At 73.4% G+C, this 113694-nt stretch carries 103 protein-coding genes and 1 pseudogene (2 of these 104 running past the window's edge); 67 read left to right on the top strand and 37 right to left on the bottom strand.

Annotated features, from left to right (window positions below):
* The 5 genes from ACN28A_RS32215 to ACN28A_RS32195 form a co-directional block, all read left to right on the top strand.
* Positions 1-1932, top strand: the 3' portion of a protein-coding gene (locus ACN28A_RS32215; RefSeq protein ID WP_421401768.1) for a DUF4118 domain-containing protein. It extends 609 nt beyond the left edge of the window; the window shows 1932 of its 2541 coding nt (coding positions 610-2541); its start codon lies beyond the left edge, outside the window; the stop codon is at positions 1930-1932.
* Positions 1929-2612 (top strand): response regulator, encoded by a 684-nt coding sequence (locus ACN28A_RS32210; RefSeq protein WP_421401766.1) that lies wholly within the window; start codon positions 1929-1931, stop codon positions 2610-2612. Before ACN28A_RS32215 ends, ACN28A_RS32210 begins: the two co-directional genes overlap by 4 nt.
* A gap of 139 nt (positions 2613-2751) precedes the next feature.
* Entirely contained in the window at positions 2752-3285 is a 534-nt protein-coding gene (cpt, locus tag ACN28A_RS32205; RefSeq protein ID WP_421401763.1) for a chloramphenicol phosphotransferase CPT, read from the top strand.
* Between the two features lie 142 nt (positions 3286-3427).
* Entirely contained in the window at positions 3428-6226 is a 2799-nt protein-coding gene (locus tag ACN28A_RS32200) for a BTAD domain-containing putative transcriptional regulator (protein ID WP_421401761.1), read from the top strand.
* Between the two features lie 145 nt (positions 6227-6371).
* Positions 6372-6752, top strand: a complete 381-nt coding sequence (locus ACN28A_RS32195) for a peptidoglycan-binding domain-containing protein (RefSeq protein WP_421401758.1) — start codon at positions 6372-6374, stop codon at positions 6750-6752.
* 193 nt (positions 6753-6945) lie between these two features.
* Here the strand turns inward: ACN28A_RS32195 and ACN28A_RS32190 are convergent, their stop codons facing one another.
* Positions 6946-7902, bottom strand: coding sequence for an EamA family transporter (locus ACN28A_RS32190; protein ID WP_421401755.1), 957 nt, complete (start codon positions 7900-7902; stop codon positions 6946-6948).
* A 72-nt stretch (positions 7903-7974) separates the two neighbouring features.
* On the opposite strand from ACN28A_RS32190, the gene ACN28A_RS32185 reads away from it, so the two are divergent.
* Positions 7975-8961, top strand: coding sequence for a LysR family transcriptional regulator (locus ACN28A_RS32185; protein WP_421401752.1), 987 nt, complete (start codon positions 7975-7977; stop codon positions 8959-8961).
* Positions 8962-8971: 10 nt separating this feature from the next.
* Positions 8972-9664 carry a hypothetical protein gene (locus ACN28A_RS32180; RefSeq protein ID WP_421401749.1) on the top strand — a complete coding sequence of 231 codons (693 nt, stop codon included), beginning with the start codon at positions 8972-8974 and terminating at the stop codon, positions 9662-9664.
* 33 nt (positions 9665-9697) lie between these two features.
* Here the strand turns inward: ACN28A_RS32180 and ACN28A_RS32175 are convergent, their stop codons facing one another.
* A complete protein-coding gene (locus tag ACN28A_RS32175; protein ID WP_421401746.1) occupies positions 9698-10318 on the bottom strand; it encodes a hypothetical protein in 621 nt (206 codons plus the stop codon).
* A 96-nt stretch (positions 10319-10414) separates the two neighbouring features.
* Positions 10415-11569 carry a phospholipase D-like domain-containing protein gene (locus ACN28A_RS32170; RefSeq protein WP_421401743.1) on the bottom strand — a complete coding sequence of 385 codons (1155 nt, stop codon included), beginning with the start codon at positions 11567-11569 and terminating at the stop codon, positions 10415-10417.
* A gap of 102 nt (positions 11570-11671) precedes the next feature.
* On the opposite strand from ACN28A_RS32170, the gene ACN28A_RS32165 reads away from it, so the two are divergent.
* The gene (locus ACN28A_RS32165) at positions 11672-12370 is read left to right on the top strand and encodes a helix-turn-helix domain-containing protein (protein ID WP_421401741.1); all 699 of its coding nucleotides are present in this window, start codon (positions 11672-11674) and stop codon (positions 12368-12370) included.
* A 62-nt stretch (positions 12371-12432) separates the two neighbouring features.
* Here the strand turns inward: ACN28A_RS32165 and ACN28A_RS32160 are convergent, their stop codons facing one another.
* Positions 12433-12834 carry a VOC family protein gene (locus ACN28A_RS32160; protein ID WP_421401739.1) on the bottom strand — a complete coding sequence of 134 codons (402 nt, stop codon included), beginning with the start codon at positions 12832-12834 and terminating at the stop codon, positions 12433-12435.
* A gap of 264 nt (positions 12835-13098) precedes the next feature.
* On the opposite strand from ACN28A_RS32160, the gene ACN28A_RS32155 reads away from it, so the two are divergent.
* The 8 genes from ACN28A_RS32155 (at position 13099) to ACN28A_RS32120 (ending at position 23104) form a co-directional block, all read left to right on the top strand.
* Positions 13099-13248: a hypothetical protein gene (locus tag ACN28A_RS32155; protein ID WP_278061876.1), complete on the top strand. Its 150-nt coding sequence runs from the start codon at positions 13099-13101 to the stop codon at positions 13246-13248.
* A 15-nt stretch (positions 13249-13263) separates the two neighbouring features.
* Complete coding sequence (locus ACN28A_RS32150) at positions 13264-14736, top strand: methyltransferase (protein WP_421401735.1); 1473 nt, start codon at positions 13264-13266, stop codon at positions 14734-14736.
* An 88-nt stretch (positions 14737-14824) separates the two neighbouring features.
* A complete protein-coding gene (locus ACN28A_RS32145) occupies positions 14825-16975 on the top strand; it encodes a sulfatase-like hydrolase/transferase (protein ID WP_421404755.1) in 2151 nt (716 codons plus the stop codon).
* 315 nt (positions 16976-17290) lie between these two features.
* The gene (locus ACN28A_RS32140; protein ID WP_421401732.1) at positions 17291-18574 is read left to right on the top strand and encodes a citrate synthase; all 1284 of its coding nucleotides are present in this window, start codon (positions 17291-17293) and stop codon (positions 18572-18574) included.
* A gap of 199 nt (positions 18575-18773) precedes the next feature.
* Positions 18774-19511 (top strand): acetate uptake transporter family protein, encoded by a 738-nt coding sequence (locus ACN28A_RS32135; RefSeq protein ID WP_421401730.1) that lies wholly within the window; start codon positions 18774-18776, stop codon positions 19509-19511.
* A gap of 426 nt (positions 19512-19937) precedes the next feature.
* Positions 19938-20918, top strand: coding sequence for an SRPBCC family protein (locus tag ACN28A_RS32130; protein ID WP_421401727.1), 981 nt, complete (start codon positions 19938-19940; stop codon positions 20916-20918).
* A gap of 26 nt (positions 20919-20944) precedes the next feature.
* Positions 20945-22117, top strand: coding sequence for a zinc-dependent alcohol dehydrogenase (locus ACN28A_RS32125; RefSeq protein ID WP_421401724.1), 1173 nt, complete (start codon positions 20945-20947; stop codon positions 22115-22117).
* Between the two features lie 33 nt (positions 22118-22150).
* The gene (locus tag ACN28A_RS32120) at positions 22151-23104 is read left to right on the top strand and encodes a PrsW family intramembrane metalloprotease (protein WP_421401721.1); all 954 of its coding nucleotides are present in this window, start codon (positions 22151-22153) and stop codon (positions 23102-23104) included.
* Positions 23105-23177: 73 nt separating this feature from the next.
* Here the strand turns inward: ACN28A_RS32120 and ACN28A_RS32115 are convergent.
* Positions 23178-24029: pseudogene (locus ACN28A_RS32115) on the bottom strand (DMT family transporter); the annotation flags it as partial.
* Positions 24030-24270: 241 nt separating this feature from the next.
* On the opposite strand from ACN28A_RS32115, the gene ACN28A_RS32110 reads away from it, so the two are divergent.
* The gene (locus ACN28A_RS32110) at positions 24271-24645 is read left to right on the top strand and encodes a DUF3817 domain-containing protein (RefSeq protein ID WP_421401718.1); all 375 of its coding nucleotides are present in this window, start codon (positions 24271-24273) and stop codon (positions 24643-24645) included.
* A gap of 84 nt (positions 24646-24729) precedes the next feature.
* Here the strand turns inward: ACN28A_RS32110 and ACN28A_RS32105 are convergent, their stop codons facing one another.
* Positions 24730-25269 (bottom strand): hypothetical protein, encoded by a 540-nt coding sequence (locus ACN28A_RS32105; protein ID WP_421401715.1) that lies wholly within the window; start codon positions 25267-25269, stop codon positions 24730-24732.
* A gap of 226 nt (positions 25270-25495) precedes the next feature.
* Here ACN28A_RS32105 and ACN28A_RS32100 point away from each other — a divergent pair, with 226 nt between their 5' ends.
* Together ACN28A_RS32100 and ACN28A_RS32095 are read left to right on the top strand one after the other, a co-directional pair.
* A complete protein-coding gene (locus ACN28A_RS32100; protein WP_421401713.1) occupies positions 25496-26620 on the top strand; it encodes a Vms1/Ankzf1 family peptidyl-tRNA hydrolase in 1125 nt (374 codons plus the stop codon).
* Positions 26621-26654: 34 nt separating this feature from the next.
* On the top strand, positions 26655-28523 hold the full coding sequence (locus ACN28A_RS32095; RefSeq protein ID WP_421404753.1) for a thiamine pyrophosphate-binding protein: 1869 nt from the start codon (positions 26655-26657) through the stop codon (positions 28521-28523).
* A gap of 88 nt (positions 28524-28611) precedes the next feature.
* Here ACN28A_RS32095 and ACN28A_RS32090 read toward each other — a convergent pair whose 3' ends face one another.
* Entirely contained in the window at positions 28612-29088 is a 477-nt protein-coding gene (locus ACN28A_RS32090) for a hypothetical protein (protein WP_421401710.1), read from the bottom strand.
* A 196-nt stretch (positions 29089-29284) separates the two neighbouring features.
* Here ACN28A_RS32090 and ACN28A_RS32085 point away from each other — a divergent pair, with 196 nt between their 5' ends.
* Both ACN28A_RS32085 and ACN28A_RS32080 read left to right on the top strand, forming a co-directional pair.
* Positions 29285-30685: a hypothetical protein gene (locus ACN28A_RS32085; protein ID WP_421404751.1), complete on the top strand. Its 1401-nt coding sequence runs from the start codon at positions 29285-29287 to the stop codon at positions 30683-30685.
* Between the two features lie 245 nt (positions 30686-30930).
* Positions 30931-32067 (top strand): SigB/SigF/SigG family RNA polymerase sigma factor, encoded by a 1137-nt coding sequence (locus ACN28A_RS32080; protein ID WP_421401709.1) that lies wholly within the window; start codon positions 30931-30933, stop codon positions 32065-32067.
* A 45-nt stretch (positions 32068-32112) separates the two neighbouring features.
* Here the strand turns inward: ACN28A_RS32080 and ctaD are convergent, their stop codons facing one another.
* From ctaD to ACN28A_RS32065, 3 genes are all read right to left on the bottom strand, one after another.
* Positions 32113-34140 (bottom strand): cytochrome c oxidase subunit I, encoded by a 2028-nt coding sequence (ctaD, locus tag ACN28A_RS32075; RefSeq protein ID WP_421401707.1) that lies wholly within the window; start codon positions 34138-34140, stop codon positions 32113-32115.
* Between the two features lie 138 nt (positions 34141-34278).
* Positions 34279-35442 carry a glycosyltransferase gene (locus ACN28A_RS32070; protein WP_421401705.1) on the bottom strand — a complete coding sequence of 388 codons (1164 nt, stop codon included), beginning with the start codon at positions 35440-35442 and terminating at the stop codon, positions 34279-34281.
* Positions 35443-35497: 55 nt separating this feature from the next.
* On the bottom strand, positions 35498-36505 hold the full coding sequence (locus ACN28A_RS32065) for a glucosyl-3-phosphoglycerate synthase (protein ID WP_421401703.1): 1008 nt from the start codon (positions 36503-36505) through the stop codon (positions 35498-35500).
* 295 nt (positions 36506-36800) lie between these two features.
* Between ACN28A_RS32065 and secA2 the strand changes: the two genes are divergently transcribed.
* The 3 genes from secA2 (at position 36801) to ACN28A_RS32050 (ending at position 40682) form a co-directional block, all read left to right on the top strand.
* The gene (secA2, locus tag ACN28A_RS32060; protein WP_421401700.1) at positions 36801-39095 is read left to right on the top strand and encodes an accessory Sec system translocase SecA2; all 2295 of its coding nucleotides are present in this window, start codon (positions 36801-36803) and stop codon (positions 39093-39095) included.
* A gap of 242 nt (positions 39096-39337) precedes the next feature.
* Positions 39338-40072, top strand: coding sequence for a GAF and ANTAR domain-containing protein (locus tag ACN28A_RS32055; RefSeq protein ID WP_421404750.1), 735 nt, complete (start codon positions 39338-39340; stop codon positions 40070-40072).
* 103 nt (positions 40073-40175) lie between these two features.
* Positions 40176-40682 (top strand): DUF2231 domain-containing protein, encoded by a 507-nt coding sequence (locus tag ACN28A_RS32050; RefSeq protein ID WP_421401698.1) that lies wholly within the window; start codon positions 40176-40178, stop codon positions 40680-40682.
* 24 nt (positions 40683-40706) lie between these two features.
* On the opposite strand, the gene ACN28A_RS32045 is transcribed toward ACN28A_RS32050, so the two are convergent.
* Positions 40707-41660, bottom strand: a complete 954-nt coding sequence (locus ACN28A_RS32045) for a DUF3500 domain-containing protein (protein ID WP_421401696.1) — start codon at positions 41658-41660, stop codon at positions 40707-40709.
* Positions 41661-41938: 278 nt separating this feature from the next.
* On the opposite strand from ACN28A_RS32045, the gene ACN28A_RS32040 reads away from it, so the two are divergent.
* From ACN28A_RS32040 to ACN28A_RS32015, 6 genes are all read left to right on the top strand, one after another.
* Positions 41939-43396, top strand: coding sequence for an LVIVD repeat-containing protein (locus tag ACN28A_RS32040; protein ID WP_421401694.1), 1458 nt, complete (start codon positions 41939-41941; stop codon positions 43394-43396).
* Between the two features lie 123 nt (positions 43397-43519).
* Positions 43520-43903: a signal peptidase I gene (locus ACN28A_RS32035; protein WP_421401691.1), complete on the top strand. Its 384-nt coding sequence runs from the start codon at positions 43520-43522 to the stop codon at positions 43901-43903.
* 61 nt (positions 43904-43964) lie between these two features.
* On the top strand, positions 43965-44705 hold the full coding sequence (locus ACN28A_RS32030; RefSeq protein ID WP_421401690.1) for an MBL fold metallo-hydrolase: 741 nt from the start codon (positions 43965-43967) through the stop codon (positions 44703-44705).
* Positions 44706-44929: 224 nt separating this feature from the next.
* Positions 44930-45307 (top strand): nuclear transport factor 2 family protein, encoded by a 378-nt coding sequence (locus ACN28A_RS32025; RefSeq protein WP_421401687.1) that lies wholly within the window; start codon positions 44930-44932, stop codon positions 45305-45307.
* Positions 45308-45463: 156 nt separating this feature from the next.
* Entirely contained in the window at positions 45464-46237 is a 774-nt protein-coding gene (locus tag ACN28A_RS32020; protein WP_421401685.1) for an SDR family oxidoreductase, read from the top strand.
* A 122-nt stretch (positions 46238-46359) separates the two neighbouring features.
* The gene (locus tag ACN28A_RS32015) at positions 46360-46851 is read left to right on the top strand and encodes a DinB family protein (RefSeq protein ID WP_421401682.1); all 492 of its coding nucleotides are present in this window, start codon (positions 46360-46362) and stop codon (positions 46849-46851) included.
* A 14-nt stretch (positions 46852-46865) separates the two neighbouring features.
* Here ACN28A_RS32015 and ACN28A_RS32010 read toward each other — a convergent pair whose 3' ends face one another.
* Positions 46866-47306, bottom strand: a complete 441-nt coding sequence (locus tag ACN28A_RS32010) for a hypothetical protein (RefSeq protein WP_421401680.1) — start codon at positions 47304-47306, stop codon at positions 46866-46868.
* 249 nt (positions 47307-47555) lie between these two features.
* Here ACN28A_RS32010 and ACN28A_RS32005 point away from each other — a divergent pair, with 249 nt between their 5' ends.
* From ACN28A_RS32005 to ACN28A_RS31985, 5 genes are read left to right on the top strand one after another with little or no spacing between them, the layout of a single operon-like run.
* Positions 47556-49154 carry an ABC transporter substrate-binding protein gene (locus ACN28A_RS32005; protein ID WP_421401679.1) on the top strand — a complete coding sequence of 533 codons (1599 nt, stop codon included), beginning with the start codon at positions 47556-47558 and terminating at the stop codon, positions 49152-49154.
* Positions 49124-50167: an ABC transporter permease gene (locus ACN28A_RS32000; RefSeq protein WP_421401677.1), complete on the top strand. Its 1044-nt coding sequence runs from the start codon at positions 49124-49126 to the stop codon at positions 50165-50167. Before ACN28A_RS32005 ends, ACN28A_RS32000 begins: the two co-directional genes overlap by 31 nt.
* On the top strand, positions 50160-51155 hold the full coding sequence (locus tag ACN28A_RS31995; protein ID WP_421401675.1) for an ABC transporter permease subunit: 996 nt from the start codon (positions 50160-50162) through the stop codon (positions 51153-51155). The genes ACN28A_RS32000 and ACN28A_RS31995 overlap by 8 nt, the downstream gene beginning before the upstream one ends.
* Positions 51152-52189 carry an ABC transporter ATP-binding protein gene (locus tag ACN28A_RS31990; protein WP_421401674.1) on the top strand — a complete coding sequence of 346 codons (1038 nt, stop codon included), beginning with the start codon at positions 51152-51154 and terminating at the stop codon, positions 52187-52189. Before ACN28A_RS31995 ends, ACN28A_RS31990 begins: the two co-directional genes overlap by 4 nt.
* Positions 52186-52863 carry an ABC transporter ATP-binding protein gene (locus ACN28A_RS31985; RefSeq protein ID WP_421401671.1) on the top strand — a complete coding sequence of 226 codons (678 nt, stop codon included), beginning with the start codon at positions 52186-52188 and terminating at the stop codon, positions 52861-52863. Before ACN28A_RS31990 ends, ACN28A_RS31985 begins: the two co-directional genes overlap by 4 nt.
* 202 nt (positions 52864-53065) lie before the next feature.
* On the opposite strand, the gene ACN28A_RS31980 is transcribed toward ACN28A_RS31985, so the two are convergent.
* Positions 53066-53335, bottom strand: coding sequence for an MOSC domain-containing protein (locus tag ACN28A_RS31980; protein WP_421401668.1), 270 nt, complete (start codon positions 53333-53335; stop codon positions 53066-53068).
* Positions 53336-53606: 271 nt separating this feature from the next.
* Between ACN28A_RS31980 and ACN28A_RS31975 the strand changes: the two genes are divergently transcribed.
* The 5 genes from ACN28A_RS31975 to ACN28A_RS31955 all read left to right on the top strand — a co-directional run bounded on the left by ACN28A_RS31975 (position 53607) and on the right by ACN28A_RS31955 (position 56438).
* A complete protein-coding gene (locus tag ACN28A_RS31975; RefSeq protein ID WP_421401666.1) occupies positions 53607-54410 on the top strand; it encodes a helix-turn-helix domain-containing protein in 804 nt (267 codons plus the stop codon).
* A complete protein-coding gene (locus ACN28A_RS31970) occupies positions 54398-54604 on the top strand; it encodes a DUF397 domain-containing protein (RefSeq protein ID WP_421401663.1) in 207 nt (68 codons plus the stop codon). Before ACN28A_RS31975 ends, ACN28A_RS31970 begins: the two co-directional genes overlap by 13 nt.
* Positions 54605-54732: 128 nt before the next feature.
* A complete protein-coding gene (locus tag ACN28A_RS31965; protein WP_421401661.1) occupies positions 54733-55215 on the top strand; it encodes a cysteine dioxygenase in 483 nt (160 codons plus the stop codon).
* A gap of 145 nt (positions 55216-55360) precedes the next feature.
* Positions 55361-55792, top strand: a complete 432-nt coding sequence (locus tag ACN28A_RS31960) for a rhodanese-like domain-containing protein (protein ID WP_421404748.1) — start codon at positions 55361-55363, stop codon at positions 55790-55792.
* A 55-nt stretch (positions 55793-55847) separates the two neighbouring features.
* Entirely contained in the window at positions 55848-56438 is a 591-nt protein-coding gene (locus ACN28A_RS31955) for a winged helix-turn-helix domain-containing protein (protein WP_421401659.1), read from the top strand.
* Positions 56439-56454: 16 nt separating this feature from the next.
* Here ACN28A_RS31955 and ACN28A_RS31950 read toward each other — a convergent pair whose 3' ends face one another.
* Entirely contained in the window at positions 56455-57378 is a 924-nt protein-coding gene (locus ACN28A_RS31950; protein ID WP_421401657.1) for an AEC family transporter, read from the bottom strand.
* Positions 57379-57571: 193 nt separating this feature from the next.
* On the opposite strand from ACN28A_RS31950, the gene ACN28A_RS31945 reads away from it, so the two are divergent.
* Positions 57572-58189, top strand: a complete 618-nt coding sequence (locus tag ACN28A_RS31945) for a winged helix-turn-helix domain-containing protein (RefSeq protein ID WP_421401655.1) — start codon at positions 57572-57574, stop codon at positions 58187-58189.
* Between the two features lie 20 nt (positions 58190-58209).
* Here ACN28A_RS31945 and ACN28A_RS31940 read toward each other — a convergent pair whose 3' ends face one another.
* Positions 58210-58866, bottom strand: a complete 657-nt coding sequence (locus ACN28A_RS31940; protein ID WP_421401652.1) for a response regulator — start codon at positions 58864-58866, stop codon at positions 58210-58212.
* 1 nt (position 58867) lies between these two features.
* Positions 58868-60181 (bottom strand): sensor histidine kinase, encoded by a 1314-nt coding sequence (locus ACN28A_RS31935; protein ID WP_421401650.1) that lies wholly within the window; start codon positions 60179-60181, stop codon positions 58868-58870.
* A 123-nt stretch (positions 60182-60304) separates the two neighbouring features.
* On the opposite strand from ACN28A_RS31935, the gene ACN28A_RS31930 reads away from it, so the two are divergent.
* The 5 genes from ACN28A_RS31930 (at position 60305) to ACN28A_RS31910 (ending at position 64220) form a co-directional block, all read left to right on the top strand.
* A complete protein-coding gene (locus ACN28A_RS31930) occupies positions 60305-61219 on the top strand; it encodes an ATP-binding cassette domain-containing protein (protein WP_421401648.1) in 915 nt (304 codons plus the stop codon).
* Positions 61216-62004 (top strand): ABC transporter permease subunit, encoded by a 789-nt coding sequence (locus tag ACN28A_RS31925; protein ID WP_421401645.1) that lies wholly within the window; start codon positions 61216-61218, stop codon positions 62002-62004. The genes ACN28A_RS31930 and ACN28A_RS31925 overlap by 4 nt, the downstream gene beginning before the upstream one ends.
* 93 nt (positions 62005-62097) lie before the next feature.
* Positions 62098-62721, top strand: coding sequence for a uridine kinase (locus ACN28A_RS31920; protein ID WP_421401642.1), 624 nt, complete (start codon positions 62098-62100; stop codon positions 62719-62721).
* 132 nt (positions 62722-62853) lie between these two features.
* Positions 62854-63252: a TraR/DksA family transcriptional regulator gene (locus tag ACN28A_RS31915; protein WP_421401640.1), complete on the top strand. Its 399-nt coding sequence runs from the start codon at positions 62854-62856 to the stop codon at positions 63250-63252.
* Positions 63253-63350: 98 nt separating this feature from the next.
* Positions 63351-64220, top strand: coding sequence for a DUF72 domain-containing protein (locus tag ACN28A_RS31910; protein ID WP_421401638.1), 870 nt, complete (start codon positions 63351-63353; stop codon positions 64218-64220).
* A gap of 80 nt (positions 64221-64300) precedes the next feature.
* Here ACN28A_RS31910 and ACN28A_RS31905 read toward each other — a convergent pair whose 3' ends face one another.
* On the bottom strand, positions 64301-64972 hold the full coding sequence (locus ACN28A_RS31905; protein ID WP_421401637.1) for a TetR/AcrR family transcriptional regulator: 672 nt from the start codon (positions 64970-64972) through the stop codon (positions 64301-64303).
* Between the two features lie 77 nt (positions 64973-65049).
* On the opposite strand from ACN28A_RS31905, the gene ACN28A_RS31900 reads away from it, so the two are divergent.
* Both ACN28A_RS31900 and ACN28A_RS31895 read left to right on the top strand, forming a co-directional pair.
* Entirely contained in the window at positions 65050-65961 is a 912-nt protein-coding gene (locus ACN28A_RS31900; RefSeq protein ID WP_421401634.1) for an alpha/beta fold hydrolase, read from the top strand.
* Positions 65962-66055: 94 nt separating this feature from the next.
* The gene (locus tag ACN28A_RS31895) at positions 66056-66484 is read left to right on the top strand and encodes a DUF2267 domain-containing protein (RefSeq protein ID WP_421401631.1); all 429 of its coding nucleotides are present in this window, start codon (positions 66056-66058) and stop codon (positions 66482-66484) included.
* Between the two features lie 39 nt (positions 66485-66523).
* Here ACN28A_RS31895 and ACN28A_RS31890 read toward each other — a convergent pair whose 3' ends face one another.
* Both ACN28A_RS31890 and ACN28A_RS31885 read right to left on the bottom strand, forming a co-directional pair.
* A complete protein-coding gene (locus ACN28A_RS31890; RefSeq protein ID WP_421401629.1) occupies positions 66524-67270 on the bottom strand; it encodes a DUF72 domain-containing protein in 747 nt (248 codons plus the stop codon).
* Between the two features lie 195 nt (positions 67271-67465).
* Complete coding sequence (locus ACN28A_RS31885; RefSeq protein WP_421401626.1) at positions 67466-70000, bottom strand: glycoside hydrolase family 3 N-terminal domain-containing protein; 2535 nt, start codon at positions 69998-70000, stop codon at positions 67466-67468.
* Positions 70001-70637: 637 nt separating this feature from the next.
* On the opposite strand from ACN28A_RS31885, the gene ACN28A_RS31880 reads away from it, so the two are divergent.
* Positions 70638-72152, top strand: a complete 1515-nt coding sequence (locus tag ACN28A_RS31880; protein ID WP_421401623.1) for a PQQ-dependent sugar dehydrogenase — start codon at positions 70638-70640, stop codon at positions 72150-72152.
* A gap of 101 nt (positions 72153-72253) precedes the next feature.
* Here the strand turns inward: ACN28A_RS31880 and ACN28A_RS31875 are convergent, their stop codons facing one another.
* The 4 genes from ACN28A_RS31875 to ACN28A_RS31860 form a co-directional block, all read right to left on the bottom strand.
* Positions 72254-73687, bottom strand: a complete 1434-nt coding sequence (locus ACN28A_RS31875; RefSeq protein ID WP_421401621.1) for an MFS transporter — start codon at positions 73685-73687, stop codon at positions 72254-72256.
* Positions 73684-74478, bottom strand: a complete 795-nt coding sequence (locus tag ACN28A_RS31870) for a Clp protease N-terminal domain-containing protein (RefSeq protein WP_421401618.1) — start codon at positions 74476-74478, stop codon at positions 73684-73686. The genes ACN28A_RS31875 and ACN28A_RS31870 overlap by 4 nt, the downstream gene beginning before the upstream one ends.
* Positions 74479-74562: 84 nt before the next feature.
* On the bottom strand, positions 74563-75039 hold the full coding sequence (gene rnhA / locus ACN28A_RS31865) for a ribonuclease HI (protein WP_421401615.1): 477 nt from the start codon (positions 75037-75039) through the stop codon (positions 74563-74565).
* Between the two features lie 21 nt (positions 75040-75060).
* On the bottom strand, positions 75061-75999 hold the full coding sequence (locus ACN28A_RS31860; RefSeq protein ID WP_421401614.1) for a ribose-phosphate diphosphokinase: 939 nt from the start codon (positions 75997-75999) through the stop codon (positions 75061-75063).
* Between the two features lie 290 nt (positions 76000-76289).
* On the opposite strand from ACN28A_RS31860, the gene ACN28A_RS31855 reads away from it, so the two are divergent.
* Both ACN28A_RS31855 and ACN28A_RS31850 read left to right on the top strand, forming a co-directional pair.
* Positions 76290-77981, top strand: a complete 1692-nt coding sequence (locus ACN28A_RS31855) for a cholesterol oxidase substrate-binding domain-containing protein (RefSeq protein ID WP_421401612.1) — start codon at positions 76290-76292, stop codon at positions 77979-77981.
* 124 nt (positions 77982-78105) lie between these two features.
* Entirely contained in the window at positions 78106-78777 is a 672-nt protein-coding gene (locus ACN28A_RS31850; protein ID WP_421401610.1) for a class I SAM-dependent DNA methyltransferase, read from the top strand.
* Between the two features lie 141 nt (positions 78778-78918).
* Here ACN28A_RS31850 and ACN28A_RS31845 read toward each other — a convergent pair whose 3' ends face one another.
* The 8 genes from ACN28A_RS31845 to ACN28A_RS31810 all read right to left on the bottom strand — a co-directional run bounded on the left by ACN28A_RS31845 (position 78919) and on the right by ACN28A_RS31810 (position 86851).
* Positions 78919-79821 carry an inositol monophosphatase family protein gene (locus tag ACN28A_RS31845; protein WP_421401608.1) on the bottom strand — a complete coding sequence of 301 codons (903 nt, stop codon included), beginning with the start codon at positions 79819-79821 and terminating at the stop codon, positions 78919-78921.
* Positions 79822-79898: 77 nt separating this feature from the next.
* Complete coding sequence (locus ACN28A_RS31840) at positions 79899-81368, bottom strand: NADH-quinone oxidoreductase subunit NuoF family protein (protein ID WP_278061819.1); 1470 nt, start codon at positions 81366-81368, stop codon at positions 79899-79901.
* On the bottom strand, positions 81365-83170 hold the full coding sequence (locus ACN28A_RS31835) for a hypothetical protein (RefSeq protein ID WP_421401606.1): 1806 nt from the start codon (positions 83168-83170) through the stop codon (positions 81365-81367). Before ACN28A_RS31835 ends, ACN28A_RS31840 begins: the two co-directional genes overlap by 4 nt.
* Before the next feature lie 414 nt (positions 83171-83584).
* Complete coding sequence (locus ACN28A_RS31830) at positions 83585-84253, bottom strand: CGNR zinc finger domain-containing protein (protein WP_421401604.1); 669 nt, start codon at positions 84251-84253, stop codon at positions 83585-83587.
* Positions 84243-85019 carry a DUF6196 family protein gene (locus tag ACN28A_RS31825; protein WP_421401602.1) on the bottom strand — a complete coding sequence of 259 codons (777 nt, stop codon included), beginning with the start codon at positions 85017-85019 and terminating at the stop codon, positions 84243-84245. The genes ACN28A_RS31830 and ACN28A_RS31825 overlap by 11 nt, the downstream gene beginning before the upstream one ends.
* Before the next feature lie 161 nt (positions 85020-85180).
* Complete coding sequence (locus tag ACN28A_RS31820; protein WP_421401599.1) at positions 85181-85954, bottom strand: SIR2 family NAD-dependent protein deacylase; 774 nt, start codon at positions 85952-85954, stop codon at positions 85181-85183.
* Between the two features lie 43 nt (positions 85955-85997).
* Positions 85998-86192 carry a DUF397 domain-containing protein gene (locus ACN28A_RS31815; protein ID WP_421401597.1) on the bottom strand — a complete coding sequence of 65 codons (195 nt, stop codon included), beginning with the start codon at positions 86190-86192 and terminating at the stop codon, positions 85998-86000.
* Positions 86189-86851, bottom strand: coding sequence for a DUF5753 domain-containing protein (locus ACN28A_RS31810; protein WP_421401595.1), 663 nt, complete (start codon positions 86849-86851; stop codon positions 86189-86191). The genes ACN28A_RS31815 and ACN28A_RS31810 overlap by 4 nt, the downstream gene beginning before the upstream one ends.
* A 301-nt stretch (positions 86852-87152) precedes the next feature.
* Between ACN28A_RS31810 and ACN28A_RS31805 the strand changes: the two genes are divergently transcribed.
* Positions 87153-89585 carry a phosphoketolase family protein gene (locus tag ACN28A_RS31805; RefSeq protein ID WP_421401592.1) on the top strand — a complete coding sequence of 811 codons (2433 nt, stop codon included), beginning with the start codon at positions 87153-87155 and terminating at the stop codon, positions 89583-89585.
* A gap of 85 nt (positions 89586-89670) precedes the next feature.
* Here ACN28A_RS31805 and ACN28A_RS31800 read toward each other — a convergent pair whose 3' ends face one another.
* Both ACN28A_RS31800 and ACN28A_RS31795 read right to left on the bottom strand, forming a co-directional pair.
* Positions 89671-90801 (bottom strand): acetate/propionate family kinase, encoded by a 1131-nt coding sequence (locus tag ACN28A_RS31800; protein ID WP_421401590.1) that lies wholly within the window; start codon positions 90799-90801, stop codon positions 89671-89673.
* Positions 90798-91475, bottom strand: coding sequence for a CBS domain-containing protein (locus ACN28A_RS31795; RefSeq protein ID WP_421401588.1), 678 nt, complete (start codon positions 91473-91475; stop codon positions 90798-90800). The genes ACN28A_RS31800 and ACN28A_RS31795 overlap by 4 nt, the downstream gene beginning before the upstream one ends.
* Before the next feature lie 210 nt (positions 91476-91685).
* Between ACN28A_RS31795 and ACN28A_RS31790 the strand changes: the two genes are divergently transcribed.
* The 3 genes from ACN28A_RS31790 to ACN28A_RS31780 all read left to right on the top strand — a co-directional run bounded on the left by ACN28A_RS31790 (position 91686) and on the right by ACN28A_RS31780 (position 96913).
* On the top strand, positions 91686-94382 hold the full coding sequence (locus ACN28A_RS31790; protein ID WP_421401585.1) for a GNAT family N-acetyltransferase: 2697 nt from the start codon (positions 91686-91688) through the stop codon (positions 94380-94382).
* 98 nt (positions 94383-94480) lie between these two features.
* A complete protein-coding gene (locus ACN28A_RS31785) occupies positions 94481-95182 on the top strand; it encodes a universal stress protein (protein ID WP_421401583.1) in 702 nt (233 codons plus the stop codon).
* A 105-nt stretch (positions 95183-95287) separates the two neighbouring features.
* On the top strand, positions 95288-96913 hold the full coding sequence (locus ACN28A_RS31780) for a GAF domain-containing protein (protein ID WP_421404746.1): 1626 nt from the start codon (positions 95288-95290) through the stop codon (positions 96911-96913).
* A gap of 85 nt (positions 96914-96998) precedes the next feature.
* Here ACN28A_RS31780 and ACN28A_RS31775 read toward each other — a convergent pair whose 3' ends face one another.
* Positions 96999-97637: a response regulator gene (locus ACN28A_RS31775; protein ID WP_278061807.1), complete on the bottom strand. Its 639-nt coding sequence runs from the start codon at positions 97635-97637 to the stop codon at positions 96999-97001.
* A 169-nt stretch (positions 97638-97806) separates the two neighbouring features.
* Between ACN28A_RS31775 and ACN28A_RS31770 the strand changes: the two genes are divergently transcribed.
* The 9 genes from ACN28A_RS31770 to ACN28A_RS31730 all read left to right on the top strand — a co-directional run bounded on the left by ACN28A_RS31770 (position 97807) and on the right by ACN28A_RS31730 (position 106017).
* The gene (locus ACN28A_RS31770; protein ID WP_421401581.1) at positions 97807-98835 is read left to right on the top strand and encodes an Acg family FMN-binding oxidoreductase; all 1029 of its coding nucleotides are present in this window, start codon (positions 97807-97809) and stop codon (positions 98833-98835) included.
* 34 nt (positions 98836-98869) lie between these two features.
* Entirely contained in the window at positions 98870-99946 is a 1077-nt protein-coding gene (locus ACN28A_RS31765; protein ID WP_421401579.1) for a nitroreductase, read from the top strand.
* Between the two features lie 41 nt (positions 99947-99987).
* Complete coding sequence (locus tag ACN28A_RS31760) at positions 99988-100560, top strand: hypothetical protein (protein ID WP_421401576.1); 573 nt, start codon at positions 99988-99990, stop codon at positions 100558-100560.
* 136 nt (positions 100561-100696) lie between these two features.
* Positions 100697-101497: an SDR family NAD(P)-dependent oxidoreductase gene (locus tag ACN28A_RS31755; protein WP_421401573.1), complete on the top strand. Its 801-nt coding sequence runs from the start codon at positions 100697-100699 to the stop codon at positions 101495-101497.
* Between the two features lie 146 nt (positions 101498-101643).
* Positions 101644-102249 (top strand): dihydrofolate reductase family protein, encoded by a 606-nt coding sequence (locus tag ACN28A_RS31750; RefSeq protein WP_421401570.1) that lies wholly within the window; start codon positions 101644-101646, stop codon positions 102247-102249.
* 225 nt (positions 102250-102474) lie between these two features.
* A complete protein-coding gene (locus ACN28A_RS31745; RefSeq protein ID WP_421401568.1) occupies positions 102475-103662 on the top strand; it encodes a low temperature requirement protein A in 1188 nt (395 codons plus the stop codon).
* A 126-nt stretch (positions 103663-103788) separates the two neighbouring features.
* Positions 103789-104259 carry a hypothetical protein gene (locus ACN28A_RS31740; RefSeq protein ID WP_421401566.1) on the top strand — a complete coding sequence of 157 codons (471 nt, stop codon included), beginning with the start codon at positions 103789-103791 and terminating at the stop codon, positions 104257-104259.
* 175 nt (positions 104260-104434) lie between these two features.
* Positions 104435-104887, top strand: a complete 453-nt coding sequence (locus ACN28A_RS31735) for a YbhB/YbcL family Raf kinase inhibitor-like protein (protein WP_421401564.1) — start codon at positions 104435-104437, stop codon at positions 104885-104887.
* Between the two features lie 86 nt (positions 104888-104973).
* Positions 104974-106017 carry a GNAT family N-acetyltransferase gene (locus ACN28A_RS31730; protein ID WP_421401562.1) on the top strand — a complete coding sequence of 348 codons (1044 nt, stop codon included), beginning with the start codon at positions 104974-104976 and terminating at the stop codon, positions 106015-106017.
* On the opposite strand, the gene ACN28A_RS31725 is transcribed toward ACN28A_RS31730, so the two are convergent.
* Positions 105957-107486: a glycoside hydrolase family 43 protein gene (locus ACN28A_RS31725; protein ID WP_421401561.1), complete on the bottom strand. Its 1530-nt coding sequence runs from the start codon at positions 107484-107486 to the stop codon at positions 105957-105959. The two genes, ACN28A_RS31730 and ACN28A_RS31725, sit on opposite strands and share 61 nt — an antisense overlap.
* Positions 107487-107746: 260 nt before the next feature.
* Between ACN28A_RS31725 and ACN28A_RS31720 the strand changes: the two genes are divergently transcribed.
* The 3 genes from ACN28A_RS31720 (at position 107747) to ACN28A_RS31710 (ending at position 110818) form a co-directional block, all read left to right on the top strand.
* Complete coding sequence (locus ACN28A_RS31720; protein ID WP_421401558.1) at positions 107747-108769, top strand: LacI family DNA-binding transcriptional regulator; 1023 nt, start codon at positions 107747-107749, stop codon at positions 108767-108769.
* A 221-nt stretch (positions 108770-108990) separates the two neighbouring features.
* Positions 108991-109296: a hypothetical protein gene (locus ACN28A_RS31715; RefSeq protein WP_421401555.1), complete on the top strand. Its 306-nt coding sequence runs from the start codon at positions 108991-108993 to the stop codon at positions 109294-109296.
* Positions 109297-109312: 16 nt separating this feature from the next.
* On the top strand, positions 109313-110818 hold the full coding sequence (locus ACN28A_RS31710) for a cupin domain-containing protein (RefSeq protein ID WP_421401552.1): 1506 nt from the start codon (positions 109313-109315) through the stop codon (positions 110816-110818).
* A 164-nt stretch (positions 110819-110982) separates the two neighbouring features.
* Here ACN28A_RS31710 and ACN28A_RS31705 read toward each other — a convergent pair whose 3' ends face one another.
* Together ACN28A_RS31705 and ACN28A_RS31700 are read right to left on the bottom strand one after the other, a co-directional pair.
* Entirely contained in the window at positions 110983-111657 is a 675-nt protein-coding gene (locus ACN28A_RS31705; protein ID WP_421401550.1) for a hypothetical protein, read from the bottom strand.
* On the bottom strand, positions 111654-113694 hold the 3' portion of the coding sequence (locus ACN28A_RS31700) for an FtsK/SpoIIIE domain-containing protein (RefSeq protein ID WP_421401547.1). Its footprint extends 1025 nt past the window's final position; only the last 2041 of its 3066 coding nucleotides appear in the window; the start codon falls outside the window, past its right edge — the gene reads right to left on this strand; the stop codon is at positions 111654-111656. The genes ACN28A_RS31705 and ACN28A_RS31700 overlap by 4 nt, the downstream gene beginning before the upstream one ends.

Below are 113694 nucleotides of genomic sequence, written 5' to 3'. Positions count from 1 at the left end.
CTGCTCTGGCTGGCGGACTCCGTCGAGGACCAGCTCGACCGGTACCGGGCCGACCAGGGCATCGCCGCCGTCTGGGAGACCCGGGAACGGGTGGTGGTGGGGCTGACCGGCGGGCCGGAGGGCACCACGCTGATCCGGCGGGCCGCCCGGATCGCATCCCGGAGCAAGGGCGCCGAGCTGATGGCGATCCACGTCGCCCGCAGTGACGGCCTGCGCGGTGCCGATCCGGCAGCGCTGGAACGGCAGCGGATGCTCGTGGAGCGGCTGGGCGGCAGCTACCACCAGGCGGTCGGCGCCGACGTCCCGACCGCGCTGCTCGACTTCGCCCGGGGGGTGAACGCCACCCAGATCGTGCTCGGGGCCAGCCGCCGGGGCAGGTTCGCCCAGATCCTCTCCCGGGGCGTCGGCGCCACCACCACGGCACTGTCCGGCCCGATCGACGTGCACCTGGTCACCCACGAGCAGGCCGGCCGGGGCCGGTCGACGGCGCCACCCGCCGCGCTGTCCCGGCGGCGCCGGCTGGTCGGCCTCGGCCTGGCCGTGCTCGGCATCCCGCTGCTGACGTACCTGCTCCGGCTGCTCGCCGACGAGTTGTCGCTCAGCAGCGACCTGCTGCTCTTCCTCGCCGCGGTGGTCGGGGTCGCCCTGGTCGGCGGCTGGTGGCCGGCACTGCTGGCCGCCCTGCTCAGCTCACTGCTGATCAACTTCTTCTTCACCCCGCCGTTGCACCGGTTCACCATCGCCGAGACCGAGAACGTGCTGGCGCTCGTCGTCTTCCTGCTCGTCGCCGCCGCCGTCAGCGGGGTGGTGGACCTGGCCGCCCGGCGTACCCGGGAGGCGGCCCGGGCCAGCGCGGAGGCCCAGTTGCTCGGCGCGGTCGCCGGCAGCGTGGTCCGGGGCGCCCGGCCGCTGACGGCGCTGCTGGAACGGCTGCGCGAGACCTTCGGACTGACCTCGGTCACCCTGCTCGAAGGCGCACCGGACGCGCCGGAGGGCCCGGACCGGCAACGGGACCCACGCGCCTGGCGGGTCGCCGCCAACGTCGGCGCCGAGCCGTGCGGCACCCCCGCCGCCGGAGACGTCGAGGTGGGTGTCGGGGACGACCTCCGGCTGGTCCTGCGCGGCCGGGTGCTGCCGGCGGCCGACCGGCGCATCGTCGAGGCGTTCGCCGCCCAGGCCGCCGTGGCGCTCCGGCAGGAACGGCTGGCCGAGGAGGCGGCCGCCGCCCGGCCGATCGCCGAGGCGGACCGGCTGCGTACCGCGCTGCTGGCGGCGGTCAGCCACGACCTGCGTACCCCGCTCGCCTCGGCGAAGGCGGCGGTGAACAGCCTGCGCAGCGGCGACGTCGAGTTCGACCCCGAGGACCGGGACGAACTGCTGGCCACCGCCGAGGAGTCGCTGGACCGGCTGACCCGGCTGGTGGCCAACCTGCTGGACATGAGCCGCCTCCAGGCCGGGGTACTCGGGCTGCGTCCCGCCGTGCTCGGCCTGGAGGACGTGGTGCCGCCGGCCCTGGACGAACTCGGCGAGCCGGCCCGGCTGGTCCGGGTCAGCCTGCCCGGGCACCTGCCGGCGGTCCGCTCCGATCCCGGCCTGCTGGAGCGGGTACTCGTCAACCTGGTCGGCAACGCGCTGCGGTTCAGCCCACCGGACCGGCCACCGGCGATCAGCGCCAGCGAACACGGCGGCTTCGTGGAGCTGCGGGTGGTGGACCGGGGGCCGGGCCTGCCCCGGGAACAGTGGGACCGGGTCTTCCAGCCGTTCCAGCGGCAGGGCGACCGGGACAACCACGCCGGGATCGGGCTCGGCCTGGCGCTCTCCCGGGGGCTGGCCGAGGCGACGGGTGGCAGCCTGGAGCCGGAGGAGACCCCGGGCGGCGGACTGACGATGGTGCTGCGGCTGCCGGTGGCGGACGAGGAGGATGCCGGATGACCCGGGTGCTCGTGGTGGACGACGAGCCGCAGATCCTCCGCGCGCTGCGGATCAACCTGAAGGCCCGGCGGTACGACGTCGACGTCGCCGGGGACGGCTCGACCGCGCTCCGGCTGGCCGCCAGCCACCGCCCCGACATCGTGGTGCTCGACCTCGGCCTGCCGGACATGGACGGGGTGGAGGTGATCCGGGGACTGCGCGGCTGGACGAACGTACCGATCATCGTGCTGTCCGGGCGGGCCGGCAGCCAGGACAAGGTGGTGGCGCTGGACGCCGGGGCCGACGACTACGTCACCAAGCCGTTCGGGGTGGACGAGCTGCTGGCCCGGGTCCGCGCGGTGACCCGGCGGGCCGCCGGGGCGGGGGAGGAGGTGCCGGCGGTACGGATCGGCCGGTACACCGTCGATCTCGGCGCGCACACGGTACGTGCCGAGGCGGACGGTGCCGAGGTGCGGCTCACCCCGACCGAGTGGCACCTGCTGGAGATCCTGGTGCGCCACCCGGGCCGGCTGGTCAGCCAGCGCCAGCTGCTGCACGACGTCTGGGGCCCGCGGTACCAGTCGGAGACGAACTACCTGCGGCAGTACCTGGCCCAGTTGCGCCGCAAGCTGGAGGACGACCCGTCCCGCCCCCGGCACCTGCTCACCGAACCGGGAATGGGCTACCGCTTCCAGCCCTGACCGGGCGAGGTCCAGTCGTGACCGGGCGCGTCGGCGTGGCTCCCGGTCGATGCCGCGGTGCCCGTACGGTCCGAGAACCCGTTGTGGCGTCCGGCACCCGTCGCCCGAGCCGGCCCTGCGGCGGATCTATCGTGGCACCGTGACAACTTCGGTGATCGTGCTCAACGGTGGATCCAGCTCGGGCAAGTCCGGGATCGTCCGCTGTCTTCAGGCGGTCCTGCCCGACGCCTGGCTCGGCTACGGGGTCGACACGCTCGTCGACGCGATGCCGGTCGCCATGCGCTCCGGCGGGGCGGGGATCGAGTTCGGTGCGGAGGGCGCGGTGAGCGTCGGTCCCGAGTTCGACCGGCTCCAGGCGGCCTGGATGACCGGGATCGCCGCGATGGCCCGCGCCGGAGCCCGGGTCGTCGTCGACGACGTCTTCCTCGGCGGCGCCGGCTCACAGCGGTTGTGGCGCACGGCGCTGGCCGGGCTGGGCGTGTTGTGGGTCGGGGTCAGGTGTGACCCGGCGGTCGCCGAGGGCCGGGAGATCGCCCGGGGAGACCGGATCCGGGGGATGGCGGCGGCACAGGCGGAGCTGGTGCACCAGGGCGTCGACTACGACGTGCAGGTGGACACCACGCACACCGAGTCGCTGGCCTGCGCCCGGATCATCGCCGCCCGGCTGGACTGATCGGCCGTACCGCCGACGGCGACGCGCACTCCCGGCCGGGCATTGGAAGATCGACGACAGCAACTACCCCGGTGGCGGAAGTTCGGTGCAGTCTTGATGGTCAATGTCTTTGCCAGCGGCGAGGCGTGGCCGGAGGCTGACGATGGAGTTGCGGGTCCTGGGGCAGGTCCAGATTCGGGTAGCTGATCGCGCGGTGCCGGTCGGGCCGCCGCAGCAGTGCGCGGTGCTGGCGGCCCTGGCAGTCGACGCGGGTCGGCCGATGTCCGTCGAGGTCCTGATGGACCGGGTGTGGGGCCCGGCCGCACCGCCGGGAGCACGCCGGACGCTGCACACCTATGTCACCCGGATCCGGCGCCTGTTGGAGCGCTCGGACGTCGCGGCCGACCGGTCCGAGCGGCTGGTGCTCCGGACCGCTGCGGGATATGTCCTCGACATCGACCGTCTTCGGGTGGACCTGCACCGGTTTCACGACCTGGTGGCTCGGGCCCGTGAGTCGCACTGCGCCGGGGACCGGCGGGCCGCGATGTTGCGCGAGGCACTGGACCTCTGGCGGGGAGAACCGCTCACCGGCCTCGGCGGGCGGTGGGTGGAGCGGACGCGTGAGAGGTGTCGGCAGCAGCATCTCGATGCGGTCCTGGCGTGGGCCGAGGCCGAGCTGGACGTCGGCAACCCGGCCGTCGTCGTCGGACCGTTGACCGACCTGCTCGACGAGTACCCGCTCGTGGAGCCGTTGACCGCTGTCCTGATGCGGGCCCTGCACGCCACGGGTCGCGACGCGGAGGCGTTGGACCGGTACGCCGCTACCCGCGAGCGGCTGGTCGACGACCTCGGCGTCGACCCGGGGTCCGCACTGCGGGGACTGCACCTGGCGATCCTGCGTGGTGAACTCGATCGGACCGCACCGGCGGCACCTCCGGTGGCGGCGCCGGCCCGGCATGTGCCGGCGCAACTGCCTCCCGACGTGTACGGGTTCGCGGGCCGCGCCGGTGAGCTGGACCAGCTCGACAGCATCCTGGACTCGGCCGCCGAGCACCCGACCGCTGTGGTCATCTCGGCGTTGTCCGGCACGGCGGGAGTGGGCAAGACCGCCCTGGCGGTGCACTGGGCGCATCGGGTGGCCAACCGGTTCGGCGACGGACAGCTCTACGTGAACCTGCGCGGATTCGATCCGGGCGGCTCGGTGATGAAGCCGGTCGAGGCGGTGCGCGGGTTCCTGGACGCATTCGCGGTACCGCCGCAGCAGGTCCCGGCCGGCCTGGACGCCCAGATCGGCCTCTACCGCAGCCTGCTGGCCGGCCGGCGGGTGCTTGTCGTTCTCGACAATGCCAGGGACCTCGACCAGGTCCGCCCACTACTGCCCGGCGCGCCCGGCTGCCTGGTGGTGGTGACCAGCCGGAACCAGCTGCCCGGCCTGGTCGCCGCCGAGGGCGCCCGCCCCATCACGCTTGACCTGCTCTCGGTCGACGAGGCGCGACAACTGCTGACCCGCCGCCTCGGCGCGGCCCGGGTGGCGGTCGAGCTGCCGGCCGTCGACGAGATCATCACCCGGTGCGCACGGCTGCCGCTGGCGCTGGCGATCGTGGCGGCCCGCGCGGCGATCGACCCGGGACTTCCGCTCGCGGCGTTGGCCGGCGAACTGCACGACGCCCGGGGCAGCCTGGACGCGTTCGCCGGCGCCGACGCGGCGATCGACGCGCGGTCTGTTTTCTCCTGGTCGTACCATGCGCTCAGCCCTGGTGCGGCCAGCCTGTTCCGGTTGCTCGGGGTGCACCCCGGCCCGGACATCAGCCTCCCCGCCGCCGCAAGCCTGCACGGAACCACACCCGCGGATGTGGGACCGCTGTTGGCCGAACTCACCCGCGTGCACCTCGTCGCCAAGCCGGCCCCGGGCCGGTTCGCCTTCCACGACCTGCTACGCGCCTACGCCGCCGAACTCGCCCACGCCCTCGACGACGAGGACGACCGGGACGCGGCAATCCGCCGGGTGCTCGACCACTACCTGCACACCGGGCACCGCGCCGCCCGGCTGCTGGACCCGCACCGCGACCTGATCACGTTGGCCGCCGTCGAGCCCGGCACGACGGCCGAGGAACCTGTCGACGAAGCCCGGGCGACGGCGTGGCTCAACGCCGAGCACGCCGTGCTACTCGAGGTCGTCCGGCTGGCCGCCCAGGGCGGGTTCGGCACCCACGCCTGGCAGCTGACCTGGACCCTCACCGACTTCTTCGACCGGGGCGGGCACTGGCAGGACCAGATCAGCGCCCATACGGCCGCGCTGGCGGCCGCCCGGCGTCTGGCCGACCGCACCGGTCAGGCATACGCCCACCGGGGTCTCGCCCGTGCCTACGCCCGCCAGGGGCGGGAGGACGACGCGTACACCCATTATCGGGAGGCGCTCGCGCTGTTCCGCGAGTTGGGCGATCACACCGGCCAGGCCTACACACACCGCGGTCTGGCCTGGGTCTGCGAGCAGAAGGGGCGGTGCGGGGAGGCGCTGCGGCACGCCGAACACGCACTCGAGCTGTACCGGACCGCCGGCCACCGGGGCGGGCAAGCAAGGGCGCTGAACTCGGTCGGCTGGTTCCACACACTGCTCGGCGACCATCAGCAGGCGCTGACCCACTGCCAGCAGGCCATCTCGCTGCACCGGGAGATCGGGGACCGTCCCGGTGAGGCCGACACCTGGGACAGCCTCGGCCACGCCCATCATCAACTCGGCGACCACCAGCAGGCCGCAGCCTGCTACCAGCACGCCCTCGAGCTGATCCGGGGCTTCGACGACCGGTACAGCGAGGCTGCCGTCCTCAACCATCTCGGCGACACCCGCCGGGCGGCGGGTGACGTCGACGAGTCCCGCCGGATCTGGCAGCGCGCCCTGGACATCCTCGACCAGCTCGGACACCCCGAGGCCGACCAGGTCCGGGCCAAGCTCACCGGCTGACGATCCTGCACGCTCGCGGCCGTCAACAATCCGTTGAGAACCCGCCCCACAGCCCTGCCTGATGCTGGGACGGCAACCGCAGAGGCCGCCAGTCACACCCCACCAGCGGGGGTGGCGGGTCAGTCGCAGCAGAGGAGAGACTGTGATGCCAGTGAAGAGACTGTCGAGTGTCCTGGTCGGTGTGATCGCCATGCTCACCCTGCTCCTCGGGGTGGCCGCGGCGCCCGCCCAGGCATCCCCGAGCGTGGGCAACATCGGGGTCGGTTCGTCCAACACAGCCGGGGTGCGATGCGTACAGGCCGGCCTGAACTACGTCGGCGGAGCGGGCCTGGCCGTCGACGGCATCTTCGGCCAGGCGACCAAGCGCGCCGTCGAGAACTTCCAGCGCTTCTTCGGCCTGGCCGTCGACGGCATCGTCGGCAAGGCGACCGGTACCACGCTCATCGACATGGTCAACTACAAGGCCGGCTATCCCATGTGGCCGCACGGCGGGGGCTGCTGGTCGGTCATCCCGACCTACAGCTGACGGCGAGCGACACCGAAGTCGGTCGGGACCGTGCACCGGGGTGAAGGGTGTCGAGGACCTGTTTCCGGGGACAGACCTCGACACCCTTCACCCTCTCCGCCTGCCGATCGGACGGGCGCCAGCCCGGCCGTGACGTGGCGACGGGCGCCAGCCCGTCCGTGACGTGGCGGAGCCGCCGGACGCCGCGACCTCGTCATCCGCGCAGGCCCCTGCCGGTGCTTGCGGTCCGGTGTCGTGCAGATGGTGTCGCCACCGGTCGGGTGGCGGCCTCGACCTCCGACCTGCCGGCGTCTCGCTGCGCCGGAGCCCGCACCACCAGGGCCAGGCCGACAAGTACGACAGCGCCGGCCGCCAGCTCGGTCCCGGTGATCGGCTCACCGAGCAGCAGCGCGGCGGCGGCCAGCCCGAAGATCGGCACCAACAGGCTGAACGGTGCGACCCGGGCCACCGAGTACTCGCCGATCAGCCGGGTCCAGATACCCCAGCCGACAAGCGTGGAGAGGTAGCCGACGTAGCCGACCGCCAGTACGGCGGTCCAGGAGATCCCGGTGATCGCGTCGAGGACCACCCCGGGCCCGTCCACCACCCCGGCCAGGCCGAGCAGCGGAAGTGGCGGCACCAGGCTGGACCAGACCAGCAGCGACAGCGGCCTGGTCTCGCCGCTGGTACGGATCAGCACGTTCGCCAGCGCCCAACTGCCGGCGGCGACCAGGGTCAGGGCGAAGCCGATCGCGGTGGCGTGCCCGCCCGCGCCGACCGCCAGCAGGGCGATCCCGGCCGAGCCGGTGAGCACCCCGGCGAGCTGGGTGCCGCTGGGCCGCTCGCCGAGGAAGGCGGTGGCCAACAGCACCGAGACCAGTGCCTGGGTCTGCAACACCAGCGAGGCGAGGCCGGGCGGCATCCCGGCGTCGATGGCGACGAAGAGGACGCCGAACTTGAAGACGCCGAGGACCAGGCCGTAGCCGAGGACGTAGCGCAACCGGGCGGTCGGCCGGGGGAGCAGGAAGACCAGCGGCAGCGCGGCGGCGACGAAGCGCAGCGCGGTCAGCACCAGCGGCGGCAGGTCGCGGAGGCCGACTTCGATGACGACGAAGTTGACCCCCCAGAGGGCGGCGACCAGGACGGCCTGCATGCGGTGCGCGAATCTCATGGACCTTACGCTGCCGGCCGGCCCGTTTAAGGTCCAGTTCAAGATTCTTAACCGGGGCTGTAGCCTGGCTACATGGATTTGGACGTCCGGCGCCTGCGGGTGCTGCATGAGGTGGCGCTGCGCGGCGGGGTGACGGCGGCCGCCGCCGCGCTGCACGTCACCCCGTCGGCGGTCTCCCAGCAGCTCAGCCAGCTCGCCCGTGAGGCCGGCTATCCGCTGCTCGAACGATCCGGCCGGGGCGTCGTGCTCACCTCGGCCGGCCAGGTGCTCGCCGGGCACGCCGAGCGGATCCTCGGCGCCGTCGAGCAGGCGGTCACCGGGTTGGCCATGGCGCACCGGCGGGTCGCCGGGACCGTCCGGGTCGGCTCGTTCCCGTCCGCCGCCGGGGCCCTGGTCGCCCCGGCCGCCGCCCGGGCGATGGCCGCGCACCCCGGTCTGGACGTACGGGTCAGCGAGGCCGAGGACGGGCAGAGCCGGCTGGACCTGCGCTCCGCCGTACTCGACATCGCGGTCCTCCAGGAATACGACCACGTACCCGGGCCGGCCACCGCCGAGCTGGACCGGCACCCGATCGCCACCGACCCGATGCACCTGATCACCCCGGCCGGCTGGGGCCGGCACACCGGGCGGCTCGCCGACCTCGCCGACGTGCCCTGGGTGGCCAGTGCCGCCTTCACCCCGTGCGGCGAGTCGACCCTGCACGCCTGCCACCTGGCCGGCTTCGAGCCGGACATCCGGCACCGGGCGATCGACTTCACGCTCACCCTGGACCTGGTGGCGGCCGGGCTCGGCGCCGCCCTGGTGCCCGGGATGGCGCTGCGGAACGTGCCGGCCGGGGTACATGTCGAGCCGCTGGTCCGGCCGGTCACCGGTCGCCGGATCTTCGCCGTGACGCGCCCGCGCGGCGACGGCCCCGTCCATCCGGCCATCGCCGCCGTGCTGGACGAACTGGCCCGGGTACGCCCCCAGCACACTGACCGCCCCGCACGTAGCCCCGACCGTATGCCGTCGTCGATTGTGGATGGCCGCGTGGAGCACACCGTTGACCGAGCTGGCTAGGGTGGCCGCCATGGTGAGCAGTGACGCCGACCCGCCCGTGCCGCAGGCCGAGTCCCCACGGTTGCTCAAGCCGCTGCCCGGCCGCACCGAGAACTCCTCGGCCAGCTACGAACGCTGCCTCACGGAGCTGATCGAGATGCTCGGCGTGGAGCCTCCCGAGCCGGTGCAGCAGGGGCGGCGGTGGCAGCATGCCGTGCGGTGGTCGATCGGTCGGGCGGTCCGGCCGCCGGTCTCCGAGGAGTGGTTCACTCCGCTGATCCGGGCGGCGGTCCTCGAACCCGACCCGAGCTTCAACCGGCAGCTCGTCGAGCCCGCCCTGGCCGCCTTCGGCCGTCGGCGGGTGCAGCGGGCCCTGATCGACCTGCTGCGCACCGGCACCGACCCGGAGCGGGCCGGTGCGGCCCGGGCCTGGTACTGGACCCAGGTGCCGCTGAGCTATCCCGGCGGCTCCGACACGCCCACCCCGGAGAGCCAGGCCGAGTACGACGCCGTCGCGGATCTCCGGCGGGAGTGGCAGGACACCGCCCTGCGGGTCTTCGTCGACAACGAGAACCTCGACGTCCGGCGCTGCATCCTGCCGGGACTCGACCTGAATCCGCAGCACTGGCCCGAGGAGCTGCGGGAGACGGTGGCGACGGCGACCCGGATCGCCCGCACCTCCTCCGACGACTACCTCCGGCACCGCGTCGAGCACCAGGTCTGAGCCGGCTGCGGGGCTTCGGCCACCGGCGGTCGGTTACCGACTTTCGGCTGTCGGCGCGGTGACCGACTCCGGCAGCAGCGTGCCGAGCGCCGCCCAGGTGTCGGTCACCGTCGCCCAGTCCGGCACACTCCCGGCCGGCGGCCGGTCGGCGTCGCCGCCCAGGAACAGGTAGCGGTGCTCGACCGTCGTCAGCTGCGTCAGTACGTCGAGGCGGTCGTCGACGAAGTGGGTGACGCCGAGCCGCTCGCAGACCGGTGCCTTGTCCCGGCGTTCCCGGACGAAGTGCAGGTTCTCGGCCGGAACGCCGGTGCGGTCGAAGAACTCGTGGTGGGCCAGCCAGGCCCGGGTGTTGGCGGCCACCCTGGGCCCGGCTTTCGAGACCACGTGCACCCGCCCGGCGAAGGGTTCGGCCGTCAGCGCGGCCAGCACCTCGAAGACCTCCGGCACCGCCGGGGTGCGCAGCGGCTGGCCGCCGAAGAACGAGGTGTCCTCGTCGCGCCCGGCGAGCATGACGATCACCCCACCCACGTCGACGCCGAGCGTGACCGGCCGGTTCCGGCCCGGTCCACGGTACGGCGCGGCTGTCCCGCCCGGCCGCTGCTGTCCGACCCGCTGCTGTCCGGCCCGCTGCCGTCCGACCCGCTGCTGTGCCACCTGGACCTCCAACGGCCGCAGCCGCAACGGTGCGGCATCCCGGAGGCCAGGCTACCGATCGGGACCGACCGAGCGTCCGTCGGACGGGTCAAGTCGCTACCGCCGGCCGAGGAAGCGCTGGCCGGCGAGTTCGATCCGTTCGATCTCCGCCCGGAAGAAGGCGGCGAGCTCGGCACACCGGTCGAGGTTGCTCGGCCCGCCCTCCCGGCGGGGCAGGTCCGGGTACGGGCTGCCGAGCACGAAGATGTTCTCGTCGTTGAACTGGTTGGCCGGCGCCGTGTAGTTGAACGAGCCGGCGACCACCACCGCCTCGTCGATCACCATTAGCTTGTGGTGCAGCTTGCCGAAGGCCGGTGACCGGATCGGGGCGTACAGCGCGATGTTGGCCCGGTCGAGGTCGTGGGTGGCGGCCCACTTCTGCACGCCCTGCCCGGGGTCCACCGCGCCGGTCACGGTTCGCCCGGCGGCGGCCAGTGCGATCATCGCGTCGTCGATCCCGGACGAGCCGGAGAAGGTGAAGATGGCGAAGTCGACCCGGTCGGTCGCCTTCAGCATCTGCTTCATGATCTCCAGTTCCGGGGTGTGGTCCGGGGCGAAGAGCACCTTCACCGGCACCCCACCGACGTTGTACGCGTTCGGCACCCGGCCGTGCTCGCCGCGCCCGAACCGGCCCTGCCGGAGCCGGGCGAACTCGTCGGCGTACTCCTGGCAGATCCGGGTGTCGGAGAAGACCACCACGTGGTTGAGGTTGCGGTGGCAGTCGGTGCCGGTGAAGTTCGCCGAGCCGGAGAGCACCGCCGGCCGGGCGCCGGCCCGCTGCCGGTAGTCGCGGACGGCGAACTTCTGGTGGAAGATCGCCGGGTTGTAGTCGGCCTTCACGTCGACGTCGCAGCGCAGCAGTGCGGCGACGATCCGCCGGTTCGGCTCCAGGCTGCGGCTGCCGGGTTCCGGCTCCCACTGCGCCCGGTGCCGGGCGTCCGCCTCCGGCTCGCCGGGCCGGGCGCTGACCCTGGGCAGCTTCGCTGTGCGCAGGTAGTCCTGCTCCAGCACCATCCGCACGCTGACGCCCCGGAACCGGGCGTCCAGGATCGCCTGGGCGATCGGCTCCGAGTCGAGTTCCTGGACGGCGATGTCGAGGCTCTCCCGGGCGCCGGCGACGAAGTCGACCACCACCGTCTCCAGGTCGTCGGCCGCGCCGAGTTCCCGAGGGCCGACGTACGCCTCGATCTTCCTGCCGGCGAAGGTCGCCATGTGCGACAGGCTCGCATCCCGTGCCCCGCGCCGATGTCGGGTCGGCTACAAACCCGGCCGGCGGCGGGCAGCCGTACCCGTTCGGGTGGCAGGCTGGGGGCCGTGTATCGGGAGCGGACCTCCGAGCTGCCCGGCGCCGTCGTCTGGACGGTCACGCGGGCCGCCGCCGGACCCGGCCGGGTCCTGCCGGACGGCTGCACGGACCTGATCTGGTCGAGTCGCAGCGGCCTGCTGGTGGCCGGCCCGGACACCGTCGCCCAGGTCGCCGACGGCCCGGCCGGGGAACGGTACGTCGGGCTGCGCTTTGCGCCGGGCACCGGCCCGGCGGTCTTCGGGCTGCCGGCACACGAACTGCGGGACCGGCGGGTGCCGTTGGCCGCGCTCTGGCCGGAGCCGGTGGTGGCCGGGCTGGCCGAGCGGGTGGCGTCGGCCGACCGGCCCGGCCGGGTGCTGGAGGCGGTCGCCGCCGCCCGGCTCGCCGCCGACGGCGGCCCGGACCCGCTCGCCGCACCGCTGGCCGCCGGGCTCGCCGCCGGGCGGGACGTCGGCACCACCGCCGAGGCGGTCGGGCTCGGCCCCCGGCACCTGCACCGGCGCAGCCTGGACCTCTTCGGGTACGGCCCGAAGACGCTGGCCCGGATCCTGCGGCTGCGCCGCGCGCTGGCCCTGGCCCGGGCCGGTACGCCGGCCGCCGAGGTCGCCGCCCGCACCGGGTACGCCGACCAGGCGCACCTGTCCCGCGAGGTCAGAAGCCTGGCCGGCGTACCGCTACGGCACCTGCTCAACCCGCCCCCAGCCTAAGGAAGGGCCCCCGCTTATCGTTTTCTGTGGGGCGGTTTCTGGGGGCCCTTCCTAACACCTGGTCAGGCGGCCGGCGGGGGGAGTGGGGCGTACAGGTCGACGCCGTTGCCGTCCGGGTCGAGCAGCACCGCGTACCGCTGGCCCCACGGTGCGTCCCACGGCTTGAGACGGGCGTCGGCGCCGGCGGCGGTCATCGCGGCGAAGACGCTGTCCACCTCGGCCGGATCGGCACACCGGAAGGCGAGGCTGACCTGTGCCCCGTCCGGTGGCGACCAGTCCGGGTCGAACGAGCGGACCGTCTCGACGGTGTCCCACATCAGCCGCACCCCGCCGGGCAGGGTGTGTTCCGCGTGCGGTGCGCTGTCGGCCTCGGCCGGGATCGCCAACCCCAGCCTCCGGTAGAACGCCAGAGATCGGGCCATGTCGGCCACCACCAGCCCGAATGCGTCTAGTCTCGGTGTCATTCGGCCAGCGTAGGAACCGGTCGCGTCCGCGTCTTGAACGAATCGGACCTGCCGGGCCGGCTTCCGGGTGCCGGTGCGGTCGGCAGATCATCGGCGTACGGTGTGTTCAACGGCAACCGACGCTGCGCTGTCCGCCACCTGAACGGCGGGTTGCGTGACGTCGGCCGCGTTGTCCTTGGGCGCGGCGTCGGGCCGTCGGGACGGCGGCACGACCCGGCGCTCTTTTCGGGTACGGGGGTAGACAGAAAGGGAGGTGGCCGGGAGATGACTGATCTGGCCTACCTGGATGCGGGATCGGGCAGCCTCATCGTGCAGGCCGTGGTCGGTGGCGTCGCCGGGGTGGCGGTGGCGGCCAAGCTCTACTGGCGCAGACTGACAAGTCGCTTCCGTAAGCAGCCGTCGAAGCAGGACTGAGGCGGTCCACAACCGATGGTCGCACCACCTCCCGTGCCGGCAACGTCCACCGCCGTCCCCGATTCCTCTCCCCGAGCCGATCCCGGCTCCTTCCGTGACCCGGCGAACCGGGTCCTGCACGCCGGCGGCCAGGTCCTCCGCGGGCTCGGACCGCAGGCCGCGCAGGAGTGGCAGGCGCTCGCCGGAGCCGAGTTCTTCGGCAGGCTGCTCGCCGACGGCAAGGTCTGCGGCACCGAGACAGCCGACCCGGAAACCCTGCCGGCAAGCCTCGCCGAGCAGTGGACGGCGGTACTCCGGCACGAGCGCATCCCGTTCGTGTCGTACCCGTACGAGTGGTCGTTCGCGATGCTGCGCGACGCCGCGCTGCTGCACCTGGAGATCCTCCGTACCGCCGTACCGGCCGGGTTCAGCACCAAGGACGGCTCGGCGTACAACCTTCAGTGGCGGGGCGCCGAGCCGGTCTTCATCGACATCGGTTCGTTCGAGCCGGCCCGGGACGGCGAGCCGTGGGCCGGCTACCGGCAGTTCTGCCAGACCCTGCTCTATCCGCTGCTGCTCCAGGCACACCTGGGGTTGGACTTCCAGCCCTGGCTGCGCTCCCGGATCGACGGGATCGAGGCGGGCGAGCTGCGCCGGCTCTTCGGCGGCACCCGGCGGTTCCGGGCCGGGGTGCTCAAGCACGTCCACCTGCACGACGCGATCCAGAGCCGGTCCGCCGCAGCCAGCACCGGCAGCGTGCGGAAGGAGCTGAAGGACGCCGGCTTCTCCCGGGAGCTGGTGCTGGCCACCCTGCGGGCGCTGGAGAAGCTGGTCGGCCGGCTCGACTGGCAGCCGCCGCAGAGCCACTGGTCCGGTTACCGGGAGACCTGCACCTACTCGACCGCGGACCGCCAGGCCAAGGAACGGTTCGTCGCCGAGGCGCTGGCCGAGGGAAACCGGTCCCGGCTGGCACTCGACCTCGGCGCCAACGACGGCACGTACTCCCGGCTCGCCGCCGGGTACGCCGACTACGTGGTGGCGGTGGAGAGCGACCCGGCCGTGGTCGACCGGCTCTACCGGGCGCTGCGTGCCGACGGCGAGCGTCGGGTGCTGCCGCTGGTGATGGACCTGGCCGACCCGTCCCCGGGCGGTGGCTGGCGTGGCGTGGAGCGGGCCTCGTTCGCCGCCCGCGCCGAGGCGGACGCGGTGCTCGCGCTGGCCGTGGTGCACCACCTCGCCATCGGGCGCAACGTCCCGCTGCCGGAGATCGTCGACTGGCTGGTCGGGTTGCTGGCGGCGGCCGAGGGTGGCGGCCGGCTGGTCGTCGAGTTCGTGCATCCCGACGACCCGATGGCGGTCCGGTTGCTGGCCAACAAGCCGGCCGGACTCTTCCCGGACTACACCCCGGAGGAGTTCGAGCGGCTGCTCGGGCAGCGCTGCGAGATCGTCCGCCGGCTGGAACTGCCGTCCGGCACCCGCACCCTCTATCTCGGGACCCCGCGTGGCTGAGCCCGGCGGGGCCGAGCGGCCGCCCGAGCTGCCCGGCGGGGCCGAGCGGCCGCCCGAGCTGCCCGGCGGGGCCGAGCGGCCGCCCGAGCTGCCCGGCGGGGCCGAGCGGCCGGCGGATCTGCCCGCCGGGGTGGACGAGCCGGCGGAGCGGTCCGATCCGGCCGACCGACCGGAGCCGGTGCGGCCGTCGGCGGGGCGGGTCGAGCTGCGGGCGCTGGTCGAGATCGTGGCGCTCTGCGGCCTGGTGATCACCCAGCCGCTGCTCGACGTGACCGGGAAGAGCCCGGACTTCTTCCTCTTCCACGGCGCCGGCCGGCGGGAGATCCTGCTGCTGGTGGCGGCGTACACGCTGCTGCCGCCGCTGGTGCTCTGGGGGGTCGGTGCGCTGCTCGGGCTGCTGGCCCGCAGTCTCGCCGGTCCGGCCCGGGGTCGGGTGGTCCGGGCCGCCCTGCACACCGGGACCCTGGGCCTGCTGCTCGCCGCGCTGGCGATCCAGGTGGGCAAGCACCTCACCCCGGTGCGCGGGGTGTCGCTGCTGCTCCTCGCCGTACTGCTCGGCGCCGCCGGGGCGTACGCGTACCGGCGCTGGCAGGTGACCGGCCAGGTGCTCCGGGTCGCCGCCGTCGGGCCGCTGGTCTTCGTGCTGCTCTTCGTCTTCGCCTCGCCCGCCTCCGCCGTGGTGTTGCCGGGGCAGCGCCCGGGGGCGGGTGCGGGGGCGAGCGGGGGCGGCGCGCATCCGCCGGTGGTGATGCTCATCCTGGACGAGTTCCCGCTCACCTCGCTGCTGGACGCCACGGGTGCGATCGACGCCCGCCGCTATCCGAACTTCGCCCGGCTGGCCGGCGAGTCGACCTGGTACCGCAACGCGACAGGGGTCAGCGGCTACACCCCGTACGCGCTGCCGGCGATGCTGACCGGCCGTTATCCGGGCGAGCAGCAGGCACCGCACCACTCGCGCTATCCGGACAACCTGTTCACGGCGTTCGCCGGCCCGTACCAGATCCAGGCGCAGGAGAGCATCACCCAACTCTGCCCGTCCCGGATCTGCCCGGACCGGGCCGCGGGTTCGGCCCGGGGCGGCCTGCCGACGCTGCTGCGGGAGAGCGCCACCCTGCTGGAGCAGATCGTCTCGCCGACCGAGACCGGAGCGCGCGACCCGGAGGACTCCTACCGGGAGATCACCCGGCGGGAGGCCGGGGAGGCCGACGCCCCGCCGCCACCTACCGATCCGCAGTTCCGCTGGGGAAAGCTGGACGAGAACCAGCCGGCCCGGTTCGCCGACTTCCTGGCCACGCTGCGCCCGACGGTCCGGCCCACGCTGCACTTCCTGCACCTGCTGCTGCCGCACTCGCCGTGGAACTACCTGCCCTCCGGGATCCGCTACGAGTCCCCGGACGGGATGCCGAACGACGGCGACGGCTGGGTGGAGTTGGCCCACCGGCGGCACCTGCTGCAACTCGAGTACACCGACCGGCTGCTCGGCGAGACGCTGCGCCGGCTGGACGAGACCGGCCTCTACGACGACGCGCTGGTGGTGCTCACCGCCGACCACGGGGTCAGCTTCACCCCCGGGGTGCAGGGACGCGGTCTCGGCGCGCTGCGGCAGGCGCCGGGGGAGGTGCTCTGGGTGCCGCTCTTCGTGAAGCGGCCGGGGCAGCGCAACGGCGTGGTCGACGACCGGAACTGGGAACACGTCGACCTGCTGCCGACCGTGGCCGACCTGGCCGGGGTGCGGGTGCCGTGGCGGACCGACGGCGCCTCGGCGTTGCGTACCACCCGCCAGCCGGCCGACAAGCACTTCTACGACCAGCCGGGGAAGGCGCGTACGGTGCCGGCCGGTGTCTTCGCCGACGTGCTGGCCGGTCGGGCCCACCCGGTGCTTCCGGCGCAGCCCCGACCGGAACTGATCGGGCGGTCGGTCGCCGAGCTGCCGCTCGGGCCCGAAGCCGGCACGGTCACGGTGCGGAACCGGGCCGACTTCGACCGGATCGACCAGACCGGTGGCCGGCTGCCGGCACTGGTCTACGGCACGGTGCCCGACTCGGTGCCGAACGGCACCCTGCTGGCGGTGGCGGTCAACGGCCGGGTCGGCGCGGTTGCCCCGGTGGTGGCACCCGACCCGGGTGGGCAGCGGTTCGGCGCGCTGGTTCCGGACGAGACGCTCTTCCTGCCCGGCCGCAACACCGTGGACGTGTTCCAGGTCACCGAGACCGGCACCCTGCGCCCGCTGCGCGGCTGACCGGCCGCCTGCCCTGCGATTCCGCCGGCTGACCTGCGAGTCCGCCGGGCGGCCGATCCGCGCGTCCGCCGGTCTGACCTGCGAATCCGCCGGGCGGCGGCCCGCGCGTCGCCGGCCGGGACGCCCTGCGCCGAAGCGGTCGGCGGGTTTGCCGGCCGCCGGAACGGCTAGCAGGTTTCGGTGCGGCCGCAAACGTGTGACCGGCGTGATGCATCACTCACCGGTCGACCACGAAAGGTTCTCCGCTACCCTGCACGTTTACCGTAAAAAGTGAAGGCAATTCAACGTAGATTCTGCCGGCGAAGCGAGGATCACATGACGGATGTCAAACTCGACCACCCGGGCGGCCAGCTGTCGATTCCGGTCAAGCCCGCGGTCGACGGCCCAGCCGGCATCGCCACGGGCAACCTGTTGAAGGAGACGGGGTACGTCACCTACGATCCCGGATTCGTCAACACCGCGGCCTGCTCCTCCGAGATCACCTACATCGACGGTGACGCGGGCATCCTGCGTTACCGGGGCTACCCGATCGAGCAGTTGGCCGAGAAGTCCTCCTTCCTGGAGACGTCGTACCTGCTGATCTACGGCGAGTTGCCCACCACGGAGCAGCTCGCCGAGTTCGACGAGTGGATCCGGCGGCACTCGCTGCTGCACGAGGAGATGCGGCGCTTCTTCGACGGCTTCCCCCGGGACGCGCACCCGATGGCGGTGCTCTCCTCCGCGGTCAGCGCCATCTCCACCTTCTACCAGGACAGCCTCGACCCGTTCGACCGGGAGCACGTGGAGATCTCCACGGTCCGGCTGATGGCCAAGGTGCCGACGATCGCGTCGTACGCGTACAAGAAGTCGATCGGGCAGGCGATGCTCTACCCGGACAACTCGCTCGGATACGTCGAGAACTTGCTCCGGATGACGTTCGGGGTGCCGGCGGAGCCGTACGAGGTCGATCCGGTGGTGGCCCGGGTGCTGGACATGCTCCTGGTGCTGCACGCCGATCACGAGCAGAACTGCTCCACCTCCACGGTCCGGCTGGTCGGTTCGAGCCAGGCGAACCTCTTCGCCTCGGTCTCCGCCGGGGTGAACGCGCTGTTCGGCCCGCTGCACGGCGGCGCCAACCAGGCGGTGCTGGAGATGCTCGACGACATCCGGGCCTCCGGCGGCGACGTGCCGGGCTTCGTCCGGCGGGTCAAGGACAAGGAGCCGGGCGTCAAACTGATGGGCTTCGGGCACCGGGTCTACAAGAACTACGACCCCCGGGCCGCCATCGTGAAGAAGGCCGCCCAGGACGTACTGGCCCGGATGAACAAGCCGGACCCGCTGCTCGATCTCGCCATGCAGTTGGAGGAGATCGCGCTCGCCGACGACTACTTCGTCTCCCGGAAGCTCTACCCGAACGTCGACTTCTACACCGGCCTGATCTACAAGGCGATGGGCTTCCCGACCAAGATGTTCACCGTGCTCTTCGCGCTCGGCCGGCTGCCCGGCTGGATCGCGCAGTGGCGGGAGATGATCTCGGACCCGGAGACCAAGATCGGCCGTCCGCGGCAGCTCTACACCGGCGCCGCCGAGCGGGACTACGTACCGGTCGAGAAGCGCTGATTCCACCCAGGCCGGCCCGGCCCGGTCGTTCACCGGCCGTCGACGCGTACCCCGCGTCGGCGGCCGGTTCCGGCTGAGCCCAACCGGTGACGGACGAAGACGACCTTCCGTGTAACGGCTCCCGCACCGGGTAGTCGGCGGTGGCCACGCGCCCGACCGCGTCGAAGCGGTGCGAACCGCTGCGTAGAAGGAGCCTGTGATGACCCAGATGTCACGCCCGGCCCAGCCGAGCCACGATGGTCATGATGGTGAGTTCGAATTCTGGCGCAACCACGCCCAGATCTCCCTACAGCCGGTGGCCGCGCCATCGATCCTGGGACTCTTCGGGTATGCGGCCGCCACCTTCGTCGTCGCCACGAACCTCGCCGGCTGGTACGGCAACACCGCCACGCCGACCTTCCTGTTCCCGTTCGCCGCGATGCTGGGCGGGCTGGCGCAGTTCCTCGCCGGCATGTGGGCGTACCGGGCGCGGGACGGTCTGGCCACCGCCATGCACGGGATCTGGGGCGCCTTCTGGCTCTCCTACGGCCTCCTCTACCTGTTGATCTCGATCGGCGTACTTGTCCAGCCGACCCCGTTCGTGGCGCTCGGCTTCTGGTTCGCGGCCCTCGCCGCGATCACCTGGTCCGGCGCGTTCGCCGCGCTGGCCGACAACATCGGCCTGACCCTGGTGCTGGCGACGCTGGCCGCCGGGGCCACCTGTCTGGCGGTCGGCCAGATCGCGGACATCTCGCCCTGGCGTACCGCCGGCGCCTACATCCTGGTCGCCTCCTCGGTGATCGCCTGGTACACGGCGACGGCGATGATGCTGGAGGGCACCTTCCGCCGGGTGATCCTGCCGATCGGCAAGCTGCGCGGCCCGAACGTGCCGGGCCGGGAGCCGCGCCAGGTCATCCAGTTCATGGCCGGTGAGCCCGGCATCAAGGTCGGCCAGTAGCCGAAGGCCGGGCCGGCCGGCAGCGACGACGGTCGCGGTCGGCAGGTGGCGACGACGGTGGCGGCCGGCAGGTGGCGACGGCGGTCGCGGTCGGCAGGTGGCGACGACGGTGGCGGTCGGCAGGTAGGTAGCGACGGCGGGCGCGGTCGGCCGGTGATGACGGGGTCGCGGTCGGCGAGTAGCCGACAGGACAACGCCATGCTTGCAGTCAGCGGTCGGCCGGTGGCCGGCGCGGGTACGACGACGGGCGGGGTCCCGGACGACAGGTCCGGACCCCGCCCGCGCGGGTTCCGCCCGGCTCGACCCCGCCGGGCGTGCAGCGGATCGATTTGGCGCTTTACGACGGTTGTTCGGGTTCGTGCCGATACCGTGAAAGGTGCCCGGGCGTCCGCGACGACGACGGGCCGGCGGCGAACGGGGAGAGGCATGCGTGAGGCACGGCTGGACACGCCCGACGGGAGGTTCGAGCTGCCCGACGGAGAGCTGGAGATGCCCGACGTCGGCCGGCAACTCCTGCCCCGGGCGCTCGGCGTGCTGAGCCTCGGCCTCGGTGTCGCGGCGCTCGCGGTACCGGCCCGGCTCGCCGGGCTGACCGGGGTGGACGAACGCGTTCCGGTCGCCGTACTCCGGGCCATCGGTGCCCGGGAACTGGCGCCGGCCCCCGGGTTGCTGCTCGCGCCCCGCCCCGCCGGCTGGGCCTGGGTCCGGGTCGCCGGGGACGCGCTGGACCTGCTGCTGCTCGCCCGGGCGCTGCCGCGACGGCGCGGCGAGCGCCGCCAGCGGGTCGGCGCCACCCTGGCCGCCGTTGCCGTGGTCACCGCCGTCGACCTGCTGGCCGCGGTCCGCGCCGGGCGCTTCGCCGGGGCACGGCGCCGGGCGGTACGGGCCAGCGCCACGGTCACCGTCAACCGTTCCGCCGACGAGGTCTACCGGTTCTGGCGGGACTTCGAGAACCTGCCCCGGTTCATGTACCACCTGGAGTCGGTCCGCGCCGGCGGCGACGGGCGGTCGCACTGGACGGTCCGGGCCCCGGGCGGGCGCCGGGTCGGGTGGGACGCCGAACTGGTCGAGGAGACCCTCGGCGAGGCGATCGCCTGGCGGTCGGTGCGCGGTGCCCGGGTGCCGAACGCGGGGCGGGTGCGGTTCCGCCGGGCGGCCGGCGGCCGGGGCACCGAGGTCCGCGTCGACCTGGTCTACGCGCCGCCGGGCGGGGCGGTCGGCCGGACGGTCGCGAAACTCTTCGGCGAGGAGCCCGGCCAGCAGGTCCGGGACGACCTGCGCCGGTTCAAGCAGGTAGTGGAGACCGGCGAGGTCGTCCGGTCGGACGGCAGCCCGGCCGGGCTGGCCACCCGGCAGCAGGTGCTCCAGCGGCCGGCACGTCCACAGCCGGCGGACCCGCCCCGCTGACCGACCGCGCACCCGGAGGTATGTCCATGAAGGCGAACTGCTGGCAGGGTCGGCAGAAGGTCGGGGTGGAGGAGGTGCCGGACCCGCGCATCCTGAACGGCCGGGACGCCGTCGTCCGGGTCACCAGTACCGCGATCTGCGGCTCCGACCTGCACCTCTTCCACGGGTACATCCCGACGATGAAGCAGGGCGACATCCTCGGGCACGAGTTCATGGGCGAGGTGGTCGAGGTCGGGCCGGAGGTGGGGAACCTGCGGGTCGGCGACCGGGTGGTGGTGCCGTTCCCCATCTCCTGCGGCAACTGCCTGGCCTGCCAGGCCGGCCTCTACTCGCTCTGCGAGAACTCCAACCCGAACGCCGGACTCGCCGAGAAGCTGCTCGGACACTCGCCGGGCGGCCTCTTCGGCTACTCGCACATGCTCGGCGGGTACGCCGGCGGCCAGGCCGAGTACGCCCGGGTGCCGTTCGCCGACGTCGGACCGATAAAGATCCCCGACGACCTGCCCGACGAGAAGGTGCTGTTCCTCTCCGACATCTTTCCGACCGGGTACATGGGCGCCGAGATGTGCGGGCTGACCGGCGGCGAGGTGGTCGCGGTCTGGGGTGCCGGCGCGGTGGGCCTGCTGGCGATGCGCAGCGCGTACCTGCTCGGCGCCGAGCGGGTGATCGCGATCGACAGGTACCCGTACCGGCTGCGGATGGCGCAGGAGCAGGTCGGCGCCGAGCCGCTGAACTACGAGGAGGTCGACGTCCTGGAGGCACTGCGCGAGACGACCGGCGGCCGGGGGCCGGACGCCTGCATCGACGCGGTCGGCATGGAGGGGCACCACTCGTCTGCGCTGCTGTCGGGGTACGACCGCGCCAAGCAGTCGGCCCGGCTGGAGACCGACCGGCCGCACGCGCTGCGGGAGGCGATCATGAGCTGCCGCAACGGCGGCACGGTCTCGGTGATCGGGGCGTACGCCGGATTCGTGGACAAGTTCCCGATCGGCTCGCTGATGAACCGGTCGCTGACGCTGCGCAGCGGGCAGTGCCACGTGCAGCGCTACACCCGGATGCTGCTGGACCGGATCCGGCGCGGCGAGGTCGATCCGAGCTTCGTCATCACCCACCGGCTCCGGCTCGACGACGCGCCGATCGGCTTCGAGATGTTCCGGCAGAAGGCGGACGAGTGCGTCAAGGTGGTGCTCAGGACCTGAGACGCAGGACGTGACGGACGGTGCGGAGGCGGGATGGACGGCGTCGGCAGGCAGTGGACGGCAGCCGTCCCGGGTCCGCCGCGCCGGCAGTGGCTACGGATCTTCCTGACCGGCCTGGCGCTCTGGCTCGGCACGGTGGCGGTCATCCTGCTCACCGGAAACCCGACCCTGCTGCCCACCCTGGTGCTGCTGGGCAGTTTCCTGGTGCCGGTGACCTTCGTGGCCTGGGCGTTCCAGCGCCGCGACACCGGTGAGGTCACGGTCAGCGGGGTCTTCGGCACCTTCCTCGCCGGGGGCGTACTCGGGATCCTCGCCTCGGCCGTGCTCGAGTCGTACCTGCTGCGCCCGTCGGCGCTGCTCTTCCTCGGGGTGGGGCTGATCGAGGAGGCCGCCAAGCTGGCCGCGCTTGCGCTGCTGACCCGGCGGTTGGCCACCAAGACGACCCGGGACGGGATGGTCCTCGGCGCCGCGGTCGGCTTCGGCTTCTCCGCCCTGGAGTCCGCCGGGTACGCCTTCGTCGCACTCTTCACCGTGCAGGGCCTCTCGGTGGTGCAGGTGGTGCAGACGGAGATCCTGCGCGGCCTGGTGGCACCGGTCGGGCACGGGCTCTGGACCGCCGTCCTCGGCGGCGTGCTCTTCGCGCCCAGTACCCGGGAGCACTTCGTGGTCGGCCTGCGGCTGCTCTACGCCTATCTGGGCGTGGCGATCCTGCACGCGCTCTGGGACGCGATGCACGTTCTCGCGTTCTACCTGACCCTGCTCTTCACCGGCGCACGCGGCCTGCTCACCCTGGACGGCTCGCTGGGCCGGCCGACTCCGGTGCAGGCGGCGTTGATGCCGGCGCTGGAAGGGCTGGGGTTGACGCTCGTCGGCGTGGTCGGGGTCGTCTGGCTGGTGGCGCTGTGGCGGTCCGCCCGGCCCGGACCGGAGCGACCGGCGAGCGGCTGGCGGGTGCCGACCGGTGCGGGCAGGGCGACATCCCCCTGAACCGGCCCGGTCCCCGGCGTCCGGGCCGGAACCCCCGGCGGGGTCGGGCGGTCGGTTCGGTCGAGGCGAGCCGCAGCACCCCCCAGGCGGCCAGGCCGGCACCGGCCAGCGCGACCAGCCCGCCCCGGTAGCCGCCGGCGGTCCGCTCCCCGAGCAGCAGCACGGCGATGGCGGCCGAGGCGACCGGGTTGGCCAGGGTCACGGTGGCCAGCGGTGCGCCCAGCCCGGCACCCCGGTAGGCGACCTGGGACAGCAGTAGCCCGGCCGCGGCCATTCCGGCCAGTGGCACCGCCAGGCCCGCGCCGGTGAGCACCGCGCCGCCCCCGACGAGCCCGGTGACGAGCTGGGTCAGCGCGGAGGCCACCGCGAAGGCGATCCCGGCGGCGGTCGCGGTGAGCAGGCTGCGCGCCAGCGCCGACCCGCTGGCCCGGCCGGCCAGCACCAGTGCGCCGACAAGTGCGGCGGCCACGGCGGTCAGCGCCCACCCCTGGCCCGGCCGCAGGTCGTGCTCGCCCGCCCCGGGCAGGGTCAGTGCGAGCAGCAGGACCAGGCCGGCCACCGTGGCGGCGGCTCCGGACCACTGCCGGGCCGAGGGCCGGCGACCGATGGTGGCCGCCGCGATCGGCAGCGCGAGCACCAGGGTGAGTACGCCCAGCGGCTGCACCACCGAGAGCGGCCCGTACGCGAGCGCGGCGACGTGCAGGGCGGCGCCCGTTCCGTTCCCCGCCACCGACAGCCACCAGCCGGACCGGCGCAGGACGGTGCCGAGATAGCCCCGCCCTGCGTCCCCCGTCGGTCCGGCCTGGGTGGCGAGCCGTTCCTGTAGCACCGCCGCGCCCGCGTACGCCGCCGCCGAGGCCACCGACAGGACGATCGCCAGTACCAGTGCGATCACGGCCGGCCCCCCGAGACCATGGATCGTCATGACCTCATGATCCTCGGTGGCGGCCCTCCTGGCGTCACCCCGTGGGCGGCATCACCCCTACGCCGCTCGGTGTAGGCATGCTCCGTCCGGTTCACCCGGGAGGGTGAGAACGTCATCCCCAAGGCTGGTGGCGGGCCGCCCGCCGGACCGTCCGTCCGACCGGCCCGGCGGCGTCGCCTAGGCTGTCAGCCGGACCGGACCGGCAGCGACCGGCTGTCGCCGACCAGCGGGAGGGGACCTGATGCACCGTACGGTGGTGCGGCTGTTCGTGCTGGCGGCGGTCGCCGAGGCGTTCTCCTGGCTGGCCCTGCTGGTCGGGATGGCCGTCAAGTACGGCCCGCCGGGCAACGAGATCGGTGTGCAGATCTTCGGCCCGGTGCACGGCGGACTCTTCGTCGCCTACGTCGGCCTGGTGCTGCTGCTGGCCCGGCTCGGCCGGTGGCGCTGGCTCACCGTCGTCGTCGCCCTGGTCTGCGCGGTGCCGCCGTTCGCCACCCTCGGCTTCGAGCGCTGGGCCCGCCGCCGTGGCCTGTTGACGGTCGCCCCCGCCGGCCCGGCCGCCGGTGTGCCGGCCGCCGCCAGCGACCGCACCCTGGAGGGTTCCGCCCGGAGCTGACCGGCCGGCCGGAGGGGCCGTCCGGCGAGCCCGGCAACCCCACCAACGTGCTCACGGTCGCGGCCAGCACCAACACGACTGCGCTCAGCGGAGGACCAGCCAGGCGACGAACGCGCCGATCAGCAGCAGGCCGATGCCGGCCTGGAGCAGCAGGGCCGGCCCGAGGTGCGACCAGAGGGTCGGGGTACGCGGCGTGAGCAGTTGCCCGGTGGTGAGGTTGACGATCCGCTCCACCCGGGGTGCCAGCCCGACGGCCTGCTGCGAGCGTACGGTGACCTGCACGTGGTCGGCCGGTTCCAGGGCGCTCTGCGGCAGGTGCCCGTGGATCTCCATCTCGCACAGCACGCCGCTGCCGTCGCGCAGCCGCAGCGGGGTCACCAGGAACTCCGGCCCCTTGCGCAGTTCCTTCCACCTGCGCCGGGCACCGCCGCCGGCACCCGCCCGCAGCACCGAGGCGAGCAGCAGCAGGACCAGCCGGACCACCGCCGCCGTGCCGAGTACGGCGACCAGGACGGGTTGCTTGATCCGGACCTCCCGGGAGTAACCCTCCAGCAGCCGTACGACGTGGCCGGTGATGACCGGCCCGGGACGCCAGGCGACCCGCTCGGGAAACAGTTCGTCCATGCGTTCACCACCGAGAGTCCGCTCCCGAGCACGAATTGTATCGATCATGACGAATGAACGGGCAGTGAGTGAATCAGTTTCACGTTATGTGACAATCCGCTCACTCCTGGCTGCTGGTGCCCGGTCGGGTCGGTTCCGCCACGGCGCGGGGCTTCCGGGTGGGCGGCCAGGTGACAAGCCGACCGGCGCGGGTAACCCCGCCGCGAGCTTGGAGAGGGGACGACCCATGCAGCTGTCCTTCCTGCGTCCGATCTGTGCCCATCCCGGCCCGTGGACGTCGGTCTACCTGGACGCCTCCCGGGACACCCACGACGCCCACCCCGCGCTCGACCTGCGGTGGCGGGCCCTCCAGGAACGGCTGGCGGAACAACGGACCGACCCGCGCGACGTGGCGGCGCTGGACGCCGTGGTCCGGGGGCACGACCCGATGCCCGGCGACTACGGGCTCGCCGCGTTCGCCACCGGCGGCGAGGTGGTGCTCACCGAGTACCTCTCGGCACCGCCACGCAAGGACATCGCCCTGCACGGGCCGGTCGCGCACACCATGCCGCTGGTCGCCCAGCGCAACGAGCAGGTGCCCTGGGTCCGGGTGCTGGCCAGCCGCACCGGCGCGGACGTCGAGGCGGTGAGCGCCGGCGGGGTACCCCGGCACGCGCACGTCGACGGCGGCAACCGGTGGCCGCTGCGCAAGGTGCACCCGGGCGGCTGGTCGCAGCCGCACTTCCAGCACGCGGCGGAGCTGGTCTGGCAGCGCAACGCCGGGGACGCCGCGTCGGCCACCGCCGCGCTGGCCGAACGGGTCGGCGCCGAGGTGATCGTGGTGGCCGGGGAGACCCGGGCCCGGCAACTGCTCGCCGGCCAGCTGCCCGCGTTCTGGCAGGACCGGGTGGTGCAGACCGACGCCGGCTTCCCGGCCGCCGGCGCCGACCAGACCGCCTTCGACGACGTCACCGTGCAGGCCATCGCCGAGGTCGCCGCCGCGCACACCGACGTGGCGCTGGACAAGTTCGGCATGCAGCGCGACGTCGGCGCCGGCCTGGACGCGGTGGTCACCGCGCTGCAACGCGGCCAGGTGGACACCATGCTGATCGTGGACGACCCCTCCTCGACCGACGAACTCTGGATCGGCCCGGAACCGACCGACATCGCCGGCGATCCCGACGAACTCCGGGCGGTCTCGATCGCCGACCCGCAGCGGGTACGCGCCGACGCCGCCCTGGTCCGCGCGCTCGTCGGTACCGACGCCGGGCTGACGGTGCTCGGCCCGGAGCAGGCGCCCGACCTCACCGACGGGGTCGGCGCGATCCTGCGCTACGTCGACGCCAGCACCCCGGCGGGCCGTGATGGCTGACCCGGGGCGGGCCGCGGTGCGGACCAGCGCGGCGGTGACCGACCGGACCGTCGCCGACCTGCTCGTCGAACGGCTCCGGGCCTGGCGGGTGCCCCGGGTGTTCGGGCAGCCCGGCGAGGGAGTGGCGCTGATCGTCGACGCGCTGCGCCGGGCCGGCGGGGACCCGGGCTTCGTGCCGTCCCGGCAGCCCGAGGCGGCCGGGTTCATGGCGGCCGGTCATGCCAGGTACACCGGGACGGTCGGGGTCTGCCTGGCCACCCAGGGGCCGGGGGCGCTGCACCTGCTCGGCGGCCTCTACGACGCCCGCCTGGACGGCAAGCCGGTGGTGGCGGTGATCGGGCAGCAGACGTACCGGGCGCTGGGCAGCGGATACCAGGAGATCGAGCTGCCCCGGCTCTTCGGCGACGTCTGCGCACAGTTCCTGCGTACCGCGGCGCTGCCGGAGCAGGTGCCCTACCTGCTCGACCAGGCGATCCGTACCGCCGTGTCGACCCGCAGCCCGACCTGCCTGGTGGTGCCGCACGACCTGCTCGGCCAACCGGTACCCGACGGCATGCCGCACCCGGACGGCGGCGGCGTGCTCGCCTCGGCGCCCGGCCTGCCACCGGCCCGGGTGCTGCCGCACGAGGCGGAGCTGGACGCCGCCGCCCAGTTGCTCGGCGCCGGCCAGCGGGTGGCGATCCTGGTCGGCCAGGGCGGCTACGGCGCCGCCGACGAGATCGTCGAGCTGGCCGACCGGCTCGACGCCGGGGTGGCCACCTCGCTGCTCGGCAAGCCGGTGCTGGACGAGCGGCTGCCCTACCACACGGGAGTGCTCGGCCAGGTCGGCACGGCGGCCAGCGCGCAGTTGATGGCCGGCTGCGACACCCTGCTGATGGTCGGCACCAACGACCCGTGGACCGGCTACTACCCGATGCCGGGCCAGGCCACGGCGGTGCAGATCGACATCGACGGCAGCCGGCTGGCCAGCCGCTACCCGATCGACGTCCCGCTGGTCGGCGACGCCCGGGAGACGCTGCGGGCGCTGCTGGCCCGGGTGCCGCAGCGGCGCAACCGGGACTGGCGCGGCATGATCGAGGGGGCAGTGGACCGGGCCCGGACCGAGTGCGCCGCCCGGGCCGAGGAGCGCACCGGCCGGCTGAACCCCCGACTGGTACTCCGCGAGCTGTCACCCCGGCTGCCGGCCGACGCCTCGGTCGCGGTGGACGTCGGATCGGTGACCTACTGGTACGCCCGGCACCTGCAACTGCCGCCCGGCGTACCGGCACACCTCTGCGGCACGCTCGCCTCGGTCGGTTCCGCCGTGCCGTACGCCGTGGCGGCGAAGTTCGCCAGCCCGGACCGACCGGTCTTCGTACTGCTCGGCGACGGCGCGATGCAGTCCGGCGGGCTGGCCGAGCTGATCACCGTGGCCCGGCACTGGCCGGAGTGGCCCGATCCCCGGCTGGTGGTGCTGGTGTTGAACAACTCCGACCGGGCGGGCCGGGGCGGCGAGCCGGAGCGGGGGCCGGACAGCGCGTTCCCGGCCGACAGCGCAGCCGTCCGGACCTCCTCGGCGGAGCTGGACCGTCCCGCCGCACCGGGGATGCCGACCCCGGCGGCGGTACGCGACGGCGACGTCCCGTACGCCGGCTGGGCCCGGCTGCTCGGGTTGCACGGGATCTGGGTGGACCGGCCGGAGCAGGTCGGGCCGGCCTGGGAGGAGGCGCTCGCCGCCGACCGGCCGACCCTGATCGAGGCGGTGGTCGACCCGGCCATCCCGCTGGACGCGCCGGAACAGCCCTTCGCCGACCTGCGCGGCCTGACCGCCGACGGCCTCGCCGAGGGTGCCGGGAGTACGGCCCTCCGGGGCCGGGCCCGGGCCCTGCGGGAGCGGGCCGCCAACGGCGCCGACCTGGTCTGATCCGCCCGGGAACGGCGTCGACCCGGTCTGCCGTCCCGGAGCGGGCCGGGTGTCGGGTTCGGGGTGCTCGGCGGGGGCCGGGAGTCGGTCAGCCGCGTTCGGCGGCGGGCCGGGCGGGCTCGACCTGACGGCCGGACCACTGCTCGACCAGCCGGATCGCCTCGTCGGCCGGTACGTCGGCCCGGTCGACCGAGCCGAGCCAGACCGGGGTGCGCGCTCCGACCGGCCAGGCCGCCAGCAGGCGCTGGTCGTCGGCGCCGTCGTGCAGGCTCAGCCGGGCCACCCGGGTCCAGGCGAGCACGCTCTGCCCGCCGGTGCGGACGCCGTCCGGCCCCGCCGAGCGGCCGGCCCGGCCGCGACGTTCCGCCAGCACCAGGCCGACCGCCACCAGCAGCCCGGTCAGGCTGGTCACCAGGGTCGCCAGGGCGAGCGGGCGCAGTCCCTCGCCGGACGCCACCTGCCAGCCGGCCACCCCCGCCACCACGAGCGCGAACGGGACGACGGCGATGGCGAAGTAGCTGGCGTACCGGGGGCCGCCGGCAGCTCCGAAGTGCAACTGGGTCACAACCGTGGATCATCCGAGATCGTGCCCCTCCGGAGCAAACCCGGGGCCACCCCGGCGTGGCGGAGGTGCGGCCGGCCCGGACATAACCGTCGGGCCTCCGGATTGCGCCCGCCAGGTTGCTGACCGCCCGTTTGAACGCGATCGGGACGGGAAGGCGCGGCGCACGCGGACGAGGGAGGTGAGCCGGGTGCGGGAGATGCAGGAGTGGCCGGCCGCGGACGGGCCCGGCCTCCCACCGGACCGCGTCGTGTCACCGGAGAGCGCCGGCCGGGTGCTGCTGGCCGTGGCGTCCCGCGCGGTCGTCGGGCGGGACTGCGCCGACCTCGGGTACCACCCGCTGCTGTCGCGTTTCCGGGGTGCGCCGGAGGCGGTACGCCGGTCCGCGCTGGCCCGGGCCGCGACCCGGTCCGCGCTCACCGCCGAGCAGGCCGGGGCGCTCGACGCCGAACGGGTCGCCCGGTGGATCGCCGAGCACTACCCGCTGCGCTGGTATCCCGGCGTCGTCCTGGGCTCCCCGCACGGCGGGGCGGTGCACCTGGCCACCGCGATGGGGGTGCCGTGGCTGCCGGCGGGTTTCGACGTGTCGGTGCAGTGGCCGGGCGGCCGGGTGGACAGGCCGGTCGAGGCGGCCGGCTTCGGCGCCCGGGTCGCGAGCCGGCTGATCGGGAACAACCCGGGGGTACGGGTGCGGCAGGTGCACGATCCGGCCGGTCGGGGCGTACTGGCCGGCTCGACGGTGTCGCTCGTGGTCCGCTGGCGCCGGTTGCCGGAGGCGTACCGGGAGTTCCTCGGCAGCCGGCTGGCGCCGGGTGCACCGGTGCTGCTGCTGCGCGACGTGCGCACCTGGCCGGTCTCCGACGCGGGGGAGGGGCACAGTTTCCAGCTCGGCGGGCCGGTCAGCGGGCTGGAGCCGGCCGATTTCCGGCCGGAGAGCGAGCTGCTCGGCCAGGTGCTGCGGGTGGCCGGCGGGGACGGGGCGAGCTGGGACGCGCCGCAGGGCGGTCGCCCGGAGTATGCCGAACAGGGCGTCGAGCCCGGTTTCGAGAGCAGCCTGCTGGACCGGGTACGCGAGGCCGGCAGCCCGCTGCACCGGGTGCTGTTCCCCGGCCCGGACGCGCTGAGTGCGGCGGTGGCGGACGTCTACCGGAGCTGGCTGCGCGGGGCCGGCAAGAGCGGGGACCGCTGCGTGGTGGAGTGCGGCCGGCTGATCGACCCGTGGCAGGTGCTCCGGGCCGGCCTGGTGCCGTACTGGTGCGAGAACGCCACCACCCGCAGTGTGGCCGGGGCGGAGTGGTGGCTGGCCGGCAGTACCCCGTTCAGCTCGCTGGACGTCCTGCCGGAGCCGCCCGGGCTGCGCTCGCCCGCCCTGGCCGGGTTGCCGCAGTGGCTGGCGGTGGCCTCGTTCGGTCGCCGGCGCCGGGCGGTGGACCGGGTCGCCGCCCGGGGCTACCCGGTGACCTCGGTGGCCACCCGGCACGCCACCGAGGTACTCCGGAACCAGCCGTACGACCTGCCGGCGCCGGCTCCGCTGCGGATGGTGGAGGCGCTGGCCGGGCTGCGGGCCAGCGGCACTCCGCAGGGGCTGCTGGTCTGCTGACCCGCCCTGATCGCAAAACTCCTCGCAGAAGTCACCGCCCGTGATTGAGTACCTACAGGGCGGGAAGAACGCTGACTGCCAACTGGTCAGCTGACTGCTAGCCGGTCAACCGTGCTGCGCAACGCGGTGTGCGGCGTCCGCCCGTTCAGTTCGGTTACTTGTTCGCTTCCGGCGCGGTGTCGTCCCGTACGTCGCCGATGACCGGATCGCATCCCGGGCGGGGGCCCTTCCTGAGGGAGGCGCGGATGTACGGACAGATCACCACCACACCACCGGCCGAGCGTGGCCTGGAGGACCTGGACGCGGCCGCGCTGGCGTACGCGGCGAGGATCGCCGGCCTGCCACCGGAACGCCGGCAGGAGGCCCGGGACGACCTCGTCCGGTTCGCCCTGCCGTTCGCCGGCCGGCTGGCCCGACGCTACCGGGGCCGGGGTGAGCCGCTGGAGGATCTGGAGCAGGTGGCCCGGTTGGGCCTGGTGAACGCCGTCGACCGGTACGACCCGGAACGCGGCTCGTTCACCGCGTACGCGGCGATCACCATCGTCGGCGAGATCAAGCGGCACTTCCGGGACCGCACCTGGGGGGTGCACGTACCCCGGCGGCTGCGCGACCTGATCCTGGAGGTCGGCCAGGCGACGGCGGCGCTCACCAGCGAGCTGTCCCGCTCGCCGAGCGTGGCCGAGTTGGCCGCCCGGCTGGAGACGCCGGAGGAGGAGATCCTCGCCGCCCTGGAGTCGGCGGCCGGCTACAGCCCGGCGTCGCTGAACGCACCGGTCGGCGGGGAGAGTTCGGCGGAGTTCGGCGACCTGGTCGGCGAGTCCGACACCGACCTGGAGTCGGTCGACGACCGGGTGACGGTCAGCGGGCTGCTCGGCCGGCTGCCGTGGCGGGAGCGGCGGATCCTCGCGATGCGCTTCTACGGCAACCAGACCCAGGCCGAGATCGCCGCCCGGTTCGGCATCTCGCAGATGCACGTCTCCCGGCTGCTCTCCCGGGCGCTCACCTGGCTGCGCCAGGCGATGCTCGCCGACTCGCCCGCGCCGTGGCAGGTCGGCGGGGCCGAGGCGGGTGGCGCACCGGCCCGGCTCGAGGTGCGCCAGGTGGGCCAGCGGGTGGTGGTCGAGGTTACCGGGGAGATCGACCGGGAGACCGCCGAGCAGTTGCGGCAGGCGGTGGTCGAGGCGGTCGCCGACAGGCATCCGGCCGAGGTGGCGATCGACCTGACCGACGTGGCGAAGCTGGACGGTCCCGCGCTGGCCGCGCTGGTCGCCGGCCGGGACGCCGCGCACCGGGCCGGGGTCCGGTGGCGGCTGGCTCGGGCGCAACCCGTGGTCCAGCATTCGCTCAGCGCCGCCGGCCTGGTCGCGCTGCCGGCGGACTGACCGGCCGCGTCCCGGCGGCCCCTCCTTCCGGTACACCGTCCGCCGTCACCGGCCGTCCTCCTCCGGCGGCTGGTCGGCGTCGTCCGAGGAGGCGCGTCCGGTCCGCCAGCGTGGACTCTCCGGGCCACCCCGGGCGTCGTCGTCGGCGTGCTCGTCGGGGCGGCTCGGCTCGAACGACGGCCGGCGGACGTCCCCGGGTTCCGGCACCTCGATCGGCCGGGCGCCGGTGCCGGGCCGGGGACGGTGTGCCTCGGCCGCCTCGGGTCCGTGCGCGCCCTCCGCGGTGGCCGCCTCGGTCTCCGGACGGTGCGGCTCGTGCCGCAGCTCCTCCCGGATCAGCTGTGGCGGTCGGGTGGACCGTTGCGGCAGGTCGCGGCCGAGGTCCGCGACGAGCGGGCCGTACTTCTCGTCGAAGGCGGGACGCTCGGAGCGGATCCGGGGCATCCGGTCGAAGTTGCGCAGCGGCGGCGGGCAGCTGGTCGACCACTCCAGCGAGTTGCCGAAGCCCCACGGGTCGTCCACGTCGACCATCCGGCCGAACCGCCACGACTTCCAGACGTTGTAGAGGAAGAAGAGCGTGGAGGCGCCGAGCACGAAGCTGCTGATCGTGGAGACGGTGTTGAGCACGGTGAAGCCGTCGCTGGGCAGGTAGTCGGCGTACCGGCGGGGCATGCCCTCGCTGCCGAGCCAGTGGTGCACCAGGAAGGTGCCGTGGAAGCCGAGGAACATCGTCCAGAAGTGCACCTTGCCGAGGCGTTCGTCGAGCAGCCGGCCGGTCATCTTGGGGAACCAGAAGTACACCCCGGCGAAGGCGGCGAAGACGATCGTGCCGAAGAGCACGTAGTGGAAGTGCGCGACGACGAAGTAGGTGTCGGTGACGTGGAAGTCGACCGGCGGGCTGGCCAGCAGCACGCCGGTGAGCCCGCCGAAGAGGAAGGTGACCAGGAAACCGACGGAGAAGAGCATCGGCGTCTCGAAGGTCAGCTGTCCCTTCCACATCGTGCCGATCCAGTTGAAGAACTTCACCCCGGTCGGTACCGCGATCAGATAGCTCAGCCAGCTGAAGAACGGCAGCAGCACCTGGCCGGTGCCGAACATGTGGTGCGCCCAGACGGTCATCGAGAGGATCGTGATCGCCAGGGTGGCGGCGACCAGACCCTTGTAGCCGAAGATCGGCTTGCGGCTGAAGACCGGGATGACCTCGGTGATGATGCCGAAGAACGGCAGCGCCACGATGTAGACCTCGGGATGGCCGAAGAACCAGAACAGGTGTTGCCAGAGCAGCGGGCCGGCGTTGGCCGGGTCGTAGACGTGCGCCCCGAGCCGCCGGTCGGCGTAGAGCGCCAGCAGCGCGGCGGCGAGCAACGGGAAGACCAGGATCACCAGGACGGCGGTGAAGAGCATGTTCCAGGTGAAGATCGGCATCCGGAACATGGTCATCCCGGGCGCCCGCAGGGTCAGGATGGTGGTGATCAGGTTGACCGCGCCGAGGATGGTGCCGAGCCCGGAGAGGACCAGACCGATCACCCACATGTCCGCCCCGACGCCGGGGCTGTGCTGGGCCCGGCTCAGCGGCGTGTACGCGGTCCAGCCGAAGTCGGCCGAGCCGCCCGGGGTGAAGAAGCCGGCGATCACCAGCGAACCACCGAGCAGGTAGAGCCAGTACGCCAGCGCGTTGAGCCGGGGGAAGGACACGTCCGGTGCGCCGATCTGCAACGGCACCACGTAGTTGCCGAAGGCGAAGGCCAGCGGGGTGGCGAAGAGCAGCAGCATGATCGTGCCGTGCGCGGTGAAGAGCTGGTTGTACTGCTCGGGGGAGAGGAACTGGAGCCCGGGACGGCCCAGTTCGGCCCGCATCAGCATCGCCATCGCGCCGCCGATGACGAAGAACCCGAACGAGGTGGTGAGGTAGAGCAGGCCGATCTGCTTGGCGTCGGTGGTGCCGAGCAGCCGGATCAGGGTGCTGCCCCGGACCGCCCGGCGCACCGGGCCGGGGTAGCCGCCCGAGCGGGCGGGGGCGAGGACCAGCGGTGCACGCTCCTGTCCGGGTTCGGTGACCACGCGTTTCGGCATTTCCCGCTCACCCCGTAGCTGATCGCGGCTAGGACGAGGGGCGGCTACCCGGTATTCCATCGGCAAAACCCGGCACGACAGTAATTAACCGACTTCTTGCCTCTAACGGGTGAAAGCGGCGAACATCCGTCGACCCGGTTATCGCAACGCCGGGGCGGTGGCCGGGCCGGCGGCCGAGTCGCGGACCCGCTCGTAGAGTTCGACGTAGCGCTCAGCCATGATCGTCGGGGTGAACCGGCTGCCGGCCTCCCGGCGGCACTCCCGCTCGTCCAGGTCGCCGACCTGCCACACCAGGTCGGCGAGGCCCTCCTCGTCGTCGGCGAGCAGCCCGGTCCGGCCGTGCTCCACCAGCTCGGGCAGGCAGCCACGGCCGATCGCCAGCACCGGGGTGCCGAGCGCCAGCGACTCGATCACCGCCGTGCCGCCCGGCTCCTCCCAGCAGAGCGGGAAGAGGCTGGCCCGGGCCGCTGCCACCAGGTCGTCCCGGGCGGCACCGGCCACCGTGCCGATCCAGCGCACCCGGTCGCCGTCCACCAGCGGCGCGACCTGCTCGCGCCAGTACCGCACGTCCGGGTTCTGCCCCGCCTCCGGCCCGGCGGCGGCCAGCTCCTCGGGCCGCCGGTACGGCCCGACCGGTCCGGCCAGCACCAGGTCGAAACCGGCCCGGTGGGCCAGCCGGGCCCCGACGTGCTGCCCCTTCCCGGGAGTGATCCGGCCGAGGATCACCTGGTGGCCGGACTTGCGCACCGGCGGCCGGCGCGCGGCGTGCACGGCCAGCGGGGTGGCCAGGTGTACGTGTCCGACCGAGTGGTCGCGCAGTGCCCGCGGTGCCCGGCCGAGCTGCGCCGCCGACACGCCGTTGACCCGTACCCGGTCCCCGCCGTCGAGACAGCCGTAGAGGTCCGGGTGCTTGCCGAGGTCCCAGTGCAGGGTGTGCAGCGCCGGGCCGCCGTCCGGGCCCATCGCGGCCAGGACGGCCAGCCCGACCGCCTCGACGTGGTCGTGCACCAGGTCGATGTCGTCCCGCTCGCGCAGCGCCCGGACCACCCCGAACAGGTGCGCCTGCGAGATCCCGCACACCTGGTTGTAGGGCCGTTGCAGCGCCCCGAACTGGCCGTCGGGAAAGACCGAGAGCAATTCGTCGACCGGCAGCGTGGCGTCGCCGGTCGAGGCGAGCACCACCCGCACGCCGAGTCGGCGCAGCTCCGGTACCAGCGTGGCGACGACGTTCTCGATCCCGCCGTACCCGGGTGGCGGCACCGGCAGCCACGGGCCGGCGTTCATCAGCACGGTCAGGCCCATCCGTCCTCCCCGAACCTGTCCGGGCCGCCGCGGCCGGTCGCGGCGGCGCACCCGGTCATACCGGCGCGCGCCCGGCGGAGGACCGCAGCTCCGCCAGCGGTGGGCGTTCCCGGACGGAGACGTCGCTGACCACCACCTGCCGGTCCAGGTTGGGCAGCGCGCTGCTGCCGTCCCGGCGGAACTGCACCAGCAGGTTCCCCGGCGGCGCGGTCTCCTCGACCAGGCCCCGCTGGCAGAGCCGCCGCCAGACGGTGTGCATGATCTGCCCGGACATCCGGCCGAGCGCCTCGGTGTCCTGGTGCCGGTGCAGCCGCTCGCCGAGGTCGACCTGGGCGAGGGCGTCCAGGCCGCAGAGTTCCAGCAGGTCGATGAGCATCGCCGTCTCGACGCCGTAGCCGGAGACGAAGGGCACCCGTTCCAGGACGTCCCGGCGGCCGGCGTACTCCCCGGCCAGCGGCTGGACGAATCCGGCCAGCTCCGGCCAGAAGAGGTTGAACAGCGGGCGGGCCACCAGCTCGGTGACCCGGCCGCCGCCCTCCGCCTCCACGCCGCCGCCACCGACCAGCGGGCGGTGGTAGAACCCCTTCACGAACGCCACGGACGGGTCGCTGAGCAGCGGACCGAGCAGACCGGTGACGAAGTGCGGCTGGAACTCGCGCAGGTCGGCGTCGACGAAGGCGACCAGGTCTCCGGTGGAGGCGGCCAGCCCGGCCCAGAGCGCGTCACCCTTGCCGTCCAGCCGGGGCAGTCCCCGGGTCATCTCGTCCTGGCTGACCACCCGGGCCCCGGCCGCCGCCGCCACCCGGGCGGTGCCGTCCCTGGACCGGGAGTCGACCACCACCAGCTCGTCGACCAGTTCGACCTGCTCGACCAGGCAGGCCCGGATCGCCGCCACGATGGCGCCGACGGTGGTCTCCTCGTCGCGGGCCGGGATGACCACGCTCACCGTGCGATCACCCTTCAGGTACGCCAGCTGCCGTGCCGTCCACTGGTCGGCCACCCCGGTCCGTTGGGTGGACCACTCCTCCAGCGCCGGTGACACGGGTGAACGCGAGCGCGGCATGCGACGACCTCCCACTGCCTCGACCGGCGCCCGACAGGCCCGGTGCAGCCCCACAGCCTTCCCCGCCGCCACCGGCTCAACCGTCCGCGGGCCGGTCCGACCAGCGGCCCGGCGGCCCCGCGCCCGGAGCACCGGAGGGGACGGCCCGACGGCGGAGGACCACTCCGCTCGCAATCCGCCCATCCGGGCACACTCGGGCGGTACGGACATCGGGCCAGCCGACCCGGCCGGGAGCGGGCGCGGCGCGCCCGGCCGGGCCGCACATTGCCGGAGAGTTCGCGTACCGTTGCGCGTCATGGGTGTGTCGCAACGGTTGAAGACCAGGGTCCGGCGTTTCCTCCAGCGTCCGGGCACCACAGTTGATCTGGCGCCGCTGGAGAAGCTGCTGCCCACGATCGAGGCGCGCGAGGAGGAACTCACCGAGCTGGACGACGCCGAGCTGACCGAGGCGGCCGGCAGGGCCGAGGACTTCGTCGAGATCTGCGCGGTGGGCCGCGAGGCCGCTCGGCGCGGTCTCGACCAGCGGCCGTACGACGTGCAGCTGCTCGGCGTCATGTCGCTGCTGGCCGGCAAGGTCGCCGAGATGGCCACCGGTGAGGGCAAGACGCTCACCGCGGCGATCGCGGCGTACGGGCACGTCCGCCGGGGCAACGGGCCGGTGCACGTGCTCACCGTCAACGACTACCTGGCCCGCCGGGACGCCGAGTGGATGGAGCCGGTGTACCGGCTGCTCGGTCTCCGCGTCGGCTGGGTGACCGAGGCGTCCACCCGCGAGGACCGCCAGGCGGCGTACGCCTGCGACGTCACCTACGTCTCGGTGAGCGAGGCCGGCTTCGACTTCCTCCGCGACCAGCTTGTCACCGACATCGACGACCGGGTGCAGCCCCCGCTGACCACGGCGATCGTGGACGAGGCGGACTCCATCCTGATCGACGAGGCCCGGGTGCCGATGGTGCTGGCCGGCGCGGTGCCGGGCGAGCAGGACCCGGTGCACCAGGCCGCCTCGGTGGTCCGCGGGCTGCGCTCCGGACGGCACTACACGGTGGCCGACGACGGCCGCAGCGTCGCCTTCACCGACGCCGGCCTGGCCGAGGTCGAGTCCCGGCTCGGCGGCGTCGACCTCTACGACGACGAGCACGTCGAGCAGCTCTCCGCGGTGAACGTCGCCCTGCACGCGCACGCCCTGCTGCACCGCGACGTCGACTACATCGTCCGCAACGACGGCGTCGAGCTGATCGACGAGATGCGCGGCCGGGTCGCCCAGCGCCGCCGCTGGCCGGACGGGCTCCAGGCGGCCGTGGAGGCGAAGGAGGGGCTGGACGCCACCGCCGAGGGTGAGGTGCTGGGCACCATCACCGTGCAGGCGTACGTCGCGCTCTACCGGACCGTCTGCGGGATGACCGCGACCGCGGTGCTCGTCGGCGACCAGCTGCGGGAGTTCTTCTCGCTCGAGGTCGCGGTGATCCCGTCGAACACCCCCTGCATCCGGATCGACGACCCGGACCGGATCTACGCCACCCGGGGCGAGAAGGAAGAGGCGCTGATCGAGGAGATCCGGGAGCAGCACGAGTCCGGCCGTCCGGTGCTGGTCGGCACCCTGGACGTGAAGGAGTCGGAGCGGCTCGCCGAGGCGCTGCGCGAGGCGGGGGTACCGAACACGGTGCTGAACGCCAAGAACGACGCCGAGGAGGCGGCGATCATCGCCGAGGCCGGCAAGTTCGGCGCGGTGACCGTCTCCACCCAGATGGCCGGCCGGGGTGTGGACATCCGGCTGGGCGGCAGCGACCAGGCCGACCGGGACCGGGTCGCCGAACTCGGCGGCCTCTTCGTGATCGGCAGTGGCCGGCACGACAGCCGGCGGGTCGACGACCAGCTCCGGGGGCGGGCCGGCCGGCAGGGCGACCCCGGGCGCTCGGTCTTCTTCGTCAGCCTGGAGGACGACCTCGTCGTCCGGCACGCCCCGGACGCGATCCCGCCGTCGCCGCGGATGAACGCCGACGGTCTGGTCACCGACGAGCAGGTCGACTTCGCCGTCGAGCACTCCCAGCGGATCGCCGAGGGCGTCAACCACGAGATCCACCGCAACACCTGGCGGTACAGCGTGGTGATCGAGCAGCAGCGCAAGGCGCTGGCCGAGCGGCGGGAGCGGCTGCTCACCAGCGAGGTGGCGGCGCAGATGCTCACCGAGCGCTTCCCGGAGCGGGCCAAGGAGATGGACGAGGAGCTGCTCTCCCGGGTCGCCCGGTCGATCGCCCTCTACCACCTCGACCGGCTCTGGGCACACCACCTGGCCGAACTCTCCGAGGTGCGCGAGGGTGTGCACCTGCGGGCACTGGGCCGGCTCGACCCGCTCGACGAGTTCCACCGCTCGGCGGTGCCGGCGTTCAACGCGCTGGTGCCGGAGATCGAGACCCGCACGGTGGAGACCTTCGAGGAGAACGAGTTCGACGACGACTGGCAGCCGGGCGAGGGCGAGCTGGCCCGACCGAGTGCCACCTGGACCTATCTGGTGCACGACAACCCGTTCGGCTCGGAACTCGACCGCCTGATCGCCGCCGTCGGACGCCGGCTCGGCTCCGGCCCGCGCTGATCGGGTGACCGCACCGGAAGCCCGGGGTTGATCGTCGGAAGGCTGACGACAACCCCGGGCCGGGCGGGATCGTTCTCTTCCTGGAACGGGTGGTTTGTCCACCCGGCGCTCGGGTAGTAGCGCAGGTCCGTACCGGCGGGGGTTCGGTAAGGCGGGGGAGAGGCGACGATGGCAGAGGCGAGGGCGCGAACCGGACGTACCGCGGCGACCGCGGTGGTGGAGGTTTCGGAGCGGTGCTGAGGCTGAGGACGACGACGGAGCCGTCGACCGAGGCCCCGGGCGTGCTGGAGACCGCCGCCCTGCTCCGCGAAGTGACTGCCGGACTGATCGCCAGCGACGACTTCGACGCCGCGCTGGACCGGCTGGTACGTACCGTCCGGGACGCGATCCCGGAGGTGACCTGGTGCGGGGTCACCGTACTGCGGGCCGGCGCGCCGGCCTCGGTCGCGGGTTCGGAGCCCCGGCTCGGCGACCTCGACGACCTGCGGCACGGCGACGACGCGCCGGCGATGACGGCGATCCGCTCCCGGGAACTGGTCTGGTCGGCGGACCTGCGCACCGAGACCCGCTGGCGGCCGTGGACCGTCCGGGCGCTGGATCTCGGCGTACGCGGGGTGCTCGCCGTACCGGTGGACGTCGACGAGCACGTGGTCGGGTCGATCAACCTGTACGCCCGGGAGCCCGGGGTGCTGACCGCCAGTCAACAGCTCACCGCGATGCTGCTCGCCGAACACGCCGGGCTGCTGCTCGGCGCCGTCCGGGACCGCTCCCGGCAGGCAGGTGACGCCGACCCGACCGGGACGCTCACGGCCGGGCAGGTCGTCGACCAGGCGGTCGGGGTTATCATGACCCAACGTGGCTGTCCGGCCACGGAGGCGCTTCGGGTGTTGCGCTCCGCCTCGGCCGCGCTCGGCATCCCGCTTCGGGACGTGGCCGAGCGGCTGGTCACCTCGGTGGCCCGGCGGCACGCCACCTGACCCTCCACCGTGGCCCGTGACCTGCGGTGCGCCGTTTCGGCGGGATGGCCCGGGGGTAGCACGCTGGAGGCTGGTCCAGGAGCGAGACCGGGGAGGCGTCACCATGCAGAGCCGCCTGCGGGTGCACGGGCATCCGATCCAGCCGATGCTGGTGACCTTCCCGTTCGGGTTGTTCGTCTGCGCCACCGTCTTCGACCTGGCCGACGTACTCGGTGGTCCGGTCTTCCTGGGACTTGTCGGCTACTGGACGACGGTGGCGGCGCTTGTCGCGGCCGGGCTCGCGACGGCGGCCGGCATGGTCGACCTGTGGGACGTGCCCGGCGATCCGACCCGGCGTACCGCCGTGATCTTCAACCTGCTCAACGGCGCCGTGGCGGTGCTCTTCGTCTTCGCCTGCCTGATCCGTTCCGGCCTGCCGGACCACGGGGCGACCGTCGGCCTGCTCGTGGTCGAGGTGCTCGGTCTGCTGCTCGGCGCGGCCGGGGTACGTCTCGGTGCCAGTCTGGTCCGGCAGTTCGACCAGGGGCGCGGCGAACCGACCACGTTCGACGGTTTCGGCCCGCCCGCGACCTCGGTGGCCGGCGGGTTCGGTCGACGCCGTCGCGGCTGAGTTCCCTGCTCCGGCGCCGGCCGGTCAGGGGTGTCCGGCGGACCGGTGTTCGGCGAGCAGGTCGGCGCCGAAGTCGCTGCGCGGGCGCCGGAGCACCGTGTGTGCGTGGTTGCCCTCCTCGCTGGTGTTGTCGTACTCGATGAGCAGGTCCTCGCCCTGGATCCGGTAGTAGTGCCGCCCACCGGGCCTGGTCGAGCCCTCCCAGGCGAAGTAGAGGTCGCCCCGGGCCACCCGGGCGGACTCCTGTCTGGACAGTTCGGGCGGGAAGCGGTCCAGGTAGAGCGCGACGAGCTGGTCGAGCATCGCCCGGCCGGTCGGCCCGAGCGTGCCACGCCGCAGCCCGAGCGGTTCGATCCGGCTGTCGAACCGGGCCCGGGTGCCGCTGCGGATGTCGGCGGGGGCCCGGTCGGCGACCACCGCCGTGCCCCGGCCGTCCGGACCGATGGCGTCGAGCAGCGCACGGGCCAGGTCCTCCTCGGGGGCCAGCGGCCGGCTGACCGGTCGGCCCGCGTAGCCCACGGCCGCCGGATTGGCGCCCAGGAAGACCGGTGCCGGGGAGACGCGGTCGCCCGCGACGGTCATCGTCACCGACAGGTGGTGTCCCTCGAACCGCCAGGACCAGTGGTCGTCCCGGGCCGGATCGCCGAAGACCACCACCCGGTAGTCGTCGCTGCGCCGGCCCCGCCGCCACTCCTCCTGCCGGTCGAGTACCTCCTCCAGGGCCATGATGGTGGCCGCCTGCGCGTACGCGTGTGGGCTCAGCGCGGTGGCCAGCAGCCGGTGCGTCGCCTTGCGGCCGGTCGGGTCGAGGTCGGCCAGGCAGGCCCCGGGCCGGGGCAGCGGCCGGTACTCGATCCAGCGCCGGTCGGCGGAGTCGGCGAACGGGCGGGCGGCCAGCGTCCGGGCCGGCCCCGGTAGCGCGTCCAGGAGTGCGGTGGCGGCGGCCCGCATCTGTCCGGCCAGCGTGGTGTTGCGCATCTCCTCTGTATACCGGCCGTCGGCCGGCGCCGTCGGCCGGCGCCGTCGGCCGGTCCGCGCGGTGCTGCCGGTCGGTCGCCGATCCAGCCTGAAGGCCGTTCTCGGCGGGCTTGTCCAGGCGTTACTGGCTCGTTAAGTGCCTTGTGGACCGGGCCCCGTCGGAGGATGATCGGAAGAAGTTCCTTGATCGTTAATGTTGTGACTCAGGTCACATCGACGTACACCCGTTCCAAGTAAGGTGTGCACAACCGTCAACCCCTTTCGAAGGGTGCCGCCAGATGTTCCGACTCTCCCCACAAGGGCCGCGGCGACTCCGGATCGTCGGGCTTGCCGCCCTCTCCCTCCTGGTGGCGAGCGTTGCCGTCGCTCCGGCAAGCAACGCCCAACCAGTAGCCGCGACGAGCAAGACCACATCGGACGTCGCCGCACCACCGGGCGTGGACGAGATCTCCAGCAGCCCCAACCTCCGCCAGATCGCCAACATCCCGAAGCAGGGCACCTTCGCCGCCGAGAGCGCGCTCGGCTCCGACCTCGCCTTCCAGGGCCGGTACGCCTTCGCCGGCAACTACGAGGGCTTCGTCATCTACGACGTCAGGAACCCCGCCCGGCCGACGATCGTCTCCCAGGTGCAGTGCTCGGGATCGCAGAACGACATCTCGGTCTACGGCGACCTGCTGTTCCTCTCCACCGACTCGCCGCGCAGCGACGACTCGTGCGCCAGCACCGGCGTCTCCAGCAGCGCGACGGTGTGGGAGGGCATGAAGATCTTCGACATCAGGGACAAGCGCAACCCCCGCTACATCAAGTCGGTCCAGACCGCCTGCGGCTCGCACACCCACACCCTGGTGCCGAGCAAGGACAAGAAGTCGGTCTACATCTACGTGGCGTCTTACGGCCCGTCGAACACCTACGCCGGCTGCGCACCGCCGCACGACTCGATCTCGATCATCAAGGTGCCGCTGAAGAAGCCGACCCAGGCCGCGATCGTGGCCGTGCCCAACCTCTTCCCGGACGGCGGCAACCCAGGCGGCAACGGCAGCTCGACCACCAGCGGCTGCCACGACATCACCGTCTACCCGAGCAAGGACCTGGCCGCCGGTGCCTGCATGGGTGACGGCATCCTGATGAACATCGCCGACCGCGAGGCCCCCCGGGTGATCAACCGGGTACGCGACACGGTGAACTTCTCGTTCTGGCACTCGGCGACGTTCAACAACACCGGCAGCAAGGTGGTCTTCACCGACGAGCTGGGCGGCGGCTCCGGTGCGACCTGCCTCGAGACCATCGCCCCGACCCGGGGCGCGAACGCCATCTACGACATCGCCGGCCGGGGCGACGGCCGCAACCTGGTCTTCAAGAGCTACTACAAGATCCCCCGGCTGAACACCACCCTGGAGAACTGCGTCGCGCACAACGGGTCGCTGATCCCGGTGCTCGGGCGGGACATCATGGTCCAGGCGTGGTACCAGGGCGGCGTCTCGGTGTTCGACTTCACCGACTCGGCCCGGCCGGTCGAGATCGCCTACTGGGAGCGCGGGCCGCTCTCCACCGACCGCCGGATCACCGGCGGCTCGTGGTCGGCGTACTGGTACAACGGCCACATCTACTCCAGCGACATCCAGAAGGGCCTGGACGTACTGGAACTGCGCGACTGGCGGATCTGGTCGGCGTACCTGACCCGGTTCAAGGAGCTGAACGTGCAGAGCCAGCCCAGCTTCCTGGGCAGCAACTGGTAACAGCCACCGCCGCGACCCAGCGGCACCGGGCGGCCCGGTTCTCCCTGTTCGGGGGGACCGGGCCGCTCCTTGCACGCCCCGCCCGTGATAGCTTGCCCGACCGGTGTGCGGAAGGGAGGGCCGGTGCGGGACGGCATCTACGTCGGGCAGGCTGGCGCCGACGGTGCGGACAACGGCGGCTGGCTGCTCGGCCACTTCATGCCGCCCGGTCTGGACGTCCGGCACAGTGCCGAGGTGGAGGTCAAGTGGGGCGTGCACCCGGCCGGCGACACCCGGGCCGAGTGGGTGACGGGGGAGCGGCGTACCGCCCTGCTGGTGTTGGTCTCCGGTCGGTTCCACGTCGAGCTGCGGGACCGTACGGTCGTGCTGACCGAACCCGGAGACTACGTGGTCTGGGGACCGGGTGTCGACCACTCCTGGCTGGCCCCGGAGCCGGCGGTGGTGCTCACCGTCCGCTGGCCGTCGGTGGCCGGCTACCGGGTGGCCGCCGGCCATCCCGGCAGCTGACCAGTCGAAGCCGCAGCTGAGCGGATTTTGCCGGCTCCGGTCCGGCGGCGAGGATGGGCCGATGAACCAGGACGCCGCGGCGGTACGCCGGCTCGACCTCGGCTACCTCGTCCGGTCGGCGGTCGAGGCGGGCGAACCGCACCCCCGGGTCGAGCCGGCCTACGGCTACCTGGTCCGGCGCCCCGAAGGGCTGCTGCTCTTCGACACCGGGATCGGCGAGGTGGACCCGGGGACCGAGGCGCGCTACCGCCCGGTCCGCCGGCCGGTGCTGGCCGCGCTCGCCGCCGCCGGGGTCGGTCCGGACGAGATATCCCTGGTGGTCAACTGCCACCTGCACTTCGACCACTGTGGCGGCAACCCGGCACTGGCCGGACGCCCGGTCGTGGTGCAGCGGGCCGAGCTCGCGGTGGCCCGGGAGCCCGGACACACCATCCCGGAGCTTGTCGACTTCCCGGCCGTCCGCTACGAAGAACTGGACGGCGAGGCCGAACTCTGGCCCGGGGTGTGGATCGTCCCCACCCCCGGACACACCGTCGGGCACCAGTCCCTGGTGGTGCGCCAGCCGGACGGCACGGTGATCCTGGCCGGTCAGGCGCACGACTTCGCCTTCCAGTTCGGCTCGGCCCGACTCGCGCTGCGGGCGGCCCGGGACGGCGTGGCCGAGCCGCTGCCGCCGGTGCCGGAATGGCTGCCCCGGCTGCTCGACCTCGACCCGGCCCGGGTGCTCTTCGCGCACGACGGAGCGGTCTGGGAACCCTCGTCCCGCCGGAACGCCGGACCGTCCGGCGACGGAATCCGCTGACAGCGCAAACCGTTGCCCGGCGACGGCGGCTGGTCGAGGCTGGATCGCGGCACGTGCCTCGGGGGAGCACGTGCCTCGGCGGAGCACGTGCCTCGGGGAAGCACGTGCCTCGGGGGAGCGCGCACGCCGGGAAGCACGTGCCTCGGCGGAGCGCGCCCCGTCGGAGGAACACGTGCGTCGGGGAAACACGTGCCTCGGGTGGGACGACGGTGGAGGAGGGTCGGATGCCGGACGAGGAATCCCGGATCGAGGCGCTGCGTACGGCCGAGCGGCGGCTACAGGCCGCCCAGCTCGCCTCGGACGTGACCGAGCTGGACCGCCTGATCGACGAGCGGCTCGTCTTCACCGGCCCGGACGGACGGCTCTACGGCAAGCAGGACGACCTGCGGGTGCACCGCAGCGGTGAGCAGACGCTTACCGAGGTCACCGAGGAGGAGCTGGCCGTCCTGGTCGACGGGGACACCGGAATCAGCTGGTTTCTCGGCACCCTGGCGGGGACGCTGGCCGGCACGCCGTTCACCGCCCGGGTCCGGTACACCCGGACCTGGATCCACGCCGACGGCGGGTGGCGGCTGCTGGCGGCGCACGTCAGCTCGGTCTGACCCGGCTCCGACGGGCGGCGTGTACCGGGGCTCACCGGGGCGGCCCGGGCCCACCGGTCACATCCCCGGTTCCCCGGGTGTCACCCCGGTAGACCCGCGCGATCGGCGCTGGGCCTCCGGGAGCGGACTCCCGGCCGGACGGACCTGGAGAAGACGATGACTACCTCACCTGTTCTGGTCACCGGCGGCACCGGCACCCTCGGCCGCCTCGTCGTACCGCTGCTGAGGGCGAGCGGCCGCCAGGTGCGGGTGCTCAGCCGGCGGGCCCGGCCGGACGGTGGCGGCGTCGAGTACCTGACCGGCGACCTGCTCAAGGGAGAGGGGATGGGGCCGGCGGTGGACGGTGCCGAGACCGTCCTGAACCTGGCGGGCGGGCCGAAGGGCGACGACGTGGCGACCGGGCATCTGGTCCGGGCGGCTTCCCGGGCCGGTGTCCGGCACCTGGTGCACATCTCGGTGGTGGGGGCGGACAGCGTCCCGCTGGGCTTCCTGCGGACCCAGTTGGCGGCCGAGCGGGCGGTCGCCGCGGGCACGGTGCCGTGGACGGTGCTGCGGGCCGCACAGTTCCACGACTTCGTGCTGAACCTGGTGCGTACCCTGACGAAGCTGCCGGTGCTGCCGGCCCCCGGCGGGATGCGCCTCCAGCCGGTCGACGCCCGCGACGTGGCGGCCCGGCTGGTCGACCTGGCGCTCGCCGCGCCCGCCGGCCGGGTCCCCGACCTGGTCGGCCCGACCGTGTACGGGGTGGCCGAGCTGTCCCGGAGCTACCTGCGGGCCACCGGGAGTCGCCGGCCGGTGCTGCCGGTCCGGATTCCGGGGCGGGCCGGCCGGGCCTACCGGGCCGGTGCCAACCTGAGCCTGGACGGGGCGACGGTGGGCAAGCGCACCTGGGAGGAGTTCCTCGCCGAGCGCCTGGCACAGCGGCGCTGAGCCGCTCCGGGTCTGCCGGGTGCCGGCGGCTCGCCGGGTCTGCCGGCGCCGGCGACTCGCCGAACCCGGCGGCTAACCGCTCGAATCCGGCGGGCGCGGCTGCCGCCGTACGCTTGGCGGTCGTGGAGCATTGTGACGAGTGCGGGTTCGACTATTCCTCGGTGCCGGCGGAGGCGCTGCCGGACCGGCTCCGCGGCTTCGGGCCGCGCTATTCCGCCGGACTCGGTGCGGCCCGGGACCCGCGACGGCGCCCGGCCGAGCGGGTCTGGTCGCCGCTGGAGTACACCTGCCACGTCCGGGACGTCTTCCGGGTGCAGCGGCAACGGCTGGCCCTGGCGCTGGCCGTCGAGGAACCGGAGTTCACCCCGATGGGCCGCGACGAGCGGGCGGTCACGGAGGCGTACAACGAGCAGGATCCGGCGGTGGTGCTCGACGAACTCGACTCCGCCGCCGGTGAGCTGGCCGACGCCTTCGACCGGCTCGGCCCGGCGGAGCTGGACCGAACCGGAAGTTATCCGTTTCCCGAGCCGCAGGTCCGGACGATGTTGTGGGTGGGCCGGCACACCGTGCACGAGGGCGAGCACCACCTGCTCGACATCAGCCGCGGCGGCTGAGGCGTCGGCCGGGATCAGGCGTACAGGTAGTTCCTCGTCCAGTAGGAGGCGGCGAGGAACTCGCGCCCACAGCCGTGACAGGGCGCGGCGCGCCCCTCGTCGGCGAACTCGAAGACGTTGTGCACGCCCAGCACGGTGTCCCGGAGGAGTCGCTCGTCGTGCACCCGGTGCTCGACGGCGTACGCGACGATGTCCATCGCGGTCGGCGTGCGACCGCAGGCGCAGGTGGACCGGCCTGACGCGGGGATGACCGAGAATTCGGTGACGGACCCGAGCGGCAACCGCAGCAGACCCTCGACGTACCGGAGTTCCTCGGCCGGTGTCCGCACGACCGGTTCCTGGTGCGGTAGAAGGGCCATGACCCGCCGCATCTCCTCGTCACCGAGCCTGATTCCCGTCCGGGCGCCGCTGCTGCGGTATTCGTCCTTCAGCGCCTGAACAGACGTCCCGTCCATCGGCTCATCCTTCCGAGGCGGCTCGTCAAGGAGCCGCGCGGTATCGACCTTCCGCCCGAGTCAAGCACAGTGCCGGCTCGTCCTCTGACTTTTCGGTTACCAGAGCAAGATCATCAGCTTAAAGCCAGTCTGTCGTTATTGCCAAAGCTTTGCAACTCTGCCACCGTGATCACCCGAGGCCGTCGACAACCTGGCACGGGTGGGCGATCAGGCCGTCGCGTCCGCCGCCGACCTGCCCGGGAGAGTTCCGTGATCCGGTTCCGTCCGACCGTCCGACGACTGGTGGCGGTGGCCGCCGCCGGTGGCCTGCTCGCCGTCTCGGCCTGCTCGTCACCGACGACCCCCGGAGCGCCGGCGACCGGCGACACCCTCGTGCTGGCCACCGCCGGCGAGCCGGACACGCTGAACCCGGTGCTCAACTACGGTGTCGACGGCGCTTCGCTGATCTTCGACGGCCTGGTCGCCCGGGACGCGCAGAACCGGCTGGTGCCCGGCCTCGCGACGGAGCTGCCGACGGTATCGACCGACGGCCGGACGGTGACCGCCAGGCTCCGCCCCGGGGTGCTGTTCCACGACGGTACGCCGCTCACCGCCGACGACGTCGTCTTCACCTACCGGGCCGTGCTGGACCCGCAGGTGGACTCGACGCTCCGGTCCGACCTGGAGATGCTGCGATCGGTCGAGGCGACCGACCCGGCCACGGTGGTGTTCCGGCTCCGGCACGCGTACGCGCCGTTCCTGCAACGGCTCACCCTCGGCATCGTGCCGGCAAAGGCGTTGAGCGGGCAGGACGTCAACAAGGCCGGGTTCAACCGGAAGCCGGTCGGCACCGGGCCGTACCGGGTGGAGTCCTGGACCCCGGGCGACCGGCTGGTGCTCACCGCCAACGACGGCTACTTCGGCAGCCGGCCGACCAACCGGCGGCTGGTGGTGGCGTTCGTCGCCGACGACAACATCCGGGCCCAGCGGATGCGGGCCGGCGAGTTCGACGCCGCCGAACTGGCGCCGAAACTCGCCGCCGGATTCGACGGCAGCCCCGGTTACCGGGTCGAGCGGGTGCCGACCGCCGACTACCGGGGCGTGATGCTGCCGATGGGCAACCCGGTCACCGCCGACCCGGCGATCCGGCGGGCGCTCAACCTCGCCGTCGACCGGGCCGCGATGGTCTCCGGGGTACTCGGCGGTGCCGGCGAACCGGCTTACGGCCCCGTCCCGCCCAGCTCCGAGTATGCCGAGCCGTCCGTCGCCGGCAAGCCGACCGCCGACCCGACCGCCGCCACCGCGCTGCTCGACGCCGCCGGCTGGGCGCCCGGTGCGGGCGGCATCCGGGCCCGGGACGGCCGCCCGGCCCGGTTCACCCTGATGTACCCGGCCAGCGACAGCCTGCGCAAGGAGCTGGCACTGGCGGTCACCGCCGACGCCAGGAAGGTCGGCATCGAGATCACCCCCGAGGGCCTCACCTGGGACGCGATCGACCCCCGGCTCAACTCCGACGCCCTGGTCATGGGGTACGGCACCCCGTACGACCCGGACTTCGTCTCCTACAAGCTCTTCGGCTCCCGGTTCGCCGGGCAGGGCTACTTCAACCCCGGACACTACCGGTCGAGCGTGGTGGACCAGGCGTTGCAGCAGGGGCGGGAGCAGTCCGACCCGGCCCGGCGCAAGGAGGCGTACGCGACGTTCCAGAAGCAGCTCGCCGCCGACGTGCCGTGGGTGTACCTGACCTATCTGAAGCACACCTACGTGCTGCGGGACTCGATCGACGGCGTGGCGCCCCGGGTCGAGGCGCACGAGCACGACGTCGCGAACAGCATCTGGTGGAACGTGAACACCTGGACCCGGCGGTGACCCGGACGACCCCGGACCGGAGCCGCCGCCGGCACCGGCTGGCCGGCGCGGGTGCGGTGGTCCGGCGCCGGCTGCTGGTCGCGGTACCGGTGCTCGTCGCCACCAGCGTCGGCATGTTCGCCCTCGGCGCCGCCTCCCCGATCGACCCGGCCAAGCAGTACGCCGGAGCCGCCGCGTTCACCACCAGCGAGGAGAACCTGGCACAGATCCGGGCCAACTGGGGAGTCGACGATCCGCTGCCGGTGCAGTACCTGCGCTGGGTCGGCAACCTGCTCCGGGGCGACCTGGGCTGGTCGACGAGTCGACACGAGGCGGTCGGCTCGGTTGTCGCGGGCCGGGCCGGCTGGACGTTGCTGCTGGTCGGGGCGGCGCTCGGCGTCGTACTCGTGGCGAGTCTGCTGCTCGGGTCGCTGGCCGCGTACCGCCGGGGTGGGCTTTTCGACCGTGCCCTGCGGGCGGCGGCCTACGCCGTGCAGTCGATGCCGGTCTTCTGGATCGGCCTGGCCGCCATCGCCCTCTTCGCGCTGGCCCTGGGCTGGTTGCCGGCCGGCGGGTTGACCGACGTGACCGCCACCGGCACCTCGTGGAGCGACGTCGCGCACCACCTGGTGCTGCCGGTCGGCGTGCTGGCGATCTCCCAGGCCCCGTGGTTCGTGCTCTTCGTCCGGGACGCGGTCGCGGACAGCCTCCGCGACGACCACGTGCTCGCCGCCCGAGCCCGGGGCCTGCCCGGCCGCACGGTGCTGTTCGGGCACGCCCTGCGCACCGGGCTGCTGCCCTTCCTCACCCTGGTCGGCACCCACCTGCCGGAACTCGTCGGCGGCGCGGTACTCGTCGAGACCGTCTTCTCGCTGCCCGGACTCGGCGCGGTCACCGTGCAGGCCGCGCTCGGCAGCGACTTCCCGCTGCTGGCCGCGATCACCCTGCTGACCACCGTCGTGGTGCTGGCCGCGAACCTCGCCGCCGACCTCGGCTACGCCGCCGCCGATCCCCGGGTACGCCTCGATGCCTGAACTGACCCGCCCCGGCTCCGGCAGCGCCCGCCCCGGCTCCGACAGCGCCCGCCCCGGCTCCGACAGCGCCCGCCCCGGCCCCGGCAGCGCCCGCCCTCGTCCCGACGGTACTCGGGCGGGTACGCGTCCCCGCCTCGCCGGCTGGCGGCCCCGGTTGCGCCTTGGCACCGGCCGGGCCGGCGTCCTCGTGGCCGGCACCGTGCTGCTGGCGGCGGTCGCCGCCTGCCTGCTCGCCCCGCTGCTCTGGCCGCTGGACCAGAGCGCCGTCGCGCTCGACCGGACCCGCCTGGCGCCGTCCTGGACCCATCCGGCCGGCACCGACGACCTCGGCCGGGACGTCGCGCACCGGGCCCTCTACGGGCTGCGGGTCTCGCTGCTCGTCGGCGCGGTCGCCGCGTTGGTGGCCACCGTGATCGGCGGCGTCGTCGGCGGGATCGCCGGCACCGTCGGCGGCCGGGTCGACCGGGTACTGATGCGGATCGTGGACACCGTCGCCGCCCTGCCGCACCTGCTGCTCGGCATCTTCATCGTCGCGATGCTCCGGCCGAGCCTCGGTGCGGTGATCGCCTCGATCGGGCTCACCCACTGGCTCTCCACCGCCCGGGTCGTCCGGTCCGAGTTGCTGAGCCTGCGGACCCGGCCGTTCGTCGACGCGGCCGTCAACGGCGGCGCCAGCCGGCTGCGGGTGCTGACCCGGCACCTGCTGCCGCACGTACTGCCCCGGCTGGCGCTGGCCGTCACGCTGATGATCCCGCACGCCGTCTGGCACGAGACCGCGCTCTCCTTCCTCGGTCTCGGCCTGCCACCGCACCTCGCCTCGCTGGGCAACATGATCAACGACGGGCAGGGCTCGCTGCTCGCCGGTGCCTGGTGGGCGAGTCTCGCCCCGGGGGCGGTGATCGTGCTTGTCACCCTGGCCATCGCGGTGGTCGCCGCACGCTGGCGGGACCGCCTCGATCCCCGCGTCCGGGCGGAGTTGCAACTGTGAGCACCGACGCGGCCACCACCGCCCCGACCGGCCGGCCCGGCGCCGCCGCCCCGGTGCTCGACGTCGACGGGCTCACCGTCCGGTTCCGGCTCCGGGACGCGACCGTGCACGCCGTCACCGACCTGCACCTGCGCATCCGCCCCGGTGAGCTGCTGGCCGTGGTCGGCGAGTCCGGCTGCGGCAAGTCGGTACTGGCACACGCCCTGCTCGGCCTGCTGCCCCGGAACGCCACAGTCACCGGGCAGGCCCGGCTGCACCCGCCCGGCGCCCCGACGGCCGTGGGCGGGCCGGTCGAGTTGGTCGGCTGCGGCGAACGGACGCTCGCCACCCGGGTACGCGGTCGGCTCGTCGGGCTGGTGCCGCAGAGTCCGGCCACCGCCCTCAACCCGGTGCGTACCGGGCGGCGACTGGTCGAGGAGACACTCCGGGCGCACGGGCATCCCCGGACCGGGGCGGTGGCCGGGGCGGAACGCATCGCCGCCGAGGTCGGACTCGACGCCGCCGACCTGGACCGGTATCCGCACGAACTTTCCGGCGGCATGGCGCAACGCCTGGTCACCGCGCTCGCCCTCGCCCCGGACCCGACCCTGCTGATCGCCGACGAACCCACCAGCGGGCTGGACCGGCCGCTTGTCGCACACACCCTCGACGTGCTGCGCCGCAGGTGCGACAGCGGAAAGTCCGTCATGCTGATCACCCACGACCTCGCCGCCGCCGAACGGGTCGCCGACACCGTGGCGGTGATGTACGCCAGCCGCGTCGTCGAGCACCGGCCCGCCGAACGGTTCTTCACCGCACCCGCCCACCCGTACGGCGCCGCGCTGCTCGACGCACTGCCGGATCGCGCCTTCCGGGCCGTACCCGGACATCCGCCGATGCTCACCGCCCTGCCGGAGGGCTGCGCCTTCGCCGCCCGCTGCGGGTACGCCACCGATGCCTGCCAGCGGCAACCCCCGCTGACGGCGCACGGGACGGGGTACGACGGCGGGATGGTCGCCTGCCACCACCCGGTCACCACCGGGGGCGGGTCGTGAGCGGCGCACCGGAGCAGCTCGGCGCCGAAGGGATCACCGCCGGGTACCGCCGGCAGGTGGTCCTCGACGGGGTGGAGCTGAGCGTCGGACGAGGTGAGACGGTCGGACTGCGTGGACCGTCCGGCGGTGGAAAGTCCACTCTGGTCCGGGTGCTCGCTCTGCTGCACCGTCCGGACCGGGGTCGGGTGACGCTCGACGGTATCCCGGTCAGCGGCACCAGGTACGCGGTGCCGGTCGCCGTGCGTACCCGGATCGCCGTGCTCTTCCAGAGCCCCCGGGCCGCCGCCGACCCACGGCTGAGCCTGACCGACCTGATCGCCGAACCGCTCCGGGCCACCCGGCACCCCGACGACGGGATCCGTCGGCGGGTCGCCGAACTCGCCGACCTGGTCGGACTCACCCCCGACCTGCTGGGCCGGCGACCGCACGCGGTGAGCGACGGCCAGCTCCAGCGCGCATGTCTCGCCCGGGCCCTCACACACCGCCCCGACTACCTGCTCTGCGACGAGGCCACCGCGATGCTCGACGCCTCCACCCAGGCACACGTCGCCGCCGTGATCACCGAATACCAGCGGACCCACCGGGCCGGCGTCCTGCTCGTCACGCACGACCCGGCCCTGATGACCCGGTGGGCGGACCGGGTCGTCGAGCTGCCGGTCCACGGTCGAGGGTGACGTTTCCGGTCACGCCGGTCCACGCCAGACGGTCATCTTCCGGTCGCGCCGATCCGCCGGGTCCGGTTAGCGTCCGGTCGCATGCACCTGAATGGCAGGACGGCACTGATAACCGGCGGCTCCCGGGGGGATCGGCCGGGCGGTCGTCGGGGCCGGACCCGCTCGCGGTGAGATCCGGTCGCGGTCAGGCGGCGGTCGGGGGTCAGACCCGGTCGAGGGAGCTGTGCGGCTCGGGAGGCAACTCCACGGTGATCTCGTCGCCGGGCCGGATCTCGCCGCCCTCGCGCACCACTCCCATGATTCCGGCGAGCCGGACCAGGTCGCCGGCATCGTCCCGATGCACCACCCGCTTGAGCAGCCCGGACTGGAAGTTCTCGATCTGCGCGCACGGGTTGCGCAGCCCGGTCACCTCGACCACCGCCGCGTCACCGAGCCGGAGCAGCGTGCCGACCGGCAGGCCGAGCAGGTCCACGCCCCGGGATCCTAGTGCGTCGGCCGGCTCGGCCGGCTGCGTCGGTCGAGCCGGCCGCCGGCGCTCGAAGGCAGATGCCCGACGAGCGTGGTACCAGCGTGTGATCTCGATGACTCCTTGGTACCACGCAGGCTCATGCCGTGCCGAGCAGTCGGCGACCCAGTTTGAGCAGTCGTGAGGAAACAATTCCGCGGTGGCCTCCACTACGCTCTGACCCGGCAACCGGGTGATCGCAGACAGTGATCGTCCGAGGTCGTGGGGGAGTCAGCAGATGGCCATGTCACCGTCCGAGTTCCTGATCCGCGAGTCGCGCCGCCGCAGGGTCGCCGCCGGCTTCAGCCAGGAGGCGCTGGGAGAGCGGATGAACTTCTCCGGCTCGCACGTCAGCTCCGTCGAGACCGGTCAGCGTCCGCCGACCCCCAAGTTCCTCGAAGCCGCCGACGAGATATTGGAGACCGGTGGCCTGCTGACGCGTCTCTACGAGGACCTGGTCAAGGCCGACGAGTCACCGGTCTGGGCGCGGGAGTGGCTGTTCTACGAGGAACAGGCCGAGGCCCTACGAACCTTCGAGAGCACTGCGATTCCTGGCCTGCTCCAGACGGAGGCGTACGCGCGAGCGATCTTCGCCAGTGGTGGCCTGCTGACCTCGGAGGAGGTGGAGCGCCGGGTAGCTGCTCGGATGGAGCGGCAGGCCGTGCTGCGTCGAGAAAATCCACCACAGTTCACTGCCGTGCTGGATGCGGGAGCGCTATGCCGCCCGGTGGGCGGTCCCGAGGTGATGCGCGAGCAGTTGCTCCACATTGTAGAGATCACGGAGCTGCCGCACGTCCGTGTGCAGGTCGTGCCGAAATCGGCGGGGGCGTACCCTGGGCTCGGTGGCCCTTTCATCATCGCCACCATGTCGGACAACGAGAATGTCGCGCACCTGGATCATCAGGTTCCGGGCAAGGTGCTGGTCGGCGGCTCGGATTTGACCTGGATCCTGAAGGCGTGGGAGGCGATCCGGTCCGAGGCGTTGCCGCACCATCAGTCGATCGAACTCATCTCGGAGGCGGCGGAGAAGTGGACGACCTGACCAGTGCGCACTGGCGGACGAGTACCCGCAGCAACCAGACCGGGAACTGTGTCGAGGTGGCGGGCAATCTGCCGGGGATCGTCGCGGTGCGGGACAGCAAGGACCGGTCGGGGCCGGTGTTGAGCTTCGCGCCGGTCGCCTGGCGGGCGTTCGTCGACCGGCCACCGACCCGTCAGGGGGCGACGGGGGAGTAGCCAGGGGCGGCCCCGGGTGGACACCGAGTCGCGGGGGGGTGGCGCGGTCTTGCCATAAAACCTACTAAGCAGATAGGTTTAATGGGCTACCATCGCAGCTAGTGGAACGCCTCCCCTGAGGACCAAAGATGATCTCGATTTCTACGCGGCCACGAACGAGCGGACCGGATCCGCTGGCCGTCGCCCACCGGTACGCCTCGGCCGCGGCCGGTCCCGCCGGCTGGCCGGTGCCGCTGCGCTTCGATCCGGCGCAGCGCTGGTACCACCGCCTGGCCGGCGCGGTCGACCACGAGGTGTGGCTGCTCACCTGGCTGCCCGGCCAGCACACCGACCTGCACGACCACGGCGGATCCGCCGGTGCCTTCCTGGTCGTCTCCGGAACGCTTGTCGAGGAGACCGTGGTCCATGGCCGGCTGCGTCCCCGGCAACTCGGTGCCGGCGTCGGTCGCCGGTTCGGCGCCCGGCACGTGCACCAGGTCGGCAATGCCGGTGACCGGCCCGCCGTCAGCGTGCACGTCTACCGTCCCGCGCTGCGCAGCATGACCCGCTACCGGCTGGACCGTGGACGGCTGCGGGTCGCCGAGGTGGCCGAGGCCGGAGTCGCCTGGTGACCGGGCGCGGCATCCGACACGAGTTCCGGACCCGACGCGAGTTCCGGACCCGAGACTACGGAAGGACAGCACGGTGAATCCGACCTACCTCCGGGAGCCGGTCGACGGCTGTCGCGGGGCGCAGGCCCCGGCCGGTTCGCGGAGCATCGACGAGATCCTCGCCGCCGCCCGGGTGCGGCTGCGCCGCCTGGACCCCGAAGCGGGGCACCTCGCCGCCCGCGCCGGTGCGGTACTCGTGGACATCCGCCCCGCCGCACAGCGGGTCGCCACCGGCGCGATCCCCGGCGCGCTGGTGGTGGAGCGGAACGTCCTGGAGTGGCGCTTCGACCCGCGCAGTTCGGCTCGGCTCCCGATCGCCGACCGGTACGACCTGCCGGTCGTCGTCTTCTGCCAGCAGGGGTACACCTCCTCGCTGGCCGCCGCCGCGCTCCAGGACCTCGGCCTGCACCGGGCCACCGACATCGTCGGCGGATTCGTCGCCTGGCGCGGGCTCGGGCTGCCCGCCTTCGGGCCGACCGACGTCTTCGCCCAACCCGACCTCGTCCCGCCGGCGATTCCCCGGCGGGCGCTCACCTGACCCGCGCGCCACCGCACGCGGGCGGACCGGACCAACGTCCCACGAAGGAGTCTCCATGTCGGTCGTCGCCATCCACCCGCGTACGCCGTCGCCGGCCGGGCCGCACCGGGCCGGTGCACCCCGGCGCCGGTCACCGGCCGCCGAGACCGCACCGGTCGTCCGGGTCACCGTCGACCTGCCGCTGCTCGGCGGACGGTTCTCCCCGGAGCTGACCATGCTGCTCGGGCTGGTCCATCAACTGCGCGACCAGGGCGCGGAGGTGCTGACCGAGACCCGCCTGCCGGACGGCACCGCGTCCGCCCTGCCCGACGCGGGGCCCGTTTCCGCGGAAGACAACGGGCCCGGGGCGCTGCGGGTGCTCACCGGTCCCCGGGTGGTGCTCCGGGGCGGGCGGCCGGTCCCGTTCACCCGGCTGGAGTTCGACCTGCTGGTCTTCCTGGCCCGCAACCCCCGGCGGGTGTTCACCCGGTTGCAGTTGCTCAGCAACGTCTGGGGCTACGAGCACGCCATCGCCCGCACCGTGGACGTGCACGTACGCCGGCTGCGTGCCAAGGTGCCCCCGTCGGTGCGGCTGGTGACCACGGTGCACGGCATCGGCTACCGGCTCGCCGACGACGCCCCGGTGCGGATCGACGACGCTGCCTGAGCCTCCCGGCCAGGGCTCAGCCGAGCAGGGCGGCAATCGCAGTGAGCGAGAGGGCGGCGACGATTGTGGAGAGCACCACGACGTCCCGGGCGTGCGACTGCGCCTGCCGATAGTGGGTGGCGAAGACGAAGACGTTCTGTGCGGTCGGCAGCGCCGAGGTGACCACGGCGGCGAGCAGGGCCGGCCCGGTCAGTCCGAGCGCGTACCGGGCGATCAGGTACGCCACCGCCGGCTGCACGACGATCTTGAGTGTGACGGCGACGTACCGCTGGGCCGCCCCGGGACCCGGTGCCAGGGGGCGACTGCCCGGCAGGGACATGCCCAGGGCGAGCAGGGCCAGCGGGACGGCCGCCGAGCCGACCAGGTCGAACGGGCGCAGCAGTTCGGCCGGTGGCTGCCAGCCGGAGAGCGAGACCAGCACCCCGCCGGCCGAGCCGAGCATGATCGGGTTGCGGGTCGGCAGCAGGGCCAGCCGGCGCACCGACAGCCCCCGGTCGGTGGTGGTCACGTCCAGTACCCCGAGAGCCAGGGGTGCCGCCAGCAGCACCTGGAAGATCAGCACCGGGGCGACGAAGGAGACGTCGCCGAGCACGTACGCGGCGACCGGTAGCCCCAGGTTCGCGGCGTTGACGTACGACGCGGACATCGCCCCGACGGTCGCCTCGCCGGCCGGGAGGCGCCAGCCGAAGTGCGCGACGAGCAGATAGACCACCGCCACGATCACGGTGCTCAACACGAACGCGGCGAGCGCCGGGGTGGCCAGATCGGCCACTGTGGACCGGGCCAGGGTGCCGAAGAGAAGTGCCGGGGTGGCGATCAGGAAGACCAGCCGGGCGATGACGGCGGTGCCGTGCGGGCCGAGCAGGTCGTACCGCCCGACGAGGTAGCCGACCAGGGTCACCGACCAGATCACGCCGAATCCCGTCAGCACCCCCCGCATGTTGACCATCCTGCCGGGTGTGCGGAGCGCGAACGGATCTGGTACTAAGAGCGAGCAAGTGATTTCGTTGAGTTTGTCGATTGTCACATTCATGCATCGTCGTGTCCCCTTGACCCTCGCCCCGGTGCCCGGAAGCATCGAGTCAGCGGCGGTTCGGGCCGTGGGGGAACACCCGGAGCAGCCAAGGAGAACCATGTCGGTCAGCCCCGCCTCCTCGCGTACCGGGTGGCACAGCGCCCAGCCGGTCGGCCCCGGCCGACCGCCCGGGGCGTCCCGCCGGCCCGCCGGGTCGGGCGCGCCGACACTGACGGTGACACTGAGCATCCCGCTGGTCGGCAACGACGAGGTGCTGACGGCACCGGCCCGTCGGCTGCTGGAGGCAGCCCGCGAACTTGTCGAACGGGGCGAGGCGACGATCAGCGGTGGCTTCGTCGGCCAGCCGGAGCGCCGCGCCGAGGCCGCCGCGCCGCGTACTGCGGCCCGGCCGGGCACCTCCACCGCGACCGGTGCCAACGAGCTGCACATCCTCGCCGCCTCCCGGTCGGTGTTGCTCGGCGGCGAACCGCTGCCGCTCACCAGGCTGGAGTTCGACCTGCTGATGCACCTGGTGGCGCACCCCCGCCGGGTCTTCACCCGACTCCAGCTCCTCACCGCGGTCTGGGGCTACGAGCACACCGGGGTACGCACCGTGGACGTGCACATCCGGCGGCTGCGCGGCAAGGTCGGCGACGTACCGTTGATCACCACCGTCTACGGCGTCGGCTACCGGCTGGCCGACGACGCCGTGGTGACGGTCGACCGCAACGCCTGATCCCTGTCGGGGTCCGGTTCTCAAGGGGTGGGGTCGGCGTCCCGGGCCAGCAGGGCGGCCTGTACCCGGTTCGTGCAGTCGAGTTTGGTCAGTATCCGGCTCACGTAGGTCTTGATGGTCAGCTCGGTCATCCTTAGCCGCCGGCCCACCTCCGCGTTGGACAGACCCTCGGCGACCAGGCGCAGGATCTCCGACTCGCGGACGGTCAGCGCCGCCAGCCGGTCCCGCGCCTGCCGCTGCCGTTCCCGCTGCGCCGGTTCGGGCGCCACCATGCCGAGCAGCAGCCGGGTGATCGCGGGGGAGAGGTAGGCGTCGCCGTCGTATGCGGCCCGGACGGCCCGGATCAGCTCCTCCGGCGTGCAGTTCTTCAGCACGAACCCGGCGACCCGGGCCTGCACCGCGCGCAGCACGTTCGGCTCCGCGCCGAACGAGGTGAGCAGCACCACCCGCAGTCCGGGCGCCCGTCGGCCGAGTTCGTCGACCACGTCGAGCCCGTCCAGCACCGGCATCCGGATGTCGAGCAGCGCCACGTCGAGCCGGTGCCGCAGCGCCGCGTCGACGGCCGCGCCGCCGTCGGACGCCTCGGCGACCACCTCGACGTCACCGGCCGACTCCAGCACCGTGCGGATGCCGGCCCTGATCAGCGGCTCGTCGTCGGCGAACAGCACCCTGATCATCTCAGCGCACCCCCAGCAGCATGCTCGCCGGCATCGCCACGAACATCAGGGCCGCGGTGGCGAACCCGAGGACCAGGGTCCGGATTTCCGGCCGTCCGGGCGGCCGCCCGGGTTCGTCGGCCGGCCCGGCGGCGGGCAGCATCGCGAGCAACCGCCAGCACCGGGCGCCGCTGTCCGGCTGGGTGGAGTCCCCGGCCTCGACGATCCGGTACGCGACGAAGCCGCCCGCCTGCTCCGCCCTCTCCCGCAGCCCCGCCAGCCCGTGCCCCGCCAGCCCGTGCCCCGCCAGCCCGTGCCCCGTCGGCCCGTGCCCCGTCGGCCCGTGCGGGGCCGACCCGTGCTGGGCCGGTGCCCCGGCCTCGGGCAGCGGGTTGTCGACGGTGAGCAGCAGCGCGTCCGTCTCCCAGCGCAGTCCCACCGTCACCGGCCGCCCCGGGGCGTGCTTGAGCGCGTTCGTCAGCCCTTCCTCCACCACCCGGTACGCCGCCTGCCCGGCCACCTCCGCCAGCGGCACCGCGTCACCCTCCTCGCGCAGCTCGACCGGCATCCCGGCGGCCCGGAACTCCGCCACCAGCGGGCCGATCCGGTCCGTCCCCGGTGCCCGCCGGTCGGTGCCGGACCCGCCGCGCAACGCACCCACCAGCTCGTAGAGCTCGTCCAGGGCGCCGCGCGCCGCCCCGGCGAGCTGCCGCACCGCCTGCCGCTGCACCGGCGGCAGCTCGGCCACCTCCAGCGCGGCGGCCTGCACCGAGACGAGGCTGAGCCGGTGGCCGAGCGAGTCGTGCATGTCCCGGGCGATCCGCAGCCGCTCCCGGAGCTGCTCCTGCTCGGCGAGCAGTTCCCGTTCCCGGCGCAGCTGCCGGTTGTGCCGGTCGAGGCTGGCGACCAACCGGTCGTGCTGGGCCAGGTACCGTCCGACCAGCACCGGCAGCAGGGCGAAGACCAGGTACGTCGAGAGCAGGTTCGGGATCGTCCGCGGATCGGCCGGCGCCGTCAGCAGCTCCACGGCGAGCGCACCGCCCAACGCCCCGGTCAGCATCACGGTGCCGGCCCGGGTCAGCGACTCCCGCCCAGCGTGGTAGGCGGCCCAGAGCAGCAGCACGTACCCGCCGTCGGAGAGCGCGAGGAGCAGCAGCGCGCCGATCAGCCCGGCGACCGCGGCCCGGTGGCGTACCGCGACGACCACCGCGACCAGCGCGGCGTGCCAGGCCACCGCCAGCGGCGCCGGTTCCCGGGCGCCGGCCAGCGCGAGCCCGGTCTCGGCGAGCAGCACGACGACGGGCAGTACGACGACGGGCAGCGGGTGTCGGCGCATGCCAGCAGGTTACGTCCACCGGCAACCCCGCCGGGATGCCGAGCGACGCGTCGACGTTCGTGGACCGGAGTGACCCACTTTCGAGGACTGTCCCGGCGACCGGCGCCGCCTAGCGTGACGGGCGTGATCGAGGTGTACGGGCTGAGCAAGCGCTACGGCGGGACGCTGGCGGTGGACGGGATCTCCTGCACGATCCGCCCCGGGCAGGTGACCGGCTTCCTCGGCCCGAACGGCGCGGGCAAGTCGACGACGATGCGGATGATCCTCGGCCTGGACCGCCCGAGCGCCGGCCGGGTACTCGTCGACGGCCGCACCTATCCCGAGCACCCGGTGCCGCTGCGCGCGGTCGGGGCGCTGCTGGAGGCACGGTCGGCGCACCCTGGACGCAGCGCGTACCACCACCTGCTGTGGCTGGCGCAGAGCAACCGGATCCCGCGTTCCCGGGTCGACGAGGTGCTCGCCCTGGTCGGCCTGGAGAGCGTGTCGAGACGACGGGTCGGGACCTTCTCGCTCGGCATGGTGCAGCGGCTCGGCATCGCCGCCGCACTCCTCGGCGACCCGCCGGTGCTGCTCTTCGACGAACCGGTCAACGGGCTGGACCCGGAGGGCATCCGGTGGATCCGGGAGCTGATGCGCGGGCTCGCCGCCGAGGGACGGACGGTCCTCGTCTCCAGCCACCTGATGAGCGAGATGGCGCTGACGGCGGAGCACCTGGTGGTGATCGGGCAGGGCCGGCTGCTCGCCGACACCGGGATGCGGGAGTTCGTGGCGGCGAACTCCGGCTCGACGGTCCGGATCCGTACCCCCGAGCCGGAACGGCTGCGCGACGTACTGGCGGCCGCCGGGATCCGGGTCGAGACGGGGGAGGACGGTGCGCTGCTGGCGTACGACGTCGAGGCCGCCCGGGTCGGCGACCTGGTCGCGGCCAACCGGCTGACCGTGCACGAGGTGGGCGTGCGGCAGGCATCCCTGGAGGAGGCGTTCATGCGGCTGACCGCCACGGCGGTGCGGTACCGATCGGTCGGAGGCGAACGATGAGCATCGCGCCGGGGACCCCCGGGATCGGTGCGGTGCTGCGGGCCGAACTGACGAAGATCCGTACCCTGCGGTCGACCGTCTGGACACTGCTGCCGACGGTCGTCCTCGGCGTCGGCGTCAGCCTGCTGGCCGGGCTGAGCTTCGCCACCCAGAGCCCGGCACAGCGGCTCAATTTCGACCCGCTGTTCCCCGCCTTCTACGGCCTGACGCTCGGACAGCTCCCGCTGGTGGTCTTCGGGATCCTGGTGATGGCGGGGGAGTACAGCTCCGGCACGATCCGGGTCACCCTGCTCGCGGTGCCGCGCCGGGGCCACTGCTACCTCGGCAAGGTACTCGGCACGGCGCTGCTCGCCGCCGCCGTCGCGCTGCCCACCGTGCTCGTCGGCTTCTTCGCCGCCCAGGCCGCACTCGGCCGGTACGGCGTCGGCCTCGGCGCCGACGGCGCCCTGCCGGCGCTGGTCGGCGGTTTCCTGCACCTGGTGCTGCTCTGCCTCTTCGCGCTCGGCGTCGCGGCGATGCTGCGCAGTCCGGTACGCGCGCTGGCGGTGCTGCTGCCGGTCTTCTTCCTCGGCTCGCAGGGGCTCGGCAACATCCCCGGGCTGCGTGAGGTCACCCAGTATCTGCCGGACCAGACGAGCTGGGTGATCCTGCACCTCGCCGGTCCGCAGGACGAGACCCGCTGGGCCCGGGACTACGGTGCGTGGACCGGGATCGGCCTTCTCCTGCTCTGGACCGCCGCCTCGCTGCTCGGCGGCTACCTGGTACTACGCCGCCGCGACGCCTGAGCCGATCCGCTCGCCTCCGCCGGCCCGGGTCGGCCGGGTCACCTGTGCGGGCCGGCAGGCTTCGCCCGGTCCGGCCCGGGGCAGGATGGTCGGATGAGGGTCCGACCGATCACGCCCGAGCTGCTGGTGCGGGAGCTCGCCGACCGGCTGGCCGGTGAGCGCGCCGACGGCTGGCTGCGGGTGGCCGTCGACGGGCCGCCGGCCGCCGAGCCGGACCGGCTCGCCGACGCGCTCGTCGACCCGCTGCGGGTCCGGGGCCGCCCGGCGGTACGGATCGACGCGGCGGACTTCCTCCGGCCGGCGTCACTCCGCTACGAGCAGGGGCGGACCAATCCGGACGCCTACTATCTCGGCTGGCTCGACGAGCCGGGACTGCGGCGTGAGGTACTCGATCCCGCCGGTCCGGCCGGCTCCGGGCGGATCCTGCCGTCGCTGTGGAACGCCGAGACCGACCGGGCCACCCGGGCCGACTACCTGACGATGCCGCCCGGCGGTGTGCTGCTGGTGAGCGGGTCGATCCTGCTCGGCGGCGGCCTTCCGTTCGACCTGGCGGTGCATCTCGTGCTCTCGCCCGGTGCGTTGGCCCGGCGTACTCCGCAGGCGCAGCGGTGGACCCTGCCGGCGTTCGCCCGGTACGCCGACGAGGTCGCCCCGACGACCTTCGCCGACATCGTGATCCGCCTCGACGACCCCCGCCACCCCGCACTCGTCGAGTAACCCACCAACGGGGCGAAGTTGGCGGTTTGCCGGGGACGGGGGTGGGGTAATCGCGCTGCTCAGAACGGAGCGACCCGGACAATACCGTTCAGGCGACCGCATCCGTTCCTTCGACGGAAAGGCAGGCAGCGCATGCTCGTCAATGAGGCAATCGGCACCCGCCGCTCGGCGGCCGACAGCGACCAGATCCGCCGCGCCCTGCAGGCCCGCTACGACGAGCTGACCGTCGAGTACGACGAGACGTTGGCGCAGAGCCAGGTGCTCCGGCTGGTCGAGGTGGGCGACACGGCCGGCGACGACCAGGCGGACAGCGGTACGAAGACGGCCGAGCGGGACACCGCACAGTCGCTGCTGCGTACCATCCTCGACCGGCGGGCCCAGTTCGAGCACGCGCTCAGCCGGCTGGCCGAGGGGACGTACGGCTGGTGTGAAGGCTGCGGTGACTCGATCCCGGTGGAGCGGCTGGAGATCTTCCCCTCCGCCACCACCTGTGTCACCTGCAAGCAGTCCCGGGAACGCCGGGCGGCCTGAGCGGACGCCGTAGACGACGACGCCAGGTGGACCGCCCCGCCCGTCGCGGGCGCCGCCCTCGGCTTGCCCGTCCCGCCCGGGGCGGGTGAACTGGGGTCATGGGTGAGATCAAGGTCGGCACGGCCTCGTGGACCGACCGGACCCTGCTGGAGTCGGGCTGGTATCCAGCGGGCGCGGACACTCCGGAACGGCGGCTGGCCTACTACGCCGAGCGGTTTCCGCTCGTCGAGGTCGACGCCACCTACTATTCGCCGCCCGCGCAGCGGACCGCCGAGCTGTGGGCCGGGCGCACCCCGGCCGGGTTCACCTTCAACGTCAAGGCGTTCAGCCTGCTCACCGGGCACCCGACCCGGGTCTCCGCGCTCTACAAGGACCTGCGGCCGGAGACGGAGAAGCGCAACGTCTATCCCGGCGACCTGACGGCGCAGGCGTACGAGGAGGTGTGGACCCGGTTCCTCTCCGCGTTGGAGCCGCTGGCCGAAGCCGGCAAACTCGGTGCGCTGCTGTTCCAGTTCCCGCCCTGGTTCACCATCAAGCGGGACAACAAGCAGTATCTGTTGGAGGTTTCGAGGCGCTGCGGTCCGCTGCGGCCGGTCTTCGAGTTCCGGCACGCCTCCTGGTTCGCCGACGGCAACCGGGAGGAGACGCTGGGGTTCCTCCGCGAGCACGAGTTGGCGTACGTCTCGGTCGACATGCCGCAGGGCCACCGCTCGTCGGTGCCGCCGGTGCTGGCCGCCACCGCCGACCTGGCGGTGGTCCGGTTCCACGGGCACAGCGACAGGTGGACCAGCAAGGACATCCACCAGAAGTTCGGCTACCACTACTCGGAGCGGGAGTTGGCGGACTGGGCGCCGAAGCTGCGCGAACTCGCCGACGAGACGACCGAGACGCACGTGTTGTTCAACAACTGCTATCGCGACTACGCCCAGACGAACGCGGCGCGGCTCAACGATCTCCTCGCCGGCTGAGCGACGTCGGGGCTCGTCCACGGGCGGGCTGAGCGACGTCGCGGCCCGTCCGTGGTGGCCGAGGATGCTCCGGTGGCCTGTCAGCCGAGCACGCCGGTCAGGGCACCCACGAGCACGGTGTCGAACGGATCCGCCGGTCTGCCGTCATCGGCCGTGGCGTCGGCGAGCAGCGCGGCGATCCGGGGGTGGCCGCCTGCGGCCGCCACGTGGCGCAGGTAGCCGGCCTGGCGCCGGGTGCCGGGTGCGGCAGCCGCCAGCTCGTTCTGGACGAAGATCGCGGTCAGGGCGTTCAGCAGGGCGAAGGCCTCCAGTTTCCGCCCCGGTGCGGCGGGGTGATCGGCGAGTACGTCGAGCACGTGCTCGAGCAGGTCGATCCCGTGTGGCCCGAGGGTGGGGCGGGTGATGACCAGGGCCGGCACCCACGGATGGCGACGCATGATCCGGCGGGCCTGCCGGCCGACGGCGAGCAGGTCGGCCTGCCAGTCACCGGTGGGAGCGGAGAGGTCGTACTCGGCTGCGACGCTGTCGGTCATCAGGTCGAGCAGATCCTCCCGGTTGGCCACGTAGCGGTAGAGCGAGGCGGCACCGGTGCCCAGCGCGGCGGCGACGCGCCGCATGGAGACGGCTTCGAGACCCTCCCGGTCGGCCACCGCCAGTGCGGCAGTGGTGATCTCCGCGCGGCTGCGCTCGGCGGGGCGTCCGACCGGTGCCTGCTCCGGGCGCATCCAGATCGTCGATTCGTGTTCGGGCACCGCTCCTCCTCGTCGACCCGAGCCTACCGCCTCGGGTACAGTGTTCGCGAACATCGTTTGCAAATAGAGGGGTCCCGATGACGCGCTTTGCCGACAACGGCGGAATCCGCATCGCGTTCGAGGACTTGGGCGGCGCGGGGGGTGAGCCGCTGCTGCTGGTCATGGGACTGGGAGTTTCGCGGTTCTGGTGGCCCGACGGGCTGGTCCGCGAGCTGGTGCGTCGCGGGTTCCACGTCGTGGCGTACGACCAGCGCGACGCGGGCGAGTCCACCCACCTGCCCGACCACCCCGCCGGCTCGCCGCTCAGCGCCCTGCTCCGGCGCCCGGCCCCCGCCTACACCGCCGAGGAGCTGACCGACGACGCCGTCGCCGTGCTGGACGCCCTCGGCTGGCCGCGCGCGCACGTCTTCGGGCACTCCCTGGGCGGACTGGTCGCGCAGCGCATCGCGATCCGCCACCCGGGGCGGGTACTGACCGTCAGCACCTCCGCGGCGGTGCCGAGCGACGCGAGGGGTCTGGGCGTACTCCGCTACCTGCGCCTGACGACGGTGGCGCGGTTCGCCCGGCTGCGCGCCCCCGACACCCCGGCTGGCCGGCTGGCCCTGGCGGTGGCCGTCGGCGGCATCCTGGCACCCGGCCGGCACGTCGACGAGCGCGACGTGCGCGAGTTCGTGGACAGGGACGCCGCGCACGGGGTCACCAGCCTCCGGGACGCCGGGGCGCAGAGCCGTCAGGTCGGCGCGAAATGGCACGGGGACCGGCTCGGCCGGATCGCCGCACCGACGCTGGTACTGCACGGCGACCGTGACCCTCTGCTGCGTACGGCGGCGGCCCGGGACATCGCCGCCGCCGTACCCGGCGCTCGGCTACGCATCCTGCCCGGCCTGGGGCACTTCGTGACAAGCGAGCACTGGACCAGCTACGCCGACGAGATCCACCTGCTCGCCCGGCAGGGGCGCCCGACCGGACCGGCACACGACGTCAGGTAGCGGGATTCACCCGGCCGGGGTGAGCGGGACTCACCCGGGGGAGGGCGAGCATGGCAAGGGTGGGCAGTAGCCGAGCCGGGACGGGGGAACAGTCGTGCCGAACAATTCGTACTCGGTCTTCGAGTCGTCGCTGGACAAGACCAACCTCATCCTCAAGGACATCGAGCAGGCGTACGGGTGGCCGAAGGAGCGCCGCAACCAGTCGTACGCGGCGCTGCGGACCGTACTGCACCTGCTCCGGGATCGGCTGCCGGTGCAGGAGAGCGTGCACTTCGCGGCCCAGTTGCCGGTGCTGGTGCGCGGGATCTACTTCGAGGGCTGGGACCCGAGTGTCGTCCCGATCAAGCTGAACCGGGAGGAGTTCCTCTACGAGGTGCGGGCCGGCTTCCCGTTCGACGTCGAGGGCGGCCCGGCGACCGTGGTGACCACGGTGCTGAACGCGCTGCGCCGGCACGTAACCCAGGGCGAGTGGGACGACGTCAGGTCGAGCATGCCGAACGATCTCACCACGATCATGCCGTAGCAGTCGTGCGGTGGGGATGCCCGCTCGACGAGGGCGCGGTCAGGGTGTCCGGCTGACCGGGACGTCCCGGCGCCGGGCGAGCGCGGCGAGAGCGCCGGCGTCGACGATCGCCGCGCCACCCGGGTCGTTGTTGAAGTAGACGAAGACCGGCTCGGCACCGGGATAGGTAGTGCCGATCCGGTCCAGCCAGGAGCGCAGCGCCGCCCTGCCGTACCGGGGGCGGGGCTCGGCGCGGCCCTCGTGCAGCCGCAGGTAGCCGAAGTCGGCGGTACGCCACAGCGGGGTCACCGGCCGGCCGCGCCGGTCCGCCCAGCACAGGGCCGCGCCGTACCGTTCCAGTACCCGCCGGGTTTCCGCCGTCCACCAGGACGGATGCCTCGGCTCCACGGCGACCCGCACCCCGGCGGGGAACCGGGCCAGCACCTCGGCCAGCGCCGCGACGTCGGCGGGCAGGTTGGGCGGCAGTTGCACCAGCACCGGGCCGAGCCGGTCGCCGAGCGCGGTGGCCCGGTCGAGGAACCGGGCCACGGGTTCGGCCGGCTCCCGCAGCCGCTTCACGTGCGTCAGGTAGCGGCTCATCTTCACCGCCACGCAGAAGTCGTCCGGGGTACGGGCACGCCAGGCGGCGAAGACGTCCCGTTCGGGCAGCCGGTAGAAGGCGTTGTTCACCTCGACCGTGCCGAACCGTTCCGCGTAGTGCTCCAGCCAGCGCCGCTGCGGCAGGCCGGTGTAGAACCGGTCCCGCCAGTCGCGGTACTGCCACCCGGAGGTGCCGACGAGGATCATCTCCGGTCAGTATGCCGGCCCGGCCGCCCCGCCACACGTCGAGCGACCACCGGACCGGGCGGGCCCGGCGCCCCGACCGCCGACCATCGGGGCGCCGGGCGGGCCGGTCGGCGAGCCCTCTCGATCCCCCTCCGGCGGAGACCGCCGCAGGGGGAGGTCGGGGCGCACCGGCCGCGCCGGCACGGTGCGGCAGGTTCAGTGCAGGGTCACCTCGGCGACGAACTGCCGCCGGTGGTCCACCCGCCGCTCGGGCCCGGTCAGCCGGACCGGGACGGTGTGCCGGTGGTCGTCGCTGGAGGCGGAGAGCCGCAGTTCCAGGTCGCCGGGCTCGACCACCCGGTAGCCGAGCCGGCCGGTGAACGAGGAGAGGTCGGCGTGCACCCGGAAGTCCACCTGCCGGCTCTGGCCCGGTTCGAGCGGCACCCGGGCGTACCCGATCAGCCGGACCACCGGGCGGTTCACCTGGGCCACCGGGTCGTGCAGGTAGAGCTGCACGACCTCGGCGCCGGCCCGGTCGCCGTCGTTGCGGACCGAGACCGAGACGGTGACCTCGCCGTCGGTCGGCACCTCCACCGGGCCGTCCGGCGCCGCACCCTCGACCGACACCTCCGGCCAGCTGAACCGGGTGTACGAGAGGCCGTGGCCGAACGGGAAGAGCGGGGTCGGGTCGACGCTGCTGACCTCGGTCTTCTGGCCCAGCGTCGGGTTGAGGTAACTGGTCGGCTGGCCGCCCGGGGTGCGCGGCATGCTCACCGGCAACCGGCCGGACGGGTTGACCGCACCGCTGAGCACCCGGGCCACCGCCGGCCCGCCCTCCTCGCCGGGGAAGAACGCCTGCACCACCGCGGCGAGCCGGTCGACGGTGTCGCCGAGCGCGTAGGGACGGCCGGCGAGCAACACCAGCACCACCGGGGTTCCGGTGTCCAGCAGCGCCGACAGCAGTTCGGCCTGGGCGCCGGGCAGGCGCAGGTCGTCGACGTCGCAGCCCTCGCCGGAGGTGCCGCGGCCGAAGAGTCCGGCCCGGTCGCCGAGTACCGCGACGCAGACGTCAGCTTCGGCGGCCACCGCGGCGGCCGCGCTGATCGCCTCGGCGTCGAGTTCGGCCGGGCCGTCGACGGTGCCGCCGGGCGCGTACTTGATCGGGGTTTCCGGCATCTCGGCCCGGAGCGCGGCCAGCAGGGTGCGGACCTCGACACCCTCCGGCAGTTCCGGGTGCTGCGGGCCGACGTGACTGGGGAAGGTGTAGCAGCCGAGCATTCCGGCGACGTCGTCGGCGAGCGGGCCGACCATGGCGATCCGGCTCTGCGGGCGCAGCGGGAGTGCGTCGGAGTTCGTCAGGAGTACCACCGACTCCTCGGCGATCTCGCGGGCCAGCGCCCGGTTGGCCGGCGGGTCGAGGTCGACGGAGCCCTCGACGACGCCAGGCACTTCGCCGTTGCTCCGCTCGGCGCCGTCGGCGAGCACGGGCGGCACCGGTGACCAGTCCGGGTCGAGCAGGCCGAGTTCGCACTTCTGCCGGAGCACCCGGGTGACCGCCCGGTCGACAAGCGACTCCGGCACGGTGCCGGCCCGGACCGCCTCGAGCAGCGGGGTGCCGTAGGCGTGGCCGGCCGGCAGTTCGACGTCCACCCCGGCGGTCAGGGCGAGCACCGCCGCTTCGGTCAGGTCGGCCGCGACGCTGTTCAGCCGGTGCAGGAAGCTGATCCCGAAGTAGTCGGCGACGACGGTGCCGGTGAAGCCCCAGCGGTCCCGGAGCAGCACGGTGAGCAGCTCGGGATCGGCGGCCGGCGGCACGCCGTCGACGTCGTTGTAGGCGTGCATCACCGACCTGGCGCCGCCGTCGCGCAACGCCATCTCGAAGGGCGGCAGGAGCACGTCGGCCAGCTCGCGGGAGCCGATTGTGACCGGACCGTGGTTGCGGCCCGCCCGGGAGGCGGAGTAGCCGACGAAGTGCTTCAGGGTGGCGACCACGCCTGTCGACTCCAGGCCCCGGACGTACGCGGTGCCGAGGGTGGCCACCAGGTAGGGATCCTCGCCGAGGGACTCCTCGCAGCGTCCCCAGCGCAGGTCGCGGATCACGTCGATCACCGGCGCCAGCCCCTGGTGCACGCCGACCATCCGCAACACCGAGCCGATCTGTCGGCCCATCCGCTCGATCAGCTCGGGGTGGAAGGTCGCACCCCAGGCCAGCGGCGTGGGATAGACGGTCGCCTTCCAGGTCATGAAGCCGGTCAGGCACTCCTCGTGCGCGACGGCCGGGATGCCGAAGCGGCTGGCCGCGACGATCTCCTGCTGCATCCGGGCCAGGGCGCGGGCGCCGAGGGCGGGGTCGATGGGTGCGGTGCCGAACGGGCGGGTGAGCTGGCCGAGGCCGGCACTGATCATCGACCGCCAGTCGGGTGCCTCGCTCGTCATCTCCTGCTGGTGCGGCGCCAGGTCCTCGCCGGTGGAGTCGCCACCGACCCAGACGCCGTACAGCTGGGCGACCTTCTCCTCCAGCGTGAGCCGGCCGAGCAGGTCCTCGACCCGTCGGGCCACGGGCAGTCGCGGGTCCTGCCAGCGGGGCAGGTCGCCGGGAGCCGCGTCGCCGTCCGGCGCCACCTCCTGGCCGGTCCGGGCAGCGGTGAGCTCTCCGTCGTGCGGATGCCCGTCGTGCACCCCCGTGACCTCAAGCCGCTCGACCTCGATCGTCGTCCGACCCGGGTCGGCGGCATTGCGGTTGCTGCTCACGAGCAGACTCCTGTCGCTTGTTGCTGAACTCTTCCGGAGCCGCCGCACGCCGGACCGACGATCTGGACGCGGGCGCACATGTACTTCCGACATGTTTCCGGAAAGTCCGGCCCGCGTCGAGAGGGTACCTCGCGGAAAGTAGCTTGGAGGTTTCCGGAGGGCGCAAGCCTTGACCGTAGGTTCACGGCGTCGTAGCGTGCGCCGCATCACACTGAATTATCGGGCGGGCACCCGAAAGTTTGCGGATCGTCCGGCTCCGCCCGGGTGGGGGACCTCCGGCCGCTGCCGCGAGCGCGTCGGCGGCGACGGCGACGCGTGCGAAGGGATGGCGGTGGCTACTCCTAGAACCAGCAGAACCGTATCCCACACTCTGGGTCGGAGTCCGGTGGAAGTGATGGCCATCTCCGGTGTGCGGGTGCCGGCTGGACACTTTCCGGTGCGGCGGGGGGCGCATCGGGTGCGACGGGCGGGGTGACCCGCCGAGGACGCGGGCGAGCCGGCCGGGCGGGGACCGGCTCGTCCGCCCTCGGCGAGCTGATCTAGACCGCGTACCGACGCCGGTGCTACATTGACAATCATCTCTGCCTTGTCGGGCAGTCGTGCTCACGGAAGAGTCTCGTCCGCCTGGAGGTGCGACATGAGGAGCAGTCGACTTCTCGTCACCGGTGCGGCACTGACCGTCGTACTCGGCGGCGCCGGACTCGCCGTCGCCGACACGACGGCGGCGCCGGGCGACGGGGTCGCGGTGCGGGCCGCCGGAGAGTTCGACTTCAGCCGGCCCGAGACCGTCGCCACCAACCTGCAGGCTCCCTGGGGAATGGCCTTCCTGCCCGACGGCAGCGCACTGGTCGCCGAACGGGACACCGCCCGGGTGGTGCAGATCCGTCCCGGGCAGAGCCCGCAGCAGGTCGCCACCATCTCCGGCGTCTCGCCCGGCGGTGAGGCCGGGCTGCTCGGTCTCGCGGTCTCGCCGAGCTATGCCAGCGACCGCTACGTGTACGCCTACTTCACCTCGGCCAGCGACAACCGGATCGTCCGGTTCCGGCTCGACGCGCCGCAGACCCAGACCCCGATCCTCACCGGGCTGGCCCGGGCCAACTTCCACGACGGCGGGCGGATCGCCTTCGGCCCCGACGGCATGCTCTACGCCGGCGTCGGCGATGCCGGGCAGACCGCCAACTCGCAGAACCCGTCCAGCCGCAACGGCAAGATCCTGCGGATGCGCCCGGACGGCAGCGCCCCGCCGGACAACCCGACCGCCGGCTCGCTCGTCTACAGCATGGGTCACCGCAACGTGCAGGGACTCGCCTGGGACGCCCAGGGCCGGCTCTACGCCAGCGAGTTCGGGCAGAACAGTTGGGACGAGGTCAACTACATCGTGCCGGGCGGCAACTACGGCTGGCCGACAGTGGAGGGCCAGGGCAACGACCCGCGGTTCCGCAACCCGATCGTCACCTGGACGACGGCCGAAGCCTCACCGAGCGGTGCCACCATCGACGGCAACATGCTCTTCGTCGCGGCCCTGCGCGGCACCCGGCTCTGGCAGGTACCGCTGAACGGTAGCGGCGGGGTCTCCGGCAGCCCGATCGCCAGGCTGACCGGCCAGTACGGCCGGCTGCGTACCGTCGAACGCGCCCCGGACGGATCGCTCTGGGTGGCCACCAGCAACCGGGACGGCCGGGGCAGCCCGGCCGCCACCGACGACCGGATCCTGCGGTTCCCGCCGCTCGACGCGACGCCACCGCCGACCACCCGGCCGCCCACCTCGTCGCCGACGCCGAGCCTGCCGCCGACAGTGCCGCCGACCACCACCCCGCCGGCCACCACCACCCCGCCGCCGTCCGGCGGTGCCTGCACCGCGACCTACCGGCAGACGAACCAGTGGCAGGGCGGCTTCCAGGCCGAGGTGACGGTCCGGAACACCAGCACCGGCACGCTGAACGGCTGGACCGTGCGGTGGACCTTCGGCAACGGGCAGACGATCACACAGCTCTGGAGCGGCACGCTGACCGCCAGCGGATCGTCGGTCACGGTCCGGAACGTGAGCTGGAACGGCACGCTCAGCCCCAACGCCTCGGCCACGTTCGGCTTCACCGGCTCGTGGAACGGCACCAACAACCCGCCCGGCGAACTCACCTGCACGAGTCCCTGACCCCGGCCGGCGCCGCCCGGACGCCCTGACGCTGCCCGGACGCCCTGACGCTGCCCGGACGCCCTGACGCCGCATGGACGCTCTGACGCTGCCCGGTCGACTCAGCCGGGGCGGGGACCGGTCGCCCGGTCCGGAACCAGTTCCGGGCGCGGCGCGCGGATCGGGGTCGTGGTGGCGACGGCGGCGACGGTGAGGCAGGCGAGCCCGGCGGCGAGGCAGACGGGTGCGCTGCCGTACCGGGCGACCGCGCCGGTGAGCACTGTCGCGCCGAGCGGCCCGAGCGCGGAGTGCAGGGTCCAGAACGCCGAGGTCACCCGGCCGAGCAGATGCTCCGGGGTGACCTGCTGGCGCAACGACATCGAACAGATCCCGGCCAGGCTGGTCCCGAACGTGTAGGTGGCGACCAGCAGGGCTAGCACGGGTACCTGCCGGGTCAGTCCGACGCCGGCCACGGCCAGGCCGCTCAGCGCGTACGCCCCGATCCAGCACGCGCCGAAGCCCAGCGCACGGCGGACCGGCGCGACAAGTAGGGCGGCCACGATCGTGCCGCCGGCCGCGGCGGCGAGGACGTGCCCGACGGTGTTGTCGGAGCGGCCGAGATCGTGCTTCACGTGGTAGACGAAGACGTCGGTCAACCCGATGGTCAGGAAGGTCAGCACCGACAGCAGGAGCGTCAGCGCGCGCAGTACCGGATTCTGCCACAGGAACCGCACCCCGACCAGCAGGTCGGCCAAGCCGGACCGGTGCACCCCGCCGGAACGCCCGGAGCCGTCGGTCCCGTCGGCAGGGTCGGTGCCGTCGGAACGCCCGTTGCCGTCGGCAGGGTCGGTGTTGCCTCCGGGCACGGGGAGGGAATCGTCGGACCCGTCTGAGCTGCTGGCGGCAGGGATGCCCCGGGCGCGGTGTCCCGCCGGGACACGGAGCCGCACGAAGCAGAGGCCGAGCGCGGCCAGCGCGAAGGTGCCGGCGTCGATCGCGATCGCGGCGGTCGGACCGACGGCTGCGGAGAGCAGGCCGGCCAGTACCGGACCGACGACGCCGGCCGCCGCGTACGTCGCGTACAGCTGGCCGTTCGCCCGGGTGATCCGGTCGGGGCCGACCAGCGCCGGTACGGCGGCCACGTAGCCGACCTGGAAGATCATTCCGGCGGCGGCGCAGGCCGGCGCGACCAGGAACACCAGCCAGAGCTGCGGCCCGAGGAGCCAGCCGAGCGGGATGCTGGCGTATCCGGCGGCCCGGAACAGGTCGCAGCCGAGCAGCAGGAGCCGGCGGTCCACCCGGTCGACCAGGTGACCGGCGACGATCCCGGCTCCCACCGACGCCGCGCCGACCAGCCCGGTCAGCAGACCCATCCGGGCCACCGAGCCGGTCGCCTCCAGCACCAGCAGCGGCACCGCGAGCAGCGAGAAGGCGTCGCCGAGTGCGGAGAGCGCCTGCCCGGCCCAGAAGAGTGGAAAGTCCCGGTCCCGCCGGGCCGCCCGGTCGGTCGAGGACCCGTGGTCCGGGGTCGCGGAGGCCGCCTTCGCGGTGGTCACCTGCCTGAGCTGGCCGAGCGGGACAGCTTTCGCAGGGTGTCGACGATCCACTCCTCGGCGCGGGACCGGGTCACACCGAGTTCGACAAGGATCCGCGCGCCCGGCTCGTCCTCGGTGGCCAGCAGGCCGAGCAGGATGTGCTCGGTGCCGACGTAGTTGTGGCCGAGCCGGAGCGCCTCGGCGAAGGTGCGGTCCCGCACCTGCTTGGCTCCGGCGGAGAACGGCAGGTGGCCCGAGCCCTCCGCCGGCCGCACCGGCTCGCCGGGCCGCACCGGCTCGGCGGGCGTGCGGGCGTCGGCTGCGGTGGGGGCGGGGGCGGTCCCGGGTACGCCGGCCCGGATCTGCTCGGCGGAGGCGCCGAGTGCGGTGATCGCCCGGCCGGCCAGGCCCGCCGGCTCGTGCAGGATGCCGAGCAGCAGGTGTTCGGTGCCGACCTCGGCGCTGCCGGCGTACCTGGCCTCGGCCTGGGCCTGCGTCACCACGTTGCGGGCCCGGTCGGTGAACCGGGCGAGGACGCCGGCCGGAATCGCGTCGTCCTGCTCGGCCCGCCGGGTCACGAAGCGCTTCTGCACGGCCTGCTTGCTGACCCCCATGCTCTGCCCGATCTCGGTCCAGGAGGCACCGGAACGGCGGGCCCGGTCGACGAAGTGTCCGATCAGGTGGTCGGCGAGGTCACCTAGGTACTCGCCGACGAGTACCGCGTCGGCGACCCGGTCGAGGGGGTCCCCGGCGGGATGCTGGCGGCGGACGTACTCGACGAGGTCGTCGAGACGAACCGGTAGGCGTTCCATGCGTCAACCGTAAGTTGACGCAGGCGGATCGTCAACCTCCGGTTGACTGAGTGGTCGTCCGGATGGTGCCGAAGACCGGGACGCTCAGACCGGTACGCCCGGCCGGCGGCCCCGGTCGGCGACGGCCTCCCGCATGCCCCGGACCGCGAGCTGGTCCGCCCGCTCGTTCTCCGGATGCCCCGCGTGCCCCTTCACCCAGTGCCACCGCACCTGGTGCCGGGCGGCCGCGGCCTCCAGCCGCTGCCACAGGTCGGCGTTCTTGACCGGCTGCTTCGCGGCGGTCCGCCAGCCGTTGCGCTTCCAGTTCGGCAGCCACCTGGTGATGCCGTCCCGGACGTAGGTGCTGTCGACGTAGATCTGCACCGCCACCGGTCGGGTCAGGCTCTCCAGCGCCTGGATGGCCGCCATCAGCTCCATCCGGTTGTTCGTGGTCGGCACCGCCTCGCCGCCGTGGAGTTCCTTCTCCACCGTCCCGTACCGCAGCACGGCGCCCCAGCCGCCGGGACCGGGGTTACCGCTGCACGCGCCGTCGGTGAAGATCTGCACGAACTGCTCTGTCACCCGGGCAACATACCCGCCCGGTCAGCCGAACAGCGCGCTGACCGACTCCCCGTTGTGGATCCTGCGCATCGCCTCGGCCAGCGCCGGGGCGACGGAGAGCACGGTGAGCTTGTCGGTGTGGTCGCCCGCCGGGATCGGCACCGTGTTCGTGCAGACGATCTCGGCGACGTCCGGCTCGGCCGAGAGCCGGCGCAGCGCCTGCGCGGCGAAGAGCCCGTGCGTGCAGGCCACCCGTACGCTGCGCACCTTCTGCTCGCGCAGCCGGTCGAGCAGCTCGAAGACCGTACTGCCCTTGGCGATCTCGTCGTCCAGCACGATGACGTCCCGGTCGACCACGTCACCGATCACCGTGCTGATCACCACCTTGTCGTCGGAGAACCGCTGCTTGGCCCCGGCCGCCACCGGCACCTTCAGCAGCCGGGCGAACGCGGCGGCCTGCTTGGCGTTGCCGAGGTCCGGCGAGACCACCACCGTGTCGGTCAGGTCGTAGCCCCGGAAGTGCGTGGCCAGCTCGCGCAGCGCGTGCAGGTGGTCGACCGGGATACTGAAGAAGCCGTGCACCTGCGGCGAGTGCAGGGTGATCGCCAGGATCCGGCCCGCTCCGGCCGTACTGAGCAGGTCGGCGACCAGCCGTCCGCCGATCGAGATGCGCGGGGCGTCCTTCTTGTCACTGCGGGCGTACGCGTAGTGCGGCATCACCACCGTGATCCGGCCCGCCGAGGCGCCCCGGGCGGCGTCCAGCATCAGCAGCAGCTCGACCAGGTGCTCCTGCACCGGCGGCACCAGCGGCTGGATCAGGAAGACGTCCCGCTCCCGGCAGTTCGCCTGCAACTGCACCTCCAGGCAGTCGTTGGCGAACCGGGAGATCCGGGTGGGCAGCAGGGGAACGCCGAGGTGGTGGCAGATCTCGGTGGCGAGTTCGGGGTGGGCACTGCCGGTGAAGACCGCGATGTCACGCACGGGGCCACTCTAGTGAAACGGCCGCCGGCCGGCCGGACCTGGGACGCCGGTGGCGTTCCCGTGTCGCCGGCCGGCACGCCGTGGCCGGTCTGCCGGTGGTGTGCCGGCACCGACGATGGAGTGTGGCGATTGACGGCGGTTGCCGGTGTTGTCGGTTTGCCCAGCGAACCCGATCGTCCGGCAGATCGAGTTCCGTCGAACGGCTCCGGGGGTATGGCGCGATCGTTTCGCGCCGGCAACGAACACCTCGCGGCCGGCGCCGACCATGTCCGAGCTGGAGGGGGAACGAGATGGCTCTCACCCGACGTGGCTTCCTCGAGGCGTCCGCCGCGACGGCGTTCGGCACGCTGTGGACGCCGGGGGAGCCGGCGGCACCGCCGGACTTCCCGGCCGAGGTGCCGGTGCGGCGCGAGGCGTACCGGAACTGGGCCGGGGAGATCCAGGCCGACGGTGTCTGGACCTGCACCCCGCGCGACGCGACCGACGTGCTGGCCGTGACCAACTGGGCCCGGCGGAACGGCTACCAGGTGCGGGCCCGTGGCTACCGGCACACCTGGGCGCCGCTGACCCTGCCCGCCGACGGCGCCGCCGGCCGCACCGTGCTGGTGGACACCACCCGGCACCTGACCTCGATGGCGGTGCTCTCCACCGCACCGGCGGCGGTGCGGGTGCAGACCGGCGCCTCGATGGACGACTTCCTCGCCTTCCTGGAGGAGCACGGGCTCGGCGTCACCAACACCCCCGCCCCCGGCGACCTGAGCGTCGGCGGGGTGCTGGCGATCAACGGACACGGCACCAGCGTGCCGGCCGACGGGGAGGCCCCGGCACCCGGACACAGCTACGGGACGCTGAGCAACCTGATCCTCTCGCTCACCGCCGTGGTCTGGGACGCGGCGACCGACGGGTACGTGCTGCGCACCTTCGACCGCGCCGACCCGGAGTGCGCGGCGCTGCTCACCCATGTCGGCCGGGCCTTCGTGACCGAGGTGACGCTGCGGGTCGGCGCGAACCAGAACCTCCGGTGCGTCAGCCGGGTCGACATCCCGGCCGCCGAGCTGTTCGGCGCCCCGGGCACCGGCGGGCGCACCCTGACCAGCTTCGTGGCGGCGGCCGGGCGGGTCGAGGCGATCTGGTTCGCCTTCACCGACAACCCGTGGCTGAAGGTCTGGAGCGTCAGCCCGACCCGGCCGCTGACCTCCCGGCCGGTGCTCACCCCGTACAACTACGTCTTCTCCGACAACGTCCCCGAGCCGGTCTCCGAGCTGGCCGAGCAGCTGCTGGGCGGGGCCTGGGAACTCACCCCGACGTTCGGGCAGGTGCAGTACACCACCGCCGCCGCCGGGCTGACCGGCACGCTCGCCACCGACCTGTGGGGTCCGTCGAAGAACCTGCTGCTCTACGTCAAGCCGACCACGCTGCGGGAGACCGCCAACGGGTACGCGGTGCACACCAGCCGGGGCTCGGTGCAGCGGGTGGTGCACGAGTTCGCCCGGTTCTACCGGCGGCAGTTGGCCGCGTACCAGTCCCGGGGCGAGTTCCCGGTCACCGGGCAGGTGGAGATCCGGGTCGCCGGAGTGGACCGGGCGGCCGATGTCGGCGTACCCGGGGCGCAGCCACCGGCACTGTCGGCGGCCCGGCCCCGGGCCGACCACCCGGAGTGGGACTGCGTGGTCTGGTTCGACGTGCTCACCTTCCCGACCGCGCCCCGGGCACACGCCTTCTACCGCGAGATGGAGAACTTCTTCTTCGGCAACTACACCGGCTCGTACGCCGGCTGCCGGGTCGAGTGGTCGAAGGGCTGGGGCTACACCGACGCCGCCGCCTGGGCCGACCCGACGATGCTGACCCGGACCGTGCCGGACTCCTACCGGCACGCGCCCGACCCGACCTGGGACCGGGCGGTGGAACAGTTGAACGGCCACGACCCGCACCGGGTGTTCAGCAACGCCTTCCTCGACGTGCTGCTGCCCGCGACGTCCTGACCCCGGTCGGCGCCGACCGGCTCACCCCGGTCGTCCTGCGCCCTGAGCGAACAGGGCTGGCCCGCGTCGCGCCGGGATGCGGGAATGGGTACCGGCACCGTCCGGCCGACCGGGGGAGGAAGCGATGCGGGGTGGCGCGGCGTACGACGAGATCGCCGACTGGTACGAGGCGGAGTTCCTGCCCCAGCGGGCCCTCGCCGAGGACGAGTTGGAGATCGCCCGGACCCTGCGGCTGCTGCTCGGCCCCGGCGACGGCCCCTGCCTGGAGATCGGCTGCGGCACCGGCGTCTACGCCGAGCAGGTCCGCGCCCTCGGCCGCAAGCCGATCGGGGTGGACCTCTCCGCCGGGATGCTCCGGTACGCCCGGGACCGCCTGCCGACCGTCCGGGCCGACGCCGGCCGGCTGCCGGTCCCCGACGGCACACTGCCGGCGGTCGTCGCGGTGATGGTGCACACCGACATGCCCGGATACGCCGCGGTGCTCCGGGAGGCGGCCCGGGTGCTCGCGCCCGGCGGGGTGTTCGTGCACGTCGGCGTGCACCCGTGCTTCTGCGGTGGCTTCGCCGACCGCACCGACCGGAACGCGGTGCTGATCCGCCCCGGCTACCGGGACAGCAACTGGACGAAGGAGTCCTGGACCGACCGGGGAATCCGGGACAAGGTCGGCGCGACCCACTGGCCGCTGCCCGAGCTGTTGCAGATGTTCCTGGACGCCGGGTTGACCTTCGAGCGGTTCGCCGAGGGCGGCAGCCCGACCCCGATCGTCCTCGCCGCACGCGCCCGCCGCCCCGCCTGAGCCCGCTGTCCGGTGCGTCGCCGGTCCGGTGCGCCGCCGTCAGGTGCACGGCTGCGTCGCCGGTCAGGTGCGTCGCCGTCAGGTGCACGGCTCGGGCCGTTCCGGTCGGCGGCGGTTCGGGGCCCCTCAGGTGCGCGCGGCTCAGGTTGCACCGGTCGACGGCGGTTCGGGGCGGACGGTGCCGGCGAGGCGGCGCAGCGCGGCCTCGTGCAGCGCCGGGGTCCGGGCGAAGAGCGACGGTCCGGCGGCCGGTCGGGTCCGTCCGTCGAATCCGCTGTACCGGCCACCCGCCTCGGTCACGATCAGCGAGGTGGCGGCGAAGTCCCAGACCTGCCCCCGGGTCTGCACCGCGAGGTCCAGCTCGCCCCGGGCCACCAGCAGCGCGGCGTGGGTGCGCCACGGCACCGTCGTGGTGACCGCCGACAGCGCGGCGATCATCTCCCGTTCGGCCGGATAGACCTGGCCGTCCGGCGGCACCACCCCGAGCCGGCTGCCCGCCGGAAGGGCAGCCAGAAGGCCGACGGGAGGATCGGCCGTCCCAGCGGCAGTGCTGGCCACCGTCCCGGCGGCGCTGGCGGCCGCTGCCGGCACGTCGGTGCGGATCGAGTGCTCACCGGTCACCGCCGTACCGGAGATCTCCGCCTGGTAGGCGCCACCGCCGCGCCGGGCCCACCAGATCGTCCGCTGTGCCGGCACCGCTGCCACCCCGACGACGATCTCACCCGCCTCCTCCAGGGCGACCAGCACCAGCCAGCGGTCGTCCCCGGCGACGAACTGGGCCGTACCGTCGATCGGGTCGACGATCCAGCGCCGGCCGCCGCCGCTGCCGGTCTGCCCGACCTCCTCACCGAGGATCGCGTCGCCGGGCCGGGCCTCGGCGAGTACCTCCCGGATGGTCACCTCGACGGCCCGGTCCGCCTCGGTCACCACGCTGCCGTCCGGCTTCCGCTCCCGGTCGAGTCGGCCGAGGTCGGCGAAGTACCGGAGTCCGACGGCGGCACCGGCCAGCGCGGCCCGCCTGGCAAGAAGAAGATCGTCGTCCACCGGCCCATCCTCCCCGCCCCGACCACCGGGGGCGGCGGCCGGGGCGGCTACCGGTCCGGGGGGTGCCCGGTGCCGGCTCAGTTGTTGACCGGCGTCATCCGCAGGGCCAGGGCCGGGCACATCCGGACCGCCTTGCGGACACCGCCCTCCAGCCAGGTCGGCACCGGGGTGGACGGGAAGGACGGGAAGCCGTTGGAGTCCAGCCGGACGAACTCCGGCGCCACGCTGGCGCAGAGCCCGTGCCCGTCACAGCGGGACCAGTCCACCACCAGCTTGGAGGTCGGGGCGTCGGCCGCGTTCGGCAGCCCGAGGACGCCCTTCACCTTCCTGCCACAGGTGCCCCGGGCGGCGTGCGCCTCCAGGTCCTCGGTGAAGATCTCCAGGGCCGAGGTGGCGAACCGGGCCGTGCCGTCCGGGTGGCTGCACGCGCCACGGCCCTTCACCGCACCGGCCGCCGCCCGGACCACCTCGGCGGCGGCGCTGCCACCGACGATCAGGTCCAGCGACCGGGCCAGGTCGGGCAGGCCGAGCCGGCACGGCCCGCACTGCCCGGCCGACTCGCCGGCCAGGTAGGTGACGACCTGGGCGGCCTCGCCGAGCGGGCACACCTCGGCACTGAGCGGCATGATGATGCCGGCGCCGAGCGCGCCGCCGACCTTGGCGAACCCGGCCCGGGACACCTCGGCGGTGGCCGCGCCCTCCGCGCTGATCCACTTGCCGTGGTAGCCGCCGGTGAGCACGCCCGGACCCTCCGGGGTCTCGCAGAGTTCGAGTACGTCCTTCAACGGGATGCCGGTCGGGCACTCGACGACCGCCGGCCGGCCCGCCGCCCCGGTGACGGTGAGCAGCACGGTGCCGGGTTCGTCGGCGGTGCCGACGGTGCCGTACTCGTACGGGCCGAGTCGGGCGGCGAGGGCGAGCTGGGCGTACGTCTCGGCGTTGGAGAGCAGCGTCGGCAGGCCACCAACCCCGGTGTCGCTGGCCCGCACCTTGCGCCCCGGCGGGATGTGCGCCTCGCCGTTGATGCCGCGTACCAGTGCGCCGCCCTCGCCGGAGATGAACCGGTGCGGCACGGTGACGATCCCGGTGCGTACCGGCATCCGGCGCTCGGCCAGCGCGGCGGTCAGGGACGCCTGGCCGATCCCGTCGTCGGCGACCCCGATGACGATCTCGTCGGCGTCCAGCGCGTAGGCGGCGATCGCGGCCCCGTCGAGGATCAGGTGCGGCGCGCGGGTGAGCAGCGCCTTGTCCTTCCAGGCACCGGGCTCGCCCTCGGTCGCGTTCACCACCACGACGGTCGGCAGGTCCTGCCGGTCCGCCGACTCCAGCACGGCCCGGAACTTGCGGCCGAACGGGAAGCCGGCGCCGCCCTTGCCCTTGAGTTCGATCCCCTCGACCAGCCGGAGCAGGCCCTTGGGGGAGAGCGGGTTGACGGCACCGTGCACCATCTCGTGCGCGGTCAGGTCGAGCCGGCCGAACTCGTCGAACCCGGCGGTGAGCCGGGGCTCGCCGAAGCAGGCGACCGGGGGTACGGCGGTCAGGCTCACCGCGCATCACCTTTCAGACTGGTCCAGTACGCACCGTCGTCGGCCGGGTCGTCCGAGTCGTCCCGCCGCCGGGAGGAGCGGCCGGACGGCTCGTCGGACCTGCGGGACCGGCGGGTGGCGAGGTCGATCAGGGCAGGCTTGCCGTCGTCGTCGTCATCGTCGTCGTCCGCTCCGGGGACCAGGTTGGGCTCGTACCGGGCGGCCCGACCCCACTCCGTGATGCTCTCCTCGGCCTCGTCGGCGCCGCCCCGGGCCCGGCTGTGCCGGCCGGAACGGTCGGCCGGTTCCTCCTCGGCGGCCCGCCGCCGGCCGGCCCGGCCGGTGCCGCCGGTCGAGGTCGGCTCGTCGGCGGGCTCCCGCCACGACCGCCGGCCCGACCCGTCCGTGCCGTCCCTGTCCCGCCGCGACCGTCGGCCCGATCCCGGCTCGTCGCGGTCGGCGCTGCCGGCCGTGTCGTCCCAGGCGCGCGGCGGGCCGTACGTCGAGTCGTCCGCGCCACCGCGCCGACGATCCCACCGGTCCTCGCCGCCCTCGGCGCCCCAGCGCCGGGGGCTGTCCCAGGGCAGCTCGGCGTCCCTCGGCATGTCGTCGGGGTCCGCGCCGCCGGACATGCTGCCGGGCGGCGGCACCTCGGGTACGGCGAACCGGTCGGAGCGGCTGCGGGGCGCGTACGTGCTGTCCAACTCGCCGGCCCGGGCCCAGGCGTCGATCGCCGCCTCCGAACCGCCGCGCAGGTCGGTGAGGCTCTCCTTGCGACGCCGGCCACCGCCCTGGGTGTCGTCCAGCCGGCCGCCGTAGCTGTCCCGGCTGCCGTAGCTGTCCCGGCCGCCGTAGCTGTCCCGGTCGTCCCGGCTGGCTCGGGACCTGGTGTCGCCGCGCCGCCCGCCGAGGGTGTCGGAGTCGTCCCACCGGTTGCCCCGGCCGCCGCGTCGGCTGCCGCCGCCGAGGGTGTCGTCCTCCCACCGCCTGCGGCGACTCCGGCCGGCGTCCCGGGCCGGAGAGTTGGCCCGGCTGGCCCGGATCTCGTCCGCGGTCCGGCGCTTGGCCGGCGCCATCGAGTTGTTCCGGCCGGCCGCACCCGGCTTGCCCGCCCGCCCCGGCTTGCCGGGACGGGCGGCCGGGGAGAGCGAGCCGCTGACCCCCTGCTCCGCGCGCTTGCGGTTCAGGGTGACCGAGAGTCGGATGCCCAGCAGAGCCAGCACGATTGCCATGCAGAGCAGATAGCTGAGGGTGACCCAGGTGGCGGCGGCCCGACCCGCCTGGAGGCCGTGCACCAGCGCGATCGGCCAGGCGGCGTACGAGATGCTGTGCAGGGTCCGCCACAGCCAGGGCTTGCCGACTCCGGCGAACCGGGCCCGGACCAGACCGGTCCAGAGCACCATCACCATCATCGCCCCGGCGATGGTGCCGAGCCCGACGTAGACGTTGGCGCCGCCGACGAAGGGCAGCAGCGCCTTTCCGGCACTGACGTGCCCGGCCGAGATCTTCGTCAGCACGTGCAGCACCAGGCAGAAGACCGCGATGATGCCGATCGACCGGTGGGCGGACTGGAGGAGTACCCGGTGCCGGATCAGCAGGACGATCCGGTCGGTCGCCACCAGACCGATCATCACGGTCAGGCTCAGCGACACCAGGGTGGCCGGCCCGGCGAAGAACGTCATGTAGACGAACATGTAGGCGTTGACCAGCCCGCCGATCGGGCTCAGCATCGCCGCCGCCCAGACCGCGGCCAGCGCCGACACGACGATCACCGCGACCGCCCCGCCGGGCTTCGGTGTGCTGCCCCGGCTGGTGAAGCTCATGGGGACGCTGGCACGCTGAATCTGTCTCGTCCGGGCCATCTGCTCCTCGATCTTCCGCCTCGGCGCGCCCACCACCACGCCCCGCCTGCCACCCGCCTCGCGACGGGCACGGCCGCCTATTGTGCCCCGTCCCGAGAGCGCCACTTTGGGCGGAGTCGTACCGCCGCGCGTCGCTCGACGGCGGTCCGACCCCCATCAGGTACGGGAAAACGGGCCGGGGGGATGAGTCCCCTGCCGATTATGTTTCACGATCGGTGGAGTTGGCTGCCCCCGGGGGGCGGGCAATCCGGGTCAACCGGTGAAGAGTTTCGCCGCCGTGATGACAGTCTGTACAACCCCGTACCCGAGGAGTACGGCGACCGGCGGCCGCCAGATCCACAATCGACCGTACCGCAGTCGATCGTGGTGATGTGCTCACCCTGTGTGGCGCCCGGGGTCGCGGCGGTTGCCTCCACCGGCCGGGCGGGCTTGTGGCGGCGCTTCGTCGCCGGCGGGATCAACGGATGGCGTGGGCCCGCCGCCCCGCTGCGCGGGGCCGGCCGCACCAGTGCTGTCCGCCGCATGTGCCGTTCGGCGGTCGTGTGCGCGCACCCGGGCACGGTTGCCGCAGATGGCGCTGTCGCACCATCGGCGGTCGGGACGGGTCGCGACGAAGAGCTTGCGGCAATTCCGCCCCTGGCAGGCGGCCAGAGGCGGGCCGGTAAGGACGAGGTCGAGCGCGGCGTGGATCAGATGCTGCGCGATCACCGTGGCGGCGGTGACGTCGTCCGGGACGGCGAGTACGGGGTGCCCTCCCGGCCAGCGCAGTTCGAGGGTCCGCGTCGAACGGGCGGCGTCGAGGAGGCGTTCGGTCGGTTCCGGTCGGGGTTGCTGCCCGCCGGCAATGCTGTGTAGCAGGAGTTGCACGTCGTCGCGGTCGCGCCGCAGCGCGGCCAGGCCGTCGACGTCGACGGCCCGGCCTGCCGTGCCGAGGCTGGGCCAGGCGTCGATCCAGGCTCGCCACAGGGTGAGTGTCTCGATCCGGTCGCGACGGGGTGACGAGCGGGTGTTCGCGAACGCGATCGCGATCGGTTCAGGCCGCATGCGGCTGCCGCAGAGACCGCAGTACGTTGCGCCCGGTGGTCCCGTCGGACCAGGTGTAGTCCTCGGTCAGCAGTAGCTGTCCGCTCTCCGTCAACCGAACGCGCATCGTGGCCGTCCCGGTCTGCCGCTCGCCCCCGGCACCGACCTGGGCGTAGGCGGTGCTCAGCCGGTCGTGCTCGCGGCGGCCGAGCAGGGTGCCTCGGACGATCTGGCCGCCTGCGTAGCTGGCCTCGACCATGCCGTCGTGCTCGCGGAACTCGAAGACGGTGGCCCGGGAGATCGCGCTCGCGGCGCTGGTTTCGACCACCTCGAACACCTGCAGGTCGAGCGCGAGCGGGTCGGTGTCGACCGGCGTTCGCAGTTCGTCCATCAGGGCGCGGGTCTGCCCGGCCACCTCCGCCGGATAGCCGAGGTAGTCGAAGATCCCGCCACGGTGCGGGTTGTCCCCGCAGATGACGAAGACGCCGCTACCCAGGCGTTGTTTGACAGCCGTTGCCAGCCATCCGACGTAGCCGCTGTTGTCGATCCCGGGTGCGAACGTACTCGACGTGAGCCCGAACCGCTCGTCGACGTCGTCGGTGGCGGGTAGCAGGGCACACCAGCCGTCGGCGTCGCGGACCATCGCGAGGGCGTCGACCGGAACGTCGCCGCCGGCAACGCGCTGGAAGCACCAGGTGCCGGGCAGGTGTACGAGTTGCGCGGTCCGCAGCACAGCTCTGAGCCGTCGTTCCGTCTCGACGTGTCGTTCCAGGGAGATCGATACCATCCGGTCAGCATAGCTAATGGATTTTCCCATTAGATAGAGGCGGTCCGTCAGGCTGCCGGCGCCAGCCGCCCCGGCAAACGCCGACGACCAGCCGCGCCGACCTTCCGGTACCGATGATCAGGGAGCATCCGGCTCGTCGGGACGAGCCGAACGCTCCGCCGTCATGAAGAAGCCGTCGCGGCGGCGGTGAGGGCGGCGGTGATGCGGGGGAGGGCGGTGCCGATCGGCTCCCGGATCACCTCGGTCGCCAGGGCGTCGTAGGGGGTCGGGTCCCGGTTCACGATCACCAGGCGGGCGCCGGCCTCCACAGCGAGCCGGCAGAGCGCGGCGGCCGGCTCGACAAGCAGCGAACTACCGACCGCCAGCATCAGCTGACTCGCCGCCGCGATCCGCTTGGCCTGGTCGAGCACGTCCGAATCGAGGTACTGGCCGAAGAGCACGACGGCGAGCTTGAGAATGCCGCCGCAGGCCGGACAGGCCGGGTCCGCCTCGCCGGCCGCGACCCGGTCCAGCGTCTCCCGGGCATCCGAGCGCGCCCGGCATCCGGTGCAGACGACGGTACGCATGCTGCCGTGCAACTCCAGCACCTTGCGGGCGGCGATCCCGGTGAGCTGGTGCAGGCCGTCGACGTTCTGGGTCAGGATCCGCACCGCCAGCCCGGCCCGGTCCAGTTCGGCGAGCGCGTGGTGCGCGGCGTTCGGCTCGGCCCGCCAGGCGGCGTGGTCGAGATAGCTGCGCCAGAACCGGGCCCGCACCTGCGGGTCGGCCATGAACCGGTCGTGGGTGAACGCGTCGGCGAGCTTCGGGTCGCGGGTCCAGACACCGTCCGGACCGCGATAGTCGGGTACGCCGGAGTCGGTGGAGATGCCGGCTCCGGTCAACACCGCCACCCGCCGTACGTCCCGGCACCATTCGGGAATTTCCACCTCGGCCATGACCGGCGATGCTAGGCGGCCGGGCCGGTCGGCGGCGACGTGATTATCGGGCCGGTCGACGTGCCTCCGCGACGAACGCGCGCCACGCCGACGGTGCGAAGACCAGGGTCGCGCCGTCCCGGTCCTTGCTGTCCCGGACGGCCACCACCCCGGCAAGATCGTCGGCGACCTCCACGCAGTTGCCGTCGGCGGTACTACGGCTGCTCTTGCGCCACCGCAGAGCGGGAAGATCGCTCATGACTCGTACTCCTCGGCAATGGCAGTGATCAGGCGGTGCGATTGTCCCGCGTCCAGAGCAGCCTCGTCCAGACCCGCCCAGATCCGCTCGTAGGTGACGAGTTCCGACGGCTTGTCGAGATAGATGGCGCCGGTGGCGCCCTCGCTGTAGACAGTGGAGGGTTCTGGATGGGTCCTGCCTTCGTCGAAGTCGAAGATGAGGAACGCCCCGGCGCCGGCCGGGTGCAACCCGGCGCTGAACGGCAGGACCCGGACGCTTACGTTCGGCAGCTCCGTGGAGACGTTGACCAGGTGGTGGAGCTGTTGGGCCATCGCTTTGGCTTCGGCCAGTGGGCGGCGCAGTGCCGCCTCGTTCAAGATCACTCGTAGGTCCGGTGGTGGGGGAAGGCGGCGGCGCAGCAGATGCTGTCGTTCGAGCTTGATCGCGACCCGCTGCTCCCTTTCCTCCGCCGACCTGTGCACCCCGAATACCCGGACGACCTCGCGGGTGTACTCCTCGGTCTGCAACAGGCCGGGGATCAGTTCGGCTTCGTAGCTGCGGATGCGTTCGGCGGCGCTCTCCAGGCCGACGTACAGCTCGAAGAAGGGCGCGATGGCGCCGCCGTACGCGTGCCACCAGCCCTTGGCCTTCGGAATGGGTGCACCTGCGGGCGCGGGCACAGCGGCACGACGGCACCGAAGGGCCGGAGTACTTCTATCTGTGCCGGGTACGGGCACTTCGGGAGAGCCTGCCGGAACGGCCCGGGCCGGGTCGGGAATGAGGAACCGTCGTCTGCCGGGAACAGGGCGTGCGGGCGGATGGACGGGTCGAAGGTCCCGCCCGGGACGGACCTCGGACCGGTCACCCCGGAGCGGTGCCGGTCATACCGTGAGGGAGGCGGCCGGAACACCGGCGCGGACCCGCTACGGGACCCGTGGCCGGCCCGCCCACCGACGACGTACGCCTGCGGAAGGGTTGAGCGTGGCAACGGACACGAAGGACCAGATCGGGACGGCGGACGACGCCGCGATCCTGCACACCCTCGCGACTCCGGACGAGTCCGAACTCGCCCGGCTCGACGCGTGGTGGCGGGCGAACAACTACCTGACGGTCGGGCAGATCTACCTGCGGGGCAACCCGCTGCTGCGCGAGCCGCTCAGGCCGGAGCACGTCAAGCCACGGCTGCTCGGGCACTGGGGGACCAGCCCCGGCCTGTCGCTGATCTACGCACACGTCTCCCGGCTGATCCGGCTCACCGGGCAGCAGGCGATCTATCTGGCCGGGCCGGGGCACGGCGGGCCGGCGCTGGTCGCGGCGGGCTACCTGGAGGGCACCTACAGCGAGATCTATCCGGAGGTCGGGCAGGACGAGGCCGGGATGCTCCGGCTCTTCCGGCAGTTCTCCAGCCCCGGCGGCATCCCGAGCCACGTCTCGGTGACCACCCCGGGCTCGATCCACGAGGGCGGGGAACTCGGGTACGTGCTGGTGCACGCCTTCGGCGCGGTGATGGACAACCCCGACCTGCTCGCCGTCGCCGTGGTCGGGGACGGGGAGGCGGAGACCGGCCCGCTGGAGGGCTCCTGGAAGGGCGTCTCCTTCCTCAACCCGACCCGGGACGGCGCGGTGCTGCCGATCCTGCACCTCAACGGCGCCAAGATCGCCGGCCCGACGGTGCTGGCCCGGAAGGACCCGGCCGAGGTCCGGGCACTCTTCGAGGGGCACGGCTACGACGTGCTCGAGGTCGACTGTGCCGACCTGCCCGGCTCGCACCACCGGTTCGCGGCGACCCTCGCGCAGGCGTGGGGCCGGATCCGGGCCATCCAGCAGGCCGCCCGGGACGGCGACTGGGACGGCAGCCGGCCGCGCTGGCCCCTGGTCGTCCTGCGCTCGCCGAAGGGCTGGACCGGCCCCGAGGAGGTCGACGGGGTGAAGGTCACCGGCAGCTGGCGGTCCCACCAGGTGCCGCTCTCCGGGGTACGCGACAACCCGGAACACCTGGCGATCCTGGAGAGCTGGCTGCGGTCGTACCGGCCGGCGGAACTCTTCGACGGTGCCGGCGCCCCCGTCGAGACCGTGCGGGACCTGCCACCCCGGGGCGACCTGCGGATGAGCGCCTCACCGCACGCCAACGGCGGGCTGCTCACCCGCGAACTGGACCTGCCGGACTACCGCGACTACGCGGTCGACGTGCCGACCCCGGCGAAGCTGCGGGTCGAGTCGACCCGCCGGCTCGGCGAACTCCTCCGGGACGTCTACCGGCGCAATCCCGACACCTTCCGGCTGTTCTGCCCGGACGAGACCAACAGCAACCGGCTCGGCGCCGTCTTCGAGGTCTCCGACCGGGCCTTCATGGAACAGGTCACCGACGCCGACGTGGCGATCGGCCGCGACGGCCGGGTGATGGAGGTGCTCTCCGAGCACAACTGCCACGGCTGGCTGGAGGGTTACACGCTGACCGGCCGGCACGGGATGTTCGCCACCTACGAGGCGTTCGCGATGGTCAGCGCCTCGCAGACCGTGCAGCACGGCAAGTGGTTGCAGGAGGCCCGGCACCTGCCCTGGCGGGCCAAGGTGCCGAGCCTGAACATCCTGCTCACCTCGACCGCCTGGCGCAACGACCACAACGGCTTCTCGCACCAGGGTCCCGGGCTGATCCAGGTGGTGCTGACCCAGCGCGGCGACATCGCCCGGATCTACCTGCCGCCGGACGCCAACTGCCTGCTCTCGGTCGCCGACCACTGCCTGCGGTCCCGGTCGTACATCAACCTGATCGTGATCGACAAGCAGCCGCAGTTGCAGTGGCTGTCGATGCCTGACGCGATGGCGCACTGCGCCCAGGGCGCCGGCATCTGGGAGTGGGCCGGCACCGACGACGGCGGCACCGACCCGGACATCGTGCTCGCCTGTGCCGGCGACGTGGTCACCATGGAGACCGTCGCCGCCGCCCAGATCCTCCGGGAACGGCTGCCCGGGATGAAGGTCCGGGTGGTCAACGTCGTCGACCTGATGACCCTGGTCCGGCCGAAGGACCACCCGCACGGGATGAGCCCGACCCTCTTCACCGAACTGTTCACCGACACCGTCGACGTGGTCTTCGCCTTCCACGGCTATCCGGGCGCCATCCACCAGCTCGTGCACGGGCGGCCGGACGCCGACCGGTTCCGGGTACGCGGCTTCGTCGAACAGGGCACCACCACCACCCCGTTCGACATGACGGTACGGAACCGGACCTCCCGCTACCACCTGGTGCTGGACGCGATGAACAACGCCCGGCGACTGCCCCGGGGTGCGGCCGAACTGGGCCGCTGGTGCGAGCAGCAACTCGCCCGGCACGAGGCGTACGTGGTCGAGCACCTGGAGGACATGCCGGAGGTGCGGGACTGGTCCCTCGGCGACTGGGCACCACGCGGCTGACCCTCCCCGAACGGGCCCGCCGATCTGCAACGGTCCCGCCGATCTGCAACGGGCCCGCCGACCTGGACAGGATCGGCGGGCCCGCTCAGCGTGCGGGACGCAGCGCGGCGGCGGTCTCCTCGGCGATGCCGCGTTCCTCGTCGGTCGGCACGACGCAGACGGCGACCCGGCCACCCTCGGCCGAGATGACCCGGGCGGGTGGGCCGGCGGCGTTGCGGGCCGGGTCGACGACGATGCCCAGCGGCTCCAGCCCGGCCAGGGCCCGGCCCCGGACCGCCGGACTGTGCTCACCGACCCCGGCGGTGAAGACGACCGCGTCCAGCCGGCCGAGCACCGCGTGGTAGGCCCCGACGTACTTGCGGATCCGGTGGCAGTACGCCGCCAGGGCCTGCTCGGCGGCCTCGTCGCCGGCTCCGGCGCGGGCCAGGACGCGCCGCATGTCGTTGTCGCCGCAGAGCCCGAAGAGTCCACCCCGGTGCTGGTACAGCTCCTCGATCCGGTCGGTGGAGAGGCCGGCGCGGGCCAGGTGGAAGGCGACGGCCGGGTCGATGTCACCGGTCCGGGTCCCCATCACCAGCCCCTCCAGCGGGGTCATCCCCATCGAGGTGTCGACGCCGCGCCCACCGGCCACCGCCGTCGCGCTGGCCCCGTTGCCGAGGTGCAGCACGATCAGGTGCAGTTCGGCCAGCGGACGGTCGAGCAGGGTCGCGGTGGCGGCGGCGACGTACCGGACCGAGATGCCGTGGAAGCCGTACCGGCGGATGCCGTACCGGGTGGCCGTTGCGGTGTCCAGCGCGTAGCGGCTCGCCTCGGCCGGCATGTCGGCGTGGAACGCGGTGTCGAAGACGGCCACCTGGGGCACTCCGGTCAACGCCCGCCGGGCGGCCCGGATCACCGCGACGCCCGGCGGGTTGTGCAGCGGCGCCAGCACGGAGAGTTCCTCGATCTGCGCCAGTACCGCGTCGTCGAGCACGGTCGGCCGGCGGAACCGGTCGCCGCCGTGCACGATCCGGTGGCCGACCGCGACCGGCGCCGGGTGGCGCCGGGCCAGCTCGTCGAGGACCCGGACGACCGCGCCGCCGTGGTCGGCCTCCGGTTCGCCGGGTTCGCCGATCCGTGCCACCGTGCCGCCGGCCAGCCGGCCGCCGTTGCGGAGCAGCGCGTACTTCAACGACGACGAGCCGGCGTTGAGCGCCAGGATCGGGCCGACCGTCACGCGATCATGCCGATCGTCACCTGCACGTCGTCGTAGGCGTACTCCAGCCGGTCGGTCACGTCGACCACACCCGGCACCGCGTACGCCAGCCGGACCGCGATCTGCGCGGTGCTGCGCCGGTCCAGCCGGCCGTCCAGGGTGACCACGCCGTCCTGGACGGCGACCCGGATCACGCCCTCCTCGATGGCGAGCACCCGGCGCAACACGTCGTCGACGACATCGGCCCGGATGTCGGCGTCCGGTCGCAGATAGACCCTGAGCAGGTCACCACGGCAGACGATGCCGACCAACCGGCCGAGTTCGTCCACCACCGGCAGTCGCTTCACCCGCTCCGCCTTCATCAGTTTCGCCGCCGTGGTGAGCGTGGTGGTGCCCACCACGGTGATCGGCGGCGCGGTCATCAGCTGCTCGGCGACCGAGGCTGCGGCGTGCGTCCGGGCGGCCCGCTGCCGCCGGCCGACGAAGAGCCGTGGCTCCGGTTGCCCGGTAAGCTCCACCTTGGCCAGCAGGTCCGACTCGGAGACGACGCCCTGGACCTGCCCGGACCCGTCCACCACCGGCACACCGCTGACGCCCCGCTCGGCGAGCAGGCCGACGATCGCCCGGTACGGCGTCTCCACCCCGACGGTCACGACGTCCGTGGTCATCACGTCCTGCACCAGCCACTGTCTCATGACTTCTCCTTCCGCCCGGTCCGGACGCCGCCGTGACGCCCATCCGTCTCCGACGCTAGGACCGTCCTCCCCGACCGGGACAGGGCCGACCGGCCCTGCGGCGGCGGGCGCTCCGGCCCTGTCCGCGCGGGCCGCGTCCGGGTGTGCTGGTAGCCGGAGGACCCGGCAGACCCGCCGGGGACCGGACCGACGCGAAATGGGGTACCCGAGGTGTTCGTCCAGGCCATTCCCGGCGCCGACGCGCTCGCCATCGACGGCGGGATCGTCCGGATCCGCGCGGTCACCCCGCAGGACCGGGGCCGGCTGACCGAGCTCTACCGGCGCAGCTCGCCGGAGAGCCTGCGGATGCGGTTCTTCGCCGTACCCGGAGAGCGGACCATCGCCGCCGAGATCGACCGGCTCTGCCGCCCCGCCGCACCCGCCGAGCACGGCGCGGTACTCGCCGAGACCGCCGGCCAGCTCGCCGGGGTCGCCGCCTACGAGGTCGGGGAGGGCGGCGCGGCCGAGTTCGCCGTCTTCGTCGCCGACGGGCAACGCCACCGGGGCATCGGCACCCTGCTGCTGGAGCACCTGCGGGCGGTGGCCGGTGCGGCCGGGGTCACCGAACTGCGCGGCGACGTGCTGCCGGCGAACGCGGCGATGCTCCAGGTCGCAGCGGACCTGACCGGGCGGGCCGGTTCCCGCACCGGGGACATGCTGCTGGCCGTCGGCCTGCCGACCGAACCCAGCGAGGCCGAACTCGGTGCCGCCGACGCCCGGGATCGGGTGGCGCAACGGGCCTCGCTGCGCCCGCTGCTGGCACCGCGCTCGGTGGCGGTGGTCGGCGCCGGTCGCACCCCGGGCGGCATCGGGCACGAGACGCTGCGCAGCCTGCTCCGGTACGGCTTCACCGGGCCGGTCCACCCGGTCAACCCGAACGCCACCGAGGTCTGCGGACTGCCGGCGTACCCGAGCCTGTCCGCGCTGCCGGAACCGGTCGAGCTGGCGGTCGTCGCGGTACCCGCCCCGGCGGTGGTCGGAACGATCCGGGACGCCGCCGCCGCCGGGGTACGCGCGGCGGTGGTGCTCAGCTCCGGACTCGGCGAGAGCGGCGCCGCCGGCCGGGAGGCGCAGCGCGAACTGGTCGAGGTCGCCCGCGCCCACGGGATCCGGCTGGTCGGCCCGAACTGTGTCGGGGTGGTGAACACCGACCCGGCGGTCCGGCTCGCCGCCGCGTTCGCGCCGGTACTGCCGCCGGCCGGCGGACTGGCCGTCGCCTCGCAGTCCGGTGCCGTCGGCATCGCGCTGCTGGAGCACGCCGAACGGGCCGGCTGCGGCCTGTCCAGCTTCGTCTCGCTCGGCAACAAGGCCGACGTCAGCGGCAACGACCTGATCGCGTACTGGTACGACGACCCGGCCACCAGGGCGGTCGCCCTCTACCTGGAGTCGTTCGGCAACCCCCGCCGGTTCGCCCGGCTGGTCCGCGGGCTCGCCAGGCGCAAGCCGGTACTGGCGGTCAAGAGCGGCCGGTCCCGGGCCGGACAGCGGGCCGGGGCGTCGCACACCGCCGCCGCGGCGGCACCGGACAGCACCGTCGACGCGCTCTTCGCCCAGGCCGGGGTGATCCGGCTGGAGACCCTCGGCGACCTGATGGACACCGCCCGGCTGCTCACCGACCAGCCGTTGCCGGCCGGCGACCGGCTGGGGATCATCGGCAACGCCGGCGGGGTCAACGTACTGGCCGCCGACGCCGCCGACGGGGCCGGACTGCGGGTCGGCTCGCCCGGCCCGGCACTTCGGGAGCGGCTGCGGGTGGTGCTGCCGCCGCTGGCCGGCGACGACAACCCGCTCGACCTCGGTGCCGGTGCCAGCCCGGCGGCGTTCGCCGACGCCGTGCGCGCGGTCGCGGACAGCGGTGAGGTCGACTCGCTGCTGCTGGTGGTCGCGGCGACCCGGGCCAACGACGTGCCGGCGATGCTGCACGCGGTCGCCCCGGTGCTGGACGCGTCGCCGGGACTGACCGCCGCGGTCGTGCTGCTCGGCCTCGCCGAACCGCCGGCCACCGTCGGCGACCGCCGGATTCCCGTCTTCGACCTGCCGGAACGCGCCGTCCGGGCGATCGGCCACGCCGCCTGGTACGCCGACTGGCTCCGGCGGCCGGCCGGCGACGTCCCGCCGAGGGCCAGCACCGCCGTACGGGGGCGGGAACTGGTGCGCGAGACGCTCGCGGCGAATTCCGGCTGGCAGCCGTACGACCGGATCGCCGAGATCCTGGGCAGCTACGGCATCCCGGTGGTACCCGCCCTACGGGTGGACTCCGCGGCGGACGCGGTCGCCGCCGCCGACGGGTTCGGCTACCCGGTGGCACTGAAGTCGGCCGACCCGGACCTGGTGCACAAGAGCGACGTGGGCGGGGTGGCGCTGCATCTGACCGGCCCGGAGCAGGTGCGGGCGGCGTACCCGAAGGTGGCCGGCGCCGGCGGGCGGGCCGGAGTTGCCGGTACGGTCCTGGTGCAGCCGATGGCGCGCGGCCAGCTCGAACTGGTGGCCGGGGTGGTGCACGACCCGCAGTTCGGCTCGCTGGTGATGGTCGGGCTCGGCGGGGTGCACACCGACCTGCTCGGCGACCGGTCGCTGCGGCTGACCCCGGTGACCGACCTGGACGCCGCGCGGATGTGGCGCTCGCTGCGGGCCGCGCCCCTGCTCACCGGCTACCGTGGCGCCCCGCCGGTGGACACCGGCGCAGTCGAGAATCTGCTCTGCCGGCTCGGTCAGCTCGCCACCGACCTGCCGGAGGTGGCCGAACTCGACCTGAATCCGGTGCTTGTCGGCCCGGACAGGGTGGCGGTGGTCGACGCCAAGCTCCGGCTCGCCCCGGTCGGCACCGAACCCGACCGGGCCCTGCGGCAACTCCGGGCCGCCCGATGAACCCGGCGCCGAGCCACCGGCCCGAGCCGCTGCCCGCCGGCCGGCGTGGCGGCCGGGCAGGCCCGGCACCGCGTCCACCGTCCGGCGGTCGGACCGAGGTGGCCGGCGGTCGGACCGAGGTGGCCGGCGGTCGGACCGAGGTGGCCGGCGGTCGGACCGAGGTGGCCGGCGGTCGGACCGAGGTGGCCGGTGAGCAGCCGGGCGGGCGGCCGTACCGGATCGTGGTCGGGCTGGACGGTTCGGCGGGTGCCCGGACGGCGCTGTGCTGGGCCCTCCGCGAGGCCGCGCGGCGGTCCGGCACGGTGCTGGTGGTGACCGCCTGGCCGGATCCGGCCCGCGAGGTCGCCCGCCGGCAGGGCACCCTGCCGGCCGACCGGCTCGGGCTGGTCGCGATGCAGCGGGCCCGGATCGCCACCGCGACCGCCGTGCCGACGCGACCGCCGCCGGTACTGCGGATGCTGGTGCTCGCCGACCCGGTCACCGCGCTGTGTCACGCGGCGGCCGCCGCCGACCTGGTGGTCGTCGGCGCGGGGCGGCCCGGCCTTCGGCGGCGGCCCGGCGTCGCCGCCCGGCTGCCGGCCCGGCTGGCCCGGCGTGCCGGACGCGGCCAGCCGGCCGCACCGGTGCTGGTGGTCCGCACGGGGCGGCCGGCGCCGCGCCGCCGGGCACCCGGGCTCCGGCCGGAACCGGCAGGCCGGGTCGTGGCGGTCCGGGCCAAGGCTAGCCGGGCCGTGGCGGGCCGGCGGCAACACCGGCAGCCCGACCAGTGGGTCTGCCGCGCGGCCCGAGCGCGGCGATAACATCGCCGGGTGACCGAATCGCGGCCCCCCGGATCGGGATTTCCACCGCCGTCGCTGGGCATCACACCACTGTCCAGGGTACGTCTCGACGAGCTGCTCCAGGAGATGCTGGACCGGGTCGGCGAGGTGGTCACCAGCCGGGAACGGCTGCGGGCGCTGCTGACCGCAGTTGTCGGGATCAGCACCGACCTCGACCTGCACAGCACCCTGGACCGGATCGTCGCGGCGGCCTGCCGGCTGGCCGACGCCCGGTACGCCGCCCTCGGCGTCGTAGGCCCCGACCGGCAGCTGACCGAGTTCATCACGCACGGCATCGACCCGCAGACCCAGGCCCGGATCGGTGACCTGCCACACGGCCGGGGCGTGCTCGGGCTGCTCATCGCCGATCCCCGGCCGGTACGGATGCCGGACATCACCCGGCACCCCCAGTCGTACGGCTTCCCGCCGAACCACCCGCCGATGCACAGCTTCCTCGGCGTGCCGATCCGGATCCGGGACCAGGTCTTCGGCAACCTCTATCTGGCCGAGAAGCAGGGCGCGGCGGAGTTCACCGACGACGACGAGGAGATCGTCGTCGCGCTCGCCGCCGCCGCCGGTGTGATCATCGAGAACGCCCGGCTCTTCGCCATGGCGCACCGACGGGAACGCTGGCTGGCCGCCGCCGCCGAGATCACCGGCGTGCTGCTCGGCGAGGTGCGCCGGACCGACGCGCTGCGGCTGATCGCCCGGCGGGCCCGCGAGGTCGCCGAGGCGGACGTGGCGTTGGTGCTGCTCTACGACGAGGACGCCGGACAGTTCACCGTCGAGGTCGCCGACGGTGGCCGGACGGGCGAGGAGCTGGAGGGCGCCGTACTCGCCGCCGACGACACGGCATTCGTCGAGCCGGTGACCCGACGTCGGCAGGCGGTGGCGGAGAGCCTCGCCAAGGCGGCACCCTGGCCGGTGGCGGTCGGTACCGGTCCGGGGCTGATCTCGCCGCTGATCGTCGGCGACGCGCTGCACGGCGTACTTGTGATCGGCTATCCGGCCGGCGAGCAGGCGGGCAGCGATGTCGAGGGTACCCTGCTGGCGACCTTCGCCGGGCAGGCGGCACTGGCCCTGGAACGGGCGAGGGCGCAGGAGGAGCGGGAGCTGCTGGTGGTCCTGGAGGACCGCGAGCGGATCGCCCGGGACCTGCACGACGTGGTGATCCAGCGGCTCTTCGCGATGGGACTCCAGTTGCAGACCGTCGCGCCGCTGGCCGGCCGGCCGGACGTACGGCAGCGGCTGAACGCCACCGTCGACGACCTCGACTCCACCATCCGGGACATCCGGCGGGCGATCTTCGAACTGCGTACCCCGATGACGGCGGCGCTGCGTACCGAGATCCGGGACCTGGTCGCCGGCACCGCCGAGGCGCTCGGCTTCCGCCCGGGGCTGGAGATGATTGGGCCGGTGGACAGCGCCGTCCCGGACCGGGTCCGCCCCGACCTGCTGGCGGTACTCGGCGAGGCGCTCTCGAACGCCGTCCGGCACGCCCGGGCGACCCGGGTGACGGTCACCGTGGAGGTGGCCGGCGGCCGCCTCTGCGTGCGGGTCGTCGACGACGGGGTGGGCACCGATCCGGCCCGCGCCCGGAGCGGCCTGGTCAACCTCCGGGAACGCGCCGAGCACTGCGGCGGCAGCTTCGAGATCACCCCGACCGAGCCGAGCGGCACCACTCTGGTCTGGCGGGTTCCACTGCGCGACTGACCCGCCAATTCGATGCCGGTGCGCGCCGGCCCGGCCCGGTTCGGTGCCGGTGCCGCGTCGGCTCGGTGTCGGTGTCGGCGTCGGCTCAGTGTCGGTCGCCGAGCAGCCGGGTGGCCAGCACCGCCGCCTGGGTACGCCGTTCCAGGCCCAGCTTGGCCAGCAGGCTGGAGACGTAGTTCTTCACGGTCTTCTCGGCCAGGAACATCTTGCCGGCGATCTCCCGGTTGGTGAGCCCCTCCGCCACGTACTCCAGGATCCGGCGCTCCTGCTCGGTCAGCGACTGGAACTCGCGGGGCTGCTCGACCCCGCTGCGGATCCGGTCCAGTACCCGGGCGGTGACCGCCGGGTCGAGCAGCGACTGGCCGGCGGCCACCCGGTGGACCGCGTCGACCAGGTCGGTGCCACGGATCTGCTTCAGGACGTACCCGGCGGCGCCGGCCATGATCGCCGCGAAGAGCGCCTCGTCGTCCTCGTAGGAGGTGAGGATCAACCCCTTGATCGTGGAGTCGACCGCCCGGACGTCCCGGCACACGTCGATGCCGTTGCCGTCCGGCAGCCGGGCGTCCAGGATCGCCACGTCCGGGCGGAGCGCCGGGATGCGCCGTGCCGCCTCCTGGGCGGAGCCGGACTCGCCGACCACCTCGATGTCGCCGTTGCTCTGCAACAGATCGGCCAGGCCGCGCCGGACCACCTCGTGGTCGTCGAGCAGGAAAACTCTGATCACCGTTCCTTCCTACCCGCTCGACGCGCCGGCCGACAGGGCCGAAGGTCCTACAACGACGCGTGCCGGGCCCGGGGACTGCGGCCCACCGGGTCGGGACCTGCGGCCCTGCCGGCCCGCCGGGTCGGCGGCGCACCGTGGTGGGGCAGACGGCGAACGAGGAGGAAGAGCGATGATCCCCAACCGGAGCACCACGACGACGGCCGCCGACGACACCGCCGTGCCCGCCGCCGAGGCTCGCGCCGCGTTCGGTGCCGCCGCCGCGTACGCGCTGCTGGCGCCCTCGGTCTTCAACACCCAGCCGTGGCGGTGGCGGGTCGGCCCCGGCGCCGAACTGACGTTGCGGGCGGACCGCTCCCGGCAGGTGCACACCGTCGACGCGACCCGACGGTTGCTGCTGGTCAGCTGTGGCGCGGCCCTGCACCACGCCCGGCTGGCGCTCGCCGTGGCCGGCTACCGCACCGAGGTGGCACGGTTCCCGGACCATGCCGATCCGGACCTGCTGGCCCGGATCACAATCAGCGGACGGGCAGCGCCCGATCCGGAACAGTCCCGGCAGCACGCGGCGGCCGCGCTGCGCCGTACCGATCGGCGGGCCTTCGGGGACCGCCGCATCGACCCGCCGATCCTGCACCGGCTCCGTGCGGTGGTCGAGGCCGAGGGAGCACACCTGCACCTGGTCCGCGACGACCAGATGCCGATGCTGGCCGTGGCCACCGCCAACGCCGCCACCGTCGAACTGGACGACCCGGCGTACCGGGTCGAACTGCGGCGCTGGACGAACCGCCCGCCGGAAGCCCGGGACGGGGTACCGGCCGCCTCGGCGGTCCGGCCGGGGATCCGCCGGGTGCCGATCCGGGACCACGCGCTCGGCGGTGCCCCGGGGCTGGAGGTCGGCGACGGGATGGACCGGGGAGCCACCTACGCGATCCTGTTCGGCGACGCCGACGACCAGGTCGACCTGCTCACCGGCGGCGAGGCGCTCTCCGCCCTGCTGCTGGCGGCCGTCGCCGACGGGCTCGCCACGGCACCGCTGAGCGACCCGATCGAGCTGGACTGGCCGCGCTGGCTGATGCGCAACATGCTCGCCGACATCGGCGAACCGTACGTGGTGGTCCGGCTGGGCTTCGTGGACGACCCGAATCCGCTGCCGCCGGTGCTGCGCCGGGAACCCGACGACGTGATCGAGTACGTCGACTGACTCCGGCGGGGGCGGGGGCGCGAGGAGGAAACAGATGAGTCCGACGGGCTATTCGCGGGCGGACCTGGAACGTGCGGTGGCCGCCGCCGCCCGAGCACCCGGGGCGGAACAGAGCCGGCCGTGGCTGCGGCTGCGCGACGGTGCCATCGACGTGCTGGTCACCTCCTCCGGTGTGGACCGGTCCGGTGGACGCACCGGCTGGGCCGCCCGGGTCGGCGGTGGTGCCGGTCTGTTCAACGTACGGCTGGCGCTGGCGGTCCGCGGTCGGCCGGCGCTGGTCCGGCTGCGTCCGAACCGCGACGAACCGGAGCTGCTGGCCCGGCTGCACCCCGGTCCGGTGCAGCCGGCCGGTCCGGCCGAGCGGGAGTTGTGTGCGGCACTGCCGTACTGTGCCGTGGCCGCCGGGCCGGTCCTTCCGGCGTCGGTACCGCCCGAGGTGCGGCGCCGGCTGATCGAGGCGGCCCGGGCCGAGCACGGGTGGCTGGAGCTGATCGTCGGACATCCCGCCGTGGCCGCGTTCGCCCAGATCGAGGCGGGTGCCCGGCGGGTGCTGGAGCGGGGTCCGGCGGAGGCGGCCGGTGCGATCCGCTGGCGGACCGCAGCGCCGCCGGGCGCCGTGCCGTCGCCGCCCGAACATCCGGGTGCGGTCGCGTCGTCGTCCGACGGTCCGGGTGCCGTGCCGTCGCCGCCCGACCATCCGGGTGCGGTCGCGTCGTCGTCCGACGGTTCCGGTGCCGTCCCGTCGCCACTGGATGCGGGCGGTGAGCCGATGGTGGCGGTGTTGGGCAGCCCGCTGGACACCCCCGGCGACCAGTTGCGGGCCGGGCAGGCGTTGCAGCGGGTGCTGTTGACGGCCACGGCCGCCGGGCTGGCAGCGAACCTGCACGCCCGGGTGATCGCCGTTCCGGCGGCGCGGGAGCAGCTCCGCCTCGCCCTCGGGCGGTCCGGCCGGGCGCAGATGGTGCTGCGGATCGGTCAGGCACCCGCCGGGCGGGTGCGCTCGGCGGCGACGGCGGCCCCGCACCGGACGGCCCGGGAAGACGGGTCCAAGGTCCCGGGTACGACCGGTCCGCCGGCCCTGCCGCGGGTGGTGGTCAGCGGCGTCGAATAGAGGTAGCCGCGAGGGACAGCGCGGACGACAGCAGAGAGGACGTGACGACGATGACGGCGACCAGCAACCAGCCCGTCGCCCGACAGACCGCGGACGCGGCCGACCGGGTCGGTGTGGAGACCACCGCCCAGCGGGCCGCCCGGTACGTTTTCGCCGGCATCCGGCTCGCGCTGGGCTGGACCTTCCTGTGGGCGTTCCTGGACAAGACGTTCGGGCTCGGTTACGCGACCGAGAGCAAGGCCGCCTGGATCAACGGTGGCAGCCCCACCAAGGGCTTCCTGGGGTTCGGCGCGGAAGGGCCGTTCCAGGGGTTCTACCACGGTATCGCCGGTGCCGCCTGGGCGGACGTGCTGTTCATGGTCGGGCTGCTCGCCATCGGGGTCGCGCTGCTGGCCGGGATCGGCCTCCGGGTCGCGGCGGTGGCCGGTGGCCTGCTGTACGTGCTGATGTGGACCGTCGTGCTGCCCCCCGAGAACAACCCCTTCATGGACGAGCACCTGATCCACGCCGCGCTGCTCGCCGGCCTGGCCCTGGTCAACGCCGGCGACACCTGGGGACTCGGCCGGATCTGGGCCCGCCTGCCGATCGTGGAGCGGCAGCCCTGGCTCAAGTGAACCAGGCTTCGCCGAGGCGGCGGGTACCACCGACAGGTGGCACCCGCCGCGTCTTTCGTCGGGGCCTCGCACTACGGTCGGTTCTGTACAGATTCGCGCCGGTCCTCCGGGACCGCCGAGATGTTCGGGGAGCCACATGACCCTGCAGATCGACCTGACCGGCCGGACGGCGCTGGTGACCGGCTCGACCCAGGGCATCGGCGCCGCCATCACCACCGGGCTGGCCAGGGCCGGTGCCCGGGTCGCCGTCAACGGCCGTACCCCGGAGACCGTGGCGCGGGCCGCGGCCGCGCTGCGGGCGGAGGTCCCGGCGGCGGAGGTGGTCGAGGTACCGGCCGACGTCGCCACCGACGACGGCGCGGCGCGGGCCGTCGAGATCCTGCCCAGCGTCGACATCCTGGTCAACAACCTCGGCATCTTCGGCGCCCGGCCGGCCCTGGAGATCGACGACCAGGAGTGGCGGCGCTACTTCGAGGTGAACGTGCTGGCCGCGGTACGGCTGACCCGGCGCTACCTGCCCGGGATGATGGAGCGCGGCTGGGGGCGGGTGCAGTACATCGGCAGCGACTCGGCGGTGGTCACCCCGGCCGAGATGATCCACTATGGCGTCTCCAAGACGGCGCTGCTCGGCGTCTCCCGTGGGTTCGCCAAGGCCGCCGCCGGCAGCGGGGTGACGGTCAACTCGGTGCTTGCCGGCCCGACGCACACCGGTGGCGTGGAGGAGTTCGTCTACCAGCTCGTGGACCGCAGCCTGCCGTGGGACCGGGCGCAGCGCGAGTTCATGCGACTGCACCGGCCGCAGTCCCTGCTCCAGCGGCTGATCGAGCCCGCCGAGATCGCCAACATGGTCACCTACCTCGCCTCGCCGCTCGCCTCGGCCACCACCGGTGCGGCGGTCCGGGTCGACGGCGGCTACGTCGACGCGATCGTTCCCTAGGCGCCGCCGCTGCCGGCGTCCGCTCCGTCCTCTCCCAGTCGAGCCTTCTGGCTAACCGACAATATAAATGTTCTTGACCGAATGAGTTGTCGGTGGAAGAGTGGCCGGCAGCAGTGAGATCGCGACCCGACGGAGAGGACACCGACATGCGGAAACTGGTTGTGAGCACGTTCCTGACCCTCGACGGAGTCATGCAGGCCCCGGGCGGCCCCGGCGAGGACGACGACAACGGCTTCACCCACGGCGGCTGGATGGTCAACTACTGGGACGACCAGGTGGGCGCCGCCATGGAGGACCTGATGGGCAAGCCGTTCGACCTGGTACTCGGCCGCCGGACCTACGACATCTTCGCCGCGTACTGGCCACACGCCGCGGAGGAGGAGGGCGCGGGGCCGCTCAACCGGGCCACCAAGTACGTCGCCTCCCGGGGGCGACCCACGCTGAGCTGGGACCGGTCCGAGCTGATCGAGGGCGACGTCGCCGAGGGCGTGGCGGCGCTGAAGAAGGCGGACGGGCCGGAGTTGCAGGTGCACGGCAGCGGAAACCTGATCCAGACGCTGCTGCGGCACGACCTGGTCGACGAGTTCCGACTGCTGGTCTTCCCGGTCGTCCTCGGCTCCGGCAAGCGGCTCTTCGCCGACGGCACCGTCCCGGCCGGACTCAGACTGGTGCGCGGGAGCGTCTCGCCGAATGGTGTGATCATCGGCAGCTACGAGCCGGCCGGCGAGGTCGTGACCGGCTCGTTCGGGTAACACATCCCGGATCGTCCAGGAGCGTTCACCGCGCAGATCCCGGCTCGTCCGGCAGCTCCGCCGATCCGGCGAGCCGAGGCGCCGGCCGTCGAGACCTCGGATGGCACCTTCCGGCTCGTTCGGGTGGCGGATTCCCACCCCCGTCGGTGCCGAGCCGGACGGAAGCCGTCCGGAGGATGCCGGATTGTCCTGCCGTCCGGACCGGTCGTGTCGCAGTCTTGGCAGGTGAAGGCGAGCACCAGGGCGGGACTGGAGCGCAACCCGGCGGGCTCCCGCCGGGTCACGCTGCTGGAGCTCTTCTTCGACCTGGTGTTCGTCGTCGCGCTCGCCCAGATCTCCCGGCACCTCGGCCTGAACGTCAGTTGGCTGGGGATAGCCCAGGCGGTGATCCTGCTCGCCGCCGTCTGGTGGGTCTGGGCGATCACCGCCTTCGTGACCGACCTCTACGACCCGGAGCAGGTCTCGATCCAGTTCCTGATGATCGCGGTGATGCTTGGTGCCCTGGTGATGGCGGCGACCGTGCCGCACGCCTTCGGACACGGAGGACTGGTCTTCGCCGGCGCCTACGTCGGGATCCATCTGGGCCGGGGCCTGATCCTGGTGCCGATCCTGCGCGGCCGGCGGGCACAGGGCCGGGCGGCCCGGATCTTCGGCTGGTTCACGGTCTCGGCGGTGCCGTGGATCGTCGGCGCACTGTTGCCGACCGACACGCTCCGGCTGGCGGTCTGGGTACTCGCCGCCGCGATCGACTACCTGGGGTTCTTCCTGGGTTATCCGGTCCCCGGGCGGAGGCGGCTGCCGACCGAGCGGTTCAGTGTGACCGCAGAGCATCTGGCCGAGCGCTACCAGCAGTTCTTCATGATCGCGCTCGGCGACGCGATCCTGGTCGCCGGCCTCGTCTACAGCGAGGCGCCGGCCGGAGTCGCCCCGGCCGGCGGACTGTTCGCCACGTTCCTCAGCACAGTGCTGCTGTGGCGGGTCTACACGCACCGGGCCGGCGAGGTACTGCCGCGGGCGATCGAGTCGGCACCGGCGGCCCGTCGGTTCATCGGAAGGGCCCCGTACACCCACCTGGTGATGGTGGCCGGCGTCGTGTTCGCGGCGGCGGCCTTCAAGCAGGTCATCACCGAGCCGCTGGAGACGGTGGGGTGGCGCACCACCGCCCTGCTGCTGGGCGGGCCCGCGCTGTTCCTGCTCGGCCGGTGCCGGTTCGACTACGAGGTCTTCGCCCGGAGTTTCCGGTCCCGGCTGGTGGCACTCGGGCTGCTCCTGGCGATCGTCCCGCTGACCCGCCTGCTGCCGCTGGTGGGCATCGCCGGCTACGTCTGCCTGGTGCTGGCCGGGGTGGCCGCGGCGGACACCCTCCGCGACCGGGGCAGCCGAGCGGAGGAGTCGTCGGCACCCGCCACCTGACCGGCCTACGGGCGACCGGCTTCCGGACGTCTCGGCCTGCTGGTTGCGGGCGCGGGGTCGGGTGTGCGGGCGGGCTATCGGGGTAGGCGTGCCCCTGACAGCGGCACCGGCAGAGCGGAGCGAGCGATGAACGTGTCCCATCTTCCGCTGCGCGTCGCGATCGGGGCGTTCGTCCTGAACTCCGGCGTCTCCAAGTGGAACCTCGAGGGCGACGGCGCGGCGAGCATGCACGGGATGGCGGTCGGGGCGATTCCGCCGCTGCGGCGGCTCCCGGCCGAACAGTTCGCCCGGCTGCTCGCCGGTACCGAAGTGGCCCTCGGCGCCGCCCTGCTGCTGCCGTTCGTCCCGTCCGCGCTGGCCGGGCTCGGCCTGCTCGGCTTCGGCGGCGGCCTGCTGCGGCTGTACTGGGCGACGCCCGGCATGCACGAGCCGGGCAGTCCCCGGCCGACCCAGCAGGGTGTGCCGATCGCCAAGGACAGTTGGTTGGTCGGCGCCGGTCTCACCCTGCTCCTCGACGACGTGCTCGGCCGGGCGGCCGGCAAGCGTCGCGGCCTGGGCCGGCAGATCTCCCGCCGGTGCGGCCGCCGTCGCGGCTGACCGCGCTCAGTCGCCGCCGTCGGCCGTTTCCGCGTGCCCACCACGGGTACGCCCGGCACGACCGGCTCAGGGCCACGCCCGGCACGACCGGACCAGAGGGTACGGACGGCTTGCTGGCAGGCAGGAACGGCTTCGGGCCCGAACGGCTCGGGGACAGGGGAGGAGGGCGAACGCCATGGCCGGGATACAGATGCGCAGCCGCGCCTTCAACGACCACGACCGGCTGCCGGACCGGTTTTCCCGGAACGGCGGTAACATCTCGCCGCCGCTGGAGTGGTCCGACGTGCCGGAGGAGGCGACCGAGCTGGTCCTGCTGGTCGAGGACCGGGACGCCGGGCGTACCCCGTTCCTGCACTGGCTGGTGACCGGAATCGAGGCGGGTTCCGGCGGAGTGGACGAGGGCGGAACCCCGCCCGGCGGCCGGGTCTGGACGAACGGCTTCGGCGCGCCGGGCTGGGCTGGCCCGCATCCGCCGATGAACGACGACCCGCACCGGTACTTCTTCCGGCTCTACGCCGTGAACCGGCCGCTGGAGCTGCCCGGCGCCCCGCAGGCGGCGGACGTGCACGCCGCCGTGCGGGACCTCGAACTCGCCAGCGGCAACATGGTCGGCACCTTCGCCCGCTGACCGCCCCGCCGCGTCGACCCGGGGGGCGGGGCCACGGCCGGGAAAATCGGCGGCGGGCGGCGGACGACCGGGGTTAGATGCTGGGCATGTCACTGCCGCCCGGCTGGTCGGTGCGCCGGCCCGCGATCGAGGACGTACCGGCGATCCTGGCCGTCGTACACGCCAGCGACATCGCGGCGCTCGGACATCCCGACTTCAGCGCCGACGACGTACGCGAGGTGCTCACCGCGCCCGACCTGGACCTGGACCGGGACACCTGGCTCGCCGTCGACCCGGCCGGCGAGGTGCGCGGTTGGTCCTACCTGGAGGACTCCCAGCGGGGACCCCGGGAGACCGTCGAGGTCTACGTGCACCCGGAGCACGGGCTGCCGGCCCAGGTGCCGCTGCTCGCCAGGCAGCTCGCCCGCTCCGCGCAGCGCGCCGCCGAGTTCGGCCTGCCCGCGATGACGGTACGCGCGATCGCGCTGCCAGCCGAGGAGCGCTGGATCGGGGTACTGCGGGACGCCGGCTTCGAGTTCGTCAAGCGGTACGCCCGGATGCGCCGGCCGCTGGCCGGGGTGGCCGCCGAGCCGCCGGCCCCGCCGCCCGGCGTGCGGATCCGGCCGGTACGCCCCGACGACGAGGCCGAGCTGCGCACCTTCCACCGGATCCTGGACACCGCCTTCCGGGACACCCCGGACTACCAGCCCGCCAGCTACCAGCAGTGGTGGGCACAGGTCCGCGCACTGCCCAGCGTCGCCTGGGACGAGTGGTTCGTCGCCGAGTGCGGTGCCGAGCCGGTCGGCATCCTCCAGTCCGCCGACCAGACCCTCGACCAGAACGAGGGCTGGGTGAAGCAGTTGGCGGTGCTCCGGGAACACCGGCGGCGCGGGGTGGCCGGAGCACTGCTGGCGCACGCGTTCGCCCGCTACGCCGGCAAGGGGCGGGAGTACGCCGGGCTCGGTGTGGACCTGAGCAACCCGACGGGTCCGGTCCGGCTCTACGAGTCCGTCGGGATGACCCCGCTCTACGAGGGGCTCGTCTTCGAGCGCGGCGTCGACGCCGACCGGGGACAGCCGGGGCCCGAGGGTCAGGCGTCGACCAGGTCGTCGACCACCTCGGCCCGGTCCAGCGAGGCGAGGACCCGGTAGTCGTACCAGTCGACTCCGATGGCGTCGGCGGTGGCGTAGCAGCCGATCACCCGTCCGGTGAAGCCACCGGCGACCTCGGTGGAGAGGTAACGTCCGTCGAGTTCGGCGAGGACCACGAACTCGCCGCCCGGCGTCTCGTAGCCCAGGCGTACCACGTCCGGCTCCTGGCGGGGATGGTCCATGCCGGGGCCGGAGGACCAGGTCTCGACGCGCAGCACCACCGGGCCGGTGACCGCGCGGGTGCCGATCCGCTGGCACAGCGGGCCGATCCGGGCCCGTACCCAGACCTCGCCACCGCCCAACTCGACGGCGTAGTGGTGTGCCTCGTCCAGGCGTACCGCCAGGCCACCCCGGCCGACGCCCGGGTCGACCAGGGCCCGCACCCGGACGTCGTGCCGGTCCTGGCGGCGGCCGACGAAGGTCACCGTCGGCTCGTCGAGCGAGCCGCCCCGGGCCCGCAGGGTCAGCCAGCCGGGGCGCACGGCCAACGAGACGTCCTCCGGCGGGCGGCTCCGGATCGAGATCCACCGGGGGTGCAGCTCGGTGCTGTCGAAGTCGTCCCGCGCCGGTGCGGCACCCACCGGCGCGGGGGCCCGGGCGGCGGCCGGCGGCAGCGCGCCGAGTGGCCCGATCACCGGCCAGCCGTCGGTCCAGGTGACCGGGGCGAGGAAGGTCTCCCGGCCGAGTACGTGCCAGCCGGGCGTGCCGCCCTTGGCGCGTACCCCGAGGAAGACCAGCCACCACGAGCCGTCGGCGGCCCGCACCAGGTCGCCGTGTCCGGTGTTCTGGATCGGGTGGTCGGTGCTGCGGTGGCTGAGGATCGGGTTGGCCGGGCAGGGCTCGAACGGGCCGTCCGGTGCCGGCGCCCGGGCCACCGAGATGCCGTGTCCGCGCTCGGTGCCGCCCTCGGCGATCAGCAGATACCAGGTGCCGTCGACCTGGTAGAGGTGCGGTGCCTCCGGAGCCTGCGCACCGGGTGTGCCGGACCAGAGCCGCTTCGGCCGGCTCAGCGCCGTCCCCAGGACCGGGTCGATCCGCACCTGGTCGATGCCGGCGACGGTGCACCAGCAGTTGCCGTCGTCGTCCCAGGCCAGGTCGGGGTCGATGCCGAGCACGTCGGGCAGGTGCACCGGATCCGACCAGGGTCCGGCCGGGTCGTCGGCGGTGACCAGCAGGGTGCCGCCGTGCGGGATGTTCGAGGTGATCAGCCAGAACCGGCCGTCGTGGTGCCGCAGCGTGGGCGCGTAGACCCCACCGGAGGACGGGGTGCCGGCCGGCAGGGCGAGCTGGTCGGGCCGGTCGAGGACGTTGCCGATCTGGGTCCAGTTCACCAGGTCGCGGCTGTGGAAGAGGGGCACGCCCGGGAAGTACTCGAAGCTCGAACAGGCCAGGTAGTAGTCGTCGCCGACCCGGCAGACGCTCGGGTCCGGATGGAAGCCGGGGATGACCGGGTCGCCGGGGATCGCCATCAGCAGCCGATCACTGCCGGACCGCCGGCCACCCGAGCCGGCGGGATCGTGGCCACGACGGCGGGATGGGACATTGACGATCCTCTCCGGCGCAAACTTTCCGGAATTGTTCCGTAACTGGTTCGGAACGTTATGGCCCACCGTGCGGTCAGTCAACCCCGGAACCTGGGGCAAAATACTGAAAGGCCGCTTGACCGATGCCGGTGCAGCCTCGAAAGTGTTTCGGTCGTAGGCTGGACCCTCGACGAAGGAGCTGCCTCGTGACGGTCGACGAAGGACGAAGGATCACGATCACCGCCATCGCCCAGGAGGCGGGCGTGTCGGTGCCGACGGTCTCCCGGGTGCTCAACGGCCGCAACGACGTGGCGCCGCAGACCCGGGAACGGGTGGAGGAACTCCTCCGCCGGCACGGCTACCGACGTCGGGCCGCCCGGCCGCGGGCCGGCGCCAGCCTGATCGACCTGATCTTCAACGACCTGGACAGCCCCTGGGCGGTCGAGATCATCCGTGGCGTGGAGGACGTCGCGCACGGCTCCGGGGTCGGCACGGTGGTCTCGGCGATCCACCGCCGCTCCACCTCGACCCGACAGTGGTTGCAGAACCTGCGCACCCGGGCCACCGACGGGGTGATCCTGGTCGCCAGCGACCTCGCCCCACCGGTGCACGCCGAGCTGCGCCGGCTGAACGTGCCGATGGTGCTTGTCGACCCCGCCGGGGTGCCGAACCTCGACATCCCGACCATCGGCGCGACGAACTGGGCCGGCGGGCTACGCGCCACCGAGCACCTGCTCTCGCTCGGACACCGCCGGATCGGCTTCATCGCCGGGCCGCCGCGCCTGCTCTGCAGCCGGGCCCGGCTGGACGGCTACCGGGCCGCGCTGGACGCCGCCGGCATCGCGATGTGCGACGAGCTGATCGTGCCCGGCGACTTCTACCACGAGTCCGGCTACTCCGGCGGTGCCGCACTGCTCGACCTCGACGAGCCGCCGACGGCGATCTTCGCCTCCAGCGACCAGATGGCGTTCGGGGCGTACGAGGCGGTCCGGCGGCGTGGACTGCGGGTGCCCGACGACGTGAGCGTGGTCGGCTTCGACGACCTGCCGGAGGCGCGCTGGGCCTCGCCGCCGCTCACCACCGTGCGCCAGCCGCTGGCCGAGATGGGACTGCTGGCCGCCCGCACCGTGCTCCGGCTGGCCGGCGGCGAGCCGCTCGACACCCCCCGGGTCGAACTCTCCACCGACCTGGTCGTCCGGGACAGTTCGGCCCCGTACCCCCGGCACTGACCCGCGGCGCCACCCGCCGCCCAGCGCCGGCTTGTAGCGCTTTGCCACCGACTGCGTCGACTGCCGCGTCGGCTGATCGCCAGCGGTCTGCTGGTCGCGTCCCGCCACGCTGCGCCGAGCGGGGCGGTTTGCCGGGTTAGAGGTGATCGGGTGCGGGGTACCACCACCCGCGTAACGACGCCCGGCCGCGCGGCCGGGCGCTGATGGCGAGGGAGCACCCGATGAGACTCGACGACGACGACATCCGGACCACGGGTGGCGGCGGTGGGGAAGGGATGGCCGACGGCGGAGCCAACCCGATGGGCCACGACGGCGGCGCCGACGGTGCCGCCGAGGGGCCGGCCGACGCCGGAGCCACCCCCGGCCAGCACGACGGCGGGGCGGACGGTGCCGCCGAGGGCCCGGCCGACGGAGGTGCGACTCCGGGCCAGCACGACGGCGGGGCCGACGGTGCCGCCGAGGGGCCGGCCGACGCCGGAGCCAACCCCGACCAGCAGGACGGCGGCGCCGACAGCGCCGCCCGGTAGCGCCGAGCGGACGACGATGACCGAGTACGACGGCTCCACCGGCACGGTCGCCCCGGAGTGCCCGCCGGAGGTGTCCGGCGCGGACCGGCCGGAAACCTCCGGAACGGACCGGCCGGACGCCTCCGGGGTGGAAGGCATCGGCGAGCCGCTGCGGGCCGACCGGCGCGGCGGAATACCCGCAGCGGCGGCACCGGCCGTCGGGACCTCGGATCCGGCGACCGGGTCGGGCGGCGAGCGCCGCCCGACCCGGTCCGCCGGGCCGGGTTCACGCGTTCCGGGCAGTCGCCCGGCCCTGGCCCGCTGCGTGGCGGTCGAACCCGCGAAGTTCGCCGCCGCCTACTGGGGGCGGGCGGCGCTGCTGTCCCGCGCCGCCGAGCTCGGCAACCCGGACGGGTTCCGGGACCTGCTCAGCCCGGCCGACGCCGACGAACTGCTCAGCCGGCGTGGACTGCGTACCCCGTTCCTGCGGGTGGCGAAGAACGGGAAGGTGCTGCCGGCCGCGGAGTACACCGGCGGCGGCGGGGCCGGGGCCGAGATCACCGACCAGGTCCTCGACGAGCGCGTCCTCGGACTGTATGCCGACGGCGCGACCCTGGTGTTCCAGGGACTGCACCGGCTCTGGCCGCCACTTGTCGACTTCACCCGCGAGCTGAGCCGGCAGCTCGGTCAGCCGCTCCAGGTGAACGCCTACCTGACCCCGCCGGGAAGTCAGGGCTTCGCCACCCATTACGACACGCACGACGTCTTCGTGCTCCAGGTCGACGGGCACAAGCACTGGCAGATCCACGAGCCGGTGCTGCCCGACCCGCTGGAGCGGCAGCCGTGGGGCGGCCGGGCCGACGAGGTGGCCGCCGTCGCCGACGGCCCGCCCGCGCTGGATGTGCTGCTGGGGCCGGGCGACGCGCTCTACCTGCCCCGGGGCTGGCTGCACAGCGCCCGGGCACAGGACGAGCGCAGCCTGCACCTGACCGTCGGGGTGCGGGCGCTCACCCGGTACGCGATGGTCGAGGCGCTGCTGGAACTGGCCGCCGAGGACCGGCGACTGCGCGCCACGCTGCCGTTCGGGATGGACGTCGCCGAGGCGGACCAGGTCGAGCCGGAGCTGACCGAGACCGTCGAGGCGCTGCGGGACTGGCTGGGCGGGGTCGATCCGGCCGCGGTGGCCGCCCGGCTGCGGGCCCGAGCCTGGCCGGCGGCCCGACCGGCGCCGATCCGGCCGCTCGCCCAGGCGGCGGCGATCGCCGGAGTGGACGTGCAGACCCGGATCGCCCCCCGGGACGGGCTGCGGTGGCAGTTGACCGCCCAACCGGCCTCGGACGGGGCCGGGCCGGGCCGGGTGGTGCTGTCGCTCTTCGACCGTACGCTGAGCTTTCCGGCGCAGTGCGCGCTGGCCGTCCGGGCGTTCCTGGACGGCGGGGTGCACCGGGTCGGCGACCTGCCCGGGCTCGACGACGACGCCGACCGGATCGTGCTGGCCCGCCGCCTGCTCCGCGAGGCCGTCGCCGTCCCGACCGGGGAGTAGCCTCTCCCGCCTGCGAACCGGCCCCGCCTGGACGCCCGCGTCCTCGGCAGGGGCCGGTTCCGCGCCCGCACCCGGATAACCCCGCGCGCGCTCCGCGCCTGTGTACCCCACGCGCGCTCCGCGCCTGTGTACCGCACGCGCGCTCCGCGCCCGTGTACCGCGCCTCAACGGAGCAGGCCGAACAGCGCCCCGGTGGTGACCAGGCCGGCGACCACGACCACCAGCACCGCGCGGACGTCCAGGCCGGCGTGCCGGCGGTCGGCCAGTACCCGGGCCGGCGCCAGCCCGACTACCGGACCGAGCAGCGTCACCAGCAGCCCGAGTACCGGCATCGCCACGGCCAGGTCCCCGCCGTACCGTTCGCCGACGGCTCGGGCGGCCACCCCGAGGGCGTACGCGGCAGCCGCGCCGAGCACCCCGAACAGGGCCAGCAGTGGCCGGGTCGCCGGCGGCAGCTCGCCCGGTTTGCGGGCCCGGTCCAGCAGCTCCCGCACCCCTTCGAGCAGCGCCGCCACGTCGGCCGGTGCGCCGACGCCGTTGCGCGGCACCGGCGGCTCGCCGACCCGGCGGTCCGCCGCACCGAACTGCCCGCGCAGGATGCTCCACAGGTGGATGGACTCCGCCTCGGTGTGGTCCACCTCCTCCTGAGCCGCCGACACCTCCGCCTCGGCCCGGCGTACCGCCTGCGCGGCGTCGCGTACCGCGCGGTCGGCTGCGGCGCACTGGCGGGCGTACCAGGCGTCCGCCTCGGCGCGCTCCGCGTCGGCGCGTCCGCTCAACTCGGCCAGCCGCCGCAGCGCTCGGGCGTAGTCGAGGTCCGGTTCGAGGTCGCCGCTCATCGGGAAGGTCCATAGGGGATGATCACTTGCCCGGTCCGGTGCACCGAGCGGTCGAAGAAGAGCCCGCGCCACGGCCGGGGGTACCAGTCCGGCCCGCCGCCGGCTCCGGGGTAGAGCGAGGAGGTGAGTTCCCCGCCCTGTACGTCGAGCGCCACCCAGGCACCGATCTGGTCCGTACGCGACGCCGGGCCGCCGAGGTCGGCCCGCAGCCGGGCCACCCCACGCCACCAGGCGAGGGTGTGGGTACGCCGTTCCGGGCCGTTGTGCAGCACGTGCCGCAGGTGGTCGAGTCCGGAGCGTCGCCCGATGGTGGCGCCGAGCTGCCCGGCCGCCGCGTCGACGGCGTAGAGCAGCAGGTAGTGCGGCTCGCCCGGGGCGCTGCCGGAGCCGAGTCCCTCGGCCGTCTCGGCCATCAGCTCGCCGACGTCCTCCTCGGAGTACCAGGCGGCGTCGGCGCCGAGTGCCTCGTAGAGCGACCGGGCGGCGCTGTCGGCGTCCGGGTCCAGACAGGCGATGGAGAACCGGGCGGTGCCGGGAGCGTGCTGGCGACGCAGGGACCGGGCCGCCGCGTCCAGCACCGCGCACGCCTCGTCCACCCGGGTGCCGAGCACGGCCAGGTTCCGCCCGGGCGCCCGGGGCAGCCGCATACCGGCCGACCGGGCCTGCACGTCGATGATCTCGCCGAGCAGCGCCACCGGTCCCCGGGCGCCGGTCCGGTCCGCCGCTCCGGTCCGCTCCCCGCCGTCCCGGACAGCACCGTCCGGAACAGCACCGCGCCGAACAGCACCGTCCGGAACAGCACCCGCCGAAGCGGCGCCGTCCGAGGTATCACCGGCAGCAGCGTCCGAGGTGGCGGCCCGCTCCGGTCCGGCCCGCTCCGGTCCGGCCCGCTCCGGTCCGGCCCGCTCCGGTCCGGCCCGCTCCGGTCCGGCCCGCTCCGGTCCGGCCCGCTCCGGTCCGGCCCGCTCCGGTCCGATCCCCTCCGGCCAGATCGCCGCGCCGGACCCGCGCGGCGGGCTCGCGGCCGGCACCGACGGGCCCGTCGGGCGGATCGCGACCGCCGGCTCTCCCGGCGACCGGAGCCCGACCGCCGGCTGGCCCGCTGGGCGGAGCGCGACGAAGTCCGGCGCCTCCTCCAGCCGGGGGATCGCGTCGCCGTCGAAGAGCCGGGCCGGGGCGGCGTCCGGCGGGCGCATCCGCCAGAGCCGGTGCTGGAGGTCGCTCCAGGTGCCCCAGTCGCTGGCGGCCGGGATCCGGGCCACCTGGTTGCCCTCGGACATCCCCGACTCGGCGTTGACGATCGCGTGGTGCCGGGGCAACACCTGGGCGGCGTCGTTGCGTTCGGCCAGGATGCGCAGCGCCTTGGGCAGCGCGATCCGCAGGGTGAACTGGGCGACAAGCGCCGGCCGGCCCCAGAGCGCCTCGATGCCCCGGACGTCCTGCGAGGCGAGCACCAGGTGGATGCCCTGGGAGCGGCCCCGTCGGGCCAGGTCCTCCAGCAGGTCGGCCGCCTCCCGGGCCACCGCGTCCCGGCCGGCCAGCAACATCTGGAACTCGTCGACCACCGCGACGATCCTCGGCCAGCGGCCGGTCGGGTCCACCGCGCGCAGCTCGGCGAGCTTCGTCACCTCGTGCCGCTTGGCGGCGTCCGCCCGGCGGCGCAGCTCCTCGGCGAGGAAGCGCAGCAGGGCCAGCCCGAACTCCCGGTCGGTGTTCACGTTGATCCCGACCAGCCGCATGTGCGGCAGCCAGCTCGGGTCGCGGCGGCCCTGGGCGAACCGGGCGAAGGACACCCCCTCCTTGAAGTCGAGCAGATAGAACTCCAGCTCGGTGGGGGAGTACCGGGCGGCGAGCGAACCGATCCAGGCGAAGATCAGGTTGGTCTTGCCGGTGCCTGACGGGCCGCCGATCAGCGCGTGCGGCGGGTAGTCGCCGAGGGTCAGCGTCACCGGCCGGCCCTGCGGACCGTCCCCGATCGGCGCGACCAGGCCGCCCGAGGAGTCCTCCCGCCACATCTGGTCGGCCGGCGGCAGCAGG

It is taken from the genome of Plantactinospora sp. WMMB782 (genome assembly GCF_049179135.1).
Classification (GTDB): Bacteria; Actinomycetota; Actinomycetes; order Mycobacteriales; family Micromonosporaceae; genus Plantactinospora.
The sequence above is the reverse complement of the archived record's forward strand: the minus strand, read 5'-3'. Positions and strand labels throughout refer to the sequence as shown.

Bases quoted from the DNA above. Each gene is read 5' to 3' on its own strand.
- ACN28A_RS32210 (WP_421401766.1), top strand. From the start codon at position 1,929: ATGACCCGGGTGCTCGTGGTGGACGACGAGCCGCAGATCCTCCGCGCG.
- ACN28A_RS32080 (WP_421401709.1), top strand. From the start codon at position 30,931: ATGTACGGACAGATCACCACCACACCACCGGCCGAGCGTGGCCTGGAG.
- ACN28A_RS32200 (WP_421401761.1), top strand. From the start codon at position 3,428: ATGGAGTTGCGGGTCCTGGGGCAGGTCCAGATTCGGGTAGCTGATCGC.
- ACN28A_RS32150 (WP_421401735.1), top strand. From the start codon at position 13,264: ATGGTCGCACCACCTCCCGTGCCGGCAACGTCCACCGCCGTCCCCGAT.
- ACN28A_RS32020 (WP_421401685.1), top strand. From the start codon at position 45,464: ATGACTACCTCACCTGTTCTGGTCACCGGCGGCACCGGCACCCTCGGC.
- ACN28A_RS32160 (WP_421401739.1), bottom strand. From the start codon at position 12,834: ATGACACCGAGACTAGACGCATTCGGGCTGGTGGTGGCCGACATGGCC.
- ACN28A_RS31935 (WP_421401650.1), bottom strand. From the start codon at position 60,181: ATGCGCCGACACCCGCTGCCCGTCGTCGTACTGCCCGTCGTCGTGCTG.
- ACN28A_RS32170 (WP_421401743.1), bottom strand. From the start codon at position 11,569: ATGGCGACCTTCGCCGGCAGGAAGATCGAGGCGTACGTCGGCCCTCGG.
- ACN28A_RS31730 (WP_421401562.1), top strand. From the start codon at position 104,974: ATGTCACTGCCGCCCGGCTGGTCGGTGCGCCGGCCCGCGATCGAGGAC.
- ACN28A_RS32135 (WP_421401730.1), top strand. From the start codon at position 18,774: ATGACCCAGATGTCACGCCCGGCCCAGCCGAGCCACGATGGTCATGAT.
- ACN28A_RS31975 (WP_421401666.1), top strand. From the start codon at position 53,607: ATGGCCATGTCACCGTCCGAGTTCCTGATCCGCGAGTCGCGCCGCCGC.
- ACN28A_RS32140 (WP_421401732.1), top strand. From the start codon at position 17,291: ATGACGGATGTCAAACTCGACCACCCGGGCGGCCAGCTGTCGATTCCG.
- ACN28A_RS32085 (WP_421404751.1), top strand. From the start codon at position 29,285: ATGCAGGAGTGGCCGGCCGCGGACGGGCCCGGCCTCCCACCGGACCGC.
- ACN28A_RS31925 (WP_421401645.1), top strand. From the start codon at position 61,216: ATGAGCATCGCGCCGGGGACCCCCGGGATCGGTGCGGTGCTGCGGGCC.
- ACN28A_RS31765 (WP_421401579.1), top strand. From the start codon at position 98,870: ATGAGTCCGACGGGCTATTCGCGGGCGGACCTGGAACGTGCGGTGGCC.
- ACN28A_RS31830 (WP_421401604.1), bottom strand. From the start codon at position 84,253: ATGCGGCCTGAACCGATCGCGATCGCGTTCGCGAACACCCGCTCGTCA.
- ACN28A_RS32025 (WP_421401687.1), top strand. From the start codon at position 44,930: ATGCCGGACGAGGAATCCCGGATCGAGGCGCTGCGTACGGCCGAGCGG.
- ACN28A_RS31755 (WP_421401573.1), top strand. From the start codon at position 100,697: ATGACCCTGCAGATCGACCTGACCGGCCGGACGGCGCTGGTGACCGGC.
- ACN28A_RS31855 (WP_421401612.1), top strand. From the start codon at position 76,290: ATGGCTCTCACCCGACGTGGCTTCCTCGAGGCGTCCGCCGCGACGGCG.
- ACN28A_RS31725 (WP_421401561.1), bottom strand. From the start codon at position 107,486: ATGGCGATCCCCGGCGACCCGGTCATCCCCGGCTTCCATCCGGACCCG.
- ACN28A_RS31940 (WP_421401652.1), bottom strand. From the start codon at position 58,866: ATGATCAGGGTGCTGTTCGCCGACGACGAGCCGCTGATCAGGGCCGGC.
- ACN28A_RS32105 (WP_421401715.1), bottom strand. From the start codon at position 25,269: ATGGACGAACTGTTTCCCGAGCGGGTCGCCTGGCGTCCCGGGCCGGTC.
- ACN28A_RS32100 (WP_421401713.1), top strand. From the start codon at position 25,496: ATGCAGCTGTCCTTCCTGCGTCCGATCTGTGCCCATCCCGGCCCGTGG.
- ACN28A_RS31825 (WP_421401602.1), bottom strand. From the start codon at position 85,019: ATGGTATCGATCTCCCTGGAACGACACGTCGAGACGGAACGACGGCTC.
- ACN28A_RS31795 (WP_421401588.1), bottom strand. From the start codon at position 91,475: ATGAGACAGTGGCTGGTGCAGGACGTGATGACCACGGACGTCGTGACC.
- ACN28A_RS31920 (WP_421401642.1), top strand. From the start codon at position 62,098: ATGAGGGTCCGACCGATCACGCCCGAGCTGCTGGTGCGGGAGCTCGCC.
- ACN28A_RS31950 (WP_421401657.1), bottom strand. From the start codon at position 57,378: ATGCGGGGGGTGCTGACGGGATTCGGCGTGATCTGGTCGGTGACCCTG.
- ACN28A_RS31815 (WP_421401597.1), bottom strand. From the start codon at position 86,192: ATGAGCGATCTTCCCGCTCTGCGGTGGCGCAAGAGCAGCCGTAGTACC.
- ACN28A_RS31870 (WP_421401618.1), bottom strand. From the start codon at position 74,478: ATGGAACGCCTACCGGTTCGTCTCGACGACCTCGTCGAGTACGTCCGC.
- ACN28A_RS31900 (WP_421401634.1), top strand. From the start codon at position 65,050: ATGACGCGCTTTGCCGACAACGGCGGAATCCGCATCGCGTTCGAGGAC.
- ACN28A_RS31705 (WP_421401550.1), bottom strand. From the start codon at position 111,657: ATGAGCGGCGACCTCGAACCGGACCTCGACTACGCCCGAGCGCTGCGG.
- ACN28A_RS31750 (WP_421401570.1), top strand. From the start codon at position 101,644: ATGCGGAAACTGGTTGTGAGCACGTTCCTGACCCTCGACGGAGTCATG.
- ACN28A_RS32120 (WP_421401721.1), top strand. From the start codon at position 22,151: ATGGACGGCGTCGGCAGGCAGTGGACGGCAGCCGTCCCGGGTCCGCCG.
- ACN28A_RS32040 (WP_421401694.1), top strand. From the start codon at position 41,939: ATGTTCCGACTCTCCCCACAAGGGCCGCGGCGACTCCGGATCGTCGGG.
- ACN28A_RS32180 (WP_421401749.1), top strand. From the start codon at position 8,972: ATGGTGAGCAGTGACGCCGACCCGCCCGTGCCGCAGGCCGAGTCCCCA.
- ACN28A_RS32125 (WP_421401724.1), top strand. From the start codon at position 20,945: ATGAAGGCGAACTGCTGGCAGGGTCGGCAGAAGGTCGGGGTGGAGGAG.
- secA2 (WP_421401700.1), top strand. From the start codon at position 36,801: ATGGGTGTGTCGCAACGGTTGAAGACCAGGGTCCGGCGTTTCCTCCAG.
- ACN28A_RS31780 (WP_421404746.1), top strand. From the start codon at position 95,288: ATGCTGGACCGGGTCGGCGAGGTGGTCACCAGCCGGGAACGGCTGCGG.
- ACN28A_RS32190 (WP_421401755.1), bottom strand. From the start codon at position 7,902: ATGAGATTCGCGCACCGCATGCAGGCCGTCCTGGTCGCCGCCCTCTGG.
- ACN28A_RS31710 (WP_421401552.1), top strand. From the start codon at position 109,313: ATGACCGAGTACGACGGCTCCACCGGCACGGTCGCCCCGGAGTGCCCG.
- ACN28A_RS31910 (WP_421401638.1), top strand. From the start codon at position 63,351: ATGGGTGAGATCAAGGTCGGCACGGCCTCGTGGACCGACCGGACCCTG.
- ACN28A_RS31955 (WP_421401659.1), top strand. From the start codon at position 55,848: ATGTCGGTCGTCGCCATCCACCCGCGTACGCCGTCGCCGGCCGGGCCG.
- ACN28A_RS31915 (WP_421401640.1), top strand. From the start codon at position 62,854: ATGCTCGTCAATGAGGCAATCGGCACCCGCCGCTCGGCGGCCGACAGC.
- ACN28A_RS31850 (WP_421401610.1), top strand. From the start codon at position 78,106: ATGCGGGGTGGCGCGGCGTACGACGAGATCGCCGACTGGTACGAGGCG.
- ACN28A_RS32065 (WP_421401703.1), bottom strand. From the start codon at position 36,505: ATGCCGCGCTCGCGTTCACCCGTGTCACCGGCGCTGGAGGAGTGGTCC.
- ACN28A_RS31945 (WP_421401655.1), top strand. From the start codon at position 57,572: ATGTCGGTCAGCCCCGCCTCCTCGCGTACCGGGTGGCACAGCGCCCAG.
- ACN28A_RS31740 (WP_421401566.1), top strand. From the start codon at position 103,789: ATGAACGTGTCCCATCTTCCGCTGCGCGTCGCGATCGGGGCGTTCGTC.
- ACN28A_RS31715 (WP_421401555.1), top strand. From the start codon at position 108,991: ATGAGACTCGACGACGACGACATCCGGACCACGGGTGGCGGCGGTGGG.
- ACN28A_RS31890 (WP_421401629.1), bottom strand. From the start codon at position 67,270: ATGATCCTCGTCGGCACCTCCGGGTGGCAGTACCGCGACTGGCGGGAC.
- ACN28A_RS31880 (WP_421401623.1), top strand. From the start codon at position 70,638: ATGAGGAGCAGTCGACTTCTCGTCACCGGTGCGGCACTGACCGTCGTA.
- ACN28A_RS31965 (WP_421401661.1), top strand. From the start codon at position 54,733: ATGATCTCGATTTCTACGCGGCCACGAACGAGCGGACCGGATCCGCTG.
- ACN28A_RS32155 (WP_278061876.1), top strand. From the start codon at position 13,099: ATGACTGATCTGGCCTACCTGGATGCGGGATCGGGCAGCCTCATCGTG.
- ACN28A_RS32030 (WP_421401690.1), top strand. From the start codon at position 43,965: ATGAACCAGGACGCCGCGGCGGTACGCCGGCTCGACCTCGGCTACCTC.
- ACN28A_RS32045 (WP_421401696.1), bottom strand. From the start codon at position 41,660: ATGCGCAACACCACGCTGGCCGGACAGATGCGGGCCGCCGCCACCGCA.
- ACN28A_RS31835 (WP_421401606.1), bottom strand. From the start codon at position 83,170: ATGAGCTTCACCAGCCGGGGCAGCACACCGAAGCCCGGCGGGGCGGTC.
- ACN28A_RS31820 (WP_421401599.1), bottom strand. From the start codon at position 85,954: ATGGCCGAGGTGGAAATTCCCGAATGGTGCCGGGACGTACGGCGGGTG.
- ACN28A_RS32195 (WP_421401758.1), top strand. From the start codon at position 6,372: ATGCCAGTGAAGAGACTGTCGAGTGTCCTGGTCGGTGTGATCGCCATG.
- ctaD (WP_421401707.1), bottom strand. From the start codon at position 34,140: ATGCCGAAACGCGTGGTCACCGAACCCGGACAGGAGCGTGCACCGCTG.
- ACN28A_RS32070 (WP_421401705.1), bottom strand. From the start codon at position 35,442: ATGGGCCTGACCGTGCTGATGAACGCCGGCCCGTGGCTGCCGGTGCCG.
- ACN28A_RS32110 (WP_421401718.1), top strand. From the start codon at position 24,271: ATGCACCGTACGGTGGTGCGGCTGTTCGTGCTGGCGGCGGTCGCCGAG.
- ACN28A_RS31770 (WP_421401581.1), top strand. From the start codon at position 97,807: ATGATCCCCAACCGGAGCACCACGACGACGGCCGCCGACGACACCGCC.
- ACN28A_RS31735 (WP_421401564.1), top strand. From the start codon at position 104,435: ATGGCCGGGATACAGATGCGCAGCCGCGCCTTCAACGACCACGACCGG.
- ACN28A_RS32010 (WP_421401680.1), bottom strand. From the start codon at position 47,306: ATGGACGGGACGTCTGTTCAGGCGCTGAAGGACGAATACCGCAGCAGC.
- ACN28A_RS31995 (WP_421401675.1), top strand. From the start codon at position 50,160: ATGCCTGAACTGACCCGCCCCGGCTCCGGCAGCGCCCGCCCCGGCTCC.
- ACN28A_RS32185 (WP_421401752.1), top strand. From the start codon at position 7,975: ATGGATTTGGACGTCCGGCGCCTGCGGGTGCTGCATGAGGTGGCGCTG.
- ACN28A_RS32130 (WP_421401727.1), top strand. From the start codon at position 19,938: ATGCGTGAGGCACGGCTGGACACGCCCGACGGGAGGTTCGAGCTGCCC.
- ACN28A_RS32050 (WP_421401698.1), top strand. From the start codon at position 40,176: ATGCAGAGCCGCCTGCGGGTGCACGGGCATCCGATCCAGCCGATGCTG.